Genomic DNA, 111,596 nt, shown 5'->3' with positions numbered 1-111,596 from the left:
CGGTCGGTGAAGACGTGGCCGCGCTCGGGATCCGCGCCCAGCTGGGCCTCGTCGAGCCCGACGAATGCCACCTCACGCTCCAGCGGCATCGATTCCGCAGTGCACAGGAACCAGCGCGCCCTGGGCGGCAGGATCTTCTCCTCGCCGGTGATCAGCGCGACTTCGGCGTCGCTGCCCTTCATCCGGACGACGCGGTCATAGACCTCGCGCGCCAGCAGGCGCAGCGGAAAGCCGATCATGCCGCTGGCATGTCCGGCCATCCGCTCCACTGCGAGATGCGTCTTGCCGGTGTTGGTGGGCCCCAGCACGGCAGTGATCGGAGAACGCGCGAAACGACTCATTGCGACTCCCAAGATCGTTCCGAGTCGCCCCTTAAGCAACTCCCCCAGCTTGGCCATCCGCCTTAACCATGTTGGAAATACTGGCGAATATGGTGAACGCTTCGCTTCATCCGCGAGGCGGCACAACTCGCCGCACGAGCCGGCCCCGAACAGGGTGCTTAATTTGACTTTAAGTCCTGCCTTCCACACTGATCTTGTCGGTAGCCGGGGGTTTACGGCACGACATCGACGACCTTTTGGGGGGCGTTGCGCCTTGTATCTGCGTAGTGATCATGGAGAGGGGCTGACCGGCGGCGGCGCATCGGCGCGCGTCACGGCCCCGCCGCGCGGCCTTGCCGCACGCTTCAACGAACGCTTCGCCGACTTCGAGTTTGCGCCGGACCTTGGCTCGCGCATCGGCTCGCTCACCTGGTATCGCGGCGCCGCGACTTGCGTCGCCCTGATCGCCGCCACCTTGCTGCTCGCGCCCGGCTTCGAGAATCCGATCTACGGCGCCGTCCCCGCGCCGCTTTCCGGTGCCGAGTTCGATGCCACCCAGGCCCAGGCCATCAAGCCGCTCGGCATGGGTTCGGGCACCGGCGTCCGCGTCGCCGCGACCGGGCTGGTTTCGCCCCTTACCGACACGCCGGAGCGGCCGCTCCTCGAAGGCACCACCAAGCTGGCCTCGGGCGGCGCCCTGCTCGCGACGCTGATGCGCTCCGGCATCGGCAAGGCCGACGCCGCCACCGTGGGCAACCTGATCACCAGGGCCGTGGCGCTGGACGAGATCCAGCCCAACACCATGGACTATACGCTGGGCCGCCGCGTCGACAAATCGCAGCCGCGCCCGCTCGAGAAACTGGATATCCGCACGCGGTTCGACCAGCGCGTGCTGTTCGTCCGCACCGGCAACGCACTCTCGATGCGTGCCATTCCGATCGCGATCGATCGCACGCCGCTGCGCATCCAGGGCACGATCGGCAGGTCGCTCTATCGCTCGGCCCGCGCTGCCGGCGCTCCGGCCAAGGCAGTGGAAAGCTATATCAAGGCGCTGGCGACGCGCACCCCGGTCTCGCGGCTCGGCTCGGACTGCAAGTTCGACATCATCGTCGGCCAGGCGCGCGCCGAGACCGGCGAAGTGCAGATGGGAAGCCTGATGTACGCCGGCGTCAGCGGCTGTTCGAACAAGGTGCAGCTCGCGCCGTTCGAGCAGGGCGGCAAGACGACCTGGTTCGACGGCCTGGGCCGCGGCAGCACCACCGGCGCGATGGCGATGCCGGCGAACGGCCGCTTCTCCTCGGGCTTCGGCATGCGCCGCCACCCGATCCTCGGCTATACCCGCATGCACCGGGGCGTAGACATCGCCGCGCCCTGGGGCTCGCCGGTCTTCGCCGCAAGCGACGGCGTCGTCCAGTTCGCCGGCCGCAGCAGCGGATACGGCAATTTCATCAAGGTCACGCATGGCAATGGCTATGGCACCGGCTATGGCCATCTCAGCCGCATCTATGTCCGGGGCGGCGAGCGCGTGCGCCGCGGGCAGCGCATCGGCGCCGTGGGCAATACCGGCCTGTCGACCGGGCCGCACCTGCACTATGAGCTCTATCGCAACGGCATGGCGGTGAACCCGCGCTCGGTGTCGTTCACCAGCACCCAGCAGCTTACCGGCGGCGATCTCGGCGAGTTCAGGGCCGAGTTGAACCGCCTGCTCTCGGTGCCCGTCGGGCACGGCGCCGTGAAGGATGCCGAAGACTGAGCCCTCTCCTCCGGCTAGGAGAAGCACGGCTCGTCGCAACCTGCTCCGCTTGTCCCGGCCATTTGTGCTATGGAGGCGTGATATCCGAGTCCCACTCCGGAGCGTGCCATGCGTCTCTTCCTAACCGCTGCCCTGTTCTGCTGCGCCGCCGCCCCGGCGCTCGCCCAGCAGTCGCAACCGGCCTCCACGCGCGACGCTTCCACCCGCGACAAGGCCGAGGCGCTCGCCCGGGCGCTGAACAATCCGATGGTGCAGGAAGGCGCAGCGGCGATGCTCACCAACCTCGCCGGCATCGTGCTCGACACGCGTGTCGGCCCGATCGCGCATTATGTCGACCCCAGGATCGGCGAGCAGGACAGCCTGCGCGACATCCAGCGCCGCAACGATCCGGACTTCGAGAAGCATTTCCACCAGGACGCCCGCCGCGCCGTTGCCGCCGCGGGCAAGCTCACCGACGGTGCGCTGCAGATGCAGGAATCGCTGGACCAGACCGCCGCGCGGCTCCGCGCCGCGCTCGCCCCGCTGCGCAACGCGCTCGGCAATTGAACCGCTTGCGCAACAACTTCGCCGCGCGTGCACGGTATTCCCGCAAGCGCTTTACGCGGCCGCGTCCCGAGTCCTAAAGCGAGGCCATGTGGCAGCTTTACCAATTCCCGCTCTGTCCCTTCTCGCGCAAGGTCCGGCTGCTGCTGGGCGAGAAAGGCGTGGGCTATGAACCCGTGCGCGAATCGCCCTGGCTGCGGCGCGACGAGTTCCTCGATCTGAACCCCACCGGCCAGGTGCCGGTGATGGTCGATGACGAGCGCGGCGTGACGTTGATCGATTCGCAGGTGATCTGCGAGTTCTTCGAGGAAACGGTGAACAAGGCGCCGATGCTCAACGGCACCGCCACCGATCGCGCCGAGATCCGCCGCCTGGCGATCTGGTTCGACACCAATTTCTATGCCGAGATCACGGCGCCCCTGCTCCACGAACGGATGCTGAAGCGCATCGTCTACAAGCAGTCGCCCGACGGCCAGGCGCTGCGCAATGCGATGAAGGCGGCGGTCAACCATCTCGACTATATCGACTATCTGCTCGATCACCGCACCTGGCTGGCGGGCCCGACGATGAGCCTCGCCGATCTCGCGGCGGCGGCGCAGATCTCGATCGCCGATTATCTGGGCGGGATCGACTGGAAGAGCCACGAGCAGGCCAAGGGCTGGTACATCCGCATGAAGAGCCGCCCGAGCTTCCGCCCACTGCTGAGCGAACGGATGGAAGGCATCCCGCCGCCCGCCGATTACGAGAAGCTCGACCTCTAGTGGGAGAGTTGCACCAGTCCGCCGCGACACTTGGCTTCTACGGAGACGATCTCGATCCGGAGGAACTGACCGCGGGGCTGGGCAGCTTGCCGACCGTCGGCGTCCGCAAGGGCGGCATCTGGCATACTTCGCTCGGTGCCCCACCGGCTCGTGGCGCATCCGGGCCGAGCGTTGCTCGCCCGGCGATCTGGACGGTCAGATTCGGGCATTGCCGGCGCCGCTGACTCGCGATTTCGATGCCTGGCGTGCCCTTTCCGCACGGTTCGGCGGCAGGATCTTCGCGGGACTCTTCCTGGCCGAATGGAATGAGGGGATGCGGCTGGAAGCGGACACCCTCGCCGCGCTCGCGGAACGCGGGCTGTACATCGATTTGGACAACTATGCCGCGACCGGCGCGGGCGAATGAAACTCCCGGCGCCCCCATGCGCTTTTCCGGCCAGGACCCGATCATTCCGATCGGGCCGCCACCGGGATAGCCATGCTCGAACATCTTCCCCATTGGCTCGGCAAGGCGCTGAGCCCCTTTCGTGCCGGAGCCGACAAGCTGGCGATCGTGCGGCCGGAGCTGGCCGGCGAGGGCGTGATCCATCTCGCCAGCCCGGCCTTCGCGAACGGCGCAAGGTTGCCCGATCGCTTCACCGCCGACGGCGAGGGCATCTCGCCCCCGCTTTTCTGGACGGGGGTGCCCGAAGGCACCGCGCGGCTGGTGCTGATCGTCGAGGATCCCGATGCGCCGACGCCGCAGCCGGTGGTGCATGCGATCGTCTGGGGCCTGCCGCTCGACGGCGACCTCAAGGAAGGCGACATCGCGCCTGACGACGGGAGCGGCCCGGACGGCGAGGATGTCGGCCGCAACAGCCGCTTCGTCGAGGGCTGGCTGCCGCCCGATCCGCCCAACGGGCATGGCGAGCACAATTACGCTTTCCAGCTCTTCGCATTGAGCGAGGGGGAGGATCCCGGTGGGAATCCCGGGCGCGGCGCGATCCTGCGCGCGATGGAGGGCCGGGTGATCGCCGCCGGGTTGCTCACCGGCACCTATTCGCGAGGCGAGGAGGCTCCGGCCAGGCCGGCAGGCGCCGGGGTCGCCGTCTGATCGCCGATCGGGCCCTGGCTGGCGAAGCCGGTCGGCGGGTGGAAGTTGCTCACCTGCTCCATGCTGGTGGATGCGGGCCTTCCTTCCCCTTTTCGTCGGCCGCCGCCGCAGGAACCCGCGCGAGGCCGGAGAACGGGGCGCCTTGGCCCAAATTTCCCAGGCTTCCGCAGTCGCGCTCCTCCACGCGATTCAGCCGTTCTCCCTTGGGTGGAGCACCGGGCCCGTCACGCGGTCGGGGTGTCTGCCGGGCGCGCCCTCATGTCCGGGGCAGCGCGTCTTCATGGATCCTCTCGGCGGGTTCCGTCTTGGGGGCATCCTCCTGGAATGCCTTGGGAACCGTAAGGCGGGCCGGGGTTCCGCCGGGGTGACCGCCGGGCGGTCCGGCAGGGCTCAGCCGAAGTGGTTGAAACCCTGCAGGCCGACCGTGGCGATCGTCATTGCGGTGATGGCGAACGATGCCGCACCGATCATCAGGCTACGCGTCATGCTTATTTATCCTCTCCGTTCCGTTGGGGTCGCTGCGGGTCACGCGATCGGAACCACGGGCGACGAGAAGAGCACGATGGCATAGGTGAGAACGACGGCACCGACGACGGCGACGCTGTGCTGGAACGAGCTGATACGAACGGCCATGGTAGTTACTCCCTGTATGTTCGGCTGCCGGACCATCCGGCGTTGCCGATGCCAGATGAATTGCAGGGAGCGTGCCAGTTTTCTAAGTGATTGATTTTACTACGGGCGCGTTAGAAAGTTACGCGCAGTTGGGAAGTTTCACACCAAGCTATGGTGTAATTTCCCAATCAAAGGCGGACAGTCACTGTCCGTTTCCGGTCAGTCGATACGGATGCAGTTCCGGCCACCATTCTTGGCGGCGTAGCAGAGCTGATCGGCCCGGTGGAACACCGTGCCGAACACTTCGCCCTGCGCCGCCGGGCTGAGGCCGGCGGAGAAAGTGATCTCGCCCAGCGGGGCGTCGGTCTCGCGCAGGCGATAGCGTTTGGCGGAGACGGCGAGGCGGGCGCGGTCCAGCACTTCGCGCGCGGCCCTCAGGTCGAGGCCGGTGAACAGGACCACGAACTCCTCGCCGCCATAGCGGGCGACGAGATGGCTCTTGCAGGTGTCGGACAGCGCCTCGCCGAGCGCCTTGAGCACGCGGTCGCCGACGACATGGCCGAACCGGTCGTTGACCGACTTGAAGTGATCGACATCGCACACGGCCATGCAGATCCGCGCACCGGCCGAGGCCTGGGCGGCATAGGCCTCCTCGAAGGCGCGGCGATTGGGCAGGCCCGTGAGCGGATCGCGGCGGGCATTGTCGCGCGCTTCCTCCAGCTTGGTCCGCAACTCGCTGGCTTCGCGATTGGCCGTCTCGAGCCGCGCTTCGGCGTTGCGGACGCGCTCGAGCATCGTCGCGGTGATGCGGCTGATCTCGAGATCATCGCCGCCCGAGCTGCGCATCGCCTGGGCGCTGGCCGCCAGGTCGCGGCCGAAATCCTTGGTCTCGGCACGCATCGCGGTGACCATATCCTGGAAGCCCTCGACTTGCATCTGGGTCTGGGCGACCAGGCCCTGGGCCTTCTCGATCACCGCGGTGGGTGTGCCGGCAACCGGCTGCGTGTCGCAGCCCAGCGCCTCGATGTCGCGCCGGGTGAGGCGGACGCCGCCGTCGGTCAGCACGTGCACCGCCCGGGCAAGCGGGCCGTCGGGGTTGGCGAGGAGCTGATAGGCGAACGCATAATTGGCCGGATCGGGATCCAGCCGCTGGTCTATCAGAAACTCTCCGATACGGTCGTACAGGCTGCGTGCGGCTTGGGAACCGCTTGCCATCCGAACGGCCTTGGCCGCGACCATCTGCGTCAGTTCCTCATCAGAAAATTGGTCCTGACGATGCCGTCCCGCAACACCGCCCTGTCGCGCAGACTAGGGCCCAACTGCTAATATCCGGTGAGCAAAGCTTGCGGAGTCGTGAAAATGCCGGCGCCGGCGATCAGCGCCTGTGCGCGGCCCGGTATTTCTGGACCGCTTCCAGCGAGAGCCGGATATGCCCCGCCGGGCTCATGTCCGAATGGACGAAAAGCACCTTGCCGTCCGGCGCGATCACATAGGAGGTGCGGCTGGTGATCTTCGTGGCGGTGCCGTCGGGCCGGGTGAGCGCCACGTCGTAATTCCTGATGATCTCGGGGCTGGCCGCGGCGACGGCGAACTTGCCGGCGCACTTCTCCGCCGAAAAGGCCTCGAGCTTGTCGATATTGCCCGCCGTCATCCCGATCACGCTGGCGCCGGCCTTCTGGAAATCGGGCAGCGCCTCGGCAAAGGCATGGGCTTCGGCGTTGCAGCCCTCGGTGAAGGCAGCGGGGAAGAAATAGAGGACGACCGGGCCCTTCCTCAGCGCGGCCTTGAGATTGACGGTGAACGGCTTGCCCGCCATCGCGCCCGGTGCAGTGAAATCCGGCGCGCGCTCGCCCGTCTTGAGCGCGGCGGTGGCCGGCAGAACAAGCGACAGAGCGGCAGCGGCGGCGATCAGCAATTTACGCATGGCGATCCTCCTGAATCTCCTTGCCGGCGGCTAGCGCGTCAGCGCGATGCCGATCCGGGCGTGGGTGTCGTTCCTGCGATAGTCGTCCAGTGCCTCGCCATAGCCGGTGAAGGCCTGGCCGAAGATATAGAAGCCAACGCCCTTGGCAATCCGGGCCAGGGGATAGGAGACGAACAATTCGGCCGCGCCCTTGCCCGTCTCGAAACTGCCGCGGCCGGTGAGCGACAGCTTCAATCCGTCCTGCTGGCCGATCGCGGCGGTGAGGCTGGTATAGCCGAAATAGTCCTTCACGTCAGGCGCCGTGCCGAGCCGGCCGACATAGAACCAGGCCTGGGGGGCGATATCGAGATGCCAGTCCCCGCCCAGGTCGAAGCGCTTCTCGGCACGCAGGAACACGCGGTTCAGATCGACCGAATCGGCCACGCCGCGCCCGTTCGAATCATGGCGATAGCCGAGCGCCACCCTGGTGGTTTCGCCGAAGGGAATGTCGGCATAGACTTCGGGGCTGTAATTGGTCGAGCGGAACGGGCCCGAGGGCCGGTTGAGCGCCCAGAACATCGTCTGGGTATAGGCGAAGCGCAAATTGCCGAGCTTGAGCGGCGCCTTCTCGCCAAAGGGGCGGAACGCGAAGCTCACCTGGAGCTTGCCGCCCGCATCCTTGAGCCCGAACGCGCCATAGACCGGCTCGTGCGGTTCGAACCGGTCGACGAACGCGGCCGAACTGCCGGTCGAACTCTGCACCACGGTCTCGCCCTGGGGAATCTCGGCGGCGGCGTGCTGCTCCGCGGGCGGCATCGCGCGGCCCGCCACGCTCACCGGCACGTAGCGCGCCTTGGCGAAGCCGTGCGGCGCGACGATGGGCAGCGGGCCCGGCGCCCGCTCGAGCACGAGGCGCGTGCCGTCGACCGCAGTGACTTCGATCTGGCGCGGGCCGGCATCCGTGACGGGCGCGTCGCCTTCATTGACCAGAAATACTTCGACTCCGCGCAGCGCCTCGGCTTCCGAGGCAGGCTGGGCGGGCACGGCGCGCAGGCTCTGCGCCGCGGCGGGCGTGGCGGCGAGAAACGCGATCGGAATCAGCAAGCGGCGGCGCATCGGCGGGTTGAGTGACAGGGCTTTGTGACCTTGGCGAGTCAAAATCTCGAGGCTAGGGCATGCGGAATGCCCGTTACCGCAGCCGATATCGCCCTTGCCGAACGCCTTGCCGATGCGGCAGGCGCGGCGATCCTCCCCTATTTCCGCGGGGCGCACGGCCTGGAGGCCAAGGACGACCAGTCCCCCGTCACGCTCGCCGATCGCGCCGCCGAGGAAGCGATGCGCAAGCTGATCATCGCCGAACGGCCGATGGACGGCATCCAGGGCGAGGAGTTCGGCGTGCGCGAAGGAACGAGCGGGCGCATATGGGTGCTCGATCCGATCGACGGCACGCGCGCCTTCATCGCCGGTCGACCGATCTTCGGCACGCTGATCGCGCTGATCGACGACGGCTGGCCGCTGCTCGGCATCATCGACCAGCCGGCGACGAAGGAGCGCTGGCTGGGCGTGGCGGGGCGGCCGACCCTGTTCAACGGCAAGCCCGCCGCGACGCGGCGCTGCCGCGATCTCGACCAGGCGATCCTCGCGACCACCTCGCCGGCGCTGTTCGGCGACGACCAGCTCCACGCCTTCGAGCATCTCGACGCCGCCGTGATGAGTACGGTGCTGGGCGGCGACTGCTATAATTATGGCTGCGTCGCCAGCGGCTGGATGGACATCGTCGTCGAGGCGGGGCTCAAGCTGCACGACTTCGCCGCGCTCGTGCCCATCGTCGAGGGCGCGGGCGGCCGGATGTGCGACTGGCAGGGCGACCCGCTCCATGCCGGAAGCAACGGCGAAGTCGTCGCCGCCGGCGATCCGGCGCGGATCGACGACATCCTGGAGGCACTGGCCTGCCGCGGGCACGATCACGGCCACTGAGCTGCGACTCGAAAGTTAAGGCGACGGGCGCGCGCCCGCCCGGTCGGCGGCGAGAGGATGCGCGCATTGCGCTGCCGGCCTGCCGATCGACCGGCCATGGAGAGGAAAGAGCCCGGCGCACCAAAGGGTTCCGACTCGGGTTGCACTGCGCCGGCGTTTCCGCTAGGGGGCCCGCTTTCCGCGATCGTAGGGATCCGCCGGCTGAATGGGCTGCCGCGCGTGTCCGCAATCGTCGAACTCAAGGAGACGAAAATGCCCAAGCTCAAGACGAAGAGCGGCGTGAAGAAGCGCTTCAAGCTCACCGCCACCGGCAAGGTGAAGCACGGTGTGGCTGGCAAGCGCCACCGGCTGATCAGCCACAACGCCAAGTATATCCGCCAGAACCGCGGCACCTCCGTGCTCGCCGATGCCGATGTCGCGCACATCAAGGCATGGGCGCCCTACGGTCTGAAGTAAGGAGGGCCTGACAAATGGCACGAGTTAAGCGTGGTGTTACCACCAAGGCCAAGCACAAGAACATTCTTGAGCAGGCGAAGGGCTATCGCGGCCGTCGCAAGAACACGATTCGCATCGCGCGCCAGGCCGTCGAGAAGGCCGGCCAGTATGCGTATCGCGACCGCAAGGTTAAGAAGCGGACCTTCCGTGGTCTGTGGATCCAGCGCATCAACGCCGGTGTCCGCGCCGAGGGCCTGACCTATTCGCAGTTCATGCACGGGCTGAAGCTCGCCGGCATCGAGCTGGACCGCAAGGTCCTGGCCGATATCGCCATGCATGAAGGCGAAGCCTTTACCGCCATCGTCGCGCAGGCGAAGGCGGCTCTGCCCCAGGCCGCCTGAGCGACCTGACGCAGACGCGAGAACGGGGCGCCGGTGGCAACACCGGCGCCCTTTTTCTTTGTGCCCGTCACGGCTAGAGGCTTCCCCAACTTCCCCAAGAGGATCTGATGACGACCGATCTGGACCAGCTGCGGACCGACCTGCTCGGCTCCATCGAAGCCGCCGCAGGGCTCGACGCCGTGGAAGCGGTGCGTGTGCATGCGCTCGGCAAGCAGGGCGTGGTGACCGGCCTGCTCAAGACGCTGGGCGGCATGAGCCCCGACGAGCGCCAGGCCCAGGGCCCGCGCATCCACGGGCTGCGCGAAGCGGTGACCGAGGCGCTGGGCGCGCGGAAGCATGCGCTGGAGAAAGCGACGCTCGACGCCCGCCTCGCCAGCGAGACACTCGACATGACGCTGCCGGTGGACGGCATCGCCCCCGGCTCGGTGCATCCGGTGAGCCAGGTGATGGACGAGCTGGCGGAGATCTTCGCGGATCTCGGCTTCGCCGTCGCCACCGGCCCCGAGATCGAGGACGACTGGCACAATTTCACCGCGCTCAACATCCCCGAGAGCCATCCGGCGCGGGCGATGCACGACACCTTCTATTTCCCGCCCGAGGCGGACGGCAGCCAGAAATATCTGCTGCGCACGCACACTTCGCCGGTGCAGATCCGCACCATGATGCAGGACGAGCCGCCGATCCGGATCATCGCGCCGGGCCGCGTCTACCGCTCGGACAGCGACGCGACGCACACGCCGATGTTCCATCAGATCGAGGGCCTGGTGATCGACAAGGGGATCACGCTCGGTCACCTCAAATGGACGCTCGAGACGTTCCTCAAGGCGTTCTTCGAGCGCGATGACATCGTGCTGCGCCTGCGCCCGAGCTATTTCCCGTTCACCGAGCCCTCCGCCGAAGTCGATGTCGGCTTCACCTGGCAGAACGGCAAGCGCGTGATCGGCGGCGATCCGCGCGCGAGCGACAATGGCGGCTGGATGGAAGTGCTCGGCTCCGGGATGGTCCACCGCAAGGTGATCGAGGCCGCCGGGCTCGATCCGAACGAATGGCAGGGCTTTGCCTTCGGCACCGGCGTCGACCGGCTCGCGATGCTCAAATATGGGATGGACGATTTGCGCGCCTTCTTCGACGGCGACCTGCGCTGGCTCAGGCACTATGGCTTCTCGGCGCTCGACGTGCCCACGCTGAGCGGAGGAGTGGGCGCATGAAGTTCACCCTGAGCTGGCTCAAGGAGCATCTGGATACCGACGCTTCGCTCGCCGACATCGAGGAAGCGCTGACTCGCGTCGGCCTCGAAGTGGAGGGCGTCGAGAATCCGGGCGAGAAGCTGAACGGCTTCCGCGTCGCCAAGGTGCTCACCGCCGAGCGCCACCCCCAGGCGGACAAGCTGCAGGTGCTGACCGTCGACACCGGCGAGCAGGTGCTCCAGGTCGTCTGCGGCGCGCCCAATGCGCGTGCCGGGCTGGTCGGCGTGCTCGGTACTCCGGGCGCAGTGGTGCCGGCCAATGGCATGGCGCTCAAGGTTGCGGCCGTGCGCGGCGTCGAATCGAACGGCATGATGTGCTCGACGCGCGAGCTCGAGCTCGGCGAGGATCATGAGGGCATCATCGAGCTGCCGGCCGACGCGCCCGTGGGCACTGCCTTTGCCGACTATGCCGCGCTGAACGATCCGGTGTTCGACGTCTCGATCACCCCGAACCGCCAGGACTGCATGGGCGTGCGCGGCGTCGCCCGCGACCTGGCCGCCGCGGGGCTGGGGACGCTGAAGCCGCTCGCCCAGGTCTATCGCGCCGATGTGATCGCACCGATCGACGGCAGCGGCCCCGCGCCCGACGTGCGCACCGAGGATGTGGAGGGCTGTCCCGCCTTCTACGCGCAGCGCGTGGCGGGCGTGACCAATGGCGAATCGCCCGAATGGATGCGCCGCAAGCTGAACGCGATCGGCCAGAAGCCGATCTCGGTGCTGGTCGACATCACCAACTTCGTCTCGATCGATCTCGGCCGGCCGCTCCACGTCTATGACCAGGCGAAGCTCTCCGGCGGCCTGGTGGCGCGCAAGGCCATGCCGGGCGAGCAGGTGCTGGCGCTCAACGGCAAGACCTACACGCTCGACTCGACGATGACGGTGATCGCCGATGGCGAAGCGGTGCACGATATCGGCGGCATCATGGGCGGCGAGCATTCGGGGGTGTCGGACACCACCTCCGACGTGATCATCGAATGCGCCTATTTCGATCCCGATCACATCGCCCGCACCGGCCAGAAGCTGGGGCTGACCAGCGATGCGCGCTCGCGCTTCGAGCGGGGCGTCGATCCGGCCTTTCTCGACGATGGCCTCGCGATCGCCACGCGGCTGGTGCTCGACCATTGCGGCGGCACCGCCAGCGCGATCACGCGCGCGGGCACGCCGCCGCATGTCGGCATCACCACCGGCTATGACCCCAGGCTGGCCGAGACGCTGGGCGGCCTCGCCGTGCCGGCCGGGCGGCAGAAGGAAATCCTCGAGAGCCTGGGCTTCACTGTCGAGCCGCTCGACGCCAATGGCGATCCGGTCGATATCGAACAGGGCTTCGAAGCATTCCGCGTCACCGCGCCGAGCTGGCGCCGCGACGTGGACGGCGCGGCCGACCTGGTCGAGGAAGTGATCCGCATCCAGGGCATCGACCATGTCCCCTCGACGCCGCTCGCCCGCGTGCCGGGCGTGGCGAAGCCGACCGCGACCGCAGCGCAGAAGCTGGAACGCAGGGTGCGCCGGACCGCCGCGGCGCGGGGCCTGAGCGAAGCAGTGACGTGGAGCTTCATCTCCGAGGCGGAAGCGGCGCCCTTTGGCGGCGGCGCCTGGACCCTCGCCAATCCGATCAGCGAAGACATGAAGGTGATGCGCCCCTCGCTGCTGCCGGGCCTGCTCGGCGCGGCGGAGCGCAACCTCAAGCGCGGCGCGGCTTCGGTGCGCCTGTTCGAGCTGGGCCGGCGCTATCTCGCTGATGGCGAGCGACCGACGCTGGGCGTGCTGCTCGCCGGCGCGAAGAGCCCACGCGGCTGGCAGGGCGGCAAGGCCCAGCCCTTCGACGCGTTCGACGCCAAGGCCGAGGCGCTGGCCCTGCTCGAGGCGGCCGGCGCGCCGATCGCCAACCTGCAGGTGATGGGGGAAGCCGGCGCCGTGTGGCACCCCGGCCAGTCGGCGACGCTCCGGCTCGGCCCCAAGACGGTGCTGGCGGCGTTCGGCATGGTGCATCCGAGCGTGCTCAAGGCCTTCGACCTCGACGGCGATGTCGCCGCGGTCGAGCTCTATCTCGATGCGTTGCCCGCGAAGCGCGGCGAGTCGAAGGGCGGTGGGGGCTTTATGCGCACCCCCTATACGCCGCCGGCGCTGCAGGCGGTGACGCGCGACTTCGCCTTCCTGGTGCCCGCCGCGCTTGCCGCCGGCGATCTCGTCCGTGCCGTGAAGGGCGCGGACAAGGCGGCGATCGTCGATGCCCGGCTGTTCGATATCTTCACCGGCACCGGCGTGCCGGAGGGACAGAAGAGCCTCGCCATCGAAGTGACGCTCCAGCCCAGCGAGAAGAGCTTCACCGACGAAGAGCTGAAAGCCGTTGCCGACAAGGTGGTCGCCGCCGCGGCGAAGCTGGGCGCGGCGCTGCGAGGCTGATGATGGATACCCGGACGTTCGAGCGGATGCGGCGAACCCTGGGTATCCTCGCCACCGAGTGCATGGGCATCGCGGAGACGGATGCCATCCATCCGGTCCGGATGCTCGACGCGATGCGGCCGCCCTCGGCGGCACGCAGGGGATTGCAGATGGCGATCAACGACCTCGTCGAGGACCTTGCGCACGCCTCGCCCGATCATGTCGCCTGCCTCGATGCGCGCCTGGCCGAATGCGGCGCGATGACCTTGAGCGAAGCGCGGCTGCGCTTCTCGCGTAACCTCAGGAAGATCCGCAAGCGCGGCAGCATCGCGACCGAGGACGAATATCATCTCGTCCGCAATGCGGCCGAGTTCGCCGCGGAAGAGGAACGCGACGCGCTCTGGGCGCTGCTCGCGGCGTTCGAGGCGCGCATCTGAGCCCAGGCCGCGTTCCGCCGCGCCCCCGCCGCTTCGCCTTCGGCCGGGGCACCGCGCAGGACGGGCTTGTGCCGGGGTCCAGCGCGCGGCAAGGGCAGCGCGAACGCCGCGAGGCCGTCGCCCGCGGCACATTGGATCCCGGATCATGTCCGGGATGGCGAATTGGAGGACCGACATGCCCACCGCACTCATCACCGGCGCCACCGCGGGGATCGGCGAGGCCTGTGTCCATGCCTTTGCCGATACGGGATGGAACGTCGTCGCCACCGGGCGGCGCACGGACCGGCTCGAGAAGCTGGCGCGCGACAATGTCCACACCCTCGCCTTCGACATCCGCGACGACGCCGCGCGCGACGCGGCGCTGGGCGCGCTGCCCGAAGGCTTTCGCGACATCGATCTGCTGGTGAACAATGCCGGGCTCGCACTCGGGCTGGAGCCGGCCCAGCAGGCATCGCTCTCCAACTGGAAGACGATGATCGACACCAACGTTACGTCGCTGGTCTCGATCACGCACAGGCTGCTGCCCGGCCTGATCGAGCGCAAGGGTGCGATCATCAACCTCTCCTCGGTCGCGGCGACCTATCCCTATCCCGGCGGCAACGTATATGCGGCGACCAAGGCGTTCGTCCGCCAGTTCAGCCTCGACCTGCGCGCCGACCTGCACGGCACCGGGGTGCGCGTCACCTCGATCGAGCCGGGCATGGTCGAGACCGAATTCACGCTGGTGCGCACCGGCAGCCAGGACGTATCGGACAAGCTCTATGCCGGCGTGAACCCGATGACCGGCGAGGACATCGCCGATACCATCCTGTGGGTCGCGACGCTGCCGCCGCACCTCAACATCAATTCGCTCGAGCTGATGCCGGTCAACCAGAGCTGGCAAGGCTTTGCCGTGCACCGCGAGAGTTGAGGGCAAGTTCCGGAATGCGCCCGGCCCGGGCCCGGGGGCATTGTCACGGCCTTTGGAAAAGGGAGTGGTGATGCAGGACGAATGGACGGCACTGGAGCATGCGGCGGCGCATGCCATCGCCTATCGGCGCGGCGTGGCGACGGCCGAGATCACCCCGGCGGCGGACTATGCGACGATGCTCGAGGCATTCGCCGCGCCGCTCCCCGAGGAAGGCGACGATCCGGTATCGGTGATCGAGCATCTGGTCGAAGCGGCCACGCCGGGCATCCGCGCTGCCACGGGGCCGCGCTTCTTCGGCTGGGTAATCGGCAATTCGCACCCGACCGGCGTGGCGGCGGATTGGCTGGCCTCGGCCTGGGGGCAGAATGCCGGCAATCTGATCGCGGCGCCCGCGGCTTCGGCAGTGGAAAAGGTCGCGGCGGACTGGCTGCTGGAGCTGCTCGACCTGCCGCGCCAGGCCTCGATCGGCTTTGTCACCGGGGCGACCGTCGCCAACTTCGTCTGCCTGGCGGCGGCGCGGAGCGCAGTGCTGCGGCGAGCGGGCTGGGACGTGGAGGCGGACGGCATGTTCGGCGCGCCGCCCGTCGAGGTGCTGATCGGCGCCGACGCGCATGCCACCGTCTTCTCCGCGCTCAAATATCTCGGGCTCGGCGCCAGGCGGGTGAAGACCGTGGAAAGCGATGCAAGCGGGCGGATGCTCGCGGGCGATTTCGAGCGGGCGCTGCGGGCCTGTGCGGGGCCGGTGATTGCGATCGCCCAGGCCGGGCAGATCAACACCGGTGCGTGCGATCCCTTTGCCGAGCTCGCGCCGCTGGCCCGGGCGGCGGGCGCGTGGCTGCATGTCGATGGTGCCTTCGGGCTCTGGGCGCAGGCAGCGCCGGGCCGGGCGCATCTGACGCGCGGCATCGAACAGGCGGACAGCTGGGCAACCGACGGGCATAAATGGCTGCAGACACCTTATGATTGCGGCTTCGCGATCGTCCGCGATGCCGAGACGCATCGCCGCGCCATGGCGATCTCGGCGAGCTATCTGCCGCCGGCGCAAGGCGCGGAGCGCGAGCCTTCGGCTTATGTGCCCGAGCTGTCGCGGCGAGCGCGGGGCTTCGCGACCTGGGCGATGATCCGTCGACTGGGGCGCGACGGGATCGCCGAGCTTGTCGAGCGCAACTGCGCGGTGGCGGCGCATATGGGCGGGACGCTCGGCCGCGACGACGGCGTCGCGCTGATCCGGCCGGTGGAACTCAACCAGTTCATGCTGCGCTTCGGCGACAGCGACGATGCGACGCTCGCGGTGGTGCGCCAGGTGCAGGAAGATGCCGTTGCGTTCATCGGCGCGGCGCTGTGGCGCGGGCAATGGGTGATGCGCGTATCGGTCAGCTCGGCGGCGACGACGATCGCCGAAGGCGATACGACGATCGAAGCCGTGCGCGGGGCGTGGAGAAAGGTGCGGGGATGATCGAGATCGGATCGGAAGGGCTCACGGCGGTCGTCAATCCGCAGGGCGCGGAGCTGTGGTCGCTCAAGGACGCCGAGGGGCGCGAGCTGATGACCGACGCCGATCCGGCCTTCTGGACGGGGCGGGCGCCGCTGCTCTTCCCGATCGTCGGGCGGCTGATGGACGACAAGTACCGGATCGACGGCAAGGAATATGCGCTGCCCCAGCACGGCTTCGCCCGGCGGCAGCCCTTCGCGCTGATCGACCAGGCACCGGACCGGGCAGTGTTCCGGCTGATCGACAATGCCGAGACGCGCGCCGCCTATCCCTTCGCCTTCGCGCTGGAGGCGGCCTTTTCGCTGCGCGGGGCAACGCTCGCGATGGACATCACCGTCACCAATACCGGCAATGCCGACATGCCGGCGAGCTTCGGCTTCCACCCCGCCTTTGCCTGGCCCCTGCCCTATGGCGCAGCGAAGGACGCCCACCGGATTCTCTTCGCCGAGGCGGAGCCGGGCCGGCTGGCGGCGATCGTCCGGGGCGGCTGGATGGATGCGGACGGATGGGACAGCCCGGTCGAGGGGCGCGAACTGCGCCTCCACGACGCGCTGTTCGAGCGCGACGCCCTGGTGTGGGATCCGGTGCGCAGCCAGTCGCTCGCTTATGGTGCGCCGGATGCGCCGCAGCTGCTCTGCGACTTCCCCGATACGCCGGCGCTCGGGCTGTGGATGAAGCCGGGCGCGCGCTATCTGTGCATCGAGCCCTGGCACGGCATCGCCGACCCGTTCGGCTTCGCCGGTGAGATCTGGGACAAGCCGCTGATGCAACGCTACGCGCCCGGCCAATCGAGGACCTTCAGCATGAGGGTGACGTTGCGGGGCTGAGCCGCTAAAGGGCCCGCCACCATGCCAGTTTCCGACCGCCGTACCTTCGCCATCATCTCGCACCCCGACGCGGGCAAGACCACGCTGACCGAGAAGCTGCTGCTGTTCGGCGGCGCGATCCATCTCGCCGGCGAAGTGAAGGCGCGCGGCGCCGCCCGGCGCGCGCGCTCGGACTGGATGAAGATCGAGCAGCAGCGCGGCATCTCGGTCACCAGCTCGGTGATGACCTTCGAGCGCGGCGGGATCACCTTCAACCTGCTCGACACGCCGGGCCACGAGGACTTCTCGGAAGATACCTATCGCACGCTCACCGCAGTCGATTCGGCGGTGATGGTGATCGACGTCGCCAAGGGCATCGAGAGCCAGACCCGCAAGCTGTTCGAGGTCTGCCGCCTGCGCAACGTGCCGATCATCACCTTCGTCAACAAGGTCGACCGCGAAGGCCGGCACGTGTTCGAGACGCTCGACGAGATCGCCGACCTGCTCGCGCTCGACGTGTGCCCAATGACCTGGCCAGTGGGCATGGGCGGCACCTTCGAGGGAATTTTCGACCTCGCCACCAACCGCCTGCTGCTGCCCGAGGGCGACAGCCGCGAGTTCCACGGGAAGGTGGTGCAGACCAGCGGCCTCGACGATCCGCAGCTCGATGCGATCCTGAGCGCCGAGAATCTCGCCCGGCTGCGCGAGGATGTCGAGCTGGCCCAGGCCGGCTATCCCGCATTCGATGGTGAGGCGTACCGACATGGCGACCTGACCCCGGTCTATTTCGGATCGGCGCTCAAGGAGTTCGGCGTCGATTCGCTGATCGATGCCATCGCCACCCACGCGCCGCCGCCGCACGCGCTGCCGGCCGAGCCGGCGGCGGTCTCGCCCGATGCCGGGCAGGTGACTGGCTTCGTGTTCAAGGTCCAGGCGAACATGGACCCCAATCACCGCGACCGCATCGCGTTCATGCGGCTCGTCTCGGGCACCTTCAAGCGGGGCATGAAGCTGACCCCGACCGGGCATGGCAAGGCGATCGCGATCCACTCGCCGATCCTGTTCTTCGCGCGCGAACGCGAGCTGGCCGACGAAGCGTTCCCCGGCGACATCATCGGCATTCCCAATCACGGCGTGCTGCGCGTGGGCGATACGCTGAGCGAGAAGGCGGACGTCCGCTTCACCGGCCTGCCCAATTTCGCGCCCGAGATCTTGCGCCGGGTGGTGCTCAAGGACCCGACCAAGACCAAGCAGCTGCGCAAGGCGCTGGACGACATGGCCGAGGAAGGCGTGACTCAGGTCTTCTACCCCGAGATCGGCTCGAACTGGGTGATCGGGGTGGTGGGGCAACTGCAGCTGGACGTGCTGATCAGCCGACTCGAAGCCGAGTACAAGGTCGCGGCCGGACTGGAAGTTGCTCCGTTCGAGACGGCGCGCTGGATCTCGGCAGAGGATCCCAAGGACCTGGCCGATTTCGTCGCGCTCAACCGCGGCGCCATGGCCAAGGACCGCGACGGCAACCCGGTGTTCATGGCCAAGTCGAACTGGGAAGTCGGCTATGTCGCCGATCGCTATCCCAAGGTGAAGTTCGCGGCGACGCGCGAGCGCTAGTCGCCGGCGCCCCGGGTGGCCGGGCGGTCCCATCCCCGCCCGGCCGTCCCGGAAAGGCATCCTCTCGGGACGCATTTGCATGATCGTGCAAATGCGTAATTTGCGCGATTCCGGAATCCGCCGAGTCGGGAAACTACCTAGGCGGCGCTAGTCGACCCAGCCCTTGCGCACGTGCCGGGCGGCGAGCAGCGCGAGAATGCCGGCGATCACGTAGAAGCCGAGGCAGAAGACCGCGCCGTAACGCAATGCCTCCGCGCCATAGCTCGCCTTCAGCTCCTCGGAGAGAAAGCCCATCAGCAGCGGACCCATTCCCATGCCGATCAGGTTGTTGATCAGCAGGAAGCTGCCCGAGGCAGTGGCGCGCATGTGCTGCGGCACCATGTGCTGCACGGCGGTGGTCACCGGGCCCAGCCACAGGATGTTGAGCCCGTTGGGGATGATCAGCAGCGGCCAGGCAATCCAGGGGTTGGACGTGAGGAAGCCGATCGCGAAGAGCGGCGCGGTGAGCAGCCAGGCGATGGCAGGCAGCCAAGCGTACCAGGCGCGGTCGCCCTTGCCGAGCCGATCGGCGAACCAGCCGCCGGCGAACACGCCCGCCGTGCCGCCGATGAGCAGCAGCGAGGCCATGAACTGACCGGTCGTCACCAGGTCGAAGCCGAAATTGCCCATCAGCACCAGCGGCGTCCACAGCGCCAGCCCATAGCCGCACAGCGAGCTGCACGAGGCGCCGAAGGCGAGCAGCCAGAAGGCGGGCTTGCCGGCCAGGATACCGAACACGGCGCTCACCGGCGCACCGGCCGCCCCTTCCGGCACCGGCGGGCGCGGAACGTCGCGGACCACCCAGCGGAAGATCGGCGCGATCACCAGGCCGATCACGCCCATGGTGATGAACGCCGCGCGCCAGTTCACCAGCGCGGCGATATAGGCGCCGAGCAGAGTCCCGAGCGCCAGCCCGATCGGGATGCCGAGCGAATAGATGGCAAGCGCGCGGGCACGCCGCTCGGGCGGGAAATAATCGGCGATCACCGCATAGGAAGGCGCCACGCCCCCCGCCTCGCCCACGCCGACGCCGAGGCGGAACAGGAACAGCTGCCAATAGCCGGTGGCGATGCCGCAGAGCCCGGTGAAGGTGCTCCACACCGCGAGCGCGCCCGCGATCACCCCCGATCGGCTGGTCCGGTCGGCGAGATAGGCAAGCGGCACCCCGAGCACCGAATAGAGGATCGCGAAGGCCAGGCCCCCGATCGCCCCGAACTCGGTCTTGGTGAGGTGCAGATCCTCCATGATCGGCTTGGCGAGGATGCCCAGTATCTGCCGATCGAGGAAATTGAAGGTGTAGACGAGCAGGAGCATCGCCAGCACGACGCCGCGATAGCCGGGACGGCTCGCGGGGTTTGAAGCGGGAGCGTTCATGACGGTATCTCGGCAAGAAAAGAGCCGGACGTCAATGGGACGTCCGGCTCGATGGGTTCGCGGATGGGGGCGAGGCTCAGAACTTGACGCTGAACGAGCCGAAGATCTGCCGCGGATTGCCGTAGAAAGCGGTCGCCACGCCTTCCTTGCCCAGCGTCGGCACATAGCCGGTGCCGTTGGTGATGGGCTGGTTCGCGGCGTTGAGCGGCGTGCCGGCGATATCGGTCTTGATATACTGGTAGCCCGCGGTCTTGTAGCGCACGTCGGTCAGGTTCTTGCCGTGGATGCCGATCGAATAGCGGCCGCCGCCGAAATTATAGACCAGGTGCGCGTCGAGCAGCGTGTAGCCCGGCTGGTCGAGGAACGGGCTGGCCGTCTCGAACTGATGGGTGAGGCTGCGATACGACACGGTGGTGGTGGCGTTGAGATCGCCGCCGCCGATCGGCAGCGCCGCGCCCAGCGTGCCCGCCAGCGTCCAGTCCGGGGTGTTCTGGAACACGCGGACATTGGCCACGTCCACACCGGTCGGCCCGATGAACCGCTTGTACTTGGCATCGATATAGCCGAGCGCGCCGTTGAAGAAGAAGCTCGAGCCCGGCCCGGCAAAGCCGCGGGCCAGCACGGCATTGGTCTCGAGCTCCACGCCCTTGATGTCGGCCTTCGCCGCATTGGTGGTGATGCCGCAGAAGCTCTGCACATTGTTGATCAGGCAGCCGACCGAGCCCGGAATCTGGACGTTCGAATAGTTCGAATAGAAGCCGGCGAGCGACCAGTTGAGGCGGCGATCGAACGCGGCACCCTTCCAGCCGATCTCGTAGCTCTTCACCGTCTCCGGATCGAAGGAGAGATAATTGTAGATGTCCTGATAGGTGCGGCCCGCCGCCGGATTGCTGATCGGCGCCGAAGTGCCCGAACCGCGCGGATCGAAGCCGCCGCCCTTGAAGCCTTCCGAATAGGACGCATAGACCATGTGGTCCGCGCTCGGCTTGAAGCTCAGCGTGGCGCGCGGCGTGAAGCGCTTGAAATTGGCGGTGCCGCGGAAATCGGTGGAGGGCGCGCCGACCGGGATCGGCGTGCCGCCAAAGTCCGGGGTCAGGCCGAAATAGCTCGCCTTGAAGATATAGCTCCTGCGCTGATCCCAGGTGTAGCGGCCGCCGAGCGTGAGGCTCAGGGCCGGCGTCACGTCATAGGTGAAGTCGCCATAGATCGAGTGCGTCTCGGTGCGCACGTCGCCCGCGGTATAGGCGTTGAAGCCGGGCAGGGTGGTCGACAGCAGCACGCCGAAGCCAGTCGTCGCCTTGGCTCCCAGATAATAATAGCCGATGATGCCGTTCAGCTTGCCGCCGTGGATCAGCGCCTGGAATTCCTGGCTGGTCTGGTTGTTCTTGTAATAGGCGGGCACGTCGACATCGACCGAGGGCGTCGAATCGAAGTCGATCGGCGTGTACGAGGTGTCCTCGCGATACGCGCTGATGCTGCGCAGCGTGATCAGGTCGCTGACCTCGGCATTGACCGTCATCGAGATGCCGCCCGCCTGGACGTCGTTCTTCGGGCTGTTGAGCCCGGCATTGGTGTCGAAGACGTTGCTCAGCACCGGCGAACCAGTGAGCAGGCCCGGAATCAGGCGGTGGCCGTTGCGGGGATTCGACTTGTCATGGGTATAGTCGCCGGTGATCCGCACCGACATCTTCTCGTCCGGCGTCTCGAACTCCAGCGTGGCGCGGCCGGCCCAGACATTCTTGTTGTAGTTGTCGATCCCGAGATAGCGGTTCCGGCCGAAGCCGTCGCGAGTCAGGCGAGCGCCCGAGATGCCGAGCTTGAACATCGAGCCGATCGGCGTGGAGGCGCTGACGATCACATCGGCCTGGTTGTACGAGCCGTAATTGCCCTTGACCGTCATCGTCGGCCGGTCGCCAAGCTTCTTGGTGACGTATTTCACCGCGCCGCCGATCGTGTTGCGGCCATAGAGCGTGCCCTGGGGACCGCGCAGCACTTCGATCCGCTCGACGTCGTAAATGTCGAGCACCGCTGCCTGCGGACGGTTCAGATAGACGTCGTCGAGATAGATGCCGATGCCCGCCTCGAAGCCCGGCACCGGATCCTGCTGGCCGACGCCGCGGATGAAGGCGGCCAGCGTCGAATTGGTGCCGCGCGCATCCTTCAGCGTTGTGTTGGGCGAAGCGATCTGCAGATCGGTGAGGTCGATCGCGCCGGCCTGTTCGAGCTGGGCCGAAGTGAGCGCGGTGACCGCGGTCGGGACGTCGAGCAGCTTCTCTTCGCGGCGGCGGGCAGTGACGACGATCTCGCCATTGTCGGCGAGCGCGCTATCCTGCGCCTCGGGTGCGGCCGGCGCCGCATCCTGGGCGAAGGCCGGGGCAGCAATAAGTGCCGCGAGGGCGGCACCGGCGAACAGAATCGAACGGGTACAATTCAGGCGTGACATCCAGACTTCCTCCCCATCAGTCTAACCCGTTCTTGAACGCGGGTTGTAAGTGGTCGCCCGACGCTATACTGAAACCTGAACCGGGTTTCAACTTGGATAAGCGGGAAGAGGGACCAGAATGGCAAGGGGGCGTGGCATGAGCGCCACAGCACCGGATCTGGGCGGCGGCGAAGCCAGTGCGGGCAAGGAGCCGCGCACGGCGCGCGGGCGGCGGACGCTGCGCCTGATCCTGGACGCAGCGGCGGAGGAATTCGGCGCCAAGGGTTTCCACGAAGGCTCGATCAGCGGGATCACCCGCCGCGCCGGCGTCGCGCTGGGCAGCTTCTACACCTATTTCGATTCGAAGGACGACGTGTTCCGCGCACTGGTGCGCGACATGAGCGAGCAGGTGCGCGAGCATGTCGCCCCGGCGATCAAGGGCGCGACCGGCGGCCAGATCGCAGCCGAGCAGGCGGCGCTGCTCGCCTTCATCCGCTTCGCGCGCGCGCACAAGGAGATCTACCGGATCATCGACGAGGCCGAGTTCGTCGATCCCGAAAGCTTCCGCATGCACTATGCGACCACAGCCGAACGGATCGCCAGGCGCCTTCAGGCCGCGGCGGCGCGCGGCGAGGTGCACGAGGACGTGAACGAGATCCACGCCTGGGCGATCATGGGCATGAACGTGTTCCTGGGCCTGCGCTATAGCGTATGGCAGGAGGACGTGAATCCCGAGGAGATCGCAGCCACCGTGGCCACCATGCTCGCGCGCGGGATCGGCACGGAGCGCTAGGACGGCGCGCGCGACCTCTGCGCGAGGCGCCAGACCAGCAGCAATGCCAGCCCGGCCGCGCCGAACCGCAACATGTTGTCGGCCCAGCCGAACATGGCGTCTTCCGGAACCCGGAAGACGGTCCAGGCCGCGTTGAGCGAGATGTGGAGCACCCAGCCACTCCAGATTGTATAGCCGTCCATCGCGTCCAGCAGCGCCATCGCCACTGCGCCGATCGCAGTTATCCAGAAGACCTGAAGCGCCAGCGCGCCGCCTTCCGGCCCGCCCAGGCTCCACCAATGGACGAGCCCGAACAGCAGCGCCTGCACGCCGAGCGCGAACGGCATGCGCCAGCCAAGCGCCCGGCGCGGAAGGATGAAGCCGAAGCCGCGAAAGGCGACCTCCTCGGCGAGCGGATAGAGGATGGCGAGCATGAGGAGGTCGAGCCAGCTCCATTCGCGCGAGAAGCCGCCGAGCAGCCAGAGCCCGATCCAGGCGGGCAGCGTGCCGATCGCGACCAGCAGCGGCGCGCGCCAGCCGTTCGAACCGAGGCCGAGCGCGCGCCACGGCACGGCAGGCTTGCGCAGGATGAATGCGGCGCCGAAGAGAACGACGATCACGCCGAGCAGATTGTCGAGGAGCGATCCGCCATAAGGCATCGGGAAGCCGGGGATCGCGACGCCCGCCGATCCGGCGATATCGCGGACCTCCTGGGAGAAAAGCAGCAACAGGGCGAGGGCCGCGCCGATGCCGAAGGTCCGCACCGCCCTGGCCATATTCGCTCCCCTCGCGATCCGTGGCACTGTGTTATCACGCCAGCACAATGACGGCAAGTCCGCCGCGACTGCCATTGCGGCGCGCGCCCAGCGGGCCCATCAAGGCACCATGGATTTCAGCGACTGGCATGTGGCCCGGGCGAGGGCGCTGTTCTCGGTATTGGCCGAGCGGCATAGCCTGCGCATGCGCGGGGCCGATGCCGGCCCCGATTATCTGGAGCTCGAACTGCCGGTGCAATATGGTTTGCGCATCGCGCTGAAGCTCGTCTGGGCGCGCGACATGCTGATGATCCGCAGCACGCTGTTCACTGCCCAGTTCCACCTCGATGCCGATCCCGAAGCGGAGACCAGCTTCATCGACACGCTCGACGGGCTGGTCACCGGCGACATCCGGCTGCACCTCTTCTATTGGCCGCGCGCCAAGCGGCCGTACAAGACACTGCTCCAGCGCGCCGAGGGCCGGGGCGAGGATGCCGCATGGCGGACCGTCTATACCTGGTTCCGCTGGTTGCCCTGGTCCCCCATCGCGCGCGAGGAAGTGTTCGTGAACAGCCGTGCGCCGCACCTGCACATCGTCGGGCACGCCTAGGTTGGGAACTCCGACAAATACCTGATTTCCCTTCACCATCCCGGTCTCGTTCCGGGGTGACGAAGGCAGGATATGAGTCCTAGCCCGAGAGCCGCGCCAGCACGAAATCGGCGCGGGCCTCGACATCGATCTTCGGCAGCAACGCAATCGCATAGCCGAATGCGGGCCAGGCGGCTTCGAGCCGCGCATATTCCGCCAGCGCTTCGTCCATGCCGTGGCGCCGGGCGGCGTCGACAACGTGGACCTCGGGCCAGGGCGGGGCGAGGAAGACATGGTCGTAGCGATCCGCAGGATCGAAGGAGACCGTTTCGCCGGTGGCATGCCGGAGGGCGACCACCGCGTCGATCAGCCCACGATCGAAGAAGACCGGCCCGGAGAGCCGCGCGGACGCGTCCAGATCGGCGCGGGCAAGTGCGATCGCGCGGCGGGCGAAACCCGCCGGGTCGTCCCAGGGCATCGGGCCGCCCGTGGCGATGATCCGCCGCCCGGGCTCGGCGACGGTGGCGAAGCCGCGCCGGGCCAGCGCAGCGAGCAGCGTGGACTTGCCGCCGCCCGAGCAGCCCGAGATCGCGATGCGGCGGCCGGGCATGCTCAGCTCTCGCCGAGCTTGCCTCTGAGGCCGGCGAGCCCCCCGAACGGGCCGCTCTCCTCGGCGAGGCGCGTCGCCTCCTCCTCGCTGATCACGCCGGCGTCGCGCAGCGCGGCTTCCGCGGCGGGGCTGCGCGGATAGGGATCGAGCGCCAGCGCCAGCGTCTCCGCCGCGGCCTCGCCCAGGTCGATCGCGCCGCCCGAATAGAAGACGATGTCGCACTCGTCCTCGCTCAGCTCGATTTCATCGTCGCCGCCTTCACCCTGAGTCTCGGGCAGGAAACGGATCGCGAAATCCTCCTCGATCGCCGCCGGCACGGGATCGTCGGTGATCACGCACGCCTGGATGACCCGCGCGGAAAGATGGCCGGTCGCGACGATGCCCTGCGCGTCGCGGCGGATGCGATAATCGGCGACGAGGCGATCGATGGCCTTGAGCCCGAAGCGCTCGGCTAGGGCGGAGCGTTCGTTCGGCTCGGCCGCGACATGGACCTGGCTCTCCCCGGCGCCGATCGTGTCGAGCCGCTGCGGCCGGTTGAATTCGCTCTGGATCATGCCAGCGCTCCGCCGATCAGGGTGGCGACCGGCGTGCCGGCGAGACCGGCGTGGAGCGCACGCAATTCGGTCTCGACATGGGCGAGCGCCGCGGGCGCCGGCGCCTCGCCGCGATAGAGGTTGCGCACCAGCGCCTCGTCGAAACCGCCCGCCGCCAACGCCTCGCGATAAGCGCCGAGCCGGCCGCCCAGCATCCCCATCATCTTGCCGACATGCTTGCCGACCACGATGTCGCCGATGCCGATCTGACGGAGCTGCCCGTCCATGTCGTCGATGAACACTTCGGTGAGGTGGGTGCTGAACGGCACCGCCTGCGGATCCTGCTCGAGCCGGAGCAGGACCAGGCTCAGCACCGCGGCGATCATGTCGAAACGGCCGTCGATCGTGTCGGGCACCTGCCCCGCTTCATACCAATGGGCTTCGCGGCCGCGCGCGACGATGCCGGCGTAGAGCATCGGGGCGGCACCGCGGTCGGGAGCCTGGAAGAGCCGCTTGAGCAAGCGCATGTGCCGGTTCGGTCCTGCATTCTGGGGGCGCGACCTTGTTTGGCCGCATTTTGCCGCATATTGAGGCGAACGGCCCGCGATGCAATGCAACCTCGTGCATCAAGGCGCCGGTATGCGTTTGCCTGGAGACCATAATGCCGATTCCCGCCCGCGCGCTTGGCGCCGCCCTGCTGGCAGCCGCGCTTGGCACCACCGCCTGCGTGCCGGTGCGCACGCACCAGGGTTACATCATCGACAAGGAACTGGTCGATTCGGTGCAGCCCGGGATCGACACGCGCGAATCGGTGCTCCGGACGCTGGGTCGCCCGACCTTCACCAGCCAGTTCAACGAAGGCGAGTGGTATTATATCTCGCGCCAGAGCTCGAACCTCGGCTATCAGAGCCTCAAGGCCCAGGACCAGACGACGCTACGCGTCAGCTTCGATGCGAAGGGCAATGTCGTCGCAGTCGATCGCATGGGCAAGGAATTGATCGCCTCGGTCGATCCCTATGGCAAGACGACTCCGACGCTGGGCCACAAGCGCGGCTTCTTCGAGGATCTGTTCGGCAATATCGGCACTGTCGGTGCTCCGGGCACCGGCGGCGCCGGCGGCGGTGCTGGTGGCGGCAACGGCCCCTAGTCGCACGCCGGCTTCGGCCCGGACGGGCTGAACCGCATCCAAGTCATTGATCCAACGGCAGCTTCGGCCGCGCCGCCTTTCGAGCCGCGCGGCCGGTGCCGGTGGGCACGGTCCCGAAAGGGGGAGGGACCATATGCTGAAACGCACGAGATAGCGTTTCGCTCCCTCAACATTCTTCCATTTCCGCGCTATCGGATGGTAAACAGCACCTGGTCGATCACCTTGCCGTCAAGATCGATCAGCGCGAGGCGATGCTTCCCCGGCGGGGCGAGGATCAAGGGGCGCGAATCCGCGGTGCCGAGATCGCGCCGGTCGAGGATCAACCGGTGGCCGAGCGCCCGGCCCGACACCGAGATGGCGAGGCGCTGATTGTCCCGCGGAATGTCCGGATCGAGCGCGTAGACGCTGCCGGCGACCGGATTGACGATACGCGGCCGCCGCGATTCGGCAGGCGCGAAGGCGACGCGGTTGAAGCCGGTGCCCTTCAGGAAATATTCCTGGCGCGGCTGCTCCATGCCGGCGGCGAAGCGGACCTGGCGGGCCTCGATCCCATCGGGGCGCCGCGGGGCCCTGCCGGGGCTGCCCTGGTTGAGCGCGAGCATCACGTCGCGCCATACCGGCGCCGCGCCGCTGGTGCCCGAAACGGCACGCATCGGATCGCCTTCAAGATTGCCGACCCACACGCCGACAGTGAACCGATCGGTGAAGCCGATGCACCAATTGTCGCGCATCGCCTTGGAGGTGCCGGTCTTCACCGCCGCCCAGAAGGGCAGGCGCAGCGCCGAATCGACGCCGAAGGTGCCGGCGCGGGCATTGGGATCGGCGAGCATGTCGGCAACGATCCACGCGGCCTGGGGCGAAGTCGTGCGGCGCAGCGGCTCGGTCTTCGCGTCCAGCGTCAGCCGCAGCGGCGCCCAGCGGCCCTCGAGCGCGAGGCTGCGATAGGCGGCGACTTGCTCCATCAGCGTGACCTCGGCCGAGCCGAGCGCGAGCGAATAGCCATAATATTGCCCGTCCTCGACCAGCCCGCGATAGCCGGTATCCCACAGGCGATCCCGAAAGGCGTCGACGCCGGTGAGCAGCAGCGTGCGCACCGCCGGCACGTTGAGCGAACCGGCCAGCGCGATACGGGCGGACACCGGGCCCTTGAACGCCTTGTCGTAATTCTGGGGGACGTAGAGCCCCGAGGCAGTGTCGAGCTGGACCGGGGAATCGTCGAGGATCGAGGCGGCGGTCAGATAGCCCTTCTCGATGCCCATCGCATAGAGGAAGGGCTTCAGCGTCGATCCCGCCTGGCGATAGGAAGAGGCGCCGTCGACCGCGGGCGCGGTACTCTCGCCGCCGATGCCGCCGACATAGGCGAGCACATCGCCCGAGGCATTGTCGACCACCACCACCGCGCCGTCGCGGGCGCGGCTGCCGCCCAGTCCCTGGAGCTGGCGTTTGAGCGCCGTGATCGCAGCGCGCTGGATACCCGCGTCGAGCGTGGTGACAATCTTGGCGCCCGGCCTGGTGAGCAGCGCGGCGGATAAATGCGGGGCAAGGCCCGGATCGAGTGCCAGGCTGCGCGCGGGCCCCAGCATCGAGGCGGCGGCGCCGGCGAAACGAGCGCAGTCCCGCTCCCGGCTGAGTGCGCAGGCGCGGCGAGCGACCTGGGTGGAGGCGGCCTGCGGATTGGGCAGCAGCGCCGCGAGCAGCAGCGCATCGTCGCGCGTCAGTGCCGCCGGGGTCTTCCCGAACAGGCCTAGCGCGGCGGCGCCGATACCCTGGGCCTCGCCCCGAAAGCCGGCAAGGTTGAGATAGGCTTCGAGAATCTGGTCCTTCGACCAGCGCGATTCCAGGCCCCATGCCGCGCGCATCTGACGAAGCTTGTCGCGCACGCCGCGACTGCCCGGCGCAGCGAGATCGGGGGCGAGATAGGCGGCAACCTGCATCGACAGCGTCGAGGCGCCGCGCCCGCGCTTGCCCTCGAGCCGATCGCGCATCGCGCCGCTCAGCGCCATCCAGTCGACGCCGCCATGCGCGCGGAAACGGCGATCCTCCGCCGCGATCAATATGTCGCGCGCCACCGGCGACACGTCCTTCAGCGGCGTCCAGGCAAGGCGGCGGGCCTGGTAATCGACGCGGCTGGAATCGATCAGCACGCCACGCCGATCGTAGAGCCAGGCCTCGGACGGATGCCAGCCGGCGCGGACCGCGGCATAATCGGGCAGGGCCGGCGGACGCGTCGCCCACCAGAAGCCGGCGGAGGGGAGGAAGAGCAGCGTCAGGATCACGCCGGCCAGGCGCGGCGGCGTGACTACACCGCGCCACCCCCTCTCCCGCCAGGCCGCCCGCTCGCGCCCGAACCACGCGTGCAGCGCCTCGGGCGCGTCGTCGATGCGCTTCGTCCAGCGGCGGGCGAAGGCGAGGAGACGGTCGAAAGCCTCCTTCGCCGTCACCGCTGCGCCACGGTCATCACGGCATTGGGCAGCTGCGCGCGGATCTCGGGCGCGTACATCGCCTCGACCCGCGTGGCGGGCAGGTTGAACTTGCCCGCCGCGTCGAGCCGCATCACGTACGACACCGTGAAGCTGCCGCGCGGCACCCAGCCGTAAAAGGCGCGCCAGCTGTCATTGCCGCGCTCGATATAATTGGGCGAGACGCCCTCGCCGGTGCCGCTGTCCTTGGCGAGCAGCTCGGACTGGCCGCCGAGATTGCCGACGATCGTCGCGCCCGCGGGCACCGGATCGTTGACCACCACCCAATTGCGCTCGGCCGAAGCCTCGACGCTGATCGTCACCTTGACGACGTCGCCGCGCGACCAGCTGCCGGCGACGGCCTGTTTCACCGCCTCGACCTTCTTGGTCATCTTGTACCCGGCCATCAGCGGCTGGGTGAGCGGCACCGCCGCCTTCACCCGCACGAACGCCCAGGGGCCGGCGCCGCTCGACTGGCTCATCACCAGCGGCGTCGTCTGCGCCGGCAGCGGGAAGCCGAAGCTGCGCTGCGGCTCGGCGAGCGGCCAGTTGAGGCTCAGCGGGTTGTTGCCACCGAAGCTGGCGGTGGTGACGCCCGCGATCGCCTCGGCCGGATAGAGACCCATGAAGCGCCGCGCGAGGATCGTGCCCCAGGCATTGGCGGTGGTGGTGTCCCAATGGCCGCGCTGCTGGCGCGAGGCGATGCCGACCATCAGCTTGCCCGCGTCATTCTCCCAGCCCGGACGGCCCAGCGTGGCGAGCAGCGCCTTGATCGCCGCTTCGTCGTCCGACGACATCAGCCACCAGGCCATGCGCCCCTTGTCCGACAAGTCGACGCGAGTGCCTTCATAGACCAGCCGGGTGCGCAGCACCTTCTCCGCATCGAGGCGAAGCTGCGCGCCATTGGCAACGCCCTGCACCTTGCCGAGCGCCATTGCATAGTCGGAGAGCGTGGCCGTGGGCATTTCGGCCGGCGCCATGCCGATCTGGCCGAGCATCGCCGACGTCGCCGCGCCCTGCCGCGCCAGCGCCGTGAAGGCGGCGACGCGCTGCAGGCGGACATCGCCATAATCCTCGTGGCGCAGGCGGCCGTCGAGCACAGCCTTCATCGCGTCGAGCATCTTGGCCCTGGGGCCATCCGGCAGCGGCAGCCCGGCCTCGGCGCTGGCCGAGAGGATATAGGCAGTCAGCGCTTCCGAGCCGGGCCAGTCGCCCGGCCAGTAGCGCAGCAGTCCGTCGCCATCCTGATAGGCGGGCATGTCGCTCGCGATCAGGTTCCACATGCCTGTGTCGCCCAGCGCGATCGCCCGCGACGTGCGCTGCTCGAGGCAATTATAGGGATAGGCGCGCATATAGTCGCGCACCCCCGAGAGCGGCGGCGCGAGGCTGTCGGTAAGGCTCACTTCGACCGTGCCGAAGCCGGGCAGCGCGCCGGCGGGCGGCGCGATCGCGAACTGGGTGCCGGTGCCGACCCGGCCGAGCGTCGCCGCCCAGGTCTCGACCGGCACGGCCGGTGCCACTGCCTGGACGATGGTCACCTTGTCGCTCGACTTGCCGTCGGCGGTCTTGGCGCTGACCGTCCAGCTGAGCTTGCCGTCGCGCGGCGGCGCGGTGAGGTTCCACACCACCGGCGCGGCGCCGCCCGCCGGGATTTCCACGGTCAGCGGCTTGCCGGTCGCATAGGCCGGGTTCAGCGCCACCGTGGCGGTCACCTTCATCGGCTTGTTCGAGCCGTTGCGCAGCGTGAACATCGCGCCGAACTGGTCGCCGGTGCGCACCAGCTGCGGCACGCCCGGATAGATGGTCAGGTCCTGCGACGAACGGATGCTCGCCATGCCCGTGCCGAAGAGCTGCGGGCCGGACGTCGCCACTGCGACGAGCTTGAACGACGTCAGCGCGTCGTTGAGCGGCACCGGGACCCTGGCATGACCGTCGGCATCCAGCGCGACCTTGCCCTTCCAGAGCAGCACCGGCTGGAAATTCTCGCGATTGAGGCCCGAAAGATCCCCGCCGCCACCGCCGCCGGCTTCAACTGCCTTCTTGCCATAATGGCGCTTGCCGACCACCTGGGTCTGCGCTGTCGAGGTTAGCACCGAGATCGGGCGATCGCCCATCATCGCCTCGAGCAGGTTCCAGCTGTCGTTCGGGGCGAGCTGGAGCAACGCCTCGTCCACCGCCACGAAGGCGACGTCGGCGCTGGACGCCGGCTTGCCGTCCGGGCCCTTCACCGTCACGTCGACATTGGCCGTGTCGCGCGCGGCATAGCTCGCCTTGTCGGCCTTGACCGCGACGTCGAGCTTATGGCCTTCCCAGCCGACCTTCACCTTGGCGATGCCCAGGCGATAGGCGGGCTTGGCGAGATCGACCGTCGCGGTCGCCTCGCCGCCGTCCTTCGACCAGGGCGCGCCCCAGTCGCGCGCCATGTTCGAGCGCCAGTTCTGCCAGCCGGTGACGCGCCCGCGCAGCGCCATGACCGAGACGAACACGTCCGGCGCATAATCGCCCGGCATCGGCACTTCGATCACCGGATCCTTGCCGGTGAGGCCGACGACGAAGCTGGAGAGCACGCCTTCGCGCTCCACCGTGACCAGCGCGGTCGCTTCGCGGAAGGGCATGCGGACCTGGAATTTGGCAGTCTCGCCCGCCTTGTATTCCTGCTTCTCGGGGATGACGTCCATGCGGTCGCCATTGTCGCCGCCGAACCACCAATCGTCGTCGCCGACCAGCCAGACCGACTTGGTCGCGCGGGCGACATTGCCATTGGCGTCCTTGGTGGTCGCCACCGCATAGACTTCGCCCGATATGCCCGGGTTGAGCTGGCAGCTCGCCAGCCCCTGCGCATCGGTGGTCGCCGAGCAGGTGGCCGACAGCTTGGTCGTCTTCATCTGGTTGTCATAGGCATAGAAGCCGCCGATCAGCCGGCGCCGGGCAGTGAGGATCTGGCGGCTGTAGAGCTCGACCGAGACCGGCTGGTTGGCGAGCGGCTTGCCCGCAGTGTCGAGCGCGACGAAGCGCAGGCGCAGATCGTCCTGCTTCATCAGCCAGCCGTCGCTCCTGATGCCGAGCTGGACCGCGGAAGTGAAGATCGGGATGCGGCGCGACGAGGTCAGGATCTGGCCGTTGGCATCCTGATAATCCATCTCGACCAGCATCGTGGTGTTCTGCTCGAGCGTCTGCGGCACTTCGGCGTTGATCCGGGTGGTGCCGTCGGCGCCCAGCGTGGCGGGCAGCGTCTGGGTCGGCGGCAGCTTGACCTGCTCGTCCTCGCCCTCGCCGTCCATCGGCTTGGTGCCCTCCGCCATGGCGCGGCCGCCGAAGCTGTAGCCGTCATAGCCGTCGGGGGTCCTGAAGTCGGCGAAATAGCCGATGCGCGTCTCGACGGGCAGGTTCGCCGCGCCGCCGCCCGAAAGATAGCCGACGAACAGGTCGAGCGGCAGCGCGCTCGGCCGCACGGCGGCGTCCTTGGGCCCGGCGACCGAGGCCTTCATCGTCGGCAGCTTATATTCGTCGACCTTGAACGACTGGCCGGTCCAGAGCGTCTTCTCCTTGCCCTCGGCGTCCTTGACCAGGACGGTGAGGTCGTAGTCGCCCATCTTGGCGCCCTGGGGGGCGGTCCATTCGGTCTCGCCGGCGCCGTTCGCGTCGATGGCCAGCGGCAGGTCATATTGGGTGTCCGAACCGCGATGGCTGAGGCGCAGCGTGCCGCTGAACGCCGGCGACGGCGCGAAGCCCCTGGCGATCGGCTGGCGGACGATGTGCTTCATGTGGATCGTCTCACCCTGGCGGACGAGCGACCGGTCGAACACGGTGTGGAACTTCTGCTCGGGGGCCGACCAGCCATAGTTCAGGTCGAAATCGAACGGCCGGATGCCGTCGCCCCACTGGGTGAGGGTGAAGCTGAAGTCGTCGGCCTTGCGCGCCGAGATCATCAGCACGTCGTTGCTGCCATGGTCGCAGCTCGTATAGGTCTGCGGCTCGGGCAGGCCGGCGGGAACGCCGAGGCGGCCCGAGGCATCGGTCTTGCCCTTGGCGAGCAGCTGGCCGGTGCAGGCATCGGTGACGCGCACCTCGGCCTCGCCCACGCCCTGGCCGCTGTCGAGCGCGGTGACCCAGACCAGCGACTGGTCGCGGCCCCATTTGAAATGGACGCTCATGTTGGTGACCAGCGCGCCGGCCGCGACGTAGCGCGGCGCCTTGCGGCCGAGCAACGCCTCGCCGAGCCGCGGGCTGGCGAGCTCGACGATGTAGAAGCCGGGCTGGCCGAGCGGGATGCCGACCACTTCGAAATCCTTGCCCTTGCCCGGCAGGCCGATCTTCAGCGGCTTGCCGCTGGCCGAGGTGAGCAGCGGCTTGGCGCCGGTCTGGTTGATCCGCACGGTCTCGGTGCCGCGCTTCACTTCGTCCGACTTGTCCTCGGCCGCGTCGGCGAGCGCGCGGAACCATTTGGCGATCTCGCCGTCGCCGCCCTCGACCTTCAGGCTCTGGCCGGTCACGGTCATCTGGCTGCCCTGCAGCTCGGGCTCGACGTTGCGGACCGAGACCGGGAGGACGCCGCCCTCCCTGGCTTCGAGAATGCCGAAATTGCCCGCGAACTTCACCAGCGGCGGCGGCGCGTCGAACTTGACGTCGAGGGGGAAGCGCTCCGCATTGGCGAGCTTGCGGCCGCTCTCGTCCTTCACATCGGCGGGAAGGACCAGCTTGGCGGTGGTCTCGGCCGGGAGCGGCGCCTTGAACTTCAGGTCGGCGACCGCCGCCTTGTTCTTGTCGTCGTCGGTGAAGACCGGCGCCAGTTCCCTGCCGTCGGCCATCCGGATGCGCACCGCCTCGGCCTGCGCCCGGGGGATCGGCGCGGAGAAGCGCACCCACGCGTCCTGCACCGGGCTGCAGCCGGCCTGCGGATTGACCCGCGAGCATTCGAAGCGGGCGCTGAATTCCTTGCGGACCGTGAAGTCGAAACGCTGGTCGGTGCCGGCGGCGCGGCCCGAGGCGCTCTTGATGTCCTTGCCCCAGACCAGCGCCATGTCGCGGCCCGCGGGCAGCGGCCGGCGGCACTTCACCGCGACGACGCTGGCGAGGGACTTGGCGCGATCCTCCGCCTTTTCGGGCAGCGCCTGAGGCAGGCCGGCCTCGGTCAGGAAGCTGCGCACTTCCCAGCGATCGGTGCCGAGATCGGCGAGCAGCTTGGGCGCGACGTCGGCGGGAAGCACGTCGACCGGGATCTTCTCGCCCAGCCCGTCGACCGCGCAATAGGCATTGGCGCCGACCGAGGCGGGATCGGGCGCCAGGTTCGCCGCGACGACGAAGACCTGGTCCTCCTCGATCTCGCTGCCATAGCGATTGGGCAGCACCGCGCGGGCGATCGGCCCGCCCGAATCGACGGTGAATTCCTTCTGGCCCTGCAGCGCATAGCCCGACAGGCTCTTGAGCCCGTCGCGCAGCGTGAACTTGCACGTGACGCCGCCGGGGAGCGGGCCGGTGAATTCATGGACGAAGGTCTGCTGGTCGACCCAGCGGCCCTGGCCGCCGACCGGGCAATCGACCTTGAAGGGCGATTCGGCGCGCGGATCGCCCAGCGGCACCATCGCCACGTTGAAGCGGGCGGTGAAGCGTTCGATCGCGCCGTCGCCGACGCCGGGCGTCGCCATCTCGACCTGCGGGCTGTTGTCGCCAAACGCAGTGACGGCCCCGATGGGCGCCAGGACCAGAGCCAATACGCCAAGCCGGGCAACGAGCTTCATGGACAACCTCCCCCTCGGGCAGCGATGGGCACGATAGCCGGGCACCACTGCGAGTCCAGCGACGAATTAACCGCCTCCGTTTCGGAGGGAAAAGCACCAATCGGCTTGATCGTTCCGAGAGCGGCACGGTTTAGTTCCATCTCCGAATCGGGGGGAATGGCGGCTTTGGGGCAGGGAGCGATCCTCTGGATCGACGCGGTCACGCGCGAGATGACTCTGTTCGCCGCCTTGTGGTTCGTCGTCGGGGGGATCGACGACCTGTTGGTCGATCTGATCTACCTGGGGCGGCGCCTGCGTGGCGGGCGGCCGGGCCCGTCGGCGCTGGCGGGCCCGGTGCCGGCGGGGCGCATCGTCGTGTTCGTGCCCGCCTGGGACGAATCCGCGGTGATCGGCAGCATGCTGCGCACTGCGCTGGAGCGGTTCGATCATCCCGATTATCGAATCTATGTCGGCACCTATCCCAATGATCCCGCGACGATCGCGGCCGTGGCGGAAGTGGCGCTGGCGGACGCCCGGGTACGGCTGGTGGTGGGCGGGGCGCCCGGCCCGTCGACCAAGGCGGACTGCCTCAACACGCTGTGGCGCGCGCTGCTGCGCGACGAAGCGGCGGAAGGCTTCGTCGCCAGCGCGGTGGCACTGCACGACGCCGAGGACGTGGTGCATCCGCTCGAGCTGCGCGCCTATGCGCACGGGCTGATCGATCATGCAGCGGTCCAGCTGCCGGTGCTGCCGCTCGCCCACGCGCACTCGCGCTTCTTCGCCGGCCATTATCTCGACGAGTTCGCCGAAGCCCATGGCCGGGCGCTGGTGGTGCGCCAGACGGTGGGCGCGGGCCTGCCCTTTGCCGGGGTCGGCTGCGCGATCCGGCGGGAAGTGCTGGCGCAGCTGGCGGCGATGCGGGGCGGCGCGCCGTTCGACGCCGACAGCCTGGTCGAGGATTATGAACTGGGCCTCACCCTGGCCTCGATGGGCATGCCGGCACGGCTGGTGCGCGTCGCCGAATCGCCGGGCGGTCCGCCCGTGGCGGTGCACGCCTATTTCCCGGACACGATCGGAACGGCGGTGCGGCAGAAGGCGCGCTGGATGATCGGCATCGCGCTCGCGGGCTGGGACCGGACCGGCTGGGGCGGCTGGCGACGCATCGGGGACAATTGGATGCGGATGCGGGATCGGCGCGCGACGCTGGAGATCCCGGTGCTCGCCCTGGCCTATCTCTCGATCCTCGCCTGGGCGCTTTCCTTCGGCGCGCACCTGCTGGCGGGCACGAGCCCGGCGATGCCGTCCGCGCCGATGCGCGCGCTGCTCTGGACGAATCTGGTGCTGCTCGTCTGGCGGCTCATGGTGCGGGCGGCGTTCGTCGGCCGGGTCTATGGCTGGCGCGAGGCCTTTTGGTCGGCACCCCGCATATTTTCGAGCAACATCGTCGCGCTGCTGGCGGCCCGGCGCGCCCTGCTCGTCTATGTCCATATGCTTCGCGGCCAGCCCCCGCGCTGGGACAAGACCGCGCATCGGTTTCCCGATCTCCGGCCGGCGAGCAATTGATGCGCGGACGCGGACGGCCGCTCCGTTTCCTTGCGATGGTGACCATCGCCTGGGTCGGCGTGCGCGTTGCGATGCTCTGGCCGCGAACGGGGTCGCTTCCCGCGGCGATCGAGGCCGCATCGCCCCTTGCCCGAGCCGAACCGCGCATCGCGCCGGCTGCCGCCCCGCCGCCCCCGATCGCGGACGCACGCCCACCGCTGCGGATGCTCGCACCGCCGCCCCGCTACCGGGCGCCGCTGGGCGACGAACATCCCCGGGTACAGCTCGCATTGATGGCGCTCGCGCAATATGGCGATGCCGTGATGCCTCCGCCCCTGCTCCTGCCGGCGCCGCCGGCACGGCACACGCCCACGCCTGCGGGCCCGCCCGAGCGGCTCGACCCGCTGCCCGATCGCTGGTCGCTGAGCATATGGATGACCGCGCGGGGCGAAGGGAGCAGGGGCGCCGCCCCCGGCGGCCAGATCGGCGGCGGGCAGGCGGGCGCGCGCGCCGCGTGGCTAGTCTCCTCGCGCGATCGCCTCGCCGCCTATGGCCGGATCATCACGCCGCTCCAGACCCGCAGCCGCGAGGCGGCGCTGGGATTGGAATGGCAGCCGACCAGGGCCCCCGTCCGCCTGGTCGTCGAGCGCCGCTTCGGGCTCGACGGCAATCCCGGCGGCACCGGGCTGGGAGCGATTGCGGGGATCGATGCCGAATGGAAGGGATTCCGGCTCGAAGCCTATGGTCAGACGGGCGCCGTGCTGCGGCGGCGCGCCGATCCCTATGCCGATGGCGCCGTGCGCGGCACACGCACGGTCGGCGCGAACGGACGGACGCGCTTCGCCCTCGGCGCCGGTGCCTGGGGGGCGGCGCAGCGCGATGCGCAGCGGCTCGATCTCGGGCCCTCGGCCACGCTCGCCGTGCGCAACCTGCGCCTCGCGCTCGACTGGCGCCAGCGCGTGGCGGGCGAGGCCCGGCCCGGCTCGGGCCCGGCGCTCACGCTGGGCGCCGATTTCTGACGGCCTGCCCCGCGCGGGGGGCGCCGGTCACTTGCCCTGCGCGCGCCAGCGGCGGATCGTGCGCTCGAGGATCTGTTCCTCGCCGCCGGTATCGCGCCACAGCTCGGAGAAGAGCGGATCGTCCGATGCCGGCCGCTTGGCATCCTCGAGCGAATCGAAGAGCAGGCGGATCGGCGTCGCCACGCCCTCTCCCACCGCGATGCACTCGCGGTTCCGCAGCGCGGGGATCGAATCGAGGAAGCCACGCGCGCCCTCCGGCATCGCTGCCCTGACAAAGGCCTGGTCGCGCTCATTGTTGAGGCGCATCGACAGGATGGTGCCGCACTGCGAGAGCACGCCCTCGGCAAGATCGGACGGGCGCTGGGTGATCAGGCCCAGCGACACGCCGTATTTGCGGCCTTCCTTGGCGATCCGGCTGAGGATCCGGCCGACCGAGGAGCCATCGGCGTTGCGCTCGTTGGGGACGTAGCGGTGCGCTTCCTCGCAGACGAGCAGGATCGGCCGCTTGCTCTCGCCGCGCGACCAGATCGCGAAGTCGAACACCATGCGGCTGAGCACGGCGACCACGACGGAGGTGATCTCCGAAGGCACGCCCGACACGTCGATGATCGAGATCGGCTTGCCGTCGCCCGGCAGGCGGAAGACCCGCGCGAGGAAGCCCGCCATCGTATCCGCCACCAGCATGCCCGAAAACATGAAGGCATAGCGCGGATCGCCCTTGATCTCGTCGATCTTGGAACGGATGCGCAGATATGGCGCCGTGTCGGTTGCCTTGTCCATCTTGCCCATTTCGAGCTGCAGGATCTGCGTCAGGTCCGACAGGAGATAGGGAATCGGCGCATCGACGGTGAGCTTGCCGATCTCGGCCGCCAGCCGGTTCTTCTGCTTGGCGGCGAGCACGCATTTGGCGAGGATGTCCGCATCCACCTGGCGGTCCGAGCCGGAGGTGGTGAGGAATACCTCGCAATGTTCCTCGAAATTCATCAGCCAGTACGGCATCTGCAGATTGCCGACGTCGTACAATGCGCCCGTGGTACGAAAGGCGCTGGCATATTCGCCGTGCGGATCGATCATCACCACATGGCTTTGCGGCGCGAGCTCGCAGATGCGGTGCAGGATCAGCGCGGTCGCGGTCGATTTGCCGGTGCCGGTCGAGCCGAGCAGCGCGAAATGCTTGCCGAGCATCGCGTCGACATAGAGCGCCGCCCGGATGTCGCGCGTCGGATAGACGGTGCCGATCTCGATATGGGCGCGGTCCTCCGCGGCATAGATCTGCTTGAGGTCGGCGGTCGAGACCGGGAAGACCGGCGCGCCGGGCGTCGGATAGCGAGTCACGCCGCGGCGGAACTTGTAGAGCTTGCCGGTCAGCCGTTCTTCGTCGCCCTCGCCGAGAAAGTCGACATAGGCGGCGATATGCTCGCCCTGGAGCTTCAAGGAGCGGACATTGGCGATCAGCCAGGTCGCGCCGACGCGGACCTTCACCTGGCCGCCGACCTGGCCGGCATTGGCGATGGTGGGATCGGAATCACCGCCGAGTGCGTGCAGCGCCTCGGGATCGAGCAGCACCTGGCTCGACGAGCCGGCAATCTCCAGCACCGCGCCGATCGGCTCGACCGAAGCGCGCGAGGGCAGCCCCCCGGAAGGTGAAACCGGCGCCGCGCCTTCGAACCCGCGCGCGCCAAACTGGCCGTCCATCGGCTACTCCCCGTTGACGTTCCCAATATGCGCGCGGGGAGGTAAAGATTGGGTGAGTTTCGAAGCTTTCAGAAGCGTTTCCACACGGCGCCCGCGCCCCAGCCGAACAGAATGGAGAGCGCGACCGCCACGATACCGTAGAGTATCGAATAATGTTCGGCCGAATGCGCGACGAAACGCTCGAAGCCCGATTTACGGATCTCGATTCCCCGAACTGCGGCGGCGAGGACGCGGCCGTCGCGGATGAGGAACGTCTCGGCAGTGAACTTGCCGACCGGCACGCGCGCCGGAATCGCGAGCCGCGCGCGGTACAGCACGCCGTCGGTGATCTCGACCGCCCCGGGTGCCTGATAATAGAGCCCGGCCCGGCTGCGCAGGTCCTCGAGCCCCTTGTCGAAGCGGGTCTGCACCTCGGGCGCCGCGCCCGAGGCGGGCGAGAGCTGCAGGCTCTCGACGCCGAGCTCGTAGATGGCGCGGGTGCGTTCATCGACGATCTTCTCGATCGGCTTGGACGAAGCGATGGCGTAGAAGCTCGGCGCCGAACGATAGCGCATCCGCTGGGCGTTGACCCAGATGCCCGCCACCTGCTCCTTCTCGCGCACCTGCACCGACTGGGTGGGGCCCTTCACCACCACGACGATATCGGCGGGCTTCTCGCCCCGCTCGGGCGCACGACCGCCGGGATAGAGGATCGCGCCGAACAGCAGCAGCTCGGCACCGGTGAAGGAATAGGCGATCTCGATGTCGCGCTGCGAGACGTCGGGGACGAGCACCGGCTTGGCCTGCCCCATCAGCAACGGCGCGAGGAGCAGGAGAAGCGCCCTTCTCACAACAGCTCCACCGAATAGATCTCGTCGGGCTGCCACGCGAGGCCGAGCAGCATGCGCACCGCGACGAGCAGCACGATCACCGCCAGGATGAGGCGCAGATATTCGGGCTTCACCTGCATCGCGAAGCGCGCGCCCATCTGTGCGCCGATCACCGAGCCGAGCAGGAGCAGGGCGGCCAGCACGATGTCGACCGCCTTGGTGGTGGTGGCGTGGACCATGGTGGCGGCGGCGGTGACGAACAGGATCTGGAACAGCGAGGTGCCGACCACGACCTGGGTGCCCATGCCGAGCAGATAGAGCATCGCCGGCACCAGGATGAAGCCGCCGCCGACGCCGAGCAGCACGGTGAGGATGCCGGTGAAGAAGCCGAGCAGCAGCGGTGCGAGCGGCGAGATGTAGAGGCCGGACGCATAGAAGCGCCAGCGCAGCGGCAGCATCGCGACGAGCGGATGGTGGCGGCGCTTGCGCGGGCGCGGCGGACGGGCGCCGCGAGTCACCCGGATCGCCTGCACCGATTCGTGCAGCATCAGCCCGCCGATCGAGCCGAGCATCAGCACATAGAGCATGCCGATCACCACATCGATCTGGCCGCTCTTCTGCAGCAGCGTGAACAATGCGGCCCCGGCGATACTGCCGATCACCCCGCCCACCACCAGCACCACGCCCATATGGATGTCCACGCCGCCGCGGCGGAAATGGGCCAGCACGCCCGAGACGCTGGCACCGGTCACCTGGCTGGCCGCGGAAGCGGCGGCAACGGTCGGGGGGATGCCGTAGAAGATCAGCAGCGGCGTGGTGAGGAACCCTCCGCCCACGCCGAACATGCCCGAGAGCAGGCCGACGCCGAACCCGAGCGCGACGATGACGAGCGCATTGACCGACAGGTTGGCGATCGGGAGGTAGAGATCCATCTTGCCCCCAGCGATACCGCGTTTGCGCGGCCGTGCAAAAGCCTGTCTGACCTCGGCGGCCCGCAATCGACCGCGCGGCGCATCGGCCCGTGCGCCTTCGCCCTATTCCGCCGCCACGGCCTCCACTGCATCGTCATTGAGCGGCTGGGGCAGGCGCGTCAGCATTTCCCTGGGCACCACCTGCCAGAAGGCGCCGATCGCACGGTCCCAGTCCTCGAGCAGGCCGGCCGCCCATTTGCTGTCCGTCGCCGCGACATGCGCTTCGACCAGCGCGCGCAGCCGGGCTTCCCAATGCGCCGAGGCGAGGCGCTGCCACACGATGCTCTCCGGGTTGGCGCGCTGCGCGAAGCTGCCGTCCGGATCATGGACGAAAGCCATGCCGCCGGTCATGCCCGCACCGAAATTCATGCCCACTTCACCAAGCAGCACCGCGATGCCGCCGGTCATGTATTCGCAGCCATTGGCGCCGCAGCCCTCGACCACCACTTCGGCGCCCGAGTTGCGCACCGCGAAACGCTCGCCCGCCTGGCCGGCGGCGAACAGCCGGCCCGAAGTGGCACCGTAGAGCACGGTGTTGCCGATGATCGTGTTCTTCCACGATTCGATCGGCGAACTGACCAGCGGACGCACCACGATGGTGCCGCCCGACAGGCCCTTGCCGACATAGTCGTTGCTGTCGCCGAACACTTCGAGCGTGACGCCCTTGCACAGGAACGCGCCCAGCGACTGCCCGGCCGAGCCGCGCAGGCGGACATGGACATGCCCGTCGGCAAGCGCCGACATGCCGAAGCGGCGCGTGATCTCGGACGAGAGCCGCGTTCCGACCGCACGGTGCGTGTTCCGGACATTATAGGTCAGCTGCATCTTCTCGCGGCGCGCGAAGACCGGAGCGGCATCCTTGATCATCTGCGCATCGAGGCTGTCGGGCACTTCGTTGCGGAAGGTCGACAGGCTGAAGCGCCGCTCGGCGTCGTCGGCATCGACCTTGGCGAGGATCGGATTGAGGTCAAGATCGTCGAGATGCTCGGCGCCGCGGCTGACCTGGCGAAGCAGTTCGGTGCGGCCGATCACTTCGTCGAGGCTCCGGAAGCCCAGCCGCGCGAGGATCTCGCGGACTTCCTCGGCGATGAAGGTCATCAGGTTGATCACCTTCTCGGGCGTGCCGACGAACTTGGCGCGCAGCTTCTCGTCCTGGGTACAGACACCGACCGGGCAGGTGTTCGAATGGCACTGGCGGACCATGATGCAGCCCATCGCCACCAGGCTGAGCGTGCCGATGCCGAACTCCTCGGCACCGAGGATCGCGGCGATCACGATGTCGCGCCCGGTCTTGAGCCCGCCGTCGGTGCGCAGCTTCACTCGGCCGCGCAGGCCGTTGAGCGTCAGCGTCTGGTTGACTTCGGTCAGGCCCATTTCCCAGGGCGTGCCGGCATATTTCACCGAAGTCTGGGGCGAGGCGCCGGTGCCGCCGACATGGCCGGCGACCAGGATGACGTCGGCATGCGCCTTGGCCACGCCCGCCGCCACGGTGCCGATGCCGGCCGAGCTGACCAGCTTCACGCAGACGCGCGCCCGCGGGTTGATCATCTTCAGGTCGTAGATGAGCTGGGCCAGGTCCTCGATCGAATAGATATCGTGGTGCGGCGGCGGCGAGATCAGCGTCACGCCCGGCGTCGCATGGCGCAGCTTGGCGATGAACTCGGTGACCTTGAAGCCGGGCAGCTGGCCGCCTTCGCCGGGCTTGGCACCCTGGGCGACCTTGATCTCGATCTCGTCGCAGGCGTTGAGATATTCGGCGGTGACGCCGAACCGGCCCGAGGCGATCTGCTTGATCGTCGAGTTGGCATTGTCGCCATTCTCGTACGGCGTGTAGCGCGCCTTGTCCTCGCCGCCCTCGCCCGACACCGCCTTGGCGCCGATGCGGTTCATCGCGATCGCCAGCGTCTCGTGCGCCTCCGGGCTGAGCGCGCCGAGCGACATGCCCGGCGTGACGAAGCGCTTGCGGATCTCGGTGATCGCCTCGACCTGGTCGATCTGGATGCCTTCGCCCGGGAAATTGAACTCGAGCAGATCGCGCAGATAGACCGGCGGCAGGTCGCGCACGCCGCGCGAGAAGGCGAGGTAGGACGAATAGCTGTCGGTCGACACCGCCGATTGCAGCAGGTGCATCAGCTGCGCCGAATAGGCATGCGTCTCGCCGCCATGGCGCTGGCGATAGAAGCCGCCGATCGGCAGCGTGGCGACGCCGCGGTCATAGCCGGCCTGATGGCGCAGCATCGCCGAGAGATGGAGCGAGGCATAGCCTTCGCCCGAGATCTTGGCAGGCATGCCGGGGAACAGGTCGTTGACCAGCGCGCGCGACAGGCCGACCGCTTCGAAATTATAGCCGCCGCGATAGGAGGAGATCACTGCAATCCCCATCTTCGACATGATCTTGAGCAGGCCCTCGTCGATCGCCTTGCGGTGGCGCTTGAGGCATTCTTCCAGCGCGATGTCGCCGAACAGGCCGCGGCCATGGCGATCGGCGATCGAAGCTTCAGTGAGATAGGCGTTCACCGTGGTCGCGCCGACGCCGATCAGCACGGCGTAATAATGGGTGTCGAGGCATTCCGAGCTGCGGACGTTGACCGAGGCATAGCTGCGCAGCCCCCGGCGGACCAGGTGCGTGTGCACCGCCGCCGCCGCCAGCACGCCGGCGATGGCGACGCGGCTCTCCGAAACATGCTCGTCGGTGAGGAACAATTCGGTGCAGCCGGCGCGGACCGCCTGCTCGGCCTCGTAGCGGATGCGGCGGATCGCTTCGCGCAGGTCGTCCGGATCGTCGCCGGCGGGGAAGGTGCAGTCGATCTCGGCGCACTGATCGCCGAAATGCGCGCGCAGGCGATCCCAGTCGCCATTGGTGAGCACCGGGCTGTCGAGCACCAGCACCTTCGAGCCGCCGCCCTCGGTGTCGAGGATGTTGGCGAGGTTCCCGAAGCGCGTCTTGAGCGTCATCACCTGGCGCTCGCGCAGGGAATCGATCGGCGGATTGGTGACCTGGCTGAAATTCTGGCGGAAGAACTGGCTGATCAGGCGCGGCTTGTCCGAGATGACCGCCAGCGGCGTGTCGTCACCCATCGAGCCGATCGCTTCCTTGGCGGTCTCGACCATCGGGGCGAGGATCAGCTCCATGTCCTCCAGCGTCTGCCCGGCCGCCACCTGGCGGCGCGTCAGCTCGGCGCGATCGAAGCGCAGCATCGCGGTATCCGGCTCGGGCAGGTCGGCGACGGTGATGAACTCGCCGATCATGGCGGCATAGTCATGCTCGCCGGCGATCCGGTCCTTGATCGCGCGGTCACAGAGCAGCACGCCCTGGTCGAGGTCGACCGCGATCATCTGGCCCGGGCCCATCCGCCCCTTCGCGATCACCGTCGATTCGGGGATCTGGACCATGCCGGTCTCGGAGCCGACGATCAGCAAGCCGTCCGAGGTCTGGGTGTAGCGCAGCGGGCGCAGTGCGTTGCGGTCGACTCCGGCCACCGCCCAGCGCCCGTCGGTCATCGCCAGCGCGGCAGGGCCGTCCCAGGGCTCCATCACCGAGGCGAGATACTTGTACATCTCGAGATGCTTCTCGGGCGTGTGCTCGTCCCATGCCTCGGGCACCAGCATCAGCTTGGCAGTGGGCGCGTCGCGGCCCGAGCGGCAGATCGCCTCGAACACCGCGTCGAGCGCGGCGGTGTCCGACGCGCCGGCCGGGATCACCGGCTTGATGTCCTCCGAACGCTCGCCAAAGGCAATGCTCGCCATCTTGATCTCATGGCTGAGCATCCAGTTCTTGTTGCCGCGGATCGTGTTGATCTCGCCATTGTGCGCCAGGCAGCGGAAGGGCTGGGCCAGCCACCATTGCGGGAAGGTGTTGGTGGAATAGCGCTGGTGGAAGATCGCGACGCGGCTGGTGAAACGCTCGTCGCGCAGGTCCGGATAGAAATCCGACAGGCTCTCGGCGAGGAACAGCCCCTTGTAGATGATCGAGCGCGTCGAGAGCGAGCAGATGTAGAAGCCGCTGATCTGGGCGGCGATCACCCGCTTCTCGATCCGCCTGCGGACGAGATAGAGTTCCTTCTCGAACTCGGCGGCGTCCATCTCCTCCGGCTGCGGGCCGGCGATCATGATCTGCTCGATCTCCGGGCGCGTCGCCTGCGCCTTCATGCCGATGACGGAGACGTCGACCGGCACCTGGCGCCAGCCATAGATGGTGTAGCCCGCCTCGATGATCTCGCTCTCGACGATCGTGCGGCACGCCTCCTGCGCGCCCAGATCGGTGCGCGGCAGGAAGACCATGCCCACCGCCAGCCGGTTCGGCAGCACGCGGTGGCCGCCCGCGGCGATCGCATCGTCGAAGAAGCGGACGGGCAGGTCGACATGGATGCCGGCGCCGTCGCCGGTCTTGCCGTCGGCATCCACGGCCCCGCGGTGCCACACCGCCTTCAGCGCATCGATCGCGGACTGGACGACGCGGCGCGAGGGCTGTCCGTCCGTCGCGGCGACCAGGCCGACGCCGCAGGCGTCTCCCTCGAACTCGGGACGGTACATGCCCTGCGCGGCGAGGCGAAGGCGTTCGGCTTCCATCTTGGTCATTTGGGTTCCGCGGCTTTGGAGGCGGAGAGATCGGCGACGAAGGTCGCCATGTCTTCCTGCACATGCGCCATCGAGCGCGACATCAGGTCGCGCTGCCAGGCAAGAACGTCCGGATCGCTCATGATCGTGTACGACGCGGCCAGATAGGCCTTGCCGGCCGGCGTTTCGAAAAAGGTCCGGATGTCGGCGATCTGCGCCACATCGAAACGCCGGGCGTAAGCGCGCGCCATCGCGTCCACCATGCCGGGCATGCCGGCGTGCAGCGTTTCGGCCATCCGGTCCTCCTGCTTCTGCAGGAAGCGCTCCATCGCGGAAGCGGCCTTGGCATCCTTGCCCAGCATATCGGTGAATCCGGGCATCTGCTGGAGCGACTGGCGCATGTTCGCCATCATCGGGCGAATGATGCCCTCCATCAGGCGGGCACGCTGCTCGGGCGGCATCATCACGGCGAGCAGCCGTTGCGCCGCGGCGACGCGCGCGGGATCGAGCGCGGCCTGGGCCGCAGGTGCGGGAGCGGTCTGCGCATGCGCGCTGCCGGCAACGGCCAGCAGCGCGGCGGCGGCGAGGGCCGGCCCGCGCATCACTTGCCGCTCTTCCTGGCGCGATAATCCGCCGCCAGCTTGTCCGCCAGCGCTTCCAGCTTCGGGCGATTGGCGGCGACCAGCCGATCCGCCCAGGCCTGGCTCGCCGCCGAGATCCTGGGGTTGACCGTGCCCATCTTCTGCGACGCCGTGCTGCCGGCAAAGGCCATCAGCGCGGGATAGTCCTCCGCCGTCATCTTCGCCATCACCGCGGCGATCGCCGCCTGCTGCATTTCCTGCGTCGACTGGCCCGGCGCGCTGCCCATCGTCTCATAGACTTCGGCGCGCACCTTCTGGCCAGTGGGGCTGGCGAAGAAGCTGAGCGAGTCGGCGATCTCCGCCGGAGTCAGCGCAGTCTTCAGGATCGTCTCGATCTCCGCGCGCAGCGAAGGCAGCGCCGCGACCAGCACCGAAGCGAACTGCGTGCGCAGCTGGCTGCCGACCGCCTCCCGCATCGCCGGATCGGCGGCATAGGCGGCCTTCAGCTTGGGATTGGCGGCGATCCGCTGATCCATGCCGGTGTCGAAGGACTTGCCGGCAAGCTGGGTGATCGCCTCTTCGGGCGCCAGCAGCGACACGAGCTTCTGCAGATCGGTATCCGCGACCGGCGCGGCGGCCGGCGCGGCGGCGAACGCCGATGCCGGAGCCAGCGCGGCGGCGCTAAGGGCAAGGGCAAGGAGAAGCGGCTTCATGGGATCGACGACCTTATCAAGCAGCCCGTGCCGCATCGGCGCGGGCGCGCATCCAGGCATGCATGTGCGCCGCGACGTCGCGGCCGTCGCGAATCGCCCAGACGACGAGACTCGCGCCGCGGACAATATCGCCGGCCGCGAACACCCCGTCGAGGCTGGTCATCATCGTGCGCCCGTCCGTGCGCAGCGTGCCCCAGCGGGTGACGCCCAGCTCCTCGGCACCGAACAGCCGCGGCAGGTCCTCCGCCTCGAAGCCGAGCGCCTTGATCACCAGATCCGCCTGGAGCTGGAAGGCGCCGCCCGGATCGAGCTCGGGCGCGCGGCGGCCCGAGGCATCGGGCGCGCCCAGCCGCATGCGAGTGGCGCGCACGCCGGTGACCCTGTCGCCGCCGTCAAACGCTTCGGGGGCCGAGAGCCAGACGAACTCCACGCCTTCCTCCTCGGCATTGGCAGTCTCGCGCTGCGAGCCGGGCATGTTCGCCCGGTCGCGGCGATAGAGGCACTTGACCGACGCCGCGCCCTGGCGAACCGCGGTCCGCACGCAATCCATCGCGGTGTCGCCGCCGCCGATCACCACGACATGCTTGCCGTCCGCATCGAGGCTGCCGTCGTCAAAGGCCGGAACCGTGTCGCCGAAACCCTTGCGGTTGGAGGCCGTAAGATAGTCGAGCGCCTCGACGATTCCCGCCGCGCCGACGCCCGGCGCCTGGATGCCGCGTGCCTTGTAGACGCCGGTGGCGATCAGCAGCGCATCGTGCCGCTTGCGCAGATCGTCGAGGCTCGCCTCGCGGCCGACCGCGAAGCCCAGGTGAAAGGCGATCCCGCCCTGCTCCAGCCGCTCGATCCGGCGCATGACGATCTGCTTCTCGAGCTTGAAGCCCGGAATGCCGTAAGTGAGCAGGCCGCCGGCGCGATCATGCCGATCATAGACATGCACTTCATAGCCATATTCGCGCAGATACTCGGCCGCCGCCAGGCCCGCCGGGCCCGCGCCGATGATGCCGACCGACTGGCCGCGCGCCGGCCCCACCGCGACCGGCTCGACCCAGCCCTCCTCCCAGGCGGTGTCGGTGATGAACTTCTCGACCGAGCCGATGGTGACGGCGCCGTGCCCGGAGAATTCGATGACGCAATTGCCTTCGCACAGCCGGTCCTGCGGGCAGATGCGGCCGCAGATTTCCGGCATGGTCGAAGTGCTGTTCGACAGCGCATAGGCTTCGCGCAGGCGCCCCTCTGCCGTCAGCCGCAGCCAGTCCGGGATGTGGTTGTGCAGCGGGCAGTGCACCGAGCAATAGGGCACGCCGCATTGCGAGCAGCGGCTGGCCTGCTCCTCCGCCGCCGGCACCGCATAGCGATCCGCGATCTCGCGGAAATCCTCCGCGCGCAGTTCCGCTCCGCGCTTGCCCGGATAAGCCTGCGCCGTTCCAACGAATTTGAGCATCGTTTCCGCCATGCGGCCGCGCTAACGCCACAAGCGAGTCGATAAAAGTCAGTAATACTGACCTATATTGGCTTTTTCCGGCCCGGCGCCCAGAATTTGAAATATTCTTACGCCGTTTTATGGCCGTTCCGGGCCTATCTCATCGAAAGCCAGACGATCGCACTGATGCCGGCGATGATTCGGTACCAGGCAAAGGGTGCGAAGCCATGCTTGGAGACGATGCCGACGAACCATTTGATCACCACGATCGCGACGATGAACGCCGTGACGAAGCCGATCGCGATCTCGTCCCATCCCACTCGGGCCGAGGCGATCGCGTCGTGATTCTTGAGCAGCTCGAGCGTGGTGGCGCCCAGCATGGTGGGGATGGCGAGGAAGAAGCTGAACTCGGCGGCGGTGCGCCGCTCCACGCCCAGGCTGAGCGCGCCCATGATCGTCGCGCCCGAACGGCTGACGCCCGGGATCATCGCGATGCACTGGATGAAGCCGATGCCGATCACGCGGACCAGCGGAATCTCGGCGATGCCGTGAATCGTGGCGGACTTCACCAGCCGCTCGATCACGAGGATGGCGATGCCGCCGATCACCAGCGCCCAGGCAACCACCATCGGCTCGCCGAGCAGCGCCTCGATCTTCGAATGGAGCGCGAGGCCGATCACCGCGGCGGGAATGAAGGCGACGAGCAGATTGCGAGTGAAGCGCCACGAGACCGGATTCATCCGCAGCAGGCCGGAAGCCACTGCCCAGAAGGTACGCCAATAGAGCACCACCACCGCCAGGATCGCGCCGAGCTGGATGACGACGTTGAACATCGCCCAGGTGGCCGCGTCATAGCCGAGCAGCTCGGAAGCGAGGATCAGATGGCCGGTCGAGGAGACCGGCAGGAATTCAGTGATCCCCTCGACAATGCCGAGGAGGATCGCGACCAGGGTTTCGCTCATGCTTGGCTAGGCTCCGATGCGCCGGCGGCGCGAGAAGATGGTCAGGCGGCCAGCTTGGCGAAGCGGCCGTTGCGGCGATAGCGCACCAGCCAGGCCGGCGCGACGCTGGCCAGCGGCGTCGGCTCGATCCCCAGCGCGGCCAAGCCGGGGGCATCGCCCGCGACATTGTCCGCCTGGAGCATGCGCCACTGGTCGCGCGTGATCGGCGTGCCGGGCAGCGCCGCAATCAGCGCGCCGAGCGGATCGGGCAGCTCGGCAAAGGCCGGCTTGTGGCCGGTCGCCTCCGCGAGCCAGTGGAGCAGGCCCGCCATGGTCAGCGTGTCAGGTCCGCCCAGCGCATAGGTCTTGCCGGCGGACTTCTCCGACACGGCAAGCGCGGCGACCGCCGCCCGTGCGACATCGACGACATAGACCGGCTGGAAGCGCACTTCGGCGCGCAGCACCGGCACCACCGGGCCCATGCCCAGCATCGCGGCGAACCGGTTGGTGAACTGGTCCTCCCGCCCGAAGACGAAGGAGGGGCGCAGGATCACCGCTTCGGGGAAGGCACGCCGCACCGCTTCCTCGCCCGCCGCCTTGGAGCGGCCATAGGCAGAAGCCGAATCCGTATCGGCGCCGAGCGCGGAGAAATGGACGAGCGACGCGACGCCCGCCGCCTTGGCCGCCGCGGCCACGGCATGCGCACCGGCCGCGTTGACGCCGTCGAAATCGCCCTTGAGCACGCCCGCAAGGTTCACCACCGCATCGGCGCCGGCAACCGCGGCAGCGATCGTCTCGGGCTGAGTCACGTCGGCGGCGACGAACTGAGTCTGGCCCAGGCCGCCCAGCGGTTTGAGGAACCAGGCGTCGCGCGGGCGGCGCTGGGCGATTCGCACCCGGGCGCCCGCGGTGAGCAGTTCCTGCGCGACATAGCGGCCGACGAAACCGCCGCCGCCGATCAGCACTATGAGTTTGTCGTTCATGCCCTTGGTCCTGGAACTGAAACCTGCCTGCCGGCCGAGCCTCACCCCATGCCGCGCGGCGGACGGAGAGGCAAGCGCCGGATGGCATCCGCGCGGCCTCCGGCGCTGTCCCGCGACGCCTCGGGCCTGCCGCCTGACTCAGCCGATCGTCATCAGGCTGGCATTGCCTCCGGCCGCAGTGGTGTTGATCGAGATCGACACTTCCTCGAGCAGCAGATCGATCGGATAGCCCTGTTCGCCCGCGGCGAGCAGCGGAACGATCGGGCCGTCCCGCGCCGCCAGCGCTTCGGCTACCGCCGCGGCATCGCCTTCGACCAGCGCGGCGGCGATGGGCTCGGCTGCGTCGGGCGCGAAGGCAGCGGCGACGCGGGGCGGCAGACCATGGGGCAGCGCCATCCCGTCCAGCATGCCCCGGTTGCCCGTCGCCAGCACTGCGGCCATCTGGCCATACAGGCCGGCCATCGTCACGGGGCGCATCAGGATGCGGCCGCGCGAATGCAGCGCATAGAGGTTGCGCTCGCCCACCGGACCCGGCAGCTCGCGCTCCACCCCGAACGCCGAGGCCGCGCCATAGCGCCGTGCTGCATCGGCGGCACGCGGCTCGCCCTGGGCCTCGAGCCAGGTGGCGAATTCGGCCAGCGGCGTCGCGGCCGCACCCCGGGGCTCCACCGCCACCGGCGCCGTGCCGACCAGCCGGCCGAGATAGAGCGGGCCGCCCGCCTTCGGGCCGGTGCCCGACAGCCCCCGCCCGCCAAAGGGCTGCACCCCGACGATCGCGCCGATCACGTTGCGGTTCACATAGAGATTGCCCGCCTTCACGCGCGCAGTCACTTCGGCGACCGTCTCGTCCAGCCGGGTGTGCAGGCCGAAGGTGAGGCCATAGCCGGTGGCGTTGATCGCATCGATCAGCGCCGACAGGTCGTCGCGGCGATAGCGCAGCACATGGAGCACCGGGCCGAACACCTCGCGCTCGACATCGGCGATCGCATCGATCTCGATGATCGTCGGCGGCACGAAGGTGCCGTGCCCGGTGGCGGCCGGCAGGTCCTGCTGCTCGATGCGGTGGCCCCGCGCGCGCATGGTCGCGACATGGCGCTCGATATTGTCGCGCGCCTCGGCCGTGATCACCGGGCCGGTATCGACGTTGAGCGCATCGGTGCGGCCGATGCGCAATTCCTTGAGCGCGCCCTTGAGCATCGCCAGCGTGCGATCGGCGACTTCTTCCTGCAAGCACAGGATCCTGAGCGCCGAACAGCGCTGGCCCGCGCTGTCGAACGCCGAGGCGATGACGTCGGCGACGACCTGCTCGGCGAGCGCCGAGGAATCGACGATCATCGCGTTCTGGCCGCCCGTCTCCGCCACCAGCGGGATGGGCCGGCCCGCCGGAGAGAGGCGCGGAGCGAGCTGGCGCTGGATCAGCCGCGCCACGTCGGTCGAGCCGGTGAACATCACGCCGGCGGTCTCCGGCGCGCCGACCAGCGCCGCGCCGATCGCGCCGTCGCCGGGAACGAGCTGGAGCGCATCGGCGGGAACTCCCGCCGCGTGGAGCAGCGCCACTGCCTGGGCGGCGATCAGCGGCGTTTCCTCGGCCGGCTTGGCCAGCACCGCATTGCCCGCCACCAGCGCCGCCGCCACCTGGCCGGTGAAGATCGCCAGCGGGAAGTTCCACGGGCTGATGCACACCACCGGGCCGAGCGGCAGCTGGGCGGGACCGAAGGTCGCGCGCGCACGCGCCGCATAATAGCGCAGGAAATCGATCGCTTCGCGCACCTCGGCGATCGCGTTGGGCAGCGACTTGCCCGCTTCGCGCACGATCAGGCCGAGCAGGACCGGCATTTGCGCCTGCATCGCATCGGCGGCGCGCTCGAGCATGGCGGCACGCTCCGCAACCGGGATAGCGCCCCAGCCGGAAGCTGCGGCGCGCGCGACGGCAGCGGCGGCGGCAGCGGGCGAGATCTCGACCACCTCGCCAACCTCGTCACGATTATCAGCCGGATTCAATATCTTGCGTGGCACCCCCTGCCCATCGGCGGGCGCGGCACGCCACGCGGTCGCGGCACTGCCGTGAAGCGCCTCGGCCAGGGCGGCGAGGGCGTTCTCGTCGCTCAGGTCGATGCCGTCCGAATTGCGGCGGTCGGGATAGAGCGAAGCGGGCAGCGCGATCCTGTCGTGATGCGCGCCGGGATCGGGCATCGCGCGCACTGCCTCGACGGGGTCGGCGACCAGCTCGGAAACGGGAATTCCGGGATCCGCGATACGGTTCACGAAGGAGGAGTTGGCGCCATTTTCCAGCAGACGGCGCACGAGATAGGCCAGCAGCGTCTCATGCGTGCCGACCGGCGCATAGATGCGGCACGGACGATCCAGCTTCGCCTTGCCCACCACTTGCTCGTAGAGCGGCTCGCCCATGCCGTGCAGGCACTGGAACTCGTACTTGCCCACCGCGAAGTCCGGGCCGGCGATCCGGTAGATCGTCGCCAGCGTCTGGGCATTGTGCGTGGCGAACTGGGGAAAGACCCGGTCGCCCGCCGCGAGCAGCTTCCGCGCACAGGCGATGTACGCCACATCGGTATGGAGCTTGCGGGTATAGACCGGGAAATCGCGCAGCCCGTCGACCTGGGCGCGCTTGATCTCCGCGTCCCAATAGGCGCCCTTGACCAGCCGGACCATGATCCGCCGCCCGGCGCGCCCGGCAAGGTCCACGATCCAGTCGATCACGAAGGGACAGCGCTTTCCATAGGCCTGGACGACGAAGCCCAGCCCGTCCCAGCCGGACAGGTCCGGATCCAGCGCCAGGCTCTCCAGCAGGTCGAGCGAGATTTCGAGCCGGTCGGCTTCCTCGGCATCGATGTTGAGGCCGATATCGTAGTGCCGCGCGAGCACCGCCAGCGTCTTCACCCGGGGCAGCAGCTCGCCCATCACCCGGTCCGCCTGGGCGCGACTGTAGCGCGGGTGGAGCGCCGAGAGCTTGATCGAGATGCCCGGCCCCTCATAGATGCCGCGCCCGCTCGAAGCTGCGCTGATCGCATGGATGGCATTCTCGTAATCGCGATAATAGCGCTCGGCATCCGCCGCGGTGGTCGCCGCCTCGCCGAGCATGTCGTAGCTGTAGCGAAAGCCCCTGGCCTCCTCGTGGCGGGCGCGCTTGAGCGCCTCGGCGATGGTCTCGCCGGTGACGAACTGCTCGCCCATCATCCGCATCGCCAGATCGATCGCGCGGCGGATCACCGGCTCGCCCGCGCGCGCGACGAGGCGCATCAGCGCGGCGCCCAGCCCGCGATCGTCGACGCTGTCGACCAGCTTGCCGGTCACCACCAGCGCCCAGGTCGCCGCGTTGACGAACAGCGACTTGCCGCCGAGATGCGCGCGCCAGTCGCCATCGGCGATCTTGTCGCGGATCAGCGCGTCGCGCGTGGCGTCGTCGGGAATGCGCAGCAGCGCCTCGGCCAGGCACATCAGCGCCACGCCCTCTTCGCTCGACAGCGCATATTCCTGCACCAGCGATTCGACCGCGCCGCCGCGGCGCCGGGCGCGCAGGCCGGTGACGAGCCCGGTCGCCGTCTCGCGGATCGCGGCGCGCGTGGCGGCGTCGAGCGTCGCCGCCTCGAGCAGCGGCGCCACCGCCGCGCGCTCGTCGCGGCGATAGGCGGCGGTGATCGCCTGGCGGAGCGGAGTCGGCTCGCGGACGGGCGGGGCGAAGGCAGTGAAGGGCGCGGGCTGGGTCATCCGGCCATGATACGCCGCTTCGGCAGGTCGATCCGACTTATGAAGCGCAAATTGCGGGTGGAATCGCCATATTGTCGGCCATTTGCTAGGCAGGAATCATGAGGAAGGCCCCAACCATAGTCGAATTGGACGAGTTCGACCGCAAGATCGTCGCCGCGCTTGCCGCCGATGGCCGGATGACGGTGACCGAGCTGGCCCGGCAGGTGGGGCTTTCCAAGACCCCGGCCCAGGTGCGGCTCAAGCGGCTGACCGATGCGGGCGTGATCCGCGGCTTCCGCGCGATCGTCGATCCGGCGCGGCTGGGCCTCGACCATATCGCCTTCACCGAAGTCAAGCTGGCCGACACCCGCGAAAAGGCGCTGCAGGAATTCAACGCGGCGGTGCGGCGCATTCCCGAGGTGGAGGAATGCCACATGCTCGCCAGCAATTTCGATTATCTGCTGAAGGTGCGCACCGCCGACATCCGCCGCTACCGGATCGTGCTGGGCGAGAAGATATCGAGCCTGCCGCACGTCGCCAGCACCTCCACCTTCGTCGCGATGGAGACGATCAAGGATTGAGCCGCGCAGGCGCGCTGGACCCTAGCCCTGCGGCCGCGAGCCCCTGGGGCCGAAGTTGAGCCGCCGCGTGACGTTGTAGTCGAGCACCGCCATCACGAAATAGGCCGCCGCCTGCTTGATCCGCGTCCAGGGGCCCGTGCGCGCCTTGTAGAGTTCGGGCGTGATCCGCTCCGAACGCGCCACTTCGCCGTCGACGAATGCGCGGACATAGGCGGCGAAGCCGGGATCCTCGACGCGGAACATCAGCTCGAGATTGAGGAACATCGAGCGGATGTCGAAATTGGCCGAGCCGATGTTCACCACATCGTCGAGCAGGAACAGCTTGGTGTGGAGCTTGGTCGGCTGATATTCGTAGATCTGCACGCGCTTCCTGAGCAACCCGGCATATGTGAAGCGGGCCGCCCAGATCGCGGCGCCGTGATCGAGCTTGGACGGCAGGATCAGCCGCACCCGCCCGCGCAGGCCGGCCCGGTCGAGCCGGCGGAGCATCGCCGGATTGGGCGCGAAATAGGCGGCCATGATGTCGATCGAGTGCGCGCGCTCCATGTCGCGCTTCACTTCGCGCGCCCAGGGCGAGAGCCGCCGCATCGGGCCGCCGAACAGCCAGCGGGTCGCGCCCTCGGGCTCGCTCCAGGCGCGCAGCGTCTTCGCCAGCTTGCGCAGGCTGCCGCGCGGCCGCCGCGCCCAGTTGGACAGCGCATCGTAATAGCCGACCAGGCGGCTCGCCGCCGGCCCCTCGACCAGCAACCCCAGGTCCCGCCACGCGGCCTGCTCGATCGTACCGAAATAGCTGTCCTCGATGTTGAACCCGCCGACGATCACCCGCGCCTCGTCGGCAAGCGCGAGCTTCTGGTGGTTCCTGAGCAGATAGCGCCGCCCCCAGCGCGGCACGAAGCGGCAGACGTCGACGCCGGCCGCATGGAGCGGATCGAAGAAGCCGTGGCTCTGGGCGTGCTCGCTGCCCAGCCCGTCGACGATCAGGCTCACCTTCACGCCGCGCGCCGCCGCATCGATCAGCCCCTGGCGCACCGCGGCGCCGGCCGCGTCGTCGACATAGATGTAATAGAGCACCCGGAGCGTCCGCTCGGCGCGGCGCATCAGGTCGAGCAGCGCCTCCAGCCGCTCGGGCCCGTCCGGCAGCAGAGTCAGGCGGTTGCCGTCGACCTCGTGGCTCGGCTGAGTGAAGCGCATCGAAGGTTGATGCGGGAGCAGGACGGCGGGGGCAAGAGGGGCGAGACCTTCCAAGACAAGCTCCGAACGTTGCGGCAGCGTTCCAACGCACGCGGCACGATTCGGTTCGCGCCTCCATTTTCTTGACTTTTCCACAGCCGGACCCTAAGTCGCCGCCTTTCCCGAACTTTCGTTTTTCAAGGAAGCGTAGATGGCGCGCGTCACTGTCGAAGATTGCGTCGACAAGGTTCCCAACCGTTTCGATCTCGTGCTGTTCGCGGCGCAGCGCGCCCGCCAGATCTCGGGCGGCGCCGATCTGACCATCGATCGCGACCGCGACAAGAATCCGGTCGTCGCCCTGCGCGAGATCGCGGAGGAGACGGTGCGCCCGACTCACCTCGAAGAGGCCGTGGTCTCGAGCCTGCAGCGCGTGCAGATCGACGATGAGGAAGCACCGGACGAAGTCGGCTCGATCGCAGCTTCGGCCGAGGCGCTGCGCCTCACCGCCGCCGCGCCGCCGCGCAACCAGAATCTGGGCGGCGACTACGACGGCTGAGCCGGCGAATCGCTGACCCCATGGCAAAGGGGCCCCGGAAGCGATTCCGGGGCCCCTTTGCCATTCGGCTATGCGCTGCGCCCGGAACGACGCCAGACCGTGATCGGCACCGCGACGAGCACGAAGACCATCAGCAGCGGATAGGCCCATAGCCCGGCGCGGTCATTCTCGATCCAGGCAATTGCGATCAGGTCCGGCACGGCGAGGATCGGCGCGATCTTGGCCAGCCGCCACAGCGACCGACCCCGCCGGTCGGCCAGGCGCGTTTCGGGTGGGCGGGCAAGCAGGATCAGCGTCGCGATCACCTTGAGCCCAAGCGCCAGGATCACCGCCGCCCGGAGCAGGTCGACGATCATTCCTCCGCCGGAGCGGCCCTGGCCCGCCCCTTGAAGCCCTGCGCCACCACGAACCATTCCACCGAGCCCTTGCGGCTCGACGGCGGCTTGGCGTGCTTCACCGTGGCGAAGTTGCGCTTCATCTCCGCGACCAGCGCCGAATCGGCGCCGCCCGCGAACACCTTGGCGACGAAATCGCCGCCCGGCTCGAGCACCTGGATCGCGAAATCGAGCGCGGTCTCGACCAGGCCCATGGTCCTGAGCGCGTCGGTCTGCGGATGGCCGACGGTGTTGGCCGCCATGTCCGACACGATCAGGTCGGGCATGCCGCCCAGTTCCTCGATCAACCGATCGGGGGCGGCATCGTCCATGAAGTCCATCTGCAGGATCACCGCGCCGTCGATCGGATCGACAGGCAGCAGGTCGATGCCCACCACCGGGGCCTTGGGCAGGCGCCGGCGCACCACCTGCGTCCAGCCGCCCGGGGCGATCCCCAGGTCGAGCACGCGCTTCTTGCCCTTCAGAAAGCCGAACTTCTCGTCGAGCTCGATCAGCTTGTAGGCCGCCCGGCTGCGATAGCCCTCCGCCTTGGCGCGCTTGACATAGGGATCGTTGAGCTGGCGTTCGAGCCAGCGCGTCGATTGCGGGGTGCGACGCTTCGCCGTCAGCACGCGGGTATGGCCGCGTCCGCCGCCTCTGCTCATATCTTCATTCCTATTGCCCCGGTGCGCATCCTGGCACCGTCAACGGAAAACGTCACAGGATTCTCCCGTTGATCAGGCGGCGCAGGATGCCCTCGCGGATGCCGCGATCGGCGATGCCCAGCCGTTCGGCCGGCCATAGATCGAGAATCGTCTCGAGGATAGCGCAGCCGGCGACGACCAGGTCCGCGCGCTCCGAGCCGATACAGGGCACCTGGCTGCGCTCGGCCATGCTCATCCCCGCGATGCGCTGGCTCACCTCGCGCATCGCGGGCGCGGGAACGATCAGCCCGTCGACCACCGACCGGTCATAGGCCGCAAGGCCCAGATGCACGCTGGCGAGCGTGGTGACGGTGCCCGAGGTGCCGAGCAGCCGCCGCGTGCCGCGCGGGGTGCGCAGGCGTCTCGCAAAGGGCGCGAAGCTCTCCGCCACGCGGGCACGCATGCGCGCATAGAGCGCGGCGCGCTCCTCGGCGGTCGCGGCGCTCCCCGATGCCTCGGTCAGCGACACGACCCCCCATGGCGCGCTGTGCCAGTCGAGGATGCGGGGCGCTTCGCCGCGCGAATCGACCAGCACCAGCTCGGTCGAGCCGCCGCCGATGTCGAACACCAGGGCCGGGCCGTCGCCGGGCTCGAGCAGCGCGTGGCACCCCAGCACGGCGAGCCGCGCCTCTTCCTCGGCAGTGATGATGTCGAGCGCGATGCCGGTCTCGCGATAGACGCGCTCGATGAACTCGGCGCCGTTCGAGGCCTGGCGACAGGCTTCGGTCGCCACCGAGCGGGCGAGGATCACGTGACGGCGCTTCAGCTTCTCCGCGCAGATCCGCAGCGCGGCGATCGTGCGCTCGATCGCCGCGTCGGAGAGCTTGCCGCTGGTGGCCAGCCCCTCGCCCAGGCGGACGATGCGCGAAAAGGCGTCGACCACCGCAAAGCCCGACCCCTGTGGGCGGGCGATCAGCAGGCGGCAATTGTTGGTGCCGAGGTCCAGCGCGGCATAGTGGCGCGCTTCACCCGGCCGGCCGCGGATCGGCCGCTCCATGGGCGGCGCTGCCCTCCGGATTTTTCCGGAACCACGGCCGCGGGGCATATTGGCGGTGCCATCCCCCATCGTATCACTCGCTTATGTTCTGTTCCGTCACGGCTTTTTCGCCGCCGGTGCTTGGAAGCGAGGCTAGCCGAGACCGGCGGCGGGGGCAAGGCGGGCCCGTTGACAGCGCCGCGCAGCCGCCCTATTGCGCGCCGCCTGCCGGCTGTGATGCCGCGTGATGCCCCGTCGTCTAAAGGTAAGACCACGGACTCTGACTCCGTTAATTGAGGTTCGAATCCTCACGGGGCATCCAACTTTCTCTCATCAAATCGGGAGAGCCCGGTTCCGGGCGGGCGCGACGGTGCCGCGCCGGATCGGTCGGGGCCGGCAACTGCACCGGGAAAGGGCGGAAGGACGCGATCCGGGGCCGGACCGCGTCCTCCGCGATCAATAGAAGGCGCCGTAGATCACGTCGACCACCCGGCGGCTACGCACGTTGACCAGCAGCAGATCCGGCCCATAGCGCACCCAGCGATAGCCCGGAGGCGGCGCGCCCAGGCCCATGTCGTACCAGCCGTCATAATAATAGCTGTTCGACAGGAAGATCAGCGGCAGCAGCCCGCCGATCGACCAGCGCTGATAGCGATAGCCGCGTGGATAGGCGAAGGGCGGGCGATGGATCGGCCGGAAATTGGGCGGGCGGCCGATGCCCGGCCGATGCGGCGGGCGCGCGATCGGGGGCCGCGGCGCGGGCGGACGCGCCACCGGCGGCCGGGGAGCGGGCGGACGCGTCCCGGGGCGGCCGGGCTGCGACGGACCGGGTCCGGGCGGACGAACGCCCGGCTGGCCCGGATCGGGGCGCCCCGGGCCGCCGGGGCCGCCCGAAGGCGGACGCTGACCCGGTTGGCCAGGGCGATCCGGACGGCCCGGACGATCCGGACGATCCTGGCGGTCGCCACGGTCGCCGGGACGCTGCTGCTGCGCTTCGGCAAGCGGTGGTGCGAGGAGAATCGCCAATGCGGCGAGGGAAGTCAGCTTCTTCATGCTTTCTCTCCGGCTTTGAGGGAGGTCTTCGTCCCCATTGGCCCGACAGCGAAACGACCGAACATCGGAAAGGCTGCACTTTCCGGCTCAGCGCCCCGCGCGGCTCCTCATCAGTGGCTGGATGCGGGTGCCGAAATTTTCCACGCCCTCCAGGAAATCGTCGAAGGTGAGCAGCACCCCGCCCGTGTTCGGGACTGCGGCCATCTCGTCGAGCATGCGCGCCACGCTCGCATAGCTGCCCACCAGCGTACCCATGTTGATGTTCACCGCCCCCTCGGGCGCCGCGAGCTGGCGGACGTTGGTCGTGGGGTTGTTCTTGTCGGCCGCGCCCTGGTCCATCAGCCACCGGATCGCGTCGATATCGACGCCGTCATTGTACGACTTCCACTTGGCCATCGCCGCCTCGTCGGTCTCGTCGGCGATCACCATGACGAGCACGAACACCTTCACCTCGCGCCCGGTCTTCGCAGTGGCGGCGGCCAGCCGCTCGTTGTTGAAGGCGAAGGCGGTGGGCGTGTTGACGCCCTTGCCCAGGCAAAAGGCATAGTCCGCCCATCTGGCCGAGAAGGCGAGGCCCTCGTCCGACGAGCCGGCGCAGATGATCTTCATCTCGCCCTGGGGAGTGGGGCGGACGAGGCAATCGTCCATCTGGTAATATTCGCCCCTGAGATCGCTGCGGCCGGTTTCCCACAGCTCGCGCAGGATCTGGGCATATTCGCCGAGCATCTGGTAGCGGTTGCGGAAATGCTCGTCGCCCGGCCACAGCCCCATCTGGCTATATTCGGGGCGCTGCCAGCCGGTGATCAGGTTGAGCCCGAAACGGCCATGGCTGATCGAATCGATCGTGTTGCACATGCGCGCGGCAAAGGCCGGCGGGATGACCAGCGTGGGGCAAGTGGCGTAGATCTTGATCTTCTCGGTGACGGCGGCGAGGCCGGCCATCAGCGTGAAGCTCTCCAGCCCATATTCCCAGAACTCGGTCTTGCCGCCAAAGCCGCGCAGCTTGATCATCGAGAGCAGGAAATCCAGGCCGTGCTTCTCGGCCCGGAGCGCGATCTCCTTGTTGAGATCGAAGCTCGGCATGTACTGCGGCGCGTTCTCGCTGATCAGCCAGCCATTGTTGTTGATGGGAACGAAGACGCCGACTTCCATGTGTTAGCTCCCCAGAAATGCGAGCACCCGGGCTTCGAAGCCCGGCGGATCGGTCACGTTGCAGGCGTGTCCTCCCCAAGGCATCCGGACAAGTTGCGCCCGTGGAATGACTTGCGCAAGCTCTCCCGAACAGGACGGCGGGACGAGCGCGTCGTCGTCGCTGGCGAGCAGGAGCACGGGCGTGGCGAGCGGCATTGCCGCAAGCCGGTCGATCAGGTCGAACCGAACGGCCTCCAGGATTCGCGCTTCGATCATTTCCCTTGGGAACGCCGCAACCTGATGATCCTCTTCCTCTTCGAGCTGGACATGATGCTCCGACGTCCATTGCGGTGGGAACAGGAAGATCGGCTGGGCGTGGACATATTCGCGAGGACCATAGGCGCGCAGCAGCGCCAGCCGGGCATCGAAGCACCGCGCGGTATAGGGATCGAGCCGGCCCCAGCCATTGACCACGACCAGCCTGTCGACCCGCTCCGGTGCGTCCAGCGCCAGGTGCAGCCCACCCATCCCGCCGATCGCATGGCCGAGGATCGAGGCCTTCTCGATGCCGAGCGCGTCCATCAGCAGGCGGATATCGTCGCCGATGCTCTCGATGCGCGGCGTGACCGTCCGGTCGGATCGGCCGGTGCCCCGATGATCGTAGAGGATGACGCGGAAGCGCGCCGCCAGTTCGGGCAGGTTGGGCAGCCAGTACTTGCCCGATCCGCCCATGCCGGCGGAAAGGATCAGCGGCGGTGCACCCGCCGCGCCATGTTCCTCGTAATAGAGGCCCCCCGCCTCCATCAGCCGATATGCGCTACCGAGGCGATCTCGACCAGGCAATCGGGCTTCACCAGCTCGGCCTTGACGCAGTAGCGCGCCGGCTTGGCGCCGGGGAAATATTCCGCATAGACCTGATTGAAGACGGGATAGTCGGTGAAGTCCTTGAGGAAGATGTGGTTCATCGCCACGTCCTCCAGCGTTGCCCCGGCGGCCTCCAGCGTGGTTCTGATCACTTCGAGGATATGGCGGGTCTGGCCGGCGGCGTCGCCGACATGGAGCACGATGCCCCCTTCGCCCAGCGCCAGCACGCCCGAGACATAGACGGTGTTCCCGGCCTTCGCCCCGGCCGAATAGGGTGCGATCGGGGTGGGGAACTGCGGCGGATTGATCGGCTCGAACGGCATCGCGCTTACTCCCTGGGCAACTGGCCGAAGCTGCCGCAGAAATCGGCGGTGGTCGAGACCCAGCCGAAGAACTTCTCGACATTGTAGACCGTGGCTTCCTGCATCATCGGCGGCCCCAGGTGATGTGTCGCATCCTCCAGCATCACCCCGAAATATTCCAGGTGGAAGCCGTCGCGCAGCGTGCTCTCGACGCAGACATTGGTGGCGATGCCGACAAAGACGATGTTGCGGATGCCGCGCGCGCGCAGCGTCGAATCGAGCTGCGAGTTGAAGAAGGCGCTGTAGCGCGTCTTGTGGAGGCGGATGTCGCCGGGCCTGGGCGCCAGCGCATCGACCAGTTCATAGTCCCAGGTGCCACGGGCGAGCAGCTTGCCCTGGAGTTCGGGCCGCGCGCGCATGGTCTTCAGCGCATTGGACTTGTGCCAGTTGGGCGAGCCCGGACCGCCGGCCTCGACATAGTCCGGATCCCAGCCGTTCTGGAGATAGACGACCGGCATGCCCGCCGCCCTTGCCGTGTCGAGCACCGCGGCGATCTTGTGAATCGTCCCCGCCGAGCCGGTGATGTCGAACCCCGCCTGGTCGACATAGCCGCCGGGCGAGGCATAGGCGTTCTGCATGTCGATCACGACGATCGCCGTCTCGTCGGCGCTGACCCGGATCGGCTCCGGCCGGGCAGGCAGCGTGACGATGCGCGGACCGCTCAGGTCGCGGCCGACCGAGGCTTCCGTCACGCGGCTTCGCCCAGCAGCGCGGCGGCCTTGGCGCCCGCCCAGTCCATCTCGCCCGAGACGCGCCAGACTTCCCTGCCCGCCGCGTCATAAAGGATGGTGGTCGGCAAATTGGCGTTCATGCCGAGGCTGAAGGCCATGTCCGGATCGGTCCAGGGCTTGAGATGCCTGAACCCGGACCTGGCGAAATAGGGATCGACCAGTTCGCGGCCCTTCATGTCCTGGCTGAGCGTGATCACCGGCAGCGCCGCGCCCTTCCGCCCCGCCAGCGCATCGAGCGTCGGCATTTCGGCGCGGCAGGGGATGCACCAGGTCGCCCAGAGATTGAGCAGCACCGGCTTGCCCCTGAACGCGGCGAGCGTGGTCTTCCTGCCGCCGGGGTCGAGAAAGGCGAAGGCCGGTGCCGCCTCGCCCTTGTGCGAGCGATCGACCGCGCGGGGCGGCATCGACGCAGCGGCGTTGCCCGCCGGCATAGTTTCGTTTGCTTGGCTTCCGGGCCCGGAGCGCTTATCGCACCCCGCGATCATCAGGGTGCCGAGCAGGAGAAGTGAGATAGCCGAGCGCAAGGACAGCTCCAATGCCATGTGGGGCGGGCGCTTCGCCGAAGGCCCGTCCGCGGTGATGCGCGAGATTAACGCATCCATCCCCTTCGACAAGCGGATGTGGCGCCAGGACCTGCGCGGCAGCCAGGCGCATGTGACCATGCTGGGCGCGCAGGGCATCGTCGCCGCCGAGGACGCGGCGGCGATCCATGCCGGGCTCGACCAGGTGGCGGCCGAGTTCGAAGCCGAAGGGGTGCCCGAGGACCTGGCGCTCGAGGACATCCACATGCTCGCCGAATCGCGGCTGGCCGGGAAGATCGGCGCGGTCGCCGGCCGCCTCCACACCGCCCGCTCGCGCAACGACCAAGTGGCGACCGACTTCCGCCTGTGGGTGCGCGACGCGATCGACCAGGCCGAGGCCGCGCTCGGCGCGCTGCAGGACGCGCTGCTCGCCCGCGCCGAGGAACATGCCGACAGCGTGATGCCGGGCTTCACGCACCTCCAGGTCGCACAGCCGGTGACGCTCGGCCATCACCTGATGGCGTATTTCGAGATGTTCGCGCGCGACCGCTCGCGCCTCGCGGATGCCCGCGCGCGGCTCAACCTCTGCCCGCTCGGCTCGGCGGCGCTCGCCGGCACCGGCTTCAACCTCGACCGCGAGGCGACGGCGCGCGCGCTGGGCTTTGACGGGCCGACGCGCAACTCGCTCGATTCGGTCTCGGACCGCGATTTCGCGATCGAATATCTCACTGCCGCCGCCCAGACTGCGCTCCACCTCAGCCGGCTGGCCGAGGAGTTCGTGATCTGGGCCAGCCAGCCCTTCGGCTTCGTCTCGCTGAGCGACCAATGGTCGACCGGCAGCTCGATCATGCCGCAGAAGCGCAATCCCGACGCGGCCGAACTGGTGCGCGGCCATTCGGGCCGGATCACCGGCGCGCTCGTCTCGCTGATGATCACGATGAAGGGCCTGCCGCTCGCCTATTCCAAGGACATGCAGGACGACAAGCCGCCGGTGTTCGAGGCACATGACCTGCTCGGCCTCTCGATCGCGGCGATGACCGGCATGGTCGAGAGCGCGGCCTTCCGGCTCGACCGGATGCGCGCCGCCGCCGAGGCCGGCTTCTCGACCGCGACAGACCTGGCCGACTGGCTGGTGCGCGAAGCCGGCGTCCCGTTCCGCGAGGCGCATCACATCACCGGGCGCGCGGTGGCGGCGGCGGAAGCCGGGGGGATCCGTCTCGATCAGCTATCGATCACCCAACTCAAGGAAATCGACACGCGGATCGATGACCGCGTATATGACGTTCTCAGCGTCGATGCTTCGGTATCGAGCCGGACGAGCTTCGGCGGCACTTCGCCCGGGCGCGTGCGCGAGGCGATCGCGGCGGCGAGGAAGCGCCGCCAGGAGGAAGAGCGATGAAGCGACTGGTGGTGTTGACGATCGCATGCATCGGCGGGCTCGCCCTGGCGAGCTGCGGCGCACGCGAATCGCTCAAACCCGTGGCGACGGCCGCGCTGCCTCCCGCGCCCTATGGCGCGAAAGCGACGCCGTCGCCGGACGATCTCCTCCGAGCGCCGCCGCAGACCCGCCCGGCGCGGAGCGACGATCTCATCCAGAGTTCGGACAAACGGCGCAGCGACACCTTCGACCTGCCGCCACGCTAAGCACACAGAAAGTCTTTCAGTGTCTCATTTCGAAATGATCGGCGGCACGCTGCACGCCGAGAATGTCCCGCTCGCGCACATCGCCGAGCAGGTCGGTACGCCAGTCTATGTCTATTCGACCGAAGCGTTCCGCGAAGCCGCCCGCGCCTTTCGCAAGGGGCTGGAGCCGGTCGGCCGGCACCATGTCGCCTTCGCGGTCAAGGCCAATCCGAATCTCGCGGTGCTCCGCCTGCTCGCCAATGAAGGCTTCGGTGCCGACGTCGTTTCGGGCGGCGAGCTGGCGCGCGCGCTGGCCGCCGGCATCCCGGCGCGCGACGTGGTATTCTCGGGCGTGGGCAAGACCCGCAAGGAGCTGCACCAGGCGCTCGATGCCGGGATCGGCCAGTTCAACCTCGAGCTCGAGGAAGAAGGCGTCGTCCTTGCCGAGATCGCACGGTCCAAGGGGATGACTGCCCCGGCGGCGCTGCGCGTCAATCCGGACGTCGATGCCGGCACGCACGAAAAGATCTCGACCGGCAAGGCCGAGAACAAGTTCGGCCTGCCGATCGACCAGGCCCCGGCGATCTTCGACCGGCTGGCCAGGCTCGAGGGCATCGACCTGCGCGGTGTGGCCGTGCACATCGGCAGCCAGCTGCTGAGCCTGGATCCGCTCGAGGCCGCGTTCGAGCGCGTCGGCAGGCTCGTCACCGAGCTGCGCGCCGCGGGCCACACGATCAGCCATGTCGATCTGGGCGGCGGCCTGGGCGTCGCCTACAAGCCGGGCGACGTGCCGCCGACCTCGGCCGCGTTCGGCGAGATGGTGGCGCGCGTCACCAAGGACTGGGACGTCGAGCTGATGTTCGAACCGGGCCGCCACATCTCGGCCAATGCCGGCGTGCTGCTTACCGAAGTGCTGTGGGTGAAGCCCGGCGTGACCAATCCCTGGGTGGTGGTCGACGCCGCGATGAACGACCTCGCCCGCGTCGCGCTCTACGACGCCTGGCACGGCTTCGCCTCGGTCACCGCCAATGGCGAGACGATGGTGGCGAACGTCGCCGGCCCGGTCTGCGAGAGCAGCGACGTCTTCCTCAAGAATCGCGAGATCGACCGGGTGAAGAGCGGCGACCTGGCGGTGCTGCAGAGCGCCGGCGCCTATGGCGCGACCATGGCGAGCACCTATAACAGCCGCGCGCTGGTGCCCGAGGTGCTCGTCTCGGGCGACCGCTTCGAGACGGTCGCCGGCCGGATCACCGCCGAGACGATCATGGGCGCGGAACAGATCCCGGACTGGCTGGAAAAATGACGCTCGCCGCCCTGCCGATCTTCGTGAAGCTGGCGGGGCGGCCGGTCATGCTGATCGGCACCGGCGAAGCGGCGGAAGCCAAGCGCCGGCTGCTGATGCGCGCCGGTGCCGTGATCGTCGGCGAGGATGCAACTGCTTCGCTCGCCATCGTCGCCGCGGACGATCCCGAACCCATCGTCGCGCGCCTGCGTTCGCGCGGCATGCTCGTCAACACCGTCGACCGCCCGGACCTGTGCGACTTCACCTTGCCCGCGATCGTGGCGCGCGATCCGGTGCTGGTGGCGGTGGGCACGGGCGGTGTGTCGGCCGGGCTGGCGGCGGCACTGCGCCAGAAGCTCGAGGCGGCGCTGCCCGCCGATCTGGGCGATACCGCGCGCGCGCTCCGCGATGCCCGGCCCGAATTGCTCGCGCTTTTCCCCGACGCGGCCGACCGCCGCCGCGCCATCGCCGCCGCGCTGGCGGAGGGGCTCGGCAGCGACGTGGTGGAACGGCTGCGCGCGCCGGCGGCCGCGCGGCTGCTGCGCTTCACGCTGCACAGCGCCGACCCCGACGATCTGACGCTCCGCCAGGCGCGCGCGCTTGCGCAAGCCGAGCGGGTGTACCACCTTCCGGCCGTGCCGACCGCCATTCTCGACCGCGCCCGCGCCGATGCCCCGCGCATCGCCCTTTCCGCTCCTCCCGAAGCGCCGGGACCCGGCCTCTCGGTGTGGCTGGAGATCGCCGGATGAGCGGCTTTGCCTATATCGTCCGCGACGGCAAGGTCGAGCAGCCGATCCTCAAGGAAGCGCTCGGCAAGGATGCCGGCCTCAGCTGGATCCACCTCAACACCAATGACGAGCGCGCCCAGGTCTGGCTGCGCGGCGAGGCCGAGCTCGCCCAGCCGGTGATCGACGCGCTCACCGCGATGGAGACGCGCCCGCGCTGCGACCTGTTCGGCCCGGCGGCGCTGGTCAATCTGCGCGGCATGTCGTCGGAAGCGCTTGGCGGCTCCGATCCCCTCGCCTCGATCCGCATCTACGCGCATGGCGGCTGCGTCTTCTCGGTCTCGCGCAAGCAGCTCAACGCGATCCAGCCGGTGCGCAGGCAAGTGGAGGAGGGCAAGATCCTCGATCCGGGCGACCTGATCGCCGCGATCGCCCAGGCGATCACCGAGGAGCTCGACCCCATGGTCGCCGAGCTGGGCGACACGCTGGACGATTGCGAGGAACATATCTCGCAGCACCGCGCCTTCGACCTGCGCCGGCTGGTCAACGAGACGCGCGTGAAGGCGATCGGGCTGCGCCGCTTCCTCTATCCGCAGCGCGCCGCGCTGGAGAAGCTCGCCGCGCTGCCGGTCGCATGGCTGGCCGATGACGACCGGCTCCACCTCGCCGCCGCCGCCGACCGCGCCGCGCGCATGGCCGAGGAGCTGGAGAGCATCCGCGAGCGCGCGGCGCTCACGCACGAGACGCTCACCGACCTGCGCGCCGAGCTGATCGACCAGCGCTCGCTGGTGATCGCGGTGGCGGCGATGGTGTTCCTGCCGCTGACCTTCATCACCGGCCTCTATGGCATGAACGTCGAGGGCCTGTGGTTCGCGAGGGAGCCATGGGCGTTCGACGCGATCGCGATCCTCTGCCTGGCGGTCGCCTTCGTGATCACCGCCTATTTCGTCGGGCGGCACTGGTTCGAACGCTGAGCCGCGCTCAGGCGCGCTGGCGGCGCTCCAGCTCGACCCGGGCGACGGCAAGCTCGCTGCGCACTTCGCCCAGCTCGATCGCTCGCGCGGCGATGCGTGCGTCGAGCGCGAGGTTGGAACGCTTCAGTTCCTCCATGCGGTCGGAGCGCGACAAGGTCCGTTCGATCCGCGCGGCCAGTTCCTCGAAGGGATAGGGCGCCGTCACATAATCGTCGGCTCCGGCCTGCAACGCTTCGACGGCACCGCCCGGATCGTCATGGCTGGTGACCATGATCACCGGCAGGTCGGCCGTGTCGCGGGTGCCGCGGATCTCGTGCAGCACATGGAGTCCGGAAACTTCCGGCATTACCCGGTCGAGCAGCACCAGATCGAAGCCCCGCGCCGATATCAGCTCGAGCGCCTGCGATCCGCGATCCGCGAGCACCACGAGATAGCCGAGCTGGCCGAGCCGATGCGCGAGGACATGGAGACTGGTCCGGCTGTCATCGACCGCCAGGATGGTGCGCATGGCGCGTCGGCGATTGCCGATGCCTTCCTGTGCCGAAGCCTCGTCCATGCCTCCATTCTAGGAAGCAAGCCTCACGAAAGCGTTAAATGCCGGGCAACCTAGCCCGGCCGGCGTTCCAGGAAAGTGAAGATCTGATCCACCATCACCACCATCGGGCCGTTGCACTTGTCCACCGCGTCGCCCGGCTCGGCGGTGTTGATCGCCAGGCCCATCGGCGTCGGCCAGCCGCGCAGCGCATGGGTGATGGTGCGCAGCGCCTGCAGCGTCGAGACCGCCGCCTGCCAGCCAGCGGCAGTGGCGATCAGGCCCACCGGCAAGCCGTCGAGATAGGGGCGCTCGTCCTTGCTCAGCGCCTCGACATAGTCGAGCGCGGTCTTGACCAGCCCGGAGAGCGTGCCGTGATAGCCGGGCGAACCGACGATCACCGCGTCCGCCGTGCGCAGCGCTTCCAGATAGCGGCCGACGGCGTCGTTCCCCTCGACATTGCCCGGCTCGTAATGCGGGAAGGCAATCGCCTCGCCGGTGAGCAAGGTAGTGCGGGCGCCGCGCGCCGCGGCCATTTCGAGCGTTGCCGCGAGCAGCCGCCCGGTGGCGGATTCGGGCCGCAGGGTGCCGCCCAGCGCGACGATGTGGGGTGCCGACATGGCCCACCCGCTAGCCTAAAGCACGGGCGAGCGCCAGTGCGTGGACCTGAGGTGCGGGAGGCGGCTATGGATCGGTGGAATCACCTGTGGGGGACATGATGGTTGCAGCTACGCACGGGCCCCTGGCGGGCTTGCGCATCGTCGAGCTCGACATGCCCGGCACCGTGCTGTTCGCGGGCATGCTGCTCGCCGATCTGGGCTGCGACATCGTGCGGATCCGGCGGCCCGGCAGCGAAGCCAGCACGGTGGCGGCGAATCTCTATCGCGGCCGCTCGCAAGTGTCGCTCGACCTGAGCCAGGCGGCGGGGCGCGAGCAGGCGCTGGCGCTGATCGCCCAGGCGGACGGCGTGATCGAAGGCTATCGCCCCGGCGTCGCCGAGCAGGTGGGGCTCGATCCGGCGCGCTGCCTCGCGCTCAATCCGCGCCTGGTCTATGCCCGCGCCAGCGGCTGGGGACGCGAGGGGCCGCTCGCCGGCACGCCGGGCAACGACATCAACCATCTCGCCCTCTCGGGCGTGCTCCACGCCATCGGCCCGGCCGCCGCGCCGGTGCCCCCGCTCAACCTGATCGGCGAATATGCCGGCGGATCGCTGTTCCTGGCGCTCGGCCTGGTCTCGGCGATCCTCGCTGCCCAGGCGACCGGGCGGGGGCAGGTGATCGAAGCGGCGCAGGTGGACGGCGCCGCTTCGATGATGTCGCTCTATTATGCGCTCCACGCCTCGGGCCGCTGGGCCGATGCCCGGGCGGCCAACATGATCGACGGGGGCGCCCCCTATTATCGCTGCTATGCCTGTGCCGATGGGCGGCACGTGGCAGTCGGCGCGCTCGAGCCGCACGCCTTCCGCGCGCTTTGCGACGGGCTCGGCATCGCGCCGCACGGGTTCGACCAATATGACCGTGCCTGCTGGCCGGCGCTTACCGAGGCGCTCGCCGCCGCCTTCGCCTCGCGCGGGCGCGACGAATGGGCGGCACTGTTCGAAGCGGGCGGCGGCTGCGTGACGCCGGTGCTTTCGCTCAACGAGGCGCCGCTCCATCCGCACAATCGCGCACGCGGGACCTTCGCCGTGCAGGACGGCGCGATGCAGCCGATGCCGGCGCCGCGCTTCTCGGGCACGCCCGCCGAAGCGACGCCGCCGGTGGACGAGGCCGTGGCCGACATCCTCGCCCGCTGGGCCTAGGGCAGCTTGCAATGCAGGATGATGGGGCCGCGCGGAATCGGCGATGCGGCCTAGCCCGCCTTCAGGCTGCTCCAGGCGCGGGCGATCTCGTCCAGGCTGTTCGCCGCTTCGCGAAACGGGGCGGGATCGGTGCCGGTGGCGGCCTGCAGGACCTCGCCGCGCAGCCCGTGATAGAAGGTGGCCAGCGTGCGGGCGACATCGCCGCCGCGCTCGAAATCGAGCCCGGCTTCCAGCGCGAACAGGATCGCGGTGGCCCGCGCCACGCGCTCGCCGCGCACCGAATAGTTGCTGCGCTCCACCGCCCAGGCCGCCGTGCGCAGCGCGGCGATCCCCTCTTCGTAGAGCAGCCCGACCAGCGCGTGCGGATCGCCGCCGGCGGTGCGGCCGACGATGTCGATCTGGCGATAGGTATCGGCGGGGTTGGCGGCGAGCGCCGAGGCGTACCGCATCAGTTCTTCGCGTTCCAGGAGTCGATCTGCTGCTTCAGGAAGGTTTGCGTCGACTTGTAGGCCGCGACCTTGGCGTCCATCGCGGCGAATTGCTGGGTCATGCGATCGCGCATCTTAACAGTGTCCGCCGCGATCTTCGTCTTCTCGTCGGCGAGATCGTCCTGCGCCTTGCCATATTTGTCGGCGCTCGCGCCCAGCCCGGTCTTGGAACTCGTGGCGATCGCCGCGACGTCGGAAAGCGCCTTGGCGAGGCCGGCATTCTCCGTGAACATCTTCTCGACGTCGCTCGGATAGGTGGTCAGCACCTTGGAGAGGCGCGCGGTATCGAGGCTGAGCGTGCCGTCGCGATTGGTCTTCACGCCGAGATCGGCAAGCGCCGAGGGCACGTTCTTGCCCGCGCCGGGCACCAGCGCGCTGAGGCTCAGCCGCTTGAGCTGCTGGAGGAGCTGCTTCGCCGCCGGATCGGACTTGAGCGGGCCGTTGACCGGATCGGTCGCCTGCTGCACCGCCTTGAACACTTCGTTGTAGGTCTCGACGAAGTTGGCGACCGCCTGGCTGATCGCGGTGGTGGGCGCGCTGGCGCCGATCATCACCTTGGTGCCGACCGAGGCCGAGACCAGGTCGATCCGCGCACCGGGGATCATCGTGGTTATGCTGTTGGTCGGGTATTTCGCCTCGACGCCGTCAAGCGCGACCCGGGCATCCTGCGCGGCCGCGTTGATCGTGGATCCATCGACGCCGGGACCGACGGCGAGCTGGGCCAGGCCGTCGGTGCCACTCAGCGTGAAGGCCTGGGACGAGCCGGTCCCGCTCTTGAGCACCAGCCGGGCGCCGTTCGCATCGCTCAGGATCGTCGCGGTGACGCCCGCCTTCTTGGCGTTGATCGCCGCGGCGACGTCGGCAAGCGTTGCATTGGGCGAATCGATGGTGATGTCGATCGGCGTGGCCGCTCCGGCAGTGAAGCCGGTCATCGCGCCATCGGCCACCGTCGCGCTGCCGAAGGTGAGAGTGAGCTTGCCCGCTCCCACCACCGAGCCGCTGCCGCCGCCGAAGGACGGCGAGCTCGAGACCTGGCCCTGGGCGAGCTGGCGCACTTCCATCGTCGCGCTGAGGCCCGCGAGATCGGCACCCGACAGGCGCGTGATGTTGAGGATGCCGGTGTTCGAGCTGGTCGGCTGGGTGGCGAGCGAGCCCGAGCTGGTCAGCGAGGCGAGCGCCGAGGCGAAATCGCTGATGTTGCTCTTGATCGTCCCCACCGTGGAGATCTGCTTGGTGAGCGTATCGCTCTTGTTGGTAAGCGCCTGGTTCTTGTTGGCGAAGCTGTTGTCGACAAGCGACTGGACCAGCGCGGTGATGTCGATCCCCGATCCGGTGCCCAGCGTCTTTGCGATCGATTCGACGGCCATCTCGTCCCCCTGCTCTTCCGGTAAACGGCCGTCGGCGCCGCGGCTTTAGTGCGCGCGCGCCTGTTTTCGGCCGTTCTCGTCGAAAAGTGCCGTCTCGGGCACCGTGATCGCCGGCTGGACCGAACCGGCGCGCTTGCTGACCTGGAAGACGAAGGCGAGCACCGTCGCCACCGCCATGTAGAGATCGTCGCGAATCTCCTGATTTTCCTTGCTGGTGTAATAGACCGCGCGGGCGAGCTGCGGATATTCGAGGATCGGCACGTCAAGCTCGCCGGCCAGCTCGCGGATCGCCAGCGCCGTGGCGCCGCGGCCCTTGGCCACCACCACCGGCACCTGGTCCTTGCCCTGCTCGTAGCGCAGCGCCACGGCGAAGTGCGTCGGGTTGGTGATCACCACATGCGCGGTCTCCACTGCCTTGCGGAAGCCGCCCTTCAGGATCTGGCGCTGGCGCTGGCGCTGCGCGGCCTTGGCTTCGGGCGAGCCTTCGCTTTCCTTGTGCTCGTCCTTCACTTCCTGCTTGGTCATACGCAGGCGGTTCATGTGCCGGAGGATCTGGATCGGCAGGTCGATGCCCGCGATCAGCATCAGCCCGCCCGCCATCACGAACAGCAGCGTCAGGAACTCGCCGCCCATCGCGCCGATCGCGCCGTGCAGATCGGCCTCGACCAGCCCGAGCGAGCGGCGGGTGAGCGACCAGAGCAGCCAGGTGCCGATGCTGCCGAGCAGCACCACCTTGAGCAGCGCCTTGCCCATCTCGATCCAGCCGGTGGGGCCGAAGATGCGCTTGAGGCCCGAGCCCGGATTGATGCGCGAGGCCTTGGGCGCGAACAGCTTGGAATTCCAGCGCAGCCCGGCGAGCCCGGCATGGCTGAGCACCGCGCCGGCGACCGCGACCAGCAGCAGCCCGCCGATCGGCAGCGCCAGCTTCCATCCCGCCTCGGCGATCGGGCGCCAGGGCTCGAAATCCTCGATATCGGCCCGGCCGAAGCTGAAGCTGCCGACCATCACTTCCTTGCACGCACGGATCAGCGCCGGGCCCAGCATCGCCATCCAGGCGCAGCCGAGCAGGACGATCAGCGCAGTGCCGAAATCCTTCGAGCTGAGGATCTGGCCCTCGTCCGCCGCCTTGCGCTTGCGCTTGGGTGTCGGGGCTTCCGTCTTTTCGCCGCCGGACTCCGACATCAGCCGAGCACCAGCTGCGGCATCATCGCGAGCGCCTCGCGGATGATGACGACGAGATAATCCCCCATGGCGGGCAGCGCGAGCAGCAGCGCGACCACGCCGAACAGCAGGCTGGCGGGCAGGCCCACCGCGAACAGGTTGAGCGCGGGCGCGGCGCGGCTCAGCATGCCGACGATCAGGTTGAGGCAGAGCAGCAGGAAGCCGATCGGCAGCGAGAGCAGAAGGCCGGCGAGGAAAGTGTAGCCGCCGAACATCGCGATGCCGAGCAGCCGCTCCGGCGCGATCCAGGCGCCCGGCGGCATCACTTCATAGCTGCGCACGACCAGCTCGACGAGGACGAGGTGCCCGTCGAGCGCGAGGAAGATGAGCGTGAGCATCAGCGACAGGAAGGTGCCGATCGCCGGCGTCGCATGGCCGCTGGCCGGATCGACTGCATTGGCGAAGCCCAGGCCCATCGACATCGAGATCACTTCGCTCGCCACCATCGGCGCGGCGAAGGCAACCTGGAGCACGAAGCCCATCGCCAGTCCGATCAGCGCTTCGGCCGCAATGGCGAGAAAGGTCGTGAGCGAGAAGATCTCGGCAGGCGGCGCGACGTGCGCGACGTTGAGCACCAGCACGCCGATCGCGCCGGTGAGCGCGATGCGCGCCGGCAACGGGATCGCCACCGCGCTGAACACCGGCGCCGCAACGAACGCCGCGCCGATCCGCACCATGGCGAACAGCAGCGCCCAGAGCTGCGGCTCAATCGAGAGGCCGAAGCCCATCATCGCGGGATTATTTCACCAGATCCGGGATGCGCTCGAAGATGCTCGTGGTGAAATCGCCGAGCAGCCCCATGATCATCGAACCGAAGATGATCAGGCTGAGCGCGACCACGATCAGCTTGGGCACGAAGGTAAGCGTCTGTTCCTGGATCGACGTGGCCGCCTGGACCATGCCGAGCACCAGGCCCGCGAGCAGGGCCGGCACCAGGATCGGCGTGGCGGCGAGCGCGAGCACCCACATCGCCTCGCGGCCGACGGTAAGGAAATAATCGGCGTCCATGGCGCTAACTCACGAAGCTGGAGGCAAGCGAGCCCATCGTCAGCGCCCATCCGTCGACCAGGACGAAGAGCAGCAGCTTGAAGGGCAGCGAGATGATCGTGGGCGACATCATCATCATGCCGAGCGCCATCAGCACGGTGGCGACGACGAGATCGATCACGATGAAGGGCAGGAAGATGAGGAAGCCGATCTGGAAGGCAGTCTTGAGCTCCGAGGTGACGAAGGCGGGGAGCAGCACCGAGAAGGGCACGTCCTGCGGCTTCGCATAGGGGCCGCTCTTCGCGAGCCCGGCGAACATGGTCACGTCCTTGGTGCGGGTCTGCTTGATCATGAAACCGTGCAGGGCCTCGCCCGATTTCGCGATCATCTCGGTCGCGCCGATCCTGCCGGCCGAATAAGGCTGGATCGCGTTGACGTTCATCGTGTTCAGCGTCGGCGCCATCACGAAGAAGCTCAGGAACATCGCCAGGCCGATCAGCACCTGGTTGGGCGGCGTCTGCTGCAGGCCGAGCGCCTGGCGGAGCAGCGCCAGCACGATGATGATCCGAGTGAAGCTGGTCATCATCAGCAGGATGCCCGGCAGCACCGTGAGCAGGCCCATGATGATGAGGACCTGCAGCGACAGGCTGAGCGGGGCGTTGCCGCCGCCCAGGTCGCCGAGCGCGCGATCGACTGCGTCGCCCACGCCCGGTGCGGCGACCGGGGCGGGCGCGACCGGCGCCGCGCCCTGGGCGAAGGCCGGGAAGGCGAAGAGCACCAGAAAGGCGAGCAGCCCGATGAACAGCGCGGCGCGCCCGCCCACTGTGCGCGGCGCCGGGATGATCGCCCGCGTCATTGCTGCTTGTCCACCAGGGTGACGCCGCTGCGGCTCACCGAGACGAGCAGCTTCTGCCCCTCGAACTCGATGACGGCGAGACGCAGCCCGGGCGAGAGCATCATCGTCTCCTTGAGCTGCACCATGCGCATCGTCTGGTTTTTGGGCAGGCGGCTTTCGAGCTTGCGCCAGGCATAGAGGCAACCGACCAGCAGGCCGCAGACGAGCGGCAGCAGCACGATCAGCTTGATGATGTACCAGGTCATGGGATCAGCGGCCCGCGCGCTTGTCCGGGCTGACCAGCTCGGTCATCCGCACGCCGAACTTCTCGCCGACCGTGACCACTTCGCCGCGGCCGATCAGCGTGCCGTTGACGAACACGTCGAGCAGCTCATTGGCTTCGCGATCGAGCTCGATCACGCTGCTCTCGCCGAGCGCCAGGAGTTCGCGCAAGGTCAGCCGCGTCGAGCCGATCTCGACGGTCAGCTTGACGTCAACGTCCTGCAGCAGCCGGAAATTGGCGGCGACGGCAGTGTCGACCTGGAAGGAGGCCGTCATGTCGTTCATTGGAAATCCTCTGCGTTGATCGGTTCGAGCGAAGTGAGACGGACCGCGGCGCGGCCATTGGCGGTGCCGACCAGGCCGGTGCCCAGGCGGCACTTCGCCACCATCACCGGAACCTCCGGACCAAAATCGATCGGAATGACGTCGCCTTCCTTGAGCTCGAGCAGGCGGCCGAGCGACATGACCGGCTCCGCGAGCACCGAGCGGACGGGCAGCGTGACGGCCATCACCGCGCGGGTCAGGCCCGAGCGCCATTCGGGCTCCACCTCGTCCTTGTTGCCATGGACCTTGACCATCAGCGCAGTGCCGTGCGGCTTCAGCGCGGCGACGGGATAGAGGATGTCGCAGAAATGCGGCCGGCCTTCGCCCTCGGCCAATCCGAAGCGGGTGACCACCACCGGATCGTCCGCGCCGAAATCGGGCGCGGCGGCGAGATTGGAAGTGCCCTCCGCGCGGAAGGCGATGCGCGAGAGCGGCTCCCAGGCCTTGTCGAGCAACCCTGCGGCCGAATGGGCGAGCCGACCGACCAGAGCCTCGGCCGCCGGCGTGAACTCGCCGGGCAGCGGATGCGGCGCCTCGCCGTCCCCGCCGAAAAAGGCGTCGAGCATCTCGAAGACCAGCCCGGCCTCGAGCACGAACTGGGCGCGGGCACGGGCATTGCCCATCGCCATCGGCTGCCAGGCCGAGAGCACGCCGCCGCGCTCCGCCTTGTAGTCGGCGAAGCGCTGCACCGAGAGCGGCTCGGCCCAGGCGCGCAGATCCTTGCGCAGAAGCCCTTCGAACGCACCCTTCAACGACTTGGCCAGCCGCGCACTCAGGTGCTGCAGCGTGACAAGGTCGCCGAACGGATTGAGATTGGTCGTCCCCAGCGCCGGCGCGTGCTCCGCGCTGGCTCGGGGGCGTTCCCGTCGTTCGGCCGTGCCGTCTGGTGAAGGGCTGTTAACCATGCCCGTTCACTGAACAATGAAATTGGTAAAGTAGACGTTACTAACGCCGCCAAAGCCTTCCTTTTCCTTCAAAACGCCGTTGATCGCCTTGGCCAGCCGGTCCTGGATGTGGCGCTTGCCCTCGGCGGTGAACACCTCGTCCTCGGTCGTCTCGCCAAGCGCCATCAGCACGGCCGAGCGAATCGCGATCTCGTGCGTCTTGATGTTCTCGAGGACGCGCTCGTCATAGGGAGTCGACACGGCGATGCCGACCTGGACGAAATGGACGCTGTCCTGCAGGTTGGAAGTGAATTCCTTTTCCATCGGATAATAGCTCGAGGCATATTTGTCGCCGCCCTCGCCCTTGGGCGTGGGCTTGCCGCCATGGCCCGGAGCGCCGCCGCCCCCGCCTTCGCCGCCATGGCCGCCCTCGCCGCCTTCCTTCACCGAAGCGCGCTTCTCCTCGCCCTTGGGCACGAGGCGGGGTTCGTCATTCTCCTCGGCGTGCGCGGCCGCGCTGAACCAGCCGGCCTGCATGCCGTAAAGGGCGGCGCCCCCGCCGCCGCCGAGCAGCAGCACCGGCAGGCCGACGAGCAGCAGGAGATTCTTTTTCTTCTTCGGCGCAGCGGCGCTTTCGGTCTTGGCGTCGGACATCATCTATCTCCGGGGGTCTCAGGCGACCCGTTCGTCGTCATGGGTGGAAGCCTGTGCCTCGCGGCGGGCGCCGGGCGGCGCCGAAGGCTGGTGGCGGTTGGGGGCGGCATCCTGGCGCTGGCCCTGCCCTGCCTGCGGATTGCCGGTGCCGGCACCGGTGCCGGCCGGGTTCGATTCGACGCTGGTCGAGCCGAGGCGGATGCCGCGCTGCTCGGCGATTTCGGCCAGCCTGGGCTGGGCGTCGGCGATCAGCTGGCGCGCGGCCTGGCTCTCGGTATGGAATTGGACATGGATGCCGGCATCGTCCTGGCGGATCGCGATGTCGACCTTGCCGAGCGCCTCCGGCATCAGGCTGAGCCGAGTCTCCCGGACGGGCGCGGCATCGCGCAGCGTCTCGATCCGGTCCATCATCCTGGCCGTCCATTGCTGGTGGCGCATGTCGAGCGCGGCGTCCTGGCCCGGGCCGGCGGCGGAAACCGCCATAGCGGTCTGGGTGCCGGTGGCGGGGGCGGCAAGCGTCGAGAGATCGACCTGCGGATCGCTCGACGCATTGGCCCGGCCGCCCGGCCGGGGCAGTTCGAATGCGGCGGCCGGCTGCGGCGCGGCCTGCGGCATCGCCGCCGCCTCGCGCCGTCCCTGAGTCACATCGGCAATCGATACCTTTTGCGGCTGTGCCGGCCGGTCGACCGCGATGCGCACCACCGGCGCCTCCGCGGCGGCCCGGCGCAGTTCGCGCGGCGCCTGGGCGAGCACCGGCTCGACGGCGGCGCCGGCCGTGGCGGTGCCGGTGGTGGCGGTGCCGGTGGTGGCGGCGGCATCCGCAGGTGTGGTGGCGAGCCCGTCGGCGAGCGCCGCCCGGACAGCAGGATCGGACGGGGCAGTAGGCGGCGCCGGAGCGGCCCCTGCTCGGGCGGCGGCGGTTGCGGCCGGCGCAGGCATTGCCGGCGCAGGCATTGCCGCCGCAGCGACATCGGCGCCAGAGCGGCGCGGCACCGGGACAGCGGCAGGCGCTTCCATCGACGGCCTGGCTTCGGACGCGGCGGCCCCCGGCGCCGGGGCCTGCGGGCCAGCCTCCTTCACCGGCGCCTTGAGGGTATCGGCAACCGGCATGTCCGGCAGCACGATCTCGGATCGCGGGGCGCTCTTGCCGCCGTCATCCACGGTCATGGCGGGAGCGGCTTCGGCTGTTGCTTCAGGCGCCGCGACCGGGGGCGGAGCCGGAGCCGTCGCGAACCAGGCGAAGGGCGGGGGCGGTGCGTCGTCGGCGCTCGCATCCGCATCGTCGCCGTCGGCATCGCCGCCCGGCTGCTCCTCGCTGCGGCTCTCCAGGCCCGGCGCGGCATCCGGCAGTTCCTTGCCGCCCTCGGCAACATCCTGCCGCCCGGGCAGCAGGATCGCCGCCTCGCCCGGCTTGCCCTGCGGGCCTGGGGTAGGCGCGACGATCCCGGGCATCAGCGCATCCAGCGCCAGCGCAAAGCCGCCTGCATCCGCCGAAGGCGCGGCATTCGGCTTGACGGGCCCCGTGGCGATGGCGGGAAGCGCGGTAGCGAGCTGGATCAAGTTCAGGTCCCCGTGACACTAGGTTCACCGGGTACTCAGCAAATATCGTGCCGATTTTTGCCCATCGGCGGAAGCTGCTCCAGCTCGCGCAGCGCCTTGAGCGCGGCATCGGCTTCGGCGCGGGTGATCAGCTTCTCGATCGCATTCTGGTCGCGGCGCGCCTCGCGCGTGGCGGCGCGGGCCATTTCGAGGCTCTGCTCGGCCACTTCGACGCGCTGCTCGGCCGCGAAGGCGGATTGGTGGAGCCGCTCGCGGAAATGCGCGGCAGCCGCGAGGCTCGACGCCGATTCGGAAACGCTGGGCGCCGGCGCCACGTTCGCCGCGAGATTGGCGATGCGATCGCGCAGCCTGGCTTCCTGATCGACCCTGGCGAGCGCCCGCACTTCGTCGGCGCGGACCAGATCGAGCTGGAGCGTGCGGACGCGGAGCAGGCGGCCGAGCTTCTTCGCCGACCTAGGCATCTCGGGTTCCCGGTGCCGGCCCGCTCCCCCACCCGGCCACCCACGGGATACTGGCATTGGGTGGCCGGGTGGGGGAGCGGGTCGGTGCCGTCATCGAGTCAGCCATGGCCGAACACGCCGACCAGCTCGGCCACCGCGTCGGGCAAGGTCACGATCTCGTCGGCGCCCTGGCGGATATACTCCATCACCGCGGGGTGGCAGGCGATCGCCGCATCGATCTCCGGATCCGCTCCGGCGCGATAGGCGCCCATCAGCACCAGGTCGCGATTCTCCTCATAGGTGGCCAGGTGCCGGCGCAGCACGCGCGCGGCGGCGACATGCTCGCGCGGCACGATATCGGTCATCACGCGGCTGACCGAAGGCCCGAGATCGATCGCCGGATAGACGCCGCGCTCGGCGAGCGCGCGGCTCAGCACGATATGGCCGTCCAGGATCGAGCGCGCGCTGTCCACCACCGGGTCGTTGCCGTCGTCGCCATCGGCGAGCACGGTGTAGATCGCAGTGATCGAGCCGCCGCTATGCACGTCGGTGCCGGCGCGCTCGATCAGGCTGGGCAGCATCGCGATGGCCGAGGGCGGATAGCCGCGGGCCGAGGCCGGCTCGCCCAGCGCCAGCCCGATCTCGCGGCCGGCATGGGCAACGCGCGTGAGCGAATCCATGATCAGCAGGACCTTCTTGCCCTCGTCGCGGAACGCCTCGGCAATGGCGGTGGCGCGCAGGGCGCCGCGGATGCGGAGCACGGGGGAATGATTGGCGGGAACCGCGACGACGACCGAGCGCGCCCGCGCATCGCCCGCCACCTTGGTCTCGAGAAAGTCGGCAACTTCGCGGCTCCGCTCGCCGATCAGGCCGATGACGATCACGTCCGCCTGGGCCGCGCGGACCATCATGCCGAGCAGCACCGACTTGCCGACACCCGAACCCGCCATGATGCCGACGCGCTGGCCCTGGCCGATGGTGAGCAGCCCGTTGATCGCACGCACGCCGACATCGAGCGGTTCGAGCACCCGGCCGCGGTCGAGCGGCGACTGGAGCTTGCCGGCGAGCGGCCATTTCCCCGCGCCCCGGATCGGCCCGAGGCCGTCGATCGGCTTGCCCGAGCCGTCGACCACCCGGCCGAGCATCGCGGCACCCACTTCGGCTTCGCCCGGCGCGCCGATCGGGCGGACGGGGGCGTTGGGCAGCAGGGCGGCGGGGCCGCCGAGATTCATCAACAGCGTCTTGCCGGAGCGGAAACCGATCACTTCGGCCTCGACGCGGCTTTCGCCGTCGCCGATCGCGCAGACCGTGCCGACCGGCAGCTGCAGCCCCACTGCCTCCATCAGCAGCCCGTCATAAGAGGCGAGGCGGCCGGAGACGCGCGGCCTGGCGACGAAGTCGCTGCGGCCAAGACCTTCCAGATAGTCTTCGGTGAAGAGGTTCAGCATACGGGCGGGATCGGCACGCGGTCGATCGCCTGGGCGAGCTGCTCCAGCCACAGGTCGGGGCCGTCCTCGACGATGGTCGAGGCGCTCTCGATCACGAAGCCGCCACGCTGGACATGCGGATCGCCGACGGGGAAAACCGTGGCGGGCAGCTTGCCCTGGACGAAGGGGACGTCTTCGGGGTGCAGGCGCAACAGCGCCGACTCGGCACTGTCGGCCAGCATGTCGACCGCCGCATGAATCCGCTGGGCGAGCACGTCCGGCGCGACGCCGACTTCGCCGACCAGCCTGGTGACCAGATGGAGCACGGTCTGGCGCAAGTGCCCGGCCATGCGCTCGCGATCGAAATGGGCGCCGCTGGCAAGCGCGGTCGAGATCTGGTCGAGCAGGGCGGTCTCGCGCGCCTTCGCGGCCTCGGCCTCGACCAGCGCCGCCGCATGCCCCTCGGCAAAGCCCGCTTCGTGCGCGGCCGCGATCGGATCGATGAACGCGCCGTGCTCGGCGGAATGCTGGGCATCGGCGGTGAACGGATCCCAGCCGTCGGTGGGATTGGCATCGGGATTGGCCGGCGCGAAGTGGCGCGGCTGGGCCGGCGTCTCCGCGAACACGCGGCGGCCGATCCGGTCGATTTCCGACGGCGCAAAGCCGGCGCCGTCGCCAAAGGCACGGGCCAGCACATGCTCGGCCGCGCTGATCCGCCCCGCAAAGCCCGGCGAGAAATCAGACATAGTCGTCTTCCCCGCCCTTCGACGGCATCTGGATCGTGCCGTCCTTCACCAGGCCGCGCGCGATCGCGATCATCGCCTTCTGCGCATCGAGCACGTCGGCCATCTTCATCGGACCCAGCGATTCGATCTCGTCGCGGATGCCGTCGGCCGCGCGGCTCGACATGCAGCCGAGGAACCGGCCGCGAATCTCTTCCTCCACGCCCTTGAGCGACTTGACCAGGATCGTGGTGTCGATGTTGCGGATGAGCGTCGACAGGTTCTTGTCGTCGAGTTCGAGCAGGTTGTCGAAGACGAACATCGCCTCCTCGATCGCGCGGGCGACCTCGCGGTCGATCTTGGCGAGCTTGGGCATGACGCGCTGCTCGGTGATCTTGCGCGCGCCGGAAAGGATCTTCGCCGCCTCGCGCGTGCCGCCGAGCTGGAGCCCGCCGCTCGACTTGCGCCCGCCCATGCCGGCGCGGCCCTGGAGCATCGTCTTCAGCGTCTCGATCGCCTCGGGCGGCACCGGCCCCAGCTTGGCGATGCGGCGCAGGATCTGCGGCTGCACGGCTTCGGGCAAATGCTCGAACACCTTGGCGGCGATGTCGGGATCGAGATTGGCGAGCAGCACCGCGGCGATCTGCGGATGCTCGGCCTCGATCATCCCGGCGATTTCCTCGGGCTCGAACCAGTCGAGCCATTCGATCGCGGCGACCTGGCTGGCCGGCATCACCCGGGCGAGCACGCCCGAGGCGCGCTCGGGGCCCAGCGCCTTGGTCATGATGCTTTCGATCTTCGGCGCCGGATCGAAGGTGACGCCGGTGCGCTCGCGCGCCTTGAAGACGAAATCGTCGAGGACGATCTCGACTTCGGCCTCACTGACGTCGGCGACGTTGAACATCGCCTTGCCGAGCTGGCGCACTTCTTCGGGGTCGAGCTTCTGGAGGATCGCCGCGGCTTCCTCTTCGCCCACCAGCATCATCAGGACAGCGGCGCGCTCGACGCCGTTGAAGCTGCGAATGGCGTTCATTGCGCGTCCGCCTTGATCATGTCGCGGACCGCCAGGGCGGCGCGCGCGGGATTGTCGCGCGTGAACCCGCGGACCAGGCCGACCCGCTCGTCATAGCTGTTGTGGCCGCCCTCGAGCATGTCGATCGAGACCGGCGGCGCGCTGTGGCCGCCTTCCTCGCCGGCATGGCCGCCCATCGACAGCGCCGGGCGGTTGCCCGCCGCCGGCTCCTCGCGCTTCTTGAGCAGCGCCTTGGTGAGCGGACGGACGCCGAGGAACAGGACGAGCAGCGCAATCACCAGCGCCGTGGCGTTGCGTGCGGCGAGCGGTACCCAATTGGCCTCGTACCAGGCCGGCCCCTTGTCGGCGGCATCGGCTGCCGTGGTGAACTTGCGGCTGATCACCGTCACCTGGTCGGCGCGCCCCTGATTGTAGCCGACCGCGGCCTGGACCAGCTGGGTGACCTGCTGGATCTCGACCTGCGAGCGCGGCTTGCCCGGCTCCTCGCGCAGCAGCACGGCGACCGACAGCCGCTTGATGCCGCCCGGCGCCTGGCGCGTGACCGAAACCTGTTTGCCGGTCTGATAGGCACGCGAGAAGCTGTCGCTCTGCTTTTGCGGCGTCGCCTGGCTCGCGCCGGCGGCAGCGGCCGTGCCGGCAGCGGGCGCGGCGCCCGGCGTGGGCGGCGCATTGGGCGCAGCGACCGTGCTCGCCGGCGGCGGCGTGTTGGCGAGCGCGCCGGGGATGCCGCCGGGTGCGTTGCCGTCCTTGCTGCCGGTCCACGCGCCCTGCTCGGCCGCGAGCACGGCGCCTTCCTTGTCATAGCTTTCGCGCGTCGCCTGATTCTCGTCGAGGTCGACATCGGCCTGCACTTCGGCAGTGAAGTTGCCGGCACCGACCAGCGGCGTCAGCAGCTGGACGAGCTGCTCGCGATACTTGTCCTCGATGCGGCGCTGATAGTCGATCCGCGCATCGCCGACCGAATTGGCGTCGTTGCCCTTCTTCGAGAGCAGGGCACCCATCTGGTCGACGATGGTGACGTTCTCCGGCGCCATGCCGGGAACCGAGGCGGCGACGAGGTTGACGATCGCGCGGGTCTGGGCATCGCCGAGCGCGCGGCCGGGCTGGAGCTTGACGATCACCGAAGCAGTGGGCTGGGCCTTGTCGCGCACGAAGACGCTGGCCTCGGGCGTGGCGAGATGGACACGCGCCTCGGCGACCGAATCGATTTCCTCGATCGAGCGGGCCAGCTCGGTCTCGCGGGCCTGGCGCAGGCGCTCGCCTTCGACGGCGCGGGACACGCCCATCGGCAGCTGGTCGAGGATCTGGTAGCCGCCCGGCGCCGCCTTGGGCAGGTTCTGGCTGGCGAGCAGCATCCGCGCCTTGTGATAATCGTCCTCGGCGACAGTGATCGAGCCCGAGCCGTCGATGCTCGACCGGATGCTCGCGCCCTGCAGCGCCGAGCTGATCGCCGCCTTGTCGGCATCGCTCACATTGGCGAACAGGATCCGCTGCGGCGGCGTCGAGACCAGCGACCAGGCAAGGAAGCCGGCGGCAACCAGGCCGACCAGGAAGAGAAGCGGCATGGCGCGCCTGACCGCGGGCTGCGCAAGCAGTCCGCGCATCTGGGCGAGCGGGACGCCGAGCCGGCCGGCGGCGGGCGCGATGGACGCATCGGTGGAGGTGAGGGCGTTGTTCATGGATTACACCGGCATGCTCATGATGTCCTTGTAAGCGGACAAGAGTTTGTTGCGGACCTGGAGAGTCGCCTCGAAGCCGACCGAGGCCTGCTGGCGGGCGAGCATCACCTTGGCGATGTCGACCGTCTCGCCGCGCTCATAGGCCTCGGAGAGCGCGCCGGCCTGGCTCTGGGCCTGGTTGACCTGCTTGAAAGCGTCTTCCATCGACGCGGCGAACGTCGCGGGCTTGCTGCCCGACGAACCCGTCACCGCGCCGGCGGGTGTCTCGTTGGCCTTGGCGAGCGCGGCGTTGCGCTCGAGGATCTGGGCGCGGAGCGCCAGGACCCGATCGACGCTCATCGCGCCGCCGCCGATACCGTCGATGCCGCTCATGCCGAGGCCCTCGCCCTACCGAAGTCGATGCTCTCGCCCTGCTCGCGTGCCTTGGCGAGGCGGTAGCGCAGCGTGCGCTCCGAGATGCCGAGCCGCTTCGCCGCCTCGATCCGGCTGCCGCCGCATTCGGCGAGCACGTCGCGGATCGCGGCGAACTCGTGGATCTGGACGATGTTGGAGAGCGTGCCCGCCGCCTCGACTTCCACGCGGCGCGCGGCCGGCCGGTCGAAGATCAGGTGCTCGGGATCGATCGTGCGGCCGCCGCAGAGCAGCAGCGCGCGCTGGATGACATTCTCGAGCTCGCGGACATTGCCCGGCCAGTCGTGGCTGGCGAGCGCGTCGAGCGCTTCGTTCGAGATCCACGGCATCGCGCCGCGGCCGCCGGCGTGGCGGACGACCATCGCGGCCGAAAGCGCGGCGATGTCGCCGGGACGCTCGGCCAGCGCCTTGGTCGTCAGCGGGAAGACCGAGAGGCGATAGTAGAGGTCGGCACGGAAGCGGCCGGCGGCGACTTCGCCCTGCAGGTCGCGATTGGCGCAGGCGACGACGCGGACGTCGACCTTTTCCGGCATCGTGCCGCCGATCGGCACGACTTCGCGCTCCTGCAGCGCGCGGAGCAGCTTGGCCTGGAGGTTGAGCGGCATCTCGGCGATCTCGTCGAGCAGCAGCGTGCCGCCATGCGCGGCGCGGAAGAAACCCTGGCCGCCCGACGATGCGCCGGTGAAGGCGCCCTTCTGGTGGCCGAACAGCATCGCCTCGAGCATCGTCTCGGGCAGCGCAGCGCAGTTGATGGCGACGAACGGGCCGTCGCGGCGGGCGGAACTGTTGTGGATGGCGCGGGCGAGGACCTCCTTGCCGGTGCCCGTGGGACCGTTGATCAGCACGGTGATGTCCGACGCGGCGACGCGCTCGGCCAGCGCCAGCAGCGCCAGGCTTTCCGGATCGGCGGCGACCGGCTCGTGCGGGCCGCGCAGCAGCGCCGTGGCGAAGCCCGAACCGACCGCGGCATCGTCCGCCGTGTAGGAAAGCCGGGCAGGATTGCCGTCGCCGAACGCAATCGCCTGGCGGCCCTCGTCGCCGAGGATCAGCGTGCGCGCGGCGGCGGGGGGCACTTCGCCCTCGGCGACGAGGAACAGGTCATGGGCGCCCGGGCGACCATCCTCGCAGGTGCCGATCGCGAAGCCCTGGGCGCGCAGCGACGAGACGAGAGCATATTTCTGGCGCAGCACGGCAGCGGACGGGACGATGGATCGCATTGGTTACCCCCTGAGACACCATCCTTTTGCGGCCAGCTTGGTTAACGCCGCGTAAAATTGCGTATCCCGCAGCAACCTTGGTCCGGGCGCGTCTACGCGTGCGCACGTAGGGGCAAAATTTTTTGCTTAAGCCTCGCTGCGGGCGGCCGTTCCTTGGCTTGGCGGCTCCGGGCTCCCGTTCAGGGGGGACAGCGGGAAGCCGACGAGCATGGAGTAACGAACATGACTGTTATCTCGACCAACACCGCGGCGCTGCGCGCCGCCAATGCTTCGACCGGCGCCAACAAGGCGCTGAGCACGGCCATGGAGCGCCTGTCGACCGGCAAGCGCATCAACAGCGCGAAGGACGACGCCGCCGGCCTGGCGATCGCCTCGACCATGACCGCTTCGATCCGCGGCATGACCCAGGCGGTCCGCAACGCCAATGACGGCATCTCGCTGGCGCAGACCGCGGAAGGCGCGCTCAACGAAGTCACCAACATGCTGCAGCGCATCCGCGAGCTGGCGGTCCAGTCGTCGAGCGGCACCTATTCGGACGACGACCGCAAGAATCTGCAGGCCGAAGTCACGCAGCTGACCTCGCAGATCAAGGACGTGCTGACCAACACCAAGTTCAACGGCAATGCGCTGTTCCAGATCGGCAAGCCGCCGGCGGATCCGGCCGCTCCGGCAGCCGGCGAAGTCGCAGCCAAGAAGTTCTCGATCCAGACCGGTGCGGAATCGACCGACAAGATCACGATCAGCATCGACGCGCTCGACGTGGGCGCCATCGTAGGCGACGCGGCCGCCAGCCCGGCCGTCCCGGCCCTCTCGGTCGGCACCGCCGGCAGCGCCGACACCGCCCAGGGCACCGTTGACGGCGCGCTGAAGTCGGTCGCCACGCTCCGCGCTTCGCTCGGCGCCGCGCAGAGCCGCCTGGACTCGGTGGTCAACAACCTGACGACCAATGTCGCAAACCTGAGCGACGCCCGCAGCCGCATCGAGGACACCGACTATTCGGCGGAGACGACGGCGCTGGCCAAGGCCCAGATCCTCTCGCAGGCTTCGACGGCGATGCTCGCCCAGGCGAACCAGAGCCAGCAGTCGGTTCTCAAGCTGCTTCAGTAAGCGCGTGCCGGTCGGGGTGTCACCCCCCTGACAGGCACCAAGGCCGGTCACCCCTTCTTGCCGGAGGGGGCGCATGGGGAACCCCGGTGGTAGCGACCACCGGGGTTTTTCCTTGCCCGCCGCAGGCGGCGCTGCCGCCGCCTATTTCCCCTCGGGCCTGCCGCCCGGCTTCCATTGCGGCCGGGCGTCGCTGTTGGCCAGCGCATGGAGCGGCGCGACCAGCGACTGGATCGCGCGCGTCATGAACGCGATGTCGAGATTGGCGAGCGTGTCGTCGGGCGTGTGATAGGTCGGCGTGACTGCCCAGCCCGAAATGGTGTGCGCCACCACGCCGCGCACCGCGAGCGAATAATTGTCCGAACGCTCAAAGAAACGCTGCTCCGGATAGGGATCGGCAGTGACGAGCGCGCCATGCGCCTTCAGCGTCTCGCCCAGAGTCGAGCGCTCGAAGCCGGTCATCATCATCGTGCCTGCCGGCAGCTTGGGATCCTGGGCGCCGATCATCTCGATCTCGATATTGGCGACGATCTGGTCGAGCGGCACCGGCGGGTGATCGCCGAACCAGCTCGAGCCATAGCCGCCGATCTCCTCGCTGCCATAGGCGACGAACAACAGCCCGCGCCGGGCCTGCTTCGCCGCGGCCATCGCCCGCGCCAGCTCGAGCACCGCAGTGGTGCCCGAGGCATCGTCGTTCGCACCGTACATGATCGTGCCGTCGGGCTTTCTGCCGAGATGGTCGAGATGCGCAGTGACCAGGATCACGCCCGCCTTGGGGTCGCTGCCCGGCAGCCAGCCGATCGCATTGGTGGTGATCGCCTCTTCGCGCGCCACCGGCAGGCCGAGCGCGACCGGCGCGCCGGCCTGGGCCACCGCCTTGTCGAAATCGGCCGGTGGCAGCGTCGCGAAGGCGGCATAGCTCGGCAGCGCCTTGCCCTCGAGCCCGGCGGGCATGCGCGGCTTGCCGCCCAGCGCCTTGACCAGCCCACGCGTCGCATCGTCCTCGCGCACGATCACCAGCTTCGCCCCCGCGGCGCCGGCGGCGCGGACCAGCGCCATGGGCGAGGCCTTGCCGCCAGTCACGAACAGCACCGGCGCGTGCGGGATCCTGGCGAGATCGGCGCCGTCGAACACCGCCGAGCCGCCCGAAATGCTTTCGGCCGCGCCGACCAGCACGGTGGGCGCCGCAGCCGGCCTGCCCGCGATCGTCAGCGTCGCCGCGCCGTTCAGCGCATAGCGGATCACCTTGGCGGGCTGGAGATAGCCGGCCATGCCGGGTGCGGCCTTCAACCCATAGCCTTCGAACTGCGAGGCGACATAAGTGGCGGCGATCGCTTCGTCGCGCGTTGCGCTGCCGCGCCCCTGCAGGGCTTCGCTGGCGAGGAAGGATTCGTGCGCGCGCACCCATTCGGCGCGGACGGTCCAATTGTCCTGGGCGCAAGCCGGCGATGCCAGCACGCCGAACGCCATCGCGCCGGCCAGGAACAGATGCTTGGTCATGGAGATTCCCCGAATGGTCCGATGCGGGGATTTCTGGGGCAAGCGTCGAAGCGGCGCAAGCGCGCGCGGGACAGGAGCCGCACGAGATCCCGGCTTCCTCCGGGGATTGCGGTTTCGGGCTGACTAGGTTGGAGATTCATATTCCTTCAATCGTCATCCCAGCGAAGGCGGGGATCCAGGGTAATGCGGGATATCGGCACCACCGCGCGAACGCTGTCCGGAGAGGACAGGACCCCGCCACCCCGGCTCCGCGCCTGGCCCTGGATCCCCGCCTGCGCGGGGATGACGGAGTTAGCTGAATGAGTCCTCAACCTAGGTCCCCGGCCGACGGTTCGACGGTGGAACGAAAGCCCCCATTTACTCTCCGCCGCTAGACTCGGTGCTCTCACGGCAAGGGGGCGGCCGATGGATCACAGGCGAATCGTGCGGGAGAGCGAGCGGGCGGCGATCGAGCGCTGGTTTCCGGCAAGTCCGCTCGGTCCGCTCTTCGATCCCGGCACCGGAGACTTGCTTCCCGCCCCCGCCGCGGCGATCCCCGGCTGGCAGGCCGAGGCGTTCGCGCGGATCGATCGCCATGTCGAGCACGACCATGTCGCCGCCCAGGTCCATGGCTGGCTGTTCGGCCTGTTCTTCGCTGGACTCCTGCTCATCGCGATGGCCGCGCATCTGCCGATCGGGCCAACCATGGCGATCGGCGGCGCGGCGGGCGGTGCGGTGATGCACGGCTGGCCGATCTGGCAGCTCTATCGCTTCCGCCGCGATCTGCGCCGCCTGCGGGAACGCATCCGCGGCGAGCTGGCGGGGCGAGTGCCGATCCCGCGCGAGCTGGCCGCTCGCTTCCGCCGCCGCAATCCGTGGCGGATCGCGCTCCATGTCTGGGTCTGGGGCCTGATCGCACTCGGCATCGGCGCGCAGCATTTCGTGGCGCCGCAGGACGTGCCGGGCGCGGTGATTCCGGCCGCGCTGGCGGCGGTGGCGATCGGCTGGATCCTCCATCTCCTCTCGCGCCGGATCGACCTACGCCAGGGCTGACATTGGCATCGGGTCGCATGCCCCCTATCTCCCGGCCTCGAAACGAGCGGAGGATTGCCGGTGGCCGAATATGACTATGACCTCTTCGTCATCGGTGCCGGCTCCGGCGGTGTCCGCGCCTCGCGCGTCTCGGCCGCCCATGGCGCCAGGGTCGCGGTCGCCGAGGAATATCGCATCGGCGGCACCTGCGTGATCCGCGGCTGCGTGCCCAAGAAGCTGCTCGTCTATGGCGCGCATTTCGCCGAGGATCTGAAGGACGCGCGCCGCTTCGGCTGGAACGTGCCCGAATGCGATTTCGACTGGGCGGTGCTGCGCGACAATGTGCTGGCGGACGTCGACCGGCTCAACGGCCTCTACACCCAGACGCTGCACAACAACCAGGTCGAGACGTTTCTCGAGCGCGCCACCGTCTCGGGCCCGCACGAAGTGACGCTGGCGAGCGGCCGCAAGATCACCGCCAGATATATCCTGATCGCCACCGGCGCGCATCCGCACGTGCCCGACTTCCCGGGCAGCGACCTGGGCATCACTTCGAACGAGGTCTTCCACCTGGACAAGCTGCCCAGGCGGGTGCTGATCGCGGGCGGCGGCTATATCGCCAACGAGTTCGCCGGCATCTTCAACGAGTTCGGCAGCCATGTCACGCTGGTCAACCGCACCGATGTGATCCTGCGCGGCTATGATCATTCGATGCGCGACCGGCTGCTCCAGATCTCGCTGATGAAGGGCATCGATTTCCGCTTCCATGCCGAGTTCAAGTCGATCGAGAAGCTGGAGAGCGGCGCCTTCAAGGTGACGCTGACCAGGCACGAGCCGATCGAAGTCGATTGCGTGCTCTTCGCCACCGGCCGCGTGCCCAATACCGAGGGGCTGGGATTGGCGGAGATCGGCGTCCAGCTCGACGACAAGGGCGCAGTGAAGGTCGATGCGGACAACCGGTCGTCGATCGATTCGATTTATGCGGTGGGCGACGTGACCAACCGGGTGCAGCTCACGCCCGTGGCGATCCGCGAAGGTCAGGCGTTCGCCGACACGATCTTCGGCAACAAGCCGCACCGGGTGGATTATGGCTGCATCCCCAGCGCGGTGTTCAGCCACCCGCCGATGGCCGGCGTCGGCATGACCGAGAGCGAGGCACGCAACAAGCTCGGCTCGATCGCAGTCTATCAGTCCGATTTCCGCGCGATGAAGAACGTGCTCGCCGATCGCAACGAGCGCGCGCTCTATAAGATGATCTGCGACGGCACGACCGGCCGCGTGGTCGGCCTCCACATGATCGGGCCGGATGCGCCGGAGATCCTCCAGGCCGCGGCGGTGGCGGTGAAGGCGGGCCTCACCAAGGACGCGTTCGACCAGACGGTGGCGCTGCACCCGACCATGTCGGAAGAGCTGGTGCTGATGAAGTGACCGGGAAGTTCATGCCGAAGGCATGAACCAAAGGCTGCGGGGCAGCCTTCGCCGGTCACTCCCCCGGAGGGAGGGCGCGGCCGGGCGGAACCCCGGCCGTCGACTTGGCGAATCGCCCCGCCGCGAACCGTGCCAGAGTCGGGCCCAGCACCAGCACGGCGAGGAAGCGCAGCGCCTGCATCGCCATCACGAAGGGCTGGTCGACCGGCACCGAGGTGGCGATGATCGCCACCGAATCGAGTCCGCCCGGGCTCACCGCCAGATAGGCGCTGACCGGGTCGATTCCGGCGCCCTCGGCCAGCGCGAAGGCGAGCGCGGCGGAGAAGGCGATCAGCGCGAGGATCGCGAGCAATATGCGCGGCAGCGCCCGGGCCGCCAGCGCCAGCGTTTCGCGGGTGAAGGCCAGGCCGATCCGCCAGCCGACCAGCGCATAGCTGGCGGCCAGCACCGGCTCGGGCAGCGTCATCCGCAGCACGCCGATCGCATGCAGCAGGATGCCGAGCGCCATCGGCACCAGCAGCGCGCCCGCCGGCACGCGCAGCTTCAGACCTGCGAACGCGCCGATCCCCGCCACCGCCAGCGTGGCGAGCGAGGGAAGAAGGGGAGACGGAGCGAGCATCGACTCCAGCCAGCCATCGCCCCGACGCGCACCCAGCGCGGCCGCCAGGATCGATGCGACCCCGGCGACGCAAACCACGCGGGTATAGGTCATGAACGCCACCAGCCGGGCGTCGGCGCCGAACGCATCGGCCATCACTACCATCGCCGATGCGGCGCCCGGCATCGATCCCCAGATCGCCGTGTTGCCGGGCAGCACCTGCCAGCGGCTGAGCAGATAGCCGAGCGCGCTGCTCGCCCCCAAAGTCGCCGCGGTCACGCCGAGGAACAGCGGCCACTGCGCCGCCACTCGCGCAAAGGTGTCGATGGATAGCGTGCCGGCGATCAGGCAGCCGATCACCGCCTGGGCGCCGACGAAGAAGGGGCGGGGCAGGTGCAGCCCGGCGCCGCGTGCGGAGAAGGCGATGGCCGCCAGCATCGGGCCGAGCAGCAGCCCGGCCGAAAGCCCTATCGATTCGAGGAGCAGGGCGCCCGCTGCCGAAGCGGCGAGCAGCGCCAGCCAGAGCCCGGCGGTCCGGCCGCTCACGTATCGTGGGCGAGGATCGCGTCCGCCTCGTCCAGCGGCACCTTGCCGGCGCGCCGCGACAGCCAGGTCGTCGCGGCGATGTCCCAGGTGACGTTGCCGACGGTGCGCATGATGTCGGGCAGCGTCTCGACCGCGACGAGCAGCCCCAGCGGGCTGACCGGGGCGCCGATCGTCGCGGCGACGGGGGCGATGGCGCTGACATAGCTCACCGTGCCGGGCAGGCTGACCGACCCGAGCGAAGTCAGCGTCGCGACCACCACGCCCACTGCCAGCGTCGCCGGGCTCAGCGGCACGCCGAACCATTCGGCGACATAGATGGCGACGGCGAAATTCATCGCCGGTCCGGTCGCGCGGAAGATCGCCACCGCCAGCGGCAGCGTCACGCCCGACACGGCCACCGGCACGCCCAGCTTGCCCGAGCCCTCGATCATCACCGGCAGGGTGGCGAGCGAGGATTGGGTGCTGAGCGCCACTGCCTGGCTCGGCAGGGCGGCGCGGATATAGCGGCCGAGCTTCACGCGCCCGCCCAGCACCGCGACCGGATAGGCGAAGATCGTCACGGCCAGGCCGACGCCAGCGACAGTGAGGATATAGTGGATCAGCGCGCCGAACGCGCCGGTGCCGGCCTTGGCGCCGACGACAAGGGCGAGGGCGAACACGCCGATCGGGCCGACGAACAGCACCCAGTCGATCACGACCAGCATCACGTCGCGCAGCGCCTTGAAGAAATTGGTCAGCAGCGTCTGCGCCTCGCCGCCCACCCGCGTCATTGCGAAGGCGAAGATCAGCGAGAAGATGATCAGCGACAGGAAGGCGTTCTCCGCCGCCGCCTTTACGATGTTGGCGGGGACGATCGCGGCCAGGAACTCGCCGATCGGCGGGACGGGCCCGATCCTTTCGGCACCGGCCAGCGCGCCGCGCAGCGCCTGGGCCGATTCGTGCGGGAGCGGGGCGATGTGGAGGAACAGCGGCGTGAGGATCGCGGCCGCCACGGCCGAAAGGAACAGCACGACCACGTAGAGCCCGATCGCCCGGCCGGCCAGCCGCCCGGCCTGCGCGGCTTCGGCGGTCGCGGCGACGCCGGTGATCAGCAGCGCGACGACCAGCGGCACGATCGTCATCTGCAGGCCGTTGAGCCAGGCCTGGCCGATCGGCTGGGCCCATTCGGCGGCGATCAGCGCCGTGGCGGGCGCCCAGGCGGCGAGCACGGCGCCGAGGATCAGTCCCGCGATCAGGGACAACAGGATACGGGTTGGTTGCGACATGCTCGCCCTTTGAGAAATTCCGCGCTAATCCGGTGGCGGTTGATGGCCCGCAAGGTCGCGAGAAAACGGCACATGGCAAGAAAATATTTCGGGACGGATGGAATCCGGGGGGCGACCAACCTGTCGCCGATGACCGCGGCGATGGCGATGAAGGTCGGCATGGCGGCCGGCGCGCACTTCCGGCGCGGCGATCACCGGCACCGGGTGGTGATCGGCAAGGATACGCGGCTTTCGGGCTATATGCTCGAGAATGCGCTGGTCGCGGGCTTCACTTCGGTCGGCATGGACGTGGTGCTGGTGGGGCCGATGCCCACGCCGGCAGTCGCGATGCTCACCCATTCGATGCGCGCCGACATGGGCGTGATGATCTCCGCCAGCCACAATCCCTATGCCGACAACGGCATCAAGCTGTTCGGGCCCGACGGCTACAAGCTGTCCGATGCGGACGAGCTGGCGATCGAGGCGCTGATCGACGGCGAGGTGCCGCTCGCCGCCTCCGCGGATATCGGCCGCGCCCGCCGGGTCGAGGATGCGCGCGGCCGCTACATCCATTTCGCCAAGTCGACCTTCCCTTCGGAGCTCACGCTCGACGGGCTCAGGATCGTCGTCGATTGCGCCAATGGCGCCGCCTATCAGGTCGCGCCTTCGGCGCTGTGGGAGCTGGGGGCCGATGTGATCGCGATCGGCGTCACTCCCAACGGCAAGAACATCAACGACGGCGTCGGCTCCACCGCGCCCGATACGCTGTGCGAGACGGTGGTCGGCTCGGGCGCGCATATCGGCATCGCGCTCGATGGCGATGCCGACCGGCTGATCGTGGTCGACGAGCATGGCAAGGTGGTCGACGGCGACCAGCTGATGGCGACGATCGCCGGCGGCTGGGCGCGCCAGGGCCGGCTCGCGGGCGGCGGCCTGGTCGCCACCGTCATGTCGAACCTCGGGCTCGAGCGCCATCTCTCGGCGCAGGGGCTCGGGCTGATCCGCACCAAGGTGGGTGACCGCTACGTGCTCGAGAAGATGCGCGGCTCCGGCTACAATGTCGGCGGCGAGCAGTCGGGCCACATCATCCTGTCCGACTATGCCACCACCGGCGACGGCCTGGTCGCCTCGCTCCAGGTGCTCGCCGAACTGGTTCGCGCCGGCGCGCCGGCCAGCGAAGTGCTCCATCGCTTCGATCCCCTGCCCCAGCTGCTCAAGAATGTCCGCTTCAAGGGCGGCAAGCCGCTGGAGGATCCCCGGGTCCAGGATGCGATCGCCGCGGCCGAGACGGAACTCGACGGCAAGGGCCGCCTCGTCATCCGCGCCTCCGGCACCGAGCCGGTGATCCGGGTGATGGCCGAGGGCGACGACAAGGCGCAGGTCGAGGCGGTGGTCGACCGCATCTGCGATGTCGTGCGCGAGGCGGCGGCATGAGCGCGCGGCTCAAATCGGCGCTGTCGGTCGGGTGCGCGGGCGCGCTGGGCGCGTGGTTCGCGAATTTCGGCGGGCTGGCCACTGGCGCGATGCCGCCGCTCGACGGCGTCTCGCATTCGGCGACGGTGCTGGTGATCGCCGGCGCGCTGTGGTTCCTCTACGACCTGCTGCGGAGTCGTGCCGATGCTTGAGATGCGCCCCGACTGCGAGCGCTGCGGCGCCGACCTGCCCGCCGACGAGGGCGGCGCCTTCATCTGCTCGTTCGAATGCACCTTCTGCGCCGCCTGCGCCGATGCGCTCGACGAACGCTGCCCCAATTGCGGCGGCGAGCTGTTGGACCGGCCGGCGCGCGTGGGTAAGGCGCTGGCGAACAACCCGGCCAGCACGGAGCGCCGGTTCAAGGGCTGATGTCTATGACGCCTCGCATCCTGATCATCGCCGGATCGGACTCCGGCGGCGGCGCCGGCATCCAGGCCGACATCAAGACCGTCACCATGCTCGGCGGCCATGCGATGACCGCGATCACCGCGATCACTGCGCAGAACACCCTGGGCGTCACGGGCGTCCACGCGGTGCCCACCGAGATGGTGCTCGCCCAGATCGATGCCTGCGTCACCGATATCGGCGTCGACGCGATCAAGATCGGCATGATCGGCTCGGCGCGCACCGCGCTGGCGCTGGCCGAGAAGCTCGGCGAGCTGCCCGGCGTGCCGGTGGTTTTCGATCCCGTCATGGTCGCGACCAGCGGCGCCGCGCTCGCCGACGATGCGACCATCGCCGCGTTCGAGCGGCTGATGGACCGCGCCAGCGTCGTCACGCCCAACATCCCCGAGCTCGCGGCGCTGGGCGGCGACGCCCGCGCGCTCGTCGCGGCGCATCGCTGCGCGGTGCTGGTCAAGGGCGGCCATGTCGAAGGCCCGATCATCACCGACCGGCTCTATTCCGCCGATCCCGAGGATCCGCCTGAGATCGAATGGAGCAATCCGCGCATCGAGACCGACAACACCCATGGCACGGGCTGCACGCTTTCCTCCGCCATTGCCTGTGGGCTGGCCGAGGAATGGGACCTGCCCGAGGCCGTCCGCCGCGCCCGCCGCTTCGTGCGGATCGCGATGCGTGAGGCGCCGGGGCTGGGCCGTGGCCACGGCCCGATGGGGCATCAGGCCGTGCGGCTCGACCTGAACCTGAGCTTCTTCGAGCCGATGCTGAACCAGGTGACCGTCCCCGCCACCGATCTTGCCGCCAGCGAGCGCTTCTACCGGCTGCTCGGCCTCACCCAGGTCGTCCGCGCCAGCCCGCGCTATGCCCGGTTCGAGACCGAGGGCGGCGCGACGTTCAGCATCGCCACCGATCCGGGATATACCGCGCCGGTCGTCTATTTCGAATGCGGCGACCTCGACGTCACCGTCGCCTATCTCCAGCAACAGGGCGTCGTGTTCGAGCAGGAGCCCCGGGACGAGACCTGGGGCTGGCGCGAGGCGCGGCTGCGCGATCCGGCAGGCAATTCGGTGCGCCTCTACCAGGCTGGCGAGATGCGCCGCTATCCGCCATGGCGGGTCGGCGATGCCTGACCTCAAGTTCGAGCGGAAATACGGAAAGCTGCACAGCGGCCCCGTGGCGGGCGTCGACGAGGCCGGGCGTGGGCCGCTCGCCGGCCCGGTGGTCGCCGCCGCCGTGGTGCTCGACGCGAAATGCATTCCCGAGGGCATCGACGATTCCAAGGCGCTCACCCCGGCCCGGCGCGAGCGGCTCTGCGCCGAGATTCTCGCTTGTGCGCAAGTCGGAGTCGGGATCGCGGCGGTCGAGGAGATCGATCGGCTGAACATCTTCTGGGCGACGATGCTGGCGATGACTCGCGCGGTCGAGGCGCTCGGGCCGGCCCCTGCCTTCGTGCTGGTCGACGGCAATCGCTGTCCGGACTGGAGCCACCGGAGCCATGCCGTGGTCGGCGGCGACGCGCTTTGCCTGTCGATCGCCGCCGCCTCGATCGTCGCCAAGCACCGGCGCGATGCGATGATGATCGAACTGGACGCGCTGCATCCCGGCTATGGCTGGGCCAGCAACAAGGGCTATGCGGCGAAGGTCCATCAGGAAGCGCTGCGCACGCTCGGACCCACGCCGCACCACCGCAAGAGCTTCGCGCCGGTGGCACAGGCGCATTTCGATTTCGGAACGGTCGTGCCGAAGTGATTCGGCGTGCGCCGTCCCTAGCCTAGGCCAAGGCGGGATTCTCGCGCTCGAACTTCGCCACGATGTCCCGCTTTTCCTGATCGCTCAGGCCACTGGCCTGTTTCAGCCAGTCGGAGGCGTCGAAGGCTCTGACGAGCTCGAACAGCCATCGCCGCTTCTCGGGGGCATTGGCGATGATGTGCTCATAGAGTTGCATGAGGCGATAATATCTCGTCGAAGAATAGGCGATGCAGGTAACCGGCCTTCCAAAGGCATCTGCCAACTTGCTGGAGCGATCCCGAACGATCTTGTCGATATGTTCCTTCTGCGTATCCGAAGGAAGATTGTCATGCTGATTCCAGTCCAGGGGATCGACCAGATCCACTTGGCTTATGGCGAACACGATCTTGTCGAGATAGGGTTCGAGCCGTTTGAGGTACATCTGATCGAGTGCCAGCGCCCGGTTTCTTGCGGCCACGATCCATAGGGCGACATCGCATTTCGGGAGTACGTCCTCGTACATCCTCAGATATTCCGGATCCAGCTTGATGTCCTCACCAAGTCCGGGGGCGTCATATACCTGAAGATATGCCGAATTCCCCTTGGCGTCCGATCGTTGAATATCCAGACGGGCTCGGATCGATTCAAATTTCGTCGTTCCCCGCGTAGTTGCCGATACCGTGAGATTGGTATTGAACATCGCGTTGATCGTCGTCGACTTGCCGACACCCGACAGGCCGATCACCGCTATGGACGGCGGATTCCTGTGATACTCCTCCTCGATCTTCTGCATGAGCGGGAGCAAGGCGGGCGACAGGCCTTCCAGGTTGAACATGCTAGAATCCTTGGTCGCGCTATCCTCCGGTAACGAGGATCCCCCAGTGAGCCAGAGCCAGATTCCCCTGATCCGGCGAAGCAGGTTTCGCAGCATGGGTTCAGCGGAGAATATTGAATAGCTGGCGAAGCGCGTCGATTATATCGAGAGTTATTCGTATAACTCTTCCCGCGAATTCGAGAAAGCTTATCCATGATGATTTAGCGGCCTCTCGTTCCGAATGAGAGGCGCGCCAAAACTCGCGTTCAACATCATCGGTAGACATGAATCCCCCTATTCCGTCTGCAGAATTATTCTGGGGATCAAAATTTGATTCGGCAACTATAAATGAATTCTTGAAACATCGTGACAAGATGCTGTTTTAAGCTTCTATTTTTCTCGGATGCGATGGAATTAAACCGTTCCGGAGCAAACTCGCCGGGCGACGGGGTGCCCGCAAGGACAGGCCTGCAAGGGCCGGGCTGAGTCTTTTTCGTCACACCCCATATCTTGTGCCTGTGGATAAGTTTGCGGCTCAGCATGTGGATAAGTTCGCTCGCCGTTCCACAAGTTAACGGAATCGCAGGCTTTTTCGTTAACCAATCTCCGCTTGACGGATGGTCGTTCCGCGACAGAAACCGCCTCTCCAACAAGGGGAAAGAGGTTAATGGGGGTTCTTGAAAAGGGCAGGCTCAAGCCGGCAACGGCGCGTAGCTGGGTCGATGTGTTGCCCTATGACACGATCCTGCAGCAGGACTGCATCGAGGCCATGCGCGCGCTGCCGGCCAAGTCGATCGACTGCATCTTCGCCGATCCGCCCTACAACCTGCAACTCGGCGGCGACCTGAACCGGCCCGACGGCAGCCATGTCGACGCGGTCACCGACGCCTGGGACAAGTTCGACAGCCTCGCCGCCTATGACGCGTTCACGCGCGAATGGCTGGCCGAGGCGCGCCGCATCCTGAAGGACGACGGCACGATCTGGGTGATCGGCAGCTATCACAACATCTTCAAGGTCGGATCGGCGATCCAGGACCTGGGCTTCTGGATCCTCAACGACATCATCTGGCGCAAGGCGAACCCGATGCCCAATTTCAAGGGCACGCGCTTCACCAACGCGCACGAGACGCTGATCTGGGCGTCGACGGGCGAGAAGGCGAAATACACCTTCAACTATCGTTCGATGAAGACGCTCAACGACGAGATCCAGATGCGCTCGGATTGGGAATTCCCGATCTGCGGCGGCCAGGAGCGGTTGAAGCGGGGCGGCACCAAGGTCCACCCGACCCAGAAGCCCGAGGCGCTGCTCTACCGGATCATGCTCGCCTCGACCAAGCCGGGCGACGTCGTCCTCGATCCCTTTTTCGGCACCGGCACCACCGGCGCGGTCGCCAAGCGGCTTGGCCGGCGCTGGATCGGCATCGAGCGCGAGGGGCAATATGTAGAAGCGGCGCAGGAGCGTATCGCGGCGGCGCTGCCGCTCGACGAATCGGCGCTGAAGACGATGCAGGCGCCCAAGAGCCAGCCGCGCGTCGCCTTTGGCCAGCTGGTCGAGAATGGCTATCTCGCGCCGGGTACGGTGCTGACGGACAGCAAGCGCCGCTGGCGCGCGATCGTGGGCGCGGACGGCTCGTTGAGCTGCAACGGCCACTCCGGCTCGATCCACAAGCTCGGCGCGACCTTGCAGAACGCGCCGTCGTGCAATGGCTGGACCTTCTGGAACTATGAAGCCGCCGACGGCCTCAAGCCGATCGACGCGCTGCGGCAGACCTATCTGCTGGCGACCCAACCGTAGCGGTTTCGTTCGGGGCGTTCCCCTTGCCGATCCCCGGTGCAGGCCGGGGATCGGCCAGGGGGCGTGCCAGCGTCGCCGCCATAGTTTCCGCTTCCAATATGGGATTGCGTCTGGGATCGGTGGTTTCATGGCCAATCGCTCGGCATCGCTGTACTGCAACCTGCGTACGGAACTCCGTCACGGGGAATGGAATCGGGCCCCCCATAGTCTCGACTTCCTGAACTTCCGCGCCGCATGACGCTCGACCTGCCCTCCACCGCGCGGCTCTATCTGCGCCCCGTCCAGCTCGCCGATTCGCCGGTGAACCGCGACGGTGAGGTCTTCCGCCTTGCCGGGGGGCTCAGCTGGTGCTCGGCCTTCGAGCTGATCGCGCGCGAGGGCGATGCGCGCATCCTCCAGCGCACCCTCCCCGTCGGCGGCCTGCCCGACGATCCGCGCATCGCCGCCCTCCTCGATCGCCTCGCCCGCCCGCGTGTGCCGCTCGCGCTCGGTGAACGCATCGTCCGGCTCGACCAGCCCCAGGTGATGGCGATCCTCAATCGCACGCCCGACAGCTTCTCCGATGCCGGCACCCATATGGAGGATGCCGACGCGGCGGCGGCCGCGGGCATCGACATGGCGGCGGCCGGCGCCGCCATCCTCGATGTGGGCGGCGAATCGACCCGGCCCGGCGCGGCGGACGTGTGGGAAGGCGAGGAGATCGAGCGGGTCGTCCCCGTCATCCGCAAGCTTGCCGCCGGCGGGGCCGCGATCTCGATCGATACCCGCCGTGCCGCCGTGATGGCCGCCGCGCTCGCTGCGGGCGCGCATATCGTCAACGACGTCGGCGCCCTGCTCTACGATCCCCAGGCGCTCGAACTGGTGGCCGGTGCCGGCTGCCCGGTGGTGCTGATGCACTCGCCCGAGCCGCAAAGGGGGCCGCATGGCGGAGAGGGATATGCGGACGTGCTGCTCGACGTGTACGACTGGCTCGAGCAGCGCGTCGCGGCGGTCGTCGCGGCGGGCGTCGACCGGGCGAGGATCCTCGTCGATCCGGGCATCGGCTTCGGCAAGTCGCTCCAGGACAATCTGGCGCTGCTGAACGGGCTGGCGCTCTTCCACGGAATCGGTTGCGGTCTGGTGCTCGGCGCCAGCCGCAAGCGGATGATCGGTGCGCTCTCGAACGAGGCGCCGGCGGACCGGCGCCTGGGCGGCAGCCTGGCGCTCGCGCTCAGGGGAGCCGATGCCGGGGTCCAGCTGATCCGCGTTCATGATGTATTCGAGACGGTTCAGGCGTTACGCGTCTGGCGCGGCCTGCGCGATGCGGCGCTGATCGCGCGCTAGGAGAACAGCCCATGCGTCTTGCCCTCGCCCTCGCCCTGATCGCCGCTCCCTCGGCCGCCCTTGCCCAGGATGCCGGCACGCCCGCCGCCGCGCGCCGGACAGTCGAATCCTATTATGCCGCGATCGAGCGCGGCGATTTCCATGCGGCCTATGCCGCCTGGGACGAGGGCGGCAAGGCGAGCGGCAAGAGCTTTGCCGGCTTCCGCCAGGGCTTTGCCGCGACGGCGCACAGCCGCGTCGTGACCGGCGCCCCCCGCAATGCCGATGCGGGGATGAGCCAGCGCTGGATCGAGGTGCCGGTCGATGTCTATGCCACGCTCAAGAACGGCCGGCGCCAGCATTTCCGGGGCAGCTACACGCTCCACCGCGTCGTCGAGGGCGTCAGCGACAATCCCGCCGACAGCCGCTGGCACCTGTCCAGGGCGAAGCTGGCGGCGGTCCGCTAGAACCAGCCCTGCGCTTCGAGCGCCGGCACCTGGGCGCGGGCGACCGGCGCCTCGATTCCTCCAATGAGCTGGAGACGGATGTTGCGCCCCTCGCGCCGCACGCCCTGCACGGCGGCGCGCGCCACCCACCAGCTGCGGTGGACCAGCGCGCCGGGGGTGCCGTCCAGCTCGGCCACTGCGTCGCGCATGCGCATCAGGAGGAGCGTGGAGCCACGGGGCGTGTGGACGCGGACATAATGGTCCTCCATCTCCAGCGCGATCGGGAGCGCCCGGAGATGCGGCGGGAGGCGCGCGATCAGCCTGGGCGGCGCGGGCGCTCCCGGCTCCGCGGCCGGTTCAGGTCTGGCTAGGTGCCGCTGCCGGGCGAACCAGAAGAGCGCGCAGACCAGGGCGCCGAGGAGGAGCACGTTGAAATAATGGGTGAGTGCCTGTTCGAGGGTCGGTGGGTGCGGGGGATGCCAGACGAAGTTGGCGATCCACACCACGGCGCTCATCGGCAGCGAGACGATCAGACAGGCTGCCGCCCAGAGCGCCGGCTCGGGCAAGTCGAGCCGTGGGGCCAGCGCACCCATGGCGCGCATCGCCGGGAAGTAGAGGAAATATCCCGCATAGCTCATCGCCAGCCAATAGAGCAGCCTGAGGCCGAACGGGGCCGCGAAGCTGCCGAACGGCCCGACCAGCGCCAGCACCAGCCCGACGCTGAGGATGATCGCGCAGTCGATCAGGATCCGCCGCGTGCCGCCCAATGCCTGTCTTCCCCGTCCCGTTCGCGCTTCGCCAAATGGCGCCGCTCTCCGCGCCGCTGCCGGCCGGCGAAGCGCCTTGCCGGTCCACGTAGCCGCGATTGCGGGTGCGCCGCCAGCCGCCATCCTGCCCCTGCCAATAGTGTCAGGAGGCAGGCAATGGCCAGCAATGCAATCGTTCGGGAAGCGGCGGGGGTCGATCTGTCGCGGATCGCCAAGGGGATCATGTTCGTCGCGGCGGGCGCCTTGGCGGGCGCTACCGGGTTTGCCGTGGCCCGGGTGCTGCTCGGCCTGACGCCGGCGACCTATGAGATCCGGCAGGTCGCCATCCTCGTCCATCTCGTCGCGGTGCTGCCGGCGATCCCGCTGGGCCTGTGGGTGCTGCTGGCCCGCAAGGGGGATGCGACGCACAAGCTGCTCGGCCGGATCTGGGCGCTGCTGATGGTCACCGCGGCGACATCGGCGCTGTTCATCCGCTATTTGAACCACGGCCAGTTCAGCTGGCTGCACCTGTTCGTGCCCGTCGTGTTCTTCACGCTGTACCGTGCCGTCCGCCAGGCCCGTGCCGGGCAGTTCGCCGCGCACAAGCGCAACATGTGGCGACTCTATGTGCTGGCGCTGCTGCTGCCGGGGATGTTCGCCTTCCTGCCCGGCCGGCTGCTCTGGCAGTGGCTGATGGTCTAGGTGAGCCCGGCCTTCCGCCTCGCCGCCGGCCGCGCCAGGTCGCGCGCGGCGTCCCGCCCGATCCAGCGCGCGGCGGGCATGGGGGAAGCGGAAAGCCGCTCGGCCATGGCGCCGACGGCGGCATGCAGGGCGGGGCTGCGCATGCCGATCGCCCGCAATGCCCAGCTCACGCCCTTCTTGACGAAATTGCGCGGGTCGCCGGCATGGGCCTCGATCAGCGGCAGCGCTTCGAGGAAAGGCGCATCGTCCAGCTTCCTGGCGTGCAGCGCCAGCCCGGCGAGCAGGGCGAAGGCGGCGCGGCGCACGAACTCGCGCTCGTCCTCCGCCCAGCGGCGGACGGCGTCCCAGGCGAGCGGGCTCTTGTCGAACAAGTCGAAACAGGCGGTGTCGCAGGTCGCCCAATTGTCGAATCTCGCTGCCCAGCGGTCCATCCCTTGCGCCGTCAGCGCCTTGGGCTCGCCGACGAAGCAGGCGAGCAGCCGCGCCTCGTAGACGCCGCTGTCCCATAGCGCCTCGGCCAGCGCCTGGTCGCGGCCCAGCCCCTTGGCGATGCCGCGGATGGTGCCGACCTTGATGCCGATGACCTGGTCCGACGTGGCGATGCCGAAGCGCGCCATTCCCTCGGCGACGTTCGATTCGGCCGCCTGCACGAGCAGTCGGTGGGCCTCGGCCAGCTTGGACATGGCAGCGAGCCTAGGCTCAGGCGGCGGTCTGGTCGATCCCCAGCTCGCCGAGCTTGCGGTAGAGCGTCGAGCGGCCGATGCCCAGGCGTCGGGCCACTTCCGTCATCCGGCCGCGATAATGGCCGATGGCGAGGCGGATCACATCGGCCTCGATCTCGTCGAGCGCGCGCAGATTGCCGTCGGGGCGGAACAGCGTGACGCCGGCATGGCCGGTGCCTTGCACCTGGGCGCCGTTGGCCGCCGGGCGACCGGCGGCGAGCTGGGCGATCTGCGGGAAATCGGCGCGGGCGAGCCCGTCGCCGTCGCAGAGCACCGCGGCGCGGAACAGCGCATTCTGGAGCTGGCGGACATTGCCCGGCCAGTCATAGCTGCCCAGCAGCTGGAGCGCATCGTCGGTGATGCCGAGCGGACGCAGGCCCGGCTGATCGGCGATGCGCGCCAGCAAGTGGCGGGCCAGCGCCGGAATGTCGCCGGTGCGCTCGCGCAGGGGCGGAATCGTCACCTGGACGACATTCAGGCGGTAATAGAGGTCTTCGCGGAAGCGCCCGGCCTCCACTTCGGCCTGCAATGTCTTGTTGGTCGCCGCAACCACGCGCACGTCCACTTCGCGGGCATGGCGCGCGCCGATCGGCTGGATCTCGCCCGACTGGAGCACGCGCAGCAGCTTCACTTGCGCATCGAGCGGCATCTCGCCCACTTCGTCGAGGAACAGCGTGCCGCCATCGGCATCGGCAAAGCGCCCGATCTTGCGCTCGAAGGCGCCGGTAAAGGCGCCCTTCTCGTGCCCGAACAGCTCGCTTTCGACCAGATTGGCGGGAATCGCGCCGCAATTGACGCAGACCATGTCCTTCTTGCCGCGCGGAGAGGCGGCGTGGATCGCTTCGGCGACCACTTCCTTGCCGACACCGCTCTCGCCTTCGATCAGGACGGGCACGCGGGCGCGAGCGGCCTTGGCGGCGATCGCGAGCGCGGCGCGGAACAGGGGAGCGCTGCCCACGATCTCGTCGAAGGCGAGCGGCGCCGAGAGCTTCTCGGTCAGCGGGCGCAGCTCGCCCGCGGTCTTGCCGCCCACTGCGGCTTCGAGCGCGGCGAGCAGCCGCTCGGCGGCGAGCGGCTTCACCAGAAAGTCGGTCGCCCCCGCGCGCATCGCGTTGACGGCATTGGCCACCGATCCGTTGGCGGTGAGCATCAGGATGGGCAGCTGCGGCCGGCGGGCGCGAAGCTCGCCGATCAGCCCCGCCGCATCCGCATCGGGCGAGCTGTGGTCGAGCAGGATCGCGTCGAGCGCCATCCCGTCGGGGGTGCCCAGCGTGGCGATGCCGGTCTCGGCCTCGCTTGCGAAGATGGTGCGCCAGCCGCGGCGTGCGGCGATGGCTGCGACGAGGCGGCGCTGTGCCGGCTCGTCGTCAATCAGCATCAGGAGGCGCTGGCCGTTGCGCGTCATCGCTCTTTCTGTCCCCAATGTCCCGTTTCAGGGCGTCAGTCATAGAGCAGATGGGTAAAGGCGGGCTTAAGCCTAACGTAGCGGCACGAGGGTTGAGCGGGTGGAGGGGCGGAGCTAAGGTCAGGCCAATTCACGTTTCAAGGGGAGAGACGAATGGTCGATACGGTCGACAGCGCCGAACAGCTCAAGGCGCACGAGCAGACCTGGAACGGTTTCAAGGCGATGATGTTCTGGGGCACCGTCGGCGTGGCCCTGGTCGCCGCTCTCGTCGTCTTCCTGATCTCCGCCAAGTGAAGATCGCGGTCCTGAAGGAGGCCGCCGCCGGCGAGCGGCGCGTTGCCGCGACTCCGGAAACGGTGAAGAAGTTCATGGCGCTGGGCGCCGAAATGGCCGTCGAGGCGGGCGCTGGCCAGGACGCCTCGATCGCCGACCAGGCCTATGCCGATATGGGTGCCTCCATCGGCGACCGCGCGGTGACGCTTCGGAATGCGGACATCGTGCTCGGCGTCCAGGGGCCCGATCCCGCGAGCCTGGCGGGCGCGAAGCCGGGCGCGTGGATCGTCGCGGGGCTCAACCCCTTTGGCGAGCGCGCCCGCATCGATGCCTATGCCAGCGGCGGCTTCGAGGCGCTGGCGATGGAGTTCATGCCGCGCATCACCCGGGCGCAGTCGATGGACATATTGTCGTCGCAGTCGAACCTGTCGGGCTACAAGGCGGTGCTCGATGCGGCGGCCGAATATGGTCGCGCCTTCCCGATGATGATGACGGCGGCGGGCACCGTCTCCGCCGCCAAGGTCTTCGTGATGGGCGTGGGCGTGGCGGGGCTGCAGGCGATCGCCACTGCCCGTCGCCTCGGCGCCCAGGTCTCGGCGACCGACGTGCGCGCGGCGACCAAGGAGCAGATCCTCTCGCTCGGCGCCAAGCCGATCTTCGTCGAGGCGGTGAAGGGCATCGAAGGCGAAGGCACCGGCGGCTATGCCACCGAGATGAGCGACGAGTACAAGGCCGCCCAGGCCGAGCTGGTCTCGTCGCATATCGCCAAGCAGGATATCGTGATCACCACTGCGCTGATCCCGGGCCGGGCCGCGCCGCGGCTGATCAGCGACGCGCAGATCGCCAGCATGAAGCCGGGCAGCGTGATCGTCGATCTCGCGGTCGAGCAGGGCGGCAATGTCGAGGGGGCGGTCGCCGGCGAGATCGTCGAGCGGCACGGGGTGAAGATCGTCGGGCATCGCAACGTGCCTTCGCGCCTCGCCGCCGACGCTTCGGCGCTGTTCGCGCGCAACCTGTTCAACTTCCTCTCCGCCTTCTGGGACAAGGAGCAGGGCAGACCGGTCCTCGACGAGGAGATCGGCAACGCCATCCGCCTGACCCAGGGCGGCAAGGTGGTGCACGAGAGGCTGCTGTAGAATTCCTCCCCGGAACGGGGAGGGGGACCGCCGAAGGCGGTGGAGGGGGAGGGAGGCAAATGCTGAGGCCCGAGGTTTCCACGGCGCGGAGGCTGAGACGGGAGATGCAGCTCCCCGAAGTGCTGCTCTGGCAGGCGCTTCGCGGGGCGAAGACCGGGATCAAGTTTCGCCGGCAACATCCGGTAGGTCCCTATGTAGTGGATTTCTTCGCGCGTGAGCCCTTGTTGATCATCGAAGTCGATGGCGAGGCGCACGAACGAGGAAATCGGCCAGAGCGTGACGAATTGCGTGACCGATTTTTGAACGAGAACGGGTACAGGGTAATGCGGGTGCGTGCAGTAGATGTGCTGCGAGACTTGGGAGCGGTCGTTTCGTCGATCATCTCCCTTGCCGAACGCCCCCTCCACCATGCTTCGCATGGTCCCCCTCCCCGTTCCGGGGAGGAATGATAAGTGGACTTCATCTCGATCCTGTCGATCTTCGTGCTGGCGTGCTTCGTCGGCTATTATGTCGTCTGGTCGGTCACGCCGGCGCTGCACACGCCGCTGATGGCGGTGACCAACGCCATTTCCTCGGTGATCATCGTCGGCGCGCTGATCGCGTCGGCCGCCTCGGGCGCGGAGATCGCCAAATGGCTCGGCCTGGTCGCCGTGGCGCTGGCATCCGTGAACATCTTCGGCGGCTTCGCCGTCACCGAGCGCATGCTCGCCATGTACAAGAAGAAGGGCTGAGCCATGCACGAGGGGGCACCTGTCAATCCTTGGGTGGCGTTGGCCTATCTGGTCGCCGGCATCTGCTTCATCCTCGCGCTGCGCGGGCTTTCAAGTCCGGCGAGCAGCCGGCGGGGCAACCGGCTCGGCATGCTCGGCATGGCCATCGCCGTCGTCACCACCTTGATCACGCACGAGATCGCCAGCCCGATCGAACTGGGCGCGGCGATCGCGGTCGGCGGCGCGATCGGCTTCGTCACTGCGCGGCGGATCGCGATGACTGCGATGCCGCAGCTCGTCGCCGCCTTCCACTCGCTGGTCGGCATGGCGGCGGTGCTGGTCGCCGCGGCGGCATTCCTCAATCCGGGCGCCTTCGGCATCCTGGGCACCGACGGCGAGATCCTCAGCGTCAGCCGGATCGAAATGGGCCTGGGGGTGGCGATCGGCGCGATCACCTTTTCGGGATCGGTGATCGCCTTCCTCAAGCTCAACGGCAATATGTCGGGCAAGCCGATCCTGCTGCCCGGGCGCCATGTGATCAATCTGGGCGTGCTTGCCGGCATTCTCGGCCTGATCGCCTATTTCGTGACCGATCAGAGCCCCTGGGTGTTCTGGACCGTGACTGCGCTCAGCTTCGTCATCGGCTTCCTGCTGATCGTGCCGATCGGCGGCGCGGACATGCCGGTGGTGGTCTCGATGCTCAACTCCTATTCGGGCTGGGCCGCCGCGGCGATGGGCTTCACGCTGCACAACAGCGCGATGATCATCACCGGCGCGCTGGTGGGCAGCTCGGGCGCGATCCTCAGCTACATCATGTGCCGCGCGATGAACCGCAGCTTCATCAGCGTGATCGCCGGCGGCTTCGGCGCGACCGATGGCGGCGGCGCGGCGGGCCAGGCGATCGACCGGCCGTGGAAGCGCGGCTCGGCCGAGGACGCCGCCTTCCTGATGAGCCAGGCCGAGCAGGTGATCATCGTGCCGGGCTACGGCATGGCGGTCGCCCAGGCGCAGCACGCGCTGCGCGAGATGGGCGACAAGCTCAAGGAGCATGGCGTCCGCGTGAAATATGCGATCCATCCGGTCGCGGGGCGCATGCCGGGCCACATGAACGTGCTGCTCGCCGAAGCGAACGTGCCCTATGACGAAGTGTTCGAGCTGGAGGACATCAACTCGGAATTCGCCCAGACCGACGTCGCCTTCGTGATCGGCGCCAACGACGTGACCAACCCGGCGGCGAAGACCGACAAGTCGTCGCCGATCTACGGCATGCCGGTGCTCGACGTCGAAAAGGCCAAGACGGTACTCTTCATCAAGCGTTCGATGGGCGGCGTGGGCTATGCGGGTGTCGACAACGAGCTGTTCTACCGCGACAACACCATGATGCTGCTGGCGGATGCGAAGAAGATGGTCGAGGAGATCGTGAAGAGCCTCGACTGACGCCGGTCAATGGGGAGACTGTGATGGCGAGCGTGAGTTCGATTCTCGGCGGTGCGTTCGGGCTGCTGCGCGAGCGGCCGGGTGCGGTGGCAATCTGGGCGATCACCTATTGTGTCGGCTCGCTGGCCATTTCGCTGGTCATGGGACTGTTGATGTTCGGCACCATGATGCCCAGCAGCGCCGATGCCGGCGCGGCGCTTTCGGTATGGGCGGGGCCGATGTTCAGCCTGATGCTGCTGCTCTATCTCTGCCTGTTGCTGCTCGTCGTGGTGCTGATGAACGCCGTGTTCCGCGCGATGCTGCGGCCGCAGGAAGGCGGCTTTGCCTTCATGCGGCTCGGCATGGACGAGTTCCGGATGCTCGGGCTGGTGGTCCTGGTCTGCATCGGCGTCTTCGCCGCGGTGCTGATCGGCGAATTGCTGCTGCTGCTGCTGATCATGGTCATCGGCTTCGCGCTGGGCGCGGGGGCAATCAGCGGCGTGATTTCGTTCCTGCTCTTCCTGGCCTTTCTCTGCGCGGTGGTCTGGGTAGAGGTGCGCATCTCGCTGATCTTCCCGTTGAGCTTCCATCGCCGCCGGATGAGCATCGATGCCGCCTGGGAATTGACGCGCGGCCATTTCTGGCTGCTCTTCGCCTGCTATTTCCTGATCGGGCTGATTTTCGTCGTTGCCACCGGCATCGTGATGTCGGCGGTGATGGGCGACTATTTCGTCGCATTGTACCAGGCGCATGGCGATCAGGAACAGCTGCGCCTGGCGGCGGAGGCATTCGCCGCCAAGCAGTTCGCCATGCCGCTCGTCACCAAGATCCTGTTCGGCGTGGTGGGGGCGGTGTTCTTCGCGGTGGGGCTGGCGCTGGGCCCGGGCCTGCTGGCGAGCGCCACGCGCGAGCTTCTCGGTGGGGAGAGCGAAGCTGCGGTGTTTGCAGCCGAATCCGACGGATCAGTCATGGACTGATTTGGAACGGACGGGCAATGAACCTTGCGCCCGTCCGCGTCGCGCCACGAGCTCCGGAATGGAGCGGACAGAGCAATCCGCTTCGGAGGTTGGGCCTCTCTGGAGCTTGGAGCGACGTTGAGAAGGCGATGGCGAACCTGTCCACGGCACCCGAACTCACCGGCGCGCCCTATGATCTGGCAGTCAATGCGTTACTGATCGCGGAAGCCGCGAGCGGGGATGTGATCGCGGCGCTGGACGCAGTCGGGGTCCGGGTGCGCGACACGGCGGATTTCGCGACGGCGCTGCCGCTGCTCGACGAAGCCCGGCTCGACCTGATCCTGCTCGATGCGCGTACCGGCGCCGAAACCGTGCCGGCGCCGTTGCTCGAACGTCTGGCGATACGCGACGCATCGGAGGGGCCGGCGCTGGTTGCCGTCTTCGCGGCCGACCAGATCGACCTTGCCGGCGTGCTGCTCGGCGCGCCGCGCAGCCGGCTTCTCTGCGACCCCGGTGCCGGCGAGTTGCTGGCGGCGCTGGTGCTGGCCCGGACGGAGGGCGCGGCGCCCGCGCGGCTTTCCTGGGCGGATGTCACGCGCGATTCCGAAGTCGTGCGCCTGCGCCGGCTCAACGAAGAAGTTGCGCGCATCGCCGATGCCCTTGCCCGTCTGACCCGAGGCGAGTTCGAGGAAGAGGACGAGATCGAGCGCCGCACCGGCATCCGGGCGCCCGACATGGAGTATCGCGGGCCCGACGAGCCTCCGATCGACGTCGCTGCAAACGAGATTCGCGCCGTCATCCGAGCGCGCCGGTTGCGGGGCCAGTATTTCGCGTCGGAGCTGTTCGCCGATCCCGCCTGGGACATGCTGCTGGACTTGTTCGCTGCCGGGCTCGAGCGGCGGCGCGTATCGGTTTCCAGCCTGTGCATCGCGGCGGCGGTGCCGCCCACTACGGCGCTGCGCTGGATCGGCACGATGCACGAGGCCGGCCTGTTCCGCCGCGAGGCCGATCCAGGCGACCGGCGGCGGGCCTATATCGCACTGAGCGACAAGGCGCAGCAGGGCATGCGTGGATATGTGAATGCGGTGCGCCGTGCGGGGCTTAGTCTCGTCTGAGGGGCTTGCCGCGGCGCTCCAGCTTTGGCATCGGTCCGGAACCGGCATCGGTCCGGGCGCTTAGCTCAGTTGGTAGAGCATCTCGTTTACACCGAGAGGGTCGGCGGTTCGAGCCCGTCAGCGCCCACCAGTCCTTGTTGACTTGTTGAGCACGGATAAGACTGCCTCAAAGGCCACGATAACACTGCCTCACGGGGAGTTTGTCCGCTTTGCGCCCTAATCTCGGTCGTTGGAGACCAGATATCGTTCGCCCAAAAGCGGACATTCGCCAAGGCCCAGCCGGACGACCGAGATTGGGACAAATCCGTCGTTCCCATGCGGCAGATCGAGCGCCAGCTCTTGTCATAAGCCGACGTTCAGCGCTTGTCCGCACGGCGTGACGTTGCGACTTAAGCTGGGCCGGTAGGCGACCGTCCGGGTTGGCGCCGGGGCGGTTGATCCCGTCAGCGCGCAGACTGAAAGTGCGAGAGCTATGGCTGTTTACTTCATCTACCAATTGAGCGCTGGCGAGCCATTGCTGAAAATTGGACGCGCCAAGGACATTTATCAGCGCCGCGACGCTCTGCAGACTGGAAATCCGCATACGCTGGTGCTGGTCGGGTGGATAGAGTCCGATGCGGAAAGCCTCCTTGAGGCAGAGTTGCACCGCAAGCATCATGCGCGCCGCGTCGCAGGCGAGTGGTTCCGTCTCCAGCCCACCGAAATTCTGGAGGATCTCATGTGCGCCGGCAGCGATGGCTTCGTCGCGCGACATGCCGACGCATTCGAAATTATCGGCTATGATCGTGACGCAGTCCCCGAATATCTCGGCGTCTGGGAATGGGGCGACCTCGAACTCGAAGAAAGCTGTCCATTTTGTGGCGCAATGTGCGGGATGCATTTCCAGGAGGCGTCCCAAGCCTATCACTGCATCAGCTGCGGGCGTCTGAGCGATTTCTCCGATCAGACGCCGGACTTCGACGCTGAAGAGGAATATCGCGCCTGGCTGGCGGACAATCCTCCGCCTCTCCCCACAGGAATGGATCGGTTCGCGATTTTGGGCGGCGCACCGGATTATCCCGAGCATCTTCGCCGCAATGGCCGTCTGCGTTAGTCTGTCAGCGCCGAGCTGAGATCCGTGATCGCGTCTACATCTCGATCCAGAGATGATCGATCTGGATCGGTTCGAGGCCGGCGCGCCGGATATGGCGCGATCGCAATGCTGCCGTGCGCCGCAGGCCGTCATGGGCGATCATTGCAAACTTGTCGGCGGCTGACCAATTCTCGGTCGCATCCTTGACGAGGCCGTCGATCCAGCTGGCGATTTCCGCTTGCCAATGGCCGATGTCTTGGGCCTGAACATAGCCTATCATCGCTGCCTGTTCATGACCCGCACCGTGATGTCCGGCTGACGTGCGCCCCTGGAATGTGACCGATTTTGAGTAGAGTCCGACGCAAAGGAGTCGGACGAGAATGAAGCGCAGCAGGTTCAGCGAAGAGCAGATCATCGCGATCTTGAAGG

Annotated in this window: 108 protein-coding genes and 2 tRNA genes (1 of these 110 running past the window's edge); 50 read left to right on the top strand and 60 right to left on the bottom strand. The window is 68.3% G+C overall.

The annotated features are described in order from the left end of the window. Positions 1–341, bottom strand: partial view of a helicase-related protein gene (locus tag FFS08_RS11445; RefSeq protein WP_137862042.1) — the beginning only. The gene continues 2,137 nt to the left of window position 1, outside the view; the window shows 341 of its 2,478 coding nt (coding positions 1–341); its start codon is at positions 339–341; the stop codon falls past the left edge of the window. Between the two features lie 253 nt (positions 342–594). Here FFS08_RS11445 and FFS08_RS11440 point away from each other — a divergent pair, with 253 nt between their 5' ends. The 5 genes from FFS08_RS11440 (at position 595) to FFS08_RS11420 (ending at position 4,470) form a co-directional block, all read left to right on the top strand. Next, positions 595–2,073 carry a M23 family metallopeptidase gene (locus tag FFS08_RS11440; protein ID WP_137862041.1) on the top strand — a complete coding sequence of 493 codons (1,479 nt, stop codon included), beginning with the start codon at positions 595–597 and terminating at the stop codon, positions 2,071–2,073. Positions 2,074–2,181: 108 nt separating this feature from the next. Then, entirely contained in the window at positions 2,182–2,619 is a 438-nt protein-coding gene (locus FFS08_RS11435) for a hypothetical protein (RefSeq protein WP_137862040.1), read from the top strand. 86 nt (positions 2,620–2,705) lie between these two features. Then, entirely contained in the window at positions 2,706–3,377 is a 672-nt protein-coding gene (locus FFS08_RS11430) for a glutathione S-transferase family protein (protein ID WP_086127617.1), read from the top strand. After that, the gene (locus tag FFS08_RS24290) at positions 3,355–3,783 is read left to right on the top strand and encodes a DUF4279 domain-containing protein (protein WP_212741998.1); all 429 of its coding nucleotides are present in this window, start codon (positions 3,355–3,357) and stop codon (positions 3,781–3,783) included. Before FFS08_RS11430 ends, FFS08_RS24290 begins: the two co-directional genes overlap by 23 nt. 72 nt (positions 3,784–3,855) lie before the next feature. After that, positions 3,856–4,470, top strand: coding sequence for a YbhB/YbcL family Raf kinase inhibitor-like protein (locus FFS08_RS11420; protein ID WP_137862038.1), 615 nt, complete (start codon positions 3,856–3,858; stop codon positions 4,468–4,470). A gap of 831 nt (positions 4,471–5,301) precedes the next feature. On the opposite strand, the gene FFS08_RS11415 is transcribed toward FFS08_RS11420, so the two are convergent. The 3 genes from FFS08_RS11415 to FFS08_RS11405 form a co-directional block, all read right to left on the bottom strand. Continuing rightward, a complete protein-coding gene (locus tag FFS08_RS11415; RefSeq protein WP_249341025.1) occupies positions 5,302–6,297 on the bottom strand; it encodes a GGDEF domain-containing protein in 996 nt (331 codons plus the stop codon). A 160-nt stretch (positions 6,298–6,457) separates the two neighbouring features. Then, positions 6,458–7,006: a peroxiredoxin gene (locus tag FFS08_RS11410; protein ID WP_137862036.1), complete on the bottom strand. Its 549-nt coding sequence runs from the start codon at positions 7,004–7,006 to the stop codon at positions 6,458–6,460. Positions 7,007–7,036: 30 nt separating this feature from the next. Further along, positions 7,037–8,089, bottom strand: coding sequence for a phospholipase A (locus FFS08_RS11405; protein ID WP_249341024.1), 1,053 nt, complete (start codon positions 8,087–8,089; stop codon positions 7,037–7,039). Between the two features lie 78 nt (positions 8,090–8,167). Here FFS08_RS11405 and hisN point away from each other — a divergent pair, with 78 nt between their 5' ends. From hisN to FFS08_RS11355, 10 genes are all read left to right on the top strand, one after another. Further along, on the top strand, positions 8,168–8,962 hold the full coding sequence (hisN, locus tag FFS08_RS11400; RefSeq protein ID WP_137862034.1) for a histidinol-phosphatase: 795 nt from the start codon (positions 8,168–8,170) through the stop codon (positions 8,960–8,962). A gap of 252 nt (positions 8,963–9,214) precedes the next feature. Next, a complete protein-coding gene (rpmI, locus tag FFS08_RS11395) occupies positions 9,215–9,418 on the top strand; it encodes a 50S ribosomal protein L35 (RefSeq protein ID WP_078103280.1) in 204 nt (67 codons plus the stop codon). Positions 9,419–9,432: 14 nt separating this feature from the next. Beyond that, entirely contained in the window at positions 9,433–9,798 is a 366-nt protein-coding gene (gene rplT, locus FFS08_RS11390) for a 50S ribosomal protein L20 (RefSeq protein WP_086127624.1), read from the top strand. A gap of 107 nt (positions 9,799–9,905) precedes the next feature. Continuing rightward, positions 9,906–11,006 (top strand): phenylalanine--tRNA ligase subunit alpha, encoded by a 1,101-nt coding sequence (pheS, locus tag FFS08_RS11385; protein ID WP_137862033.1) that lies wholly within the window; start codon positions 9,906–9,908, stop codon positions 11,004–11,006. Continuing rightward, a complete protein-coding gene (pheT, locus tag FFS08_RS11380; protein WP_137862032.1) occupies positions 11,003–13,447 on the top strand; it encodes a phenylalanine--tRNA ligase subunit beta in 2,445 nt (814 codons plus the stop codon). Before pheS ends, pheT begins: the two co-directional genes overlap by 4 nt. 2 nt (positions 13,448–13,449) lie before the next feature. Next, entirely contained in the window at positions 13,450–13,863 is a 414-nt protein-coding gene (locus FFS08_RS11375; RefSeq protein ID WP_137862031.1) for a hypothetical protein, read from the top strand. 175 nt (positions 13,864–14,038) lie between these two features. Next, positions 14,039–14,773: an SDR family NAD(P)-dependent oxidoreductase gene (locus FFS08_RS11370; protein WP_137862030.1), complete on the top strand. Its 735-nt coding sequence runs from the start codon at positions 14,039–14,041 to the stop codon at positions 14,771–14,773. Between the two features lie 70 nt (positions 14,774–14,843). Then, on the top strand, positions 14,844–16,229 hold the full coding sequence (locus tag FFS08_RS11365) for a pyridoxal phosphate-dependent decarboxylase family protein (RefSeq protein ID WP_137862029.1): 1,386 nt from the start codon (positions 14,844–14,846) through the stop codon (positions 16,227–16,229). Beyond that, positions 16,226–17,092 (top strand): aldose 1-epimerase family protein, encoded by an 867-nt coding sequence (locus FFS08_RS11360; protein ID WP_137862028.1) that lies wholly within the window; start codon positions 16,226–16,228, stop codon positions 17,090–17,092. The genes FFS08_RS11365 and FFS08_RS11360 overlap by 4 nt, the downstream gene beginning before the upstream one ends. A 21-nt stretch (positions 17,093–17,113) precedes the next feature. Then, complete coding sequence (locus FFS08_RS11355) at positions 17,114–18,682, top strand: peptide chain release factor 3 (RefSeq protein WP_137862027.1); 1,569 nt, start codon at positions 17,114–17,116, stop codon at positions 18,680–18,682. Positions 18,683–18,829: 147 nt separating this feature from the next. Here FFS08_RS11355 and FFS08_RS11350 read toward each other — a convergent pair whose 3' ends face one another. Continuing rightward, positions 18,830–20,095 carry a spinster family MFS transporter gene (locus FFS08_RS11350; protein WP_137862026.1) on the bottom strand — a complete coding sequence of 422 codons (1,266 nt, stop codon included), beginning with the start codon at positions 20,093–20,095 and terminating at the stop codon, positions 18,830–18,832. 76 nt (positions 20,096–20,171) lie between these two features. Next, positions 20,172–22,538, bottom strand: coding sequence for a TonB-dependent receptor (locus FFS08_RS11345; RefSeq protein WP_137862025.1), 2,367 nt, complete (start codon positions 22,536–22,538; stop codon positions 20,172–20,174). Between the two features lie 136 nt (positions 22,539–22,674). On the opposite strand from FFS08_RS11345, the gene FFS08_RS11340 reads away from it, so the two are divergent. Beyond that, complete coding sequence (locus FFS08_RS11340) at positions 22,675–23,310, top strand: TetR/AcrR family transcriptional regulator (protein ID WP_249341023.1); 636 nt, start codon at positions 22,675–22,677, stop codon at positions 23,308–23,310. Here FFS08_RS11340 and FFS08_RS11335 read toward each other — a convergent pair. Continuing rightward, on the bottom strand, positions 23,307–24,065 hold the full coding sequence (locus tag FFS08_RS11335; protein ID WP_137862023.1) for a CPBP family glutamic-type intramembrane protease: 759 nt from the start codon (positions 24,063–24,065) through the stop codon (positions 23,307–23,309). The two genes, FFS08_RS11340 and FFS08_RS11335, sit on opposite strands and share 4 nt — an antisense overlap. A gap of 28 nt (positions 24,066–24,093) precedes the next feature. On the opposite strand from FFS08_RS11335, the gene FFS08_RS11330 reads away from it, so the two are divergent. Then, positions 24,094–24,654 (top strand): hypothetical protein, encoded by a 561-nt coding sequence (locus FFS08_RS11330; protein ID WP_137862022.1) that lies wholly within the window; start codon positions 24,094–24,096, stop codon positions 24,652–24,654. Positions 24,655–24,733: 79 nt separating this feature from the next. On the opposite strand, the gene FFS08_RS11325 is transcribed toward FFS08_RS11330, so the two are convergent. Genes FFS08_RS11325 through FFS08_RS11315 form a run of 3 tightly spaced genes read right to left on the bottom strand, consistent with a single transcriptional unit; the run spans position 24,734 to position 26,303 of the window. Beyond that, positions 24,734–25,243, bottom strand: coding sequence for an AAA family ATPase (locus FFS08_RS11325; RefSeq protein ID WP_137862021.1), 510 nt, complete (start codon positions 25,241–25,243; stop codon positions 24,734–24,736). 2 nt (positions 25,244–25,245) lie between these two features. After that, a complete protein-coding gene (locus tag FFS08_RS11320) occupies positions 25,246–25,797 on the bottom strand; it encodes a YceD family protein (RefSeq protein WP_137862020.1) in 552 nt (183 codons plus the stop codon). Further along, positions 25,794–26,303, bottom strand: coding sequence for a ubiquinol-cytochrome C chaperone family protein (locus FFS08_RS11315; protein ID WP_137862019.1), 510 nt, complete (start codon positions 26,301–26,303; stop codon positions 25,794–25,796). The genes FFS08_RS11320 and FFS08_RS11315 overlap by 4 nt, the downstream gene beginning before the upstream one ends. Before the next feature lie 134 nt (positions 26,304–26,437). On the opposite strand from FFS08_RS11315, the gene FFS08_RS11310 reads away from it, so the two are divergent. Then, entirely contained in the window at positions 26,438–26,923 is a 486-nt protein-coding gene (locus FFS08_RS11310; RefSeq protein WP_137862018.1) for an outer membrane protein assembly factor BamE, read from the top strand. Positions 26,924–27,111: 188 nt separating this feature from the next. Here the strand turns inward: FFS08_RS11310 and pbpC are convergent, their stop codons facing one another. Both pbpC and FFS08_RS11300 read right to left on the bottom strand, forming a co-directional pair. Further along, positions 27,112–29,199 carry a penicillin-binding protein 1C gene (gene pbpC, locus FFS08_RS11305; protein WP_249341032.1) on the bottom strand — a complete coding sequence of 696 codons (2,088 nt, stop codon included), beginning with the start codon at positions 29,197–29,199 and terminating at the stop codon, positions 27,112–27,114. Between the two features lie 161 nt (positions 29,200–29,360). Next, entirely contained in the window at positions 29,361–35,120 is a 5,760-nt protein-coding gene (locus FFS08_RS11300) for an alpha-2-macroglobulin family protein (RefSeq protein ID WP_137862017.1), read from the bottom strand. Positions 35,121–35,276: 156 nt separating this feature from the next. On the opposite strand from FFS08_RS11300, the gene FFS08_RS11295 reads away from it, so the two are divergent. Next, on the top strand, positions 35,277–36,662 hold the full coding sequence (locus tag FFS08_RS11295; RefSeq protein ID WP_137862016.1) for a glycosyl transferase family protein: 1,386 nt from the start codon (positions 35,277–35,279) through the stop codon (positions 36,660–36,662). Beyond that, a complete protein-coding gene (locus FFS08_RS11290; RefSeq protein WP_249341022.1) occupies positions 36,662–37,660 on the top strand; it encodes a hypothetical protein in 999 nt (332 codons plus the stop codon). Before FFS08_RS11295 ends, FFS08_RS11290 begins: the two co-directional genes overlap by 1 nt. Positions 37,661–37,687: 27 nt before the next feature. Here FFS08_RS11290 and FFS08_RS11285 read toward each other — a convergent pair whose 3' ends face one another. The 10 genes from FFS08_RS11285 to putA form a co-directional block, all read right to left on the bottom strand. Continuing rightward, positions 37,688–39,355 (bottom strand): ATP-binding protein, encoded by a 1,668-nt coding sequence (locus FFS08_RS11285; RefSeq protein ID WP_137862015.1) that lies wholly within the window; start codon positions 39,353–39,355, stop codon positions 37,688–37,690. Positions 39,356–39,423: 68 nt separating this feature from the next. Further along, positions 39,424–40,146: a TIGR02186 family protein gene (locus tag FFS08_RS11280; RefSeq protein WP_137862071.1), complete on the bottom strand. Its 723-nt coding sequence runs from the start codon at positions 40,144–40,146 to the stop codon at positions 39,424–39,426. A gap of 35 nt (positions 40,147–40,181) precedes the next feature. Beyond that, positions 40,182–41,096 (bottom strand): sulfite exporter TauE/SafE family protein, encoded by a 915-nt coding sequence (locus FFS08_RS11275; RefSeq protein WP_137862014.1) that lies wholly within the window; start codon positions 41,094–41,096, stop codon positions 40,182–40,184. A gap of 102 nt (positions 41,097–41,198) precedes the next feature. Then, positions 41,199–45,713, bottom strand: coding sequence for a glutamate synthase large subunit (gltB, locus tag FFS08_RS11270; RefSeq protein ID WP_137862013.1), 4,515 nt, complete (start codon positions 45,711–45,713; stop codon positions 41,199–41,201). Further along, positions 45,710–46,294 carry a DUF2059 domain-containing protein gene (locus FFS08_RS11265; protein ID WP_137862012.1) on the bottom strand — a complete coding sequence of 195 codons (585 nt, stop codon included), beginning with the start codon at positions 46,292–46,294 and terminating at the stop codon, positions 45,710–45,712. Before FFS08_RS11265 ends, gltB begins: the two co-directional genes overlap by 4 nt. Further along, positions 46,294–46,986: a DUF2059 domain-containing protein gene (locus FFS08_RS11260; protein WP_171012572.1), complete on the bottom strand. Its 693-nt coding sequence runs from the start codon at positions 46,984–46,986 to the stop codon at positions 46,294–46,296. The genes FFS08_RS11265 and FFS08_RS11260 overlap by 1 nt, the downstream gene beginning before the upstream one ends. Positions 46,987–47,002: 16 nt before the next feature. Continuing rightward, on the bottom strand, positions 47,003–48,439 hold the full coding sequence (locus tag FFS08_RS11255) for an NAD(P)-dependent oxidoreductase (RefSeq protein ID WP_137862010.1): 1,437 nt from the start codon (positions 48,437–48,439) through the stop codon (positions 47,003–47,005). Between the two features lie 122 nt (positions 48,440–48,561). Continuing rightward, positions 48,562–49,368, bottom strand: coding sequence for an undecaprenyl-diphosphate phosphatase (locus FFS08_RS11250; protein WP_137862009.1), 807 nt, complete (start codon positions 49,366–49,368; stop codon positions 48,562–48,564). Between the two features lie 41 nt (positions 49,369–49,409). After that, positions 49,410–50,330 (bottom strand): NAD-dependent epimerase/dehydratase family protein, encoded by a 921-nt coding sequence (locus FFS08_RS11245; protein WP_137862008.1) that lies wholly within the window; start codon positions 50,328–50,330, stop codon positions 49,410–49,412. 138 nt (positions 50,331–50,468) lie between these two features. Beyond that, positions 50,469–54,128: a trifunctional transcriptional regulator/proline dehydrogenase/L-glutamate gamma-semialdehyde dehydrogenase gene (gene putA / locus FFS08_RS11240; protein WP_283214620.1), complete on the bottom strand. Its 3,660-nt coding sequence runs from the start codon at positions 54,126–54,128 to the stop codon at positions 50,469–50,471. Between the two features lie 26 nt (positions 54,129–54,154). Between putA and FFS08_RS11235 the strand changes: the two genes are divergently transcribed. Beyond that, positions 54,155–54,616: an Lrp/AsnC family transcriptional regulator gene (locus FFS08_RS11235; RefSeq protein WP_137862006.1), complete on the top strand. Its 462-nt coding sequence runs from the start codon at positions 54,155–54,157 to the stop codon at positions 54,614–54,616. 21 nt (positions 54,617–54,637) lie between these two features. Here FFS08_RS11235 and FFS08_RS11230 read toward each other — a convergent pair whose 3' ends face one another. Next, positions 54,638–55,807 (bottom strand): phospholipase D-like domain-containing protein, encoded by a 1,170-nt coding sequence (locus FFS08_RS11230; protein WP_137862070.1) that lies wholly within the window; start codon positions 55,805–55,807, stop codon positions 54,638–54,640. Positions 55,808–55,997: 190 nt separating this feature from the next. On the opposite strand from FFS08_RS11230, the gene rpoZ reads away from it, so the two are divergent. Further along, on the top strand, positions 55,998–56,342 hold the full coding sequence (rpoZ, locus tag FFS08_RS11225; protein WP_116839672.1) for a DNA-directed RNA polymerase subunit omega: 345 nt from the start codon (positions 55,998–56,000) through the stop codon (positions 56,340–56,342). Positions 56,343–56,410: 68 nt separating this feature from the next. Here rpoZ and FFS08_RS11220 read toward each other — a convergent pair whose 3' ends face one another. From FFS08_RS11220 to FFS08_RS11210, 3 genes are read right to left on the bottom strand one after another with little or no spacing between them, the layout of a single operon-like run. Beyond that, positions 56,411–56,698 (bottom strand): hypothetical protein, encoded by a 288-nt coding sequence (locus tag FFS08_RS11220; RefSeq protein WP_137862005.1) that lies wholly within the window; start codon positions 56,696–56,698, stop codon positions 56,411–56,413. Beyond that, a complete protein-coding gene (locus FFS08_RS11215) occupies positions 56,695–57,381 on the bottom strand; it encodes an RlmE family RNA methyltransferase (RefSeq protein WP_137862004.1) in 687 nt (228 codons plus the stop codon). Before FFS08_RS11215 ends, FFS08_RS11220 begins: the two co-directional genes overlap by 4 nt. 52 nt (positions 57,382–57,433) lie before the next feature. Further along, positions 57,434–58,486, bottom strand: a complete 1,053-nt coding sequence (locus tag FFS08_RS11210; RefSeq protein ID WP_171012571.1) for a Ppx/GppA phosphatase family protein — start codon at positions 58,484–58,486, stop codon at positions 57,434–57,436. A 158-nt stretch (positions 58,487–58,644) separates the two neighbouring features. Between FFS08_RS11210 and FFS08_RS11205 the strand changes: the two genes are divergently transcribed. Continuing rightward, a tRNA-Gln gene (locus FFS08_RS11205) sits at positions 58,645–58,718 on the top strand. 134 nt (positions 58,719–58,852) lie between these two features. On the opposite strand, the gene FFS08_RS24220 is transcribed toward FFS08_RS11205, so the two are convergent. The 6 genes from FFS08_RS24220 to FFS08_RS11175 all read right to left on the bottom strand — a co-directional run bounded on the left by FFS08_RS24220 (position 58,853) and on the right by FFS08_RS11175 (position 62,968). Beyond that, entirely contained in the window at positions 58,853–59,449 is a 597-nt protein-coding gene (locus tag FFS08_RS24220) for an RcnB family protein (protein ID WP_137862003.1), read from the bottom strand. An 87-nt stretch (positions 59,450–59,536) separates the two neighbouring features. Beyond that, complete coding sequence (rutA, locus tag FFS08_RS11195; protein WP_137862002.1) at positions 59,537–60,601, bottom strand: pyrimidine utilization protein A; 1,065 nt, start codon at positions 60,599–60,601, stop codon at positions 59,537–59,539. 3 nt (positions 60,602–60,604) lie between these two features. Beyond that, positions 60,605–61,384, bottom strand: a complete 780-nt coding sequence (gene rutD / locus FFS08_RS11190; RefSeq protein ID WP_137862001.1) for a pyrimidine utilization protein D — start codon at positions 61,382–61,384, stop codon at positions 60,605–60,607. Beyond that, positions 61,384–61,767 carry a pyrimidine utilization protein C gene (gene rutC, locus FFS08_RS11185; protein ID WP_137862000.1) on the bottom strand — a complete coding sequence of 128 codons (384 nt, stop codon included), beginning with the start codon at positions 61,765–61,767 and terminating at the stop codon, positions 61,384–61,386. The genes rutD and rutC overlap by 1 nt, the downstream gene beginning before the upstream one ends. Before the next feature lie 5 nt (positions 61,768–61,772). After that, on the bottom strand, positions 61,773–62,498 hold the full coding sequence (gene rutB / locus FFS08_RS11180; RefSeq protein ID WP_283214619.1) for a pyrimidine utilization protein B: 726 nt from the start codon (positions 62,496–62,498) through the stop codon (positions 61,773–61,775). Further along, positions 62,495–62,968, bottom strand: a complete 474-nt coding sequence (locus FFS08_RS11175; protein ID WP_331483273.1) for a TlpA family protein disulfide reductase — start codon at positions 62,966–62,968, stop codon at positions 62,495–62,497. Before FFS08_RS11175 ends, rutB begins: the two co-directional genes overlap by 4 nt. A 109-nt stretch (positions 62,969–63,077) precedes the next feature. On the opposite strand from FFS08_RS11175, the gene argH reads away from it, so the two are divergent. From argH to FFS08_RS11150, 5 genes are read left to right on the top strand one after another with little or no spacing between them, the layout of a single operon-like run. Further along, positions 63,078–64,457, top strand: coding sequence for an argininosuccinate lyase (argH, locus tag FFS08_RS11170; RefSeq protein ID WP_137861998.1), 1,380 nt, complete (start codon positions 63,078–63,080; stop codon positions 64,455–64,457). Continuing rightward, positions 64,454–64,702 (top strand): hypothetical protein, encoded by a 249-nt coding sequence (locus FFS08_RS11165; RefSeq protein ID WP_137861997.1) that lies wholly within the window; start codon positions 64,454–64,456, stop codon positions 64,700–64,702. The genes argH and FFS08_RS11165 overlap by 4 nt, the downstream gene beginning before the upstream one ends. Before the next feature lie 19 nt (positions 64,703–64,721). Continuing rightward, positions 64,722–65,984, top strand: a complete 1,263-nt coding sequence (lysA, locus tag FFS08_RS11160) for a diaminopimelate decarboxylase (protein WP_137861996.1) — start codon at positions 64,722–64,724, stop codon at positions 65,982–65,984. Beyond that, the gene (locus FFS08_RS11155) at positions 65,981–66,712 is read left to right on the top strand and encodes a precorrin-2 dehydrogenase/sirohydrochlorin ferrochelatase family protein (protein ID WP_137861995.1); all 732 of its coding nucleotides are present in this window, start codon (positions 65,981–65,983) and stop codon (positions 66,710–66,712) included. Before lysA ends, FFS08_RS11155 begins: the two co-directional genes overlap by 4 nt. Then, positions 66,709–67,662: a CorA family divalent cation transporter gene (locus tag FFS08_RS11150; RefSeq protein WP_137861994.1), complete on the top strand. Its 954-nt coding sequence runs from the start codon at positions 66,709–66,711 to the stop codon at positions 67,660–67,662. The genes FFS08_RS11155 and FFS08_RS11150 overlap by 4 nt, the downstream gene beginning before the upstream one ends. A gap of 7 nt (positions 67,663–67,669) precedes the next feature. Here FFS08_RS11150 and FFS08_RS11145 read toward each other — a convergent pair whose 3' ends face one another. Beyond that, a complete protein-coding gene (locus FFS08_RS11145; RefSeq protein WP_249341020.1) occupies positions 67,670–68,218 on the bottom strand; it encodes a response regulator transcription factor in 549 nt (182 codons plus the stop codon). A gap of 50 nt (positions 68,219–68,268) precedes the next feature. Further along, the gene (locus FFS08_RS11140; RefSeq protein ID WP_137861993.1) at positions 68,269–68,814 is read right to left on the bottom strand and encodes an NADPH-dependent FMN reductase; all 546 of its coding nucleotides are present in this window, start codon (positions 68,812–68,814) and stop codon (positions 68,269–68,271) included. A gap of 98 nt (positions 68,815–68,912) precedes the next feature. On the opposite strand from FFS08_RS11140, the gene FFS08_RS11135 reads away from it, so the two are divergent. After that, complete coding sequence (locus FFS08_RS11135; RefSeq protein WP_171012570.1) at positions 68,913–69,992, top strand: CaiB/BaiF CoA transferase family protein; 1,080 nt, start codon at positions 68,913–68,915, stop codon at positions 69,990–69,992. 50 nt (positions 69,993–70,042) lie between these two features. Here FFS08_RS11135 and FFS08_RS11130 read toward each other — a convergent pair whose 3' ends face one another. The 18 genes from FFS08_RS11130 to FFS08_RS11045 all read right to left on the bottom strand — a co-directional run bounded on the left by FFS08_RS11130 (position 70,043) and on the right by FFS08_RS11045 (position 85,523). Then, positions 70,043–70,441, bottom strand: a complete 399-nt coding sequence (locus FFS08_RS11130; protein WP_137861991.1) for a flagellar export chaperone FliS — start codon at positions 70,439–70,441, stop codon at positions 70,043–70,045. Beyond that, the gene (gene fliD, locus FFS08_RS11125; protein WP_137861990.1) at positions 70,441–71,847 is read right to left on the bottom strand and encodes a flagellar filament capping protein FliD; all 1,407 of its coding nucleotides are present in this window, start codon (positions 71,845–71,847) and stop codon (positions 70,441–70,443) included. The genes FFS08_RS11130 and fliD overlap by 1 nt, the downstream gene beginning before the upstream one ends. Before the next feature lie 45 nt (positions 71,848–71,892). Continuing rightward, positions 71,893–73,029: an EscU/YscU/HrcU family type III secretion system export apparatus switch protein gene (locus FFS08_RS11120; RefSeq protein ID WP_137861989.1), complete on the bottom strand. Its 1,137-nt coding sequence runs from the start codon at positions 73,027–73,029 to the stop codon at positions 71,893–71,895. Next, entirely contained in the window at positions 73,029–73,799 is a 771-nt protein-coding gene (gene fliR / locus FFS08_RS11115) for a flagellar biosynthetic protein FliR (protein ID WP_137861988.1), read from the bottom strand. Before fliR ends, FFS08_RS11120 begins: the two co-directional genes overlap by 1 nt. A gap of 7 nt (positions 73,800–73,806) precedes the next feature. After that, entirely contained in the window at positions 73,807–74,076 is a 270-nt protein-coding gene (fliQ, locus tag FFS08_RS11110; RefSeq protein WP_086127675.1) for a flagellar biosynthesis protein FliQ, read from the bottom strand. A gap of 4 nt (positions 74,077–74,080) precedes the next feature. Beyond that, positions 74,081–74,911: a flagellar type III secretion system pore protein FliP gene (gene fliP / locus FFS08_RS11105; protein ID WP_137861987.1), complete on the bottom strand. Its 831-nt coding sequence runs from the start codon at positions 74,909–74,911 to the stop codon at positions 74,081–74,083. Further along, positions 74,908–75,156 carry a flagellar biosynthetic protein FliO gene (locus FFS08_RS11100; RefSeq protein WP_137861986.1) on the bottom strand — a complete coding sequence of 83 codons (249 nt, stop codon included), beginning with the start codon at positions 75,154–75,156 and terminating at the stop codon, positions 74,908–74,910. The genes fliP and FFS08_RS11100 overlap by 4 nt, the downstream gene beginning before the upstream one ends. A 4-nt stretch (positions 75,157–75,160) precedes the next feature. Continuing rightward, positions 75,161–75,457 (bottom strand): flagellar motor switch protein FliN, encoded by a 297-nt coding sequence (fliN, locus tag FFS08_RS11095; protein ID WP_137861985.1) that lies wholly within the window; start codon positions 75,455–75,457, stop codon positions 75,161–75,163. Beyond that, complete coding sequence (locus FFS08_RS11090; protein WP_137861984.1) at positions 75,454–76,401, bottom strand: flagellar motor switch protein FliM; 948 nt, start codon at positions 76,399–76,401, stop codon at positions 75,454–75,456. Before FFS08_RS11090 ends, fliN begins: the two co-directional genes overlap by 4 nt. Positions 76,402–76,407: 6 nt before the next feature. Further along, a complete protein-coding gene (locus FFS08_RS11085) occupies positions 76,408–77,034 on the bottom strand; it encodes a flagellar basal body-associated FliL family protein (RefSeq protein WP_137861983.1) in 627 nt (208 codons plus the stop codon). Positions 77,035–77,052: 18 nt separating this feature from the next. Next, entirely contained in the window at positions 77,053–78,594 is a 1,542-nt protein-coding gene (locus FFS08_RS11080; protein WP_137861982.1) for a flagellar hook-length control protein FliK, read from the bottom strand. 35 nt (positions 78,595–78,629) lie between these two features. Further along, the gene (locus FFS08_RS11075) at positions 78,630–79,055 is read right to left on the bottom strand and encodes a hypothetical protein (RefSeq protein WP_137861981.1); all 426 of its coding nucleotides are present in this window, start codon (positions 79,053–79,055) and stop codon (positions 78,630–78,632) included. A 98-nt stretch (positions 79,056–79,153) separates the two neighbouring features. Then, positions 79,154–80,482 carry a FliI/YscN family ATPase gene (locus tag FFS08_RS11070; protein ID WP_137861980.1) on the bottom strand — a complete coding sequence of 443 codons (1,329 nt, stop codon included), beginning with the start codon at positions 80,480–80,482 and terminating at the stop codon, positions 79,154–79,156. After that, positions 80,476–81,207, bottom strand: coding sequence for a FliH/SctL family protein (locus tag FFS08_RS11065; protein ID WP_137861979.1), 732 nt, complete (start codon positions 81,205–81,207; stop codon positions 80,476–80,478). The genes FFS08_RS11070 and FFS08_RS11065 overlap by 7 nt, the downstream gene beginning before the upstream one ends. Continuing rightward, positions 81,200–82,216: a flagellar motor switch protein FliG gene (gene fliG, locus FFS08_RS11060; protein ID WP_137861978.1), complete on the bottom strand. Its 1,017-nt coding sequence runs from the start codon at positions 82,214–82,216 to the stop codon at positions 81,200–81,202. The genes FFS08_RS11065 and fliG overlap by 8 nt, the downstream gene beginning before the upstream one ends. Then, entirely contained in the window at positions 82,213–83,895 is a 1,683-nt protein-coding gene (fliF, locus tag FFS08_RS11055) for a flagellar basal-body MS-ring/collar protein FliF (protein ID WP_137861977.1), read from the bottom strand. Before fliF ends, fliG begins: the two co-directional genes overlap by 4 nt. Before the next feature lie 3 nt (positions 83,896–83,898). Continuing rightward, the gene (gene fliE / locus FFS08_RS11050; protein ID WP_137861976.1) at positions 83,899–84,267 is read right to left on the bottom strand and encodes a flagellar hook-basal body complex protein FliE; all 369 of its coding nucleotides are present in this window, start codon (positions 84,265–84,267) and stop codon (positions 83,899–83,901) included. Continuing rightward, positions 84,264–85,523 carry a sigma-54 interaction domain-containing protein gene (locus FFS08_RS11045; RefSeq protein WP_137861975.1) on the bottom strand — a complete coding sequence of 420 codons (1,260 nt, stop codon included), beginning with the start codon at positions 85,521–85,523 and terminating at the stop codon, positions 84,264–84,266. Before FFS08_RS11045 ends, fliE begins: the two co-directional genes overlap by 4 nt. Before the next feature lie 222 nt (positions 85,524–85,745). On the opposite strand from FFS08_RS11045, the gene FFS08_RS11040 reads away from it, so the two are divergent. Beyond that, the gene (locus tag FFS08_RS11040; RefSeq protein WP_137861974.1) at positions 85,746–86,630 is read left to right on the top strand and encodes a flagellin N-terminal helical domain-containing protein; all 885 of its coding nucleotides are present in this window, start codon (positions 85,746–85,748) and stop codon (positions 86,628–86,630) included. Positions 86,631–86,771: 141 nt separating this feature from the next. On the opposite strand, the gene FFS08_RS11035 is transcribed toward FFS08_RS11040, so the two are convergent. Beyond that, a complete protein-coding gene (locus tag FFS08_RS11035; protein ID WP_249341019.1) occupies positions 86,772–88,127 on the bottom strand; it encodes a M28 family metallopeptidase in 1,356 nt (451 codons plus the stop codon). Positions 88,128–88,532: 405 nt separating this feature from the next. Here FFS08_RS11035 and FFS08_RS11030 point away from each other — a divergent pair, with 405 nt between their 5' ends. Continuing rightward, the gene (locus FFS08_RS11030; protein WP_137861973.1) at positions 88,533–89,159 is read left to right on the top strand and encodes a hypothetical protein; all 627 of its coding nucleotides are present in this window, start codon (positions 88,533–88,535) and stop codon (positions 89,157–89,159) included. Between the two features lie 60 nt (positions 89,160–89,219). Next, the gene (gene gorA / locus FFS08_RS11025; RefSeq protein WP_137861972.1) at positions 89,220–90,566 is read left to right on the top strand and encodes a glutathione-disulfide reductase; all 1,347 of its coding nucleotides are present in this window, start codon (positions 89,220–89,222) and stop codon (positions 90,564–90,566) included. 55 nt (positions 90,567–90,621) lie between these two features. Here the strand turns inward: gorA and FFS08_RS11020 are convergent, their stop codons facing one another. Both FFS08_RS11020 and FFS08_RS23820 read right to left on the bottom strand, forming a co-directional pair. Further along, positions 90,622–91,710: an AbrB family transcriptional regulator gene (locus FFS08_RS11020; protein ID WP_212741993.1), complete on the bottom strand. Its 1,089-nt coding sequence runs from the start codon at positions 91,708–91,710 to the stop codon at positions 90,622–90,624. Next, complete coding sequence (locus tag FFS08_RS23820) at positions 91,707–92,975, bottom strand: dicarboxylate/amino acid:cation symporter (RefSeq protein WP_212741992.1); 1,269 nt, start codon at positions 92,973–92,975, stop codon at positions 91,707–91,709. The genes FFS08_RS11020 and FFS08_RS23820 overlap by 4 nt, the downstream gene beginning before the upstream one ends. A gap of 72 nt (positions 92,976–93,047) precedes the next feature. Here FFS08_RS23820 and glmM point away from each other — a divergent pair, with 72 nt between their 5' ends. The 5 genes from glmM to rnhB are packed head-to-tail and all read left to right on the top strand — an operon-like array spanning position 93,048 to position 96,578. Then, positions 93,048–94,388 (top strand): phosphoglucosamine mutase, encoded by a 1,341-nt coding sequence (gene glmM / locus FFS08_RS11015; RefSeq protein ID WP_137861970.1) that lies wholly within the window; start codon positions 93,048–93,050, stop codon positions 94,386–94,388. After that, positions 94,385–94,579: a hypothetical protein gene (locus tag FFS08_RS11010; RefSeq protein ID WP_137861969.1), complete on the top strand. Its 195-nt coding sequence runs from the start codon at positions 94,385–94,387 to the stop codon at positions 94,577–94,579. Before glmM ends, FFS08_RS11010 begins: the two co-directional genes overlap by 4 nt. Continuing rightward, a complete protein-coding gene (locus FFS08_RS11005) occupies positions 94,572–94,796 on the top strand; it encodes a DUF1272 domain-containing protein (RefSeq protein WP_137861968.1) in 225 nt (74 codons plus the stop codon). Before FFS08_RS11010 ends, FFS08_RS11005 begins: the two co-directional genes overlap by 8 nt. 5 nt (positions 94,797–94,801) lie before the next feature. Further along, complete coding sequence (gene thiD / locus FFS08_RS11000) at positions 94,802–95,959, top strand: bifunctional hydroxymethylpyrimidine kinase/phosphomethylpyrimidine kinase (protein ID WP_137861967.1); 1,158 nt, start codon at positions 94,802–94,804, stop codon at positions 95,957–95,959. Further along, on the top strand, positions 95,952–96,578 hold the full coding sequence (gene rnhB, locus FFS08_RS10995; RefSeq protein ID WP_137861966.1) for a ribonuclease HII: 627 nt from the start codon (positions 95,952–95,954) through the stop codon (positions 96,576–96,578). The genes thiD and rnhB overlap by 8 nt, the downstream gene beginning before the upstream one ends. Positions 96,579–96,600: 22 nt before the next feature. Here rnhB and FFS08_RS10990 read toward each other — a convergent pair whose 3' ends face one another. Further along, on the bottom strand, positions 96,601–97,392 hold the full coding sequence (locus tag FFS08_RS10990) for a GTPase family protein (protein ID WP_171012569.1): 792 nt from the start codon (positions 97,390–97,392) through the stop codon (positions 96,601–96,603). Between the two features lie 646 nt (positions 97,393–98,038). Here FFS08_RS10990 and FFS08_RS10985 point away from each other — a divergent pair. From FFS08_RS10985 to FFS08_RS10975, 3 genes are all read left to right on the top strand, one after another. Beyond that, complete coding sequence (locus tag FFS08_RS10985; RefSeq protein ID WP_137861964.1) at positions 98,039–99,166, top strand: site-specific DNA-methyltransferase; 1,128 nt, start codon at positions 98,039–98,041, stop codon at positions 99,164–99,166. A 234-nt stretch (positions 99,167–99,400) separates the two neighbouring features. Beyond that, on the top strand, positions 99,401–100,489 hold the full coding sequence (gene folP / locus FFS08_RS10980; protein ID WP_137861963.1) for a dihydropteroate synthase: 1,089 nt from the start codon (positions 99,401–99,403) through the stop codon (positions 100,487–100,489). A gap of 11 nt (positions 100,490–100,500) precedes the next feature. After that, on the top strand, positions 100,501–100,935 hold the full coding sequence (locus FFS08_RS10975; protein ID WP_137861962.1) for a hypothetical protein: 435 nt from the start codon (positions 100,501–100,503) through the stop codon (positions 100,933–100,935). On the opposite strand, the gene FFS08_RS10970 is transcribed toward FFS08_RS10975, so the two are convergent. Next, a complete protein-coding gene (locus FFS08_RS10970) occupies positions 100,932–101,681 on the bottom strand; it encodes a LytTR family DNA-binding domain-containing protein (protein ID WP_249341018.1) in 750 nt (249 codons plus the stop codon). The two genes, FFS08_RS10975 and FFS08_RS10970, sit on opposite strands and share 4 nt — an antisense overlap. A gap of 156 nt (positions 101,682–101,837) precedes the next feature. Here FFS08_RS10970 and FFS08_RS10965 point away from each other — a divergent pair, with 156 nt between their 5' ends. Next, positions 101,838–102,362 (top strand): DUF2306 domain-containing protein, encoded by a 525-nt coding sequence (locus FFS08_RS10965; protein WP_137861960.1) that lies wholly within the window; start codon positions 101,838–101,840, stop codon positions 102,360–102,362. Here FFS08_RS10965 and FFS08_RS10960 read toward each other — a convergent pair. Both FFS08_RS10960 and FFS08_RS10955 read right to left on the bottom strand, forming a co-directional pair. Next, positions 102,359–103,045, bottom strand: a complete 687-nt coding sequence (locus FFS08_RS10960) for a DNA alkylation repair protein (protein ID WP_137861959.1) — start codon at positions 103,043–103,045, stop codon at positions 102,359–102,361. The two genes, FFS08_RS10965 and FFS08_RS10960, sit on opposite strands and share 4 nt — an antisense overlap. Before the next feature lie 16 nt (positions 103,046–103,061). Further along, complete coding sequence (locus FFS08_RS10955; protein ID WP_137861958.1) at positions 103,062–104,489, bottom strand: sigma-54-dependent transcriptional regulator; 1,428 nt, start codon at positions 104,487–104,489, stop codon at positions 103,062–103,064. A 153-nt stretch (positions 104,490–104,642) separates the two neighbouring features. On the opposite strand from FFS08_RS10955, the gene FFS08_RS10950 reads away from it, so the two are divergent. The 9 genes from FFS08_RS10950 to FFS08_RS10910 all read left to right on the top strand — a co-directional run bounded on the left by FFS08_RS10950 (position 104,643) and on the right by FFS08_RS10910 (position 111,188). Beyond that, entirely contained in the window at positions 104,643–104,783 is a 141-nt protein-coding gene (locus FFS08_RS10950; RefSeq protein ID WP_137861957.1) for an aa3-type cytochrome c oxidase subunit IV, read from the top strand. Next, positions 104,780–105,898, top strand: a complete 1,119-nt coding sequence (locus FFS08_RS10945; protein WP_137861956.1) for an NAD(P) transhydrogenase subunit alpha — start codon at positions 104,780–104,782, stop codon at positions 105,896–105,898. Before FFS08_RS10950 ends, FFS08_RS10945 begins: the two co-directional genes overlap by 4 nt. Before the next feature lie 104 nt (positions 105,899–106,002). Next, positions 106,003–106,347: an endonuclease domain-containing protein gene (locus FFS08_RS10940; RefSeq protein WP_249341296.1), complete on the top strand. Its 345-nt coding sequence runs from the start codon at positions 106,003–106,005 to the stop codon at positions 106,345–106,347. Between the two features lie 3 nt (positions 106,348–106,350). Beyond that, the gene (locus FFS08_RS10935) at positions 106,351–106,629 is read left to right on the top strand and encodes an NAD(P) transhydrogenase subunit alpha part 2 (RefSeq protein ID WP_086127554.1); all 279 of its coding nucleotides are present in this window, start codon (positions 106,351–106,353) and stop codon (positions 106,627–106,629) included. Positions 106,630–106,632: 3 nt separating this feature from the next. Continuing rightward, a complete protein-coding gene (locus tag FFS08_RS10930) occupies positions 106,633–108,045 on the top strand; it encodes an NAD(P)(+) transhydrogenase (Re/Si-specific) subunit beta (RefSeq protein WP_137865098.1) in 1,413 nt (470 codons plus the stop codon). Between the two features lie 23 nt (positions 108,046–108,068). Then, the gene (locus FFS08_RS10925) at positions 108,069–109,001 is read left to right on the top strand and encodes a hypothetical protein (RefSeq protein WP_137865097.1); all 933 of its coding nucleotides are present in this window, start codon (positions 108,069–108,071) and stop codon (positions 108,999–109,001) included. A 128-nt stretch (positions 109,002–109,129) separates the two neighbouring features. Beyond that, on the top strand, positions 109,130–110,095 hold the full coding sequence (locus FFS08_RS10920) for a helix-turn-helix domain-containing protein (protein ID WP_137865096.1): 966 nt from the start codon (positions 109,130–109,132) through the stop codon (positions 110,093–110,095). A gap of 54 nt (positions 110,096–110,149) precedes the next feature. Further along, positions 110,150–110,225, top strand: a tRNA-Val gene (locus FFS08_RS10915). Positions 110,226–110,567: 342 nt separating this feature from the next. Then, complete coding sequence (locus FFS08_RS10910) at positions 110,568–111,188, top strand: GIY-YIG nuclease family protein (RefSeq protein WP_137865095.1); 621 nt, start codon at positions 110,568–110,570, stop codon at positions 111,186–111,188. 34 nt (positions 111,189–111,222) lie between these two features. Here the strand turns inward: FFS08_RS10910 and FFS08_RS23450 are convergent. After that, positions 111,223–111,596: hypothetical protein (locus FFS08_RS23450; protein WP_212741991.1), on the bottom strand; the 374-nt coding region annotated here is incomplete at its 5' end.

Origin of the sequence: Sphingomonas sp. 1F27F7B (assembly GCF_005503355.1) — a bacterium.
Taxonomy (GTDB): Bacteria; Pseudomonadota; Alphaproteobacteria; order Sphingomonadales; family Sphingomonadaceae; genus Sphingomonas.
The sequence above is the reverse complement of the archived record's forward strand: the minus strand, read 5'-3'. Positions and strand labels throughout refer to the sequence as shown.

What these genes read in the sequence shown, in the direction of transcription:
- fliF (WP_137861977.1), bottom strand. Translation starts at nt 83,895, where the DNA reads ATGAACAACGCCCTCACCTCCACCGATGCGTCCATCGCGCCCGCCGCC.
- FFS08_RS11290 (WP_249341022.1), top strand. Translation starts at nt 36,662, where the DNA reads ATGCGCGGACGCGGACGGCCGCTCCGTTTCCTTGCGATGGTGACCATC.
- FFS08_RS11265 (WP_137862012.1), bottom strand. Translation starts at nt 46,294, where the DNA reads ATGCGCGGGCCGGCCCTCGCCGCCGCCGCGCTGCTGGCCGTTGCCGGC.
- rpoZ (WP_116839672.1), top strand. Translation starts at nt 55,998, where the DNA reads ATGGCGCGCGTCACTGTCGAAGATTGCGTCGACAAGGTTCCCAACCGT.
- fliD (WP_137861990.1), bottom strand. Translation starts at nt 71,847, where the DNA reads ATGGCCGTCGAATCGATCGCAAAGACGCTGGGCACCGGATCGGGGATC.
- FFS08_RS11345 (WP_137862025.1), bottom strand. Translation starts at nt 22,538, where the DNA reads ATGTCACGCCTGAATTGTACCCGTTCGATTCTGTTCGCCGGTGCCGCC.
- FFS08_RS23820 (WP_212741992.1), bottom strand. Translation starts at nt 92,975, where the DNA reads ATGTCGCAACCAACCCGTATCCTGTTGTCCCTGATCGCGGGACTGATC.
- FFS08_RS11350 (WP_137862026.1), bottom strand. Translation starts at nt 20,095, where the DNA reads ATGAACGCTCCCGCTTCAAACCCCGCGAGCCGTCCCGGCTATCGCGGC.
- FFS08_RS10955 (WP_137861958.1), bottom strand. Translation starts at nt 104,489, where the DNA reads ATGACGCGCAACGGCCAGCGCCTCCTGATGCTGATTGACGACGAGCCG.
- FFS08_RS11275 (WP_137862014.1), bottom strand. Translation starts at nt 41,096, where the DNA reads ATGGATCTCTACCTCCCGATCGCCAACCTGTCGGTCAATGCGCTCGTC.
- FFS08_RS11295 (WP_137862016.1), top strand. Translation starts at nt 35,277, where the DNA reads ATGGCGGCTTTGGGGCAGGGAGCGATCCTCTGGATCGACGCGGTCACG.
- thiD (WP_137861967.1), top strand. Translation starts at nt 94,802, where the DNA reads ATGACGCCTCGCATCCTGATCATCGCCGGATCGGACTCCGGCGGCGGC.
- pheT (WP_137862032.1), top strand. Translation starts at nt 11,003, where the DNA reads ATGAAGTTCACCCTGAGCTGGCTCAAGGAGCATCTGGATACCGACGCT.
- FFS08_RS11310 (WP_137862018.1), top strand. Translation starts at nt 26,438, where the DNA reads ATGCCGATTCCCGCCCGCGCGCTTGGCGCCGCCCTGCTGGCAGCCGCG.
- FFS08_RS11090 (WP_137861984.1), bottom strand. Translation starts at nt 76,401, where the DNA reads ATGGTTAACAGCCCTTCACCAGACGGCACGGCCGAACGACGGGAACGC.
- FFS08_RS10925 (WP_137865097.1), top strand. Translation starts at nt 108,069, where the DNA reads ATGGCGAGCGTGAGTTCGATTCTCGGCGGTGCGTTCGGGCTGCTGCGC.
- FFS08_RS10950 (WP_137861957.1), top strand. Translation starts at nt 104,643, where the DNA reads ATGGTCGATACGGTCGACAGCGCCGAACAGCTCAAGGCGCACGAGCAG.
- FFS08_RS11435 (WP_137862040.1), top strand. Translation starts at nt 2,182, where the DNA reads ATGCGTCTCTTCCTAACCGCTGCCCTGTTCTGCTGCGCCGCCGCCCCG.
- FFS08_RS11355 (WP_137862027.1), top strand. Translation starts at nt 17,114, where the DNA reads ATGCCAGTTTCCGACCGCCGTACCTTCGCCATCATCTCGCACCCCGAC.
- FFS08_RS11360 (WP_137862028.1), top strand. Translation starts at nt 16,226, where the DNA reads ATGATCGAGATCGGATCGGAAGGGCTCACGGCGGTCGTCAATCCGCAG.
- FFS08_RS24220 (WP_137862003.1), bottom strand. Translation starts at nt 59,449, where the DNA reads ATGAAGAAGCTGACTTCCCTCGCCGCATTGGCGATTCTCCTCGCACCA.
- FFS08_RS11005 (WP_137861968.1), top strand. Translation starts at nt 94,572, where the DNA reads ATGCTTGAGATGCGCCCCGACTGCGAGCGCTGCGGCGCCGACCTGCCC.
- FFS08_RS11365 (WP_137862029.1), top strand. Translation starts at nt 14,844, where the DNA reads ATGCAGGACGAATGGACGGCACTGGAGCATGCGGCGGCGCATGCCATC.
- FFS08_RS11340 (WP_249341023.1), top strand. Translation starts at nt 22,675, where the DNA reads ATGAGCGCCACAGCACCGGATCTGGGCGGCGGCGAAGCCAGTGCGGGC.
- FFS08_RS11280 (WP_137862071.1), bottom strand. Translation starts at nt 40,146, where the DNA reads ATGGGGCAGGCCAAGCCGGTGCTCGTCCCCGACGTCTCGCAGCGCGAC.
- FFS08_RS11065 (WP_137861979.1), bottom strand. Translation starts at nt 81,207, where the DNA reads ATGTCTGATTTCTCGCCGGGCTTTGCGGGGCGGATCAGCGCGGCCGAG.
- FFS08_RS11375 (WP_137862031.1), top strand. Translation starts at nt 13,450, where the DNA reads ATGGATACCCGGACGTTCGAGCGGATGCGGCGAACCCTGGGTATCCTC.
- FFS08_RS11150 (WP_137861994.1), top strand. Translation starts at nt 66,709, where the DNA reads ATGAGCGGCTTTGCCTATATCGTCCGCGACGGCAAGGTCGAGCAGCCG.
- FFS08_RS11165 (WP_137861997.1), top strand. Translation starts at nt 64,454, where the DNA reads ATGAAGCGACTGGTGGTGTTGACGATCGCATGCATCGGCGGGCTCGCC.
- FFS08_RS11300 (WP_137862017.1), bottom strand. Translation starts at nt 35,120, where the DNA reads ATGAAGCTCGTTGCCCGGCTTGGCGTATTGGCTCTGGTCCTGGCGCCC.
- FFS08_RS11175 (WP_331483273.1), bottom strand. Translation starts at nt 62,968, where the DNA reads ATGCCGGCGGGCAACGCCGCTGCGTCGATGCCGCCCCGCGCGGTCGAT.
- FFS08_RS11325 (WP_137862021.1), bottom strand. Translation starts at nt 25,243, where the DNA reads ATGCCCGGCCGCCGCATCGCGATCTCGGGCTGCTCGGGCGGCGGCAAG.
- FFS08_RS11420 (WP_137862038.1), top strand. Translation starts at nt 3,856, where the DNA reads ATGCTCGAACATCTTCCCCATTGGCTCGGCAAGGCGCTGAGCCCCTTT.
- gltB (WP_137862013.1), bottom strand. Translation starts at nt 45,713, where the DNA reads ATGACCAAGATGGAAGCCGAACGCCTTCGCCTCGCCGCGCAGGGCATG.
- FFS08_RS11415 (WP_249341025.1), bottom strand. Translation starts at nt 6,297, where the DNA reads ATGGCAAGCGGTTCCCAAGCCGCACGCAGCCTGTACGACCGTATCGGA.
- FFS08_RS11235 (WP_137862006.1), top strand. Translation starts at nt 54,155, where the DNA reads ATGAGGAAGGCCCCAACCATAGTCGAATTGGACGAGTTCGACCGCAAG.
- FFS08_RS11035 (WP_249341019.1), bottom strand. Translation starts at nt 88,127, where the DNA reads ATGACCAAGCATCTGTTCCTGGCCGGCGCGATGGCGTTCGGCGTGCTG.
- hisN (WP_137862034.1), top strand. Translation starts at nt 8,168, where the DNA reads ATGCCCGTTACCGCAGCCGATATCGCCCTTGCCGAACGCCTTGCCGAT.
- rutD (WP_137862001.1), bottom strand. Translation starts at nt 61,384, where the DNA reads ATGGAGGCGGGGGGCCTCTATTACGAGGAACATGGCGCGGCGGGTGCA.
- FFS08_RS11085 (WP_137861983.1), bottom strand. Translation starts at nt 77,034, where the DNA reads ATGTCCGACGCCAAGACCGAAAGCGCCGCTGCGCCGAAGAAGAAAAAG.
- FFS08_RS11075 (WP_137861981.1), bottom strand. Translation starts at nt 79,055, where the DNA reads ATGCCTAGGTCGGCGAAGAAGCTCGGCCGCCTGCTCCGCGTCCGCACG.
- glmM (WP_137861970.1), top strand. Translation starts at nt 93,048, where the DNA reads ATGGCAAGAAAATATTTCGGGACGGATGGAATCCGGGGGGCGACCAAC.
- FFS08_RS11210 (WP_171012571.1), bottom strand. Translation starts at nt 58,486, where the DNA reads ATGGGGGATGGCACCGCCAATATGCCCCGCGGCCGTGGTTCCGGAAAA.
- FFS08_RS11315 (WP_137862019.1), bottom strand. Translation starts at nt 26,303, where the DNA reads ATGCGCTTGCTCAAGCGGCTCTTCCAGGCTCCCGACCGCGGTGCCGCC.
- FFS08_RS10930 (WP_137865098.1), top strand. Translation starts at nt 106,633, where the DNA reads ATGCACGAGGGGGCACCTGTCAATCCTTGGGTGGCGTTGGCCTATCTG.
- rutC (WP_137862000.1), bottom strand. Translation starts at nt 61,767, where the DNA reads ATGCCGTTCGAGCCGATCAATCCGCCGCAGTTCCCCACCCCGATCGCA.
- FFS08_RS10960 (WP_137861959.1), bottom strand. Translation starts at nt 103,045, where the DNA reads ATGTCCAAGCTGGCCGAGGCCCACCGACTGCTCGTGCAGGCGGCCGAA.
- pheS (WP_137862033.1), top strand. Translation starts at nt 9,906, where the DNA reads ATGACGACCGATCTGGACCAGCTGCGGACCGACCTGCTCGGCTCCATC.
- FFS08_RS10990 (WP_171012569.1), bottom strand. Translation starts at nt 97,392, where the DNA reads ATGTTCAACCTGGAAGGCCTGTCGCCCGCCTTGCTCCCGCTCATGCAG.
- FFS08_RS10940 (WP_249341296.1), top strand. Translation starts at nt 106,003, where the DNA reads ATGCAGCTCCCCGAAGTGCTGCTCTGGCAGGCGCTTCGCGGGGCGAAG.
- fliP (WP_137861987.1), bottom strand. Translation starts at nt 74,911, where the DNA reads ATGACGCGGGCGATCATCCCGGCGCCGCGCACAGTGGGCGGGCGCGCC.
- FFS08_RS11100 (WP_137861986.1), bottom strand. Translation starts at nt 75,156, where the DNA reads ATGACCTGGTACATCATCAAGCTGATCGTGCTGCTGCCGCTCGTCTGC.
- fliQ (WP_086127675.1), bottom strand. Translation starts at nt 74,076, where the DNA reads ATGGACGCCGATTATTTCCTTACCGTCGGCCGCGAGGCGATGTGGGTG.
- FFS08_RS11140 (WP_137861993.1), bottom strand. Translation starts at nt 68,814, where the DNA reads ATGTCGGCACCCCACATCGTCGCGCTGGGCGGCACCCTGCGGCCCGAA.
- FFS08_RS11070 (WP_137861980.1), bottom strand. Translation starts at nt 80,482, where the DNA reads ATGCTGAACCTCTTCACCGAAGACTATCTGGAAGGTCTTGGCCGCAGC.
- FFS08_RS11410 (WP_137862036.1), bottom strand. Translation starts at nt 7,006, where the DNA reads ATGCGTAAATTGCTGATCGCCGCCGCTGCCGCTCTGTCGCTTGTTCTG.
- rutA (WP_137862002.1), bottom strand. Translation starts at nt 60,601, where the DNA reads ATGGAAGTCGGCGTCTTCGTTCCCATCAACAACAATGGCTGGCTGATC.
- FFS08_RS11245 (WP_137862008.1), bottom strand. Translation starts at nt 50,330, where the DNA reads ATGAACGACAAACTCATAGTGCTGATCGGCGGCGGCGGTTTCGTCGGC.
- FFS08_RS11250 (WP_137862009.1), bottom strand. Translation starts at nt 49,368, where the DNA reads ATGAGCGAAACCCTGGTCGCGATCCTCCTCGGCATTGTCGAGGGGATC.
- FFS08_RS11230 (WP_137862070.1), bottom strand. Translation starts at nt 55,807, where the DNA reads ATGCGCTTCACTCAGCCGAGCCACGAGGTCGACGGCAACCGCCTGACT.
- FFS08_RS11010 (WP_137861969.1), top strand. Translation starts at nt 94,385, where the DNA reads ATGAGCGCGCGGCTCAAATCGGCGCTGTCGGTCGGGTGCGCGGGCGCG.
- FFS08_RS11335 (WP_137862023.1), bottom strand. Translation starts at nt 24,065, where the DNA reads ATGGCCAGGGCGGTGCGGACCTTCGGCATCGGCGCGGCCCTCGCCCTG.
- FFS08_RS11030 (WP_137861973.1), top strand. Translation starts at nt 88,533, where the DNA reads ATGGATCACAGGCGAATCGTGCGGGAGAGCGAGCGGGCGGCGATCGAG.
- FFS08_RS11285 (WP_137862015.1), bottom strand. Translation starts at nt 39,355, where the DNA reads ATGGACGGCCAGTTTGGCGCGCGCGGGTTCGAAGGCGCGGCGCCGGTT.
- FFS08_RS11320 (WP_137862020.1), bottom strand. Translation starts at nt 25,797, where the DNA reads ATGATCCAGAGCGAATTCAACCGGCCGCAGCGGCTCGACACGATCGGC.
- FFS08_RS10920 (WP_137865096.1), top strand. Translation starts at nt 109,130, where the DNA reads ATGGCGAACCTGTCCACGGCACCCGAACTCACCGGCGCGCCCTATGAT.
- folP (WP_137861963.1), top strand. Translation starts at nt 99,401, where the DNA reads ATGACGCTCGACCTGCCCTCCACCGCGCGGCTCTATCTGCGCCCCGTC.
- FFS08_RS10965 (WP_137861960.1), top strand. Translation starts at nt 101,838, where the DNA reads ATGGCCAGCAATGCAATCGTTCGGGAAGCGGCGGGGGTCGATCTGTCG.
- FFS08_RS11155 (WP_137861995.1), top strand. Translation starts at nt 65,981, where the DNA reads ATGACGCTCGCCGCCCTGCCGATCTTCGTGAAGCTGGCGGGGCGGCCG.
- fliE (WP_137861976.1), bottom strand. Translation starts at nt 84,267, where the DNA reads ATGAGCGGCATCGACGGTATCGGCGGCGGCGCGATGAGCGTCGATCGG.
- FFS08_RS11130 (WP_137861991.1), bottom strand. Translation starts at nt 70,441, where the DNA reads ATGCGGTACGCCTCGGCGCTCGCCGCCAACCCCGCCGATACCTATCGC.
- FFS08_RS10985 (WP_137861964.1), top strand. Translation starts at nt 98,039, where the DNA reads ATGGGGGTTCTTGAAAAGGGCAGGCTCAAGCCGGCAACGGCGCGTAGC.
- rpmI (WP_078103280.1), top strand. Translation starts at nt 9,215, where the DNA reads ATGCCCAAGCTCAAGACGAAGAGCGGCGTGAAGAAGCGCTTCAAGCTC.
- fliN (WP_137861985.1), bottom strand. Translation starts at nt 75,457, where the DNA reads ATGAACGACATGACGGCCTCCTTCCAGGTCGACACTGCCGTCGCCGCC.
- FFS08_RS11040 (WP_137861974.1), top strand. Translation starts at nt 85,746, where the DNA reads ATGACTGTTATCTCGACCAACACCGCGGCGCTGCGCGCCGCCAATGCT.
- FFS08_RS11260 (WP_171012572.1), bottom strand. Translation starts at nt 46,986, where the DNA reads ATGAAGCCGCTTCTCCTTGCCCTTGCCCTTAGCGCCGCCGCGCTGGCT.
- fliR (WP_137861988.1), bottom strand. Translation starts at nt 73,799, where the DNA reads ATGATGGGCTTCGGCCTCTCGATTGAGCCGCAGCTCTGGGCGCTGCTG.
- rnhB (WP_137861966.1), top strand. Translation starts at nt 95,952, where the DNA reads ATGCCTGACCTCAAGTTCGAGCGGAAATACGGAAAGCTGCACAGCGGC.
- fliG (WP_137861978.1), bottom strand. Translation starts at nt 82,216, where the DNA reads ATGAACGCCATTCGCAGCTTCAACGGCGTCGAGCGCGCCGCTGTCCTG.
- FFS08_RS11215 (WP_137862004.1), bottom strand. Translation starts at nt 57,381, where the DNA reads ATGAGCAGAGGCGGCGGACGCGGCCATACCCGCGTGCTGACGGCGAAG.
- argH (WP_137861998.1), top strand. Translation starts at nt 63,078, where the DNA reads ATGTGGGGCGGGCGCTTCGCCGAAGGCCCGTCCGCGGTGATGCGCGAG.
- FFS08_RS11045 (WP_137861975.1), bottom strand. Translation starts at nt 85,523, where the DNA reads ATGCGATCCATCGTCCCGTCCGCTGCCGTGCTGCGCCAGAAATATGCT.
- FFS08_RS11135 (WP_171012570.1), top strand. Translation starts at nt 68,913, where the DNA reads ATGGTTGCAGCTACGCACGGGCCCCTGGCGGGCTTGCGCATCGTCGAG.
- rplT (WP_086127624.1), top strand. Translation starts at nt 9,433, where the DNA reads ATGGCACGAGTTAAGCGTGGTGTTACCACCAAGGCCAAGCACAAGAAC.
- FFS08_RS11370 (WP_137862030.1), top strand. Translation starts at nt 14,039, where the DNA reads ATGCCCACCGCACTCATCACCGGCGCCACCGCGGGGATCGGCGAGGCC.
- FFS08_RS11220 (WP_137862005.1), bottom strand. Translation starts at nt 56,698, where the DNA reads ATGATCGTCGACCTGCTCCGGGCGGCGGTGATCCTGGCGCTTGGGCTC.
- FFS08_RS11120 (WP_137861989.1), bottom strand. Translation starts at nt 73,029, where the DNA reads ATGTCGGAGTCCGGCGGCGAAAAGACGGAAGCCCCGACACCCAAGCGC.
- FFS08_RS10910 (WP_137865095.1), top strand. Translation starts at nt 110,568, where the DNA reads ATGGCTGTTTACTTCATCTACCAATTGAGCGCTGGCGAGCCATTGCTG.
- FFS08_RS11145 (WP_249341020.1), bottom strand. Translation starts at nt 68,218, where the DNA reads ATGGACGAGGCTTCGGCACAGGAAGGCATCGGCAATCGCCGACGCGCC.
- FFS08_RS10975 (WP_137861962.1), top strand. Translation starts at nt 100,501, where the DNA reads ATGCGTCTTGCCCTCGCCCTCGCCCTGATCGCCGCTCCCTCGGCCGCC.
- FFS08_RS11255 (WP_137862010.1), bottom strand. Translation starts at nt 48,439, where the DNA reads ATGGCGGAAACGATGCTCAAATTCGTTGGAACGGCGCAGGCTTATCCG.
- FFS08_RS11430 (WP_086127617.1), top strand. Translation starts at nt 2,706, where the DNA reads ATGTGGCAGCTTTACCAATTCCCGCTCTGTCCCTTCTCGCGCAAGGTC.